A 115,343-nucleotide genomic window follows, 5' to 3' on the forward strand; every position below is an offset into this window, starting at 1 on the left:
CGGCTAGGCCCCCTAAAACCGGAGTCCTGCCCACCAAAAATAATGCAGGCATAGAATTACTCGTTTTTTCGGGGGATTACATCGCTTTATGAAAAGCTGAAGAATCCTCCAGTGTCTGAACCCAAGCTGAAAACACGGCAGGAGGTTTTCGTTTTAAGCTGCCATGCATTCTACGGTTATTGTAGAAGTCCATGTATCCGTCTAGCTCTTCATATGCATCTTTAAAGGTTCTGAAGTCTCTCTTGCTGAATAGATCGCGTTCCAACAGGCTATGAAAGGATTCGATATAGGCATTCATATTAGGTGTTCTTGGAGGTATACGCTCGTGGATCACGCCGAGACTCTCACACATATCTCCAAACAGCTTGCTCACGAATTGAGGGCCGTTATCGGTACGAATAGTAGGCATCTCATCACCAGGGCGTAGACGGCTTTGTAGCGCATAACAAAGTGTCTGAACGGCATGCTTAGCCTCACAAGATGTTCCCCTGTACTGCTGAACAACGACGCGGTCAAACACATCAATGATGCTGAGCACATAGAAGAATCGCTCGAGCCCACGGACGTAGCCATACTTAATATCCATTTGCCACAACTGGTTGGAGCCTGTAACGACACGGTTTTTCGGCAGCCTGCGCGGATGCGCCTGAACTCGCTGACGTGGTTTTTGAAGAATGCCCAACTCGTTACATAACCGGTATGCTTTCTTTTTGTCTAGCCTCACGTTGTACTTGTCACGTATGCATTGCGCAAGGAGTTTATACCCGTAAACATGCTCTTCGCCTTCGATGAGCTCAAGCAACCAGTCATTGATCTGGCTGTCCACTACGCGTTCGCCATCAAACGTATGAGAGTATCCAGGCACAGGGCGACCACGCCGGTTTTCTGCAGGGCGCTCAGGCGGGCAAGACATCTCTCTTTTCTTTCGATCATAATAGGTGGATTCAGCGATACCTAGAATGCGCAGAACCAATGCTGCTGGCACTCCCCGCTTAATAAATGGTTCTGCTACTTCAAGTTTTTCAGATAAGCGGGGTCTTTCTTTTTTAGCAACTCTCTGAGAATCTCAATTTCGAGTTCCTTCTCACCGAGTACTTTAACGGCTTTTTCATACCGCTGCTCAACCTCCTGCAGCCGCTGCATTTCCTGCACATGTTCGTCAGTAAGCGGAATCTCTTCTGCTGGAATCGTGTCACGGTAATCTCTTATCCACGTACGAATGGTTTCAGGGTGTATGTCATACATGCGGGCAAGAGCCCCCACCTTTATCCCAGCCAGTGCTTCTTTAACTATTTTAAGTTGCGTGTCTTTGCTCAGCCTTTTCCCCATACCGGATCACTCCCTTATCCTAAGTTTAAATTATTGGATGGGAGGACTCCAGTTTAATTAGGGGGCCTAGGAGTTTTTGCAGGTTTATTCAAGTTTGATATGTTACCCGATCCGGGCCGTTGCCTATTTGATAATAAATTTTAAGAATTAAAATGATTACGAGGCCGGGTTAGGATTATTATTAGTAGTTTCCGTCGGCTTATTTGGTGACTTGTCACCCTCACCAGCCATAACAACCGTGCCCTCATAGTACACAGTCCCATCACTTGTAACTAACGACACATACAGTAAGTCACCGGTTGACTTGAACTGTACTTCTCCACCCGAGATACTTTTCTTGCTGCTAGGCAGAACCAATCTCTCATCCAAATAGTCAGCTGTCTTTAGTGCAGAAATTTCTACCTTCTTCCCCTTAGTCTCTCCATTATTCTCGGCAGTAAGATATAATCTTGCAGCCTCGTACACTTGGCGAGCAGCAGCAATATCAGATTTTTCCTTGGAATTACTAATAATATTACCAATCAACGGAACGGCAATTGCCGCGATTACACCCAGGATAACAATAACCGCCAGCAGCTCGATCAGCGTAAAGCCCTTCTCTTCCTTTTTCAGCCTCTTCATTACCATTTGCATATAAAATCTTCCTCTCCTATATAATTGAACAGACTTATAAGTCCGGTCCAAACACTACCGCTAACACAATTCCGGTTGCACTCACAATTCCAACTCCATCTTTCCGATCACCGTTCAAATTCTAATCACTGTCACTGTCACTGTCACTGTCACTGTCACCGTCACTGTCACCGTCACTGTCACTGTCCCTAATCCATGTCCCTAATCCATGTCCTAATCCTTGCCCCACTGCCTGCACCACACCACTAGCTCATCTGCTCGTACATGCTAAACATTGGCAGCATGACAGCGGCGACGATCAGGCCGACGACTCCGGCCAGGAAGACCAGCAGCAGCGGCTCGATCAGCGATTTCAGCCGGTCGACGGTGTTGTCCACATCCGCCTCGTAGAAGTCCGCTACCTTCGCCAGCATCTGGTCGAGCGAGCCTGTTTCCTCGCCAATAGCAATCATCTGGGTTACCAGCGGCGGGAATACCCACGCCTGCTTCAGCGGATCGGACAACGGATTGCCCCGTCGAAGTGAGTCGGCGGAGCGCCGAATATAACGGCCCATCACCTTGTTGCCAACCACTTCCTCCACGATTGTGAGCGACTGCAGAACCGGGACCGAGCTCGCATAGAGCGATGCCAGCGTCCGGGACATCTGCGCGATTGCGCCCTTCTGAGACAGCTTGCCGAAGACCGGGATCTTCAGCTTGGCATAATCCAGCCAGTAGGCCCCTTTGTCACTCCGCTTCATCGCCAGCAGCCCAGCGAGAAGGGCCACAGCAGCCAACACCCAGTAGTACCAGTAGTCGACAACACTGTTGCTAAGCGAGAGAACCAGCTTCGTTATCGCGGGGAGCTCCGCATCCATCGACTCGAACATCTGGACAAACTGCGGCACAACCGAGATCAGCAGGTACACAACCGCAGCAAGCGCTAGCACACCAACAACAATCGGGTAGGTGAGGGCGGACTTGATTTTCTCCCGGGTAGCATGCTGCTTCTCGAAGAAACGCGCCAGCCTGTCCAGCGTCCCGTCCAGATCACCCGTCTCCTCCCCGGCACGGATCATACTTGTAAAGATCGGCGGGAAAATCCGCTTCTGCTCCTGCACCGTCTGCGAGAAGGCATGGCCCCGCAGCAGACCGGCATGCACTTCAATGAGCGCTTTCTTCAGCGGCTTGCTCTCTGTCTGGCTGGCCAATATGCTGGCAGCCTCTACGATCGTAACGCCCGCGCGGATCAGAGTGGCAAGCTGCCGGCAGAAGATTATAAAATGCTGCGGCTTGACCGGGTTGCCGATATAAATCTCCGTCGACAACAGCGTCTTCCGCTTCTCATCAAGCGACAGCACGACGAGTCCGCGCTTACGAAGCTCCTCCACCGCAGACGACTTGTCCATCGCGGACATTCGTCCCTTCAGCTGCTTGCCGCTTGCGCTCTTGACGTGATAGGCAAACTCCGGCATCAGACCGCCCCTTCCGTCAGGCAGGCCTTAGCAGCCGCAGGATCAACGCGTCCCTGCCGGAGAAGCTCCTGCACGGACATATCGAGCGTCACCATGCCTTGTGCCCGGCCTGTCTGGAGCACGCTGCGAATCTGATGAACCTTCTCGCTGCGAATCAAGTTGGCTACCGCCGGTGTGTTGATCATGATCTCGGCCGCACAGCAGCGGCCCGCTCCATCCGGACGTGGCAGCAGCCGCTGGGATATGACGCCCGCAAGCACTGCCGCCAGCTGTCCGCGAACCTGAGCCTGCTGGTGCGCAGGGAAAGCATCAATAATCCGGTCAATCGTCTGCGGCGCATCCGTCGTATGCAGCGTTGCCAGCACCAGGTGTCCGGTCTCGGCTGCCGTAACGGCAGCCCCTATTGTCTCGGGATCACGCATCTCGCCGACAAGAATGACGTCCGGGTCCTGCCGCAGCGCAGCCCGCAGTCCGCTTGCAAAGCTGCCGGTATCCCGACCCACCTCGCGCTGCTGGATCAGCGACATCCGGTTCGAGTGTACGAACTCTACAGGATCTTCAAGCGTTACGATGTGCTTCTTCTGCGTAGCATTGATATGATCAATCATCGCTGCCAGTGTTGACGACTTGCCGCTTCCTGTTGGACCGGTCACCAGCACCAGTCCGTGCGGCCTCGCAGCCAAAGCCTCAACAGCAGGCGGCAGGCCAAGCGAGCTCAGCGAAGGGATGTCCACCGGAATGGTGCGGATCGCCAAGCTGATCTGTCCGCGCTGCCGGTAAGCATTGACTCTATATCTGGATATCCCTTCAAGCTCCCAGGCCAAGTCCATCTCTCCCAGCAGCTTGAACCGTTCCCACTGCTCCCCTTCAAGCAGCCCAATCGCCATTCCATTGATCTCCTCAGCCATCAGGAGCTGCTGCCCTATTCGCTGCAGCTGGCCATGAAGGCGCATGACCGGCGGCGACCCGGCGGCAAGATGCAGATCCGACGCGCTCGCCTTATGCACCTCCGCAAGCAGGACTCTCAGCTTGTCCATATGTTCTTGTTGTCCCACGGCTGTTTCATCGAAGTAATGCGGCATGCCTTCTCCTCCGCTGTCAGTTTGATACCGTCTCACGCAGCACTTCCTGCAGTGTTGTCGCGCCCAGCTTCACCTTCTCCAGACCATCATCCATCAGTTGAACCATGCCCGCTGCCTTCGCTTCCTCACGCAGCTCCTGGATTGTCGCCCCCTGCGCAATCAGCTGCCGCAGCCGGTCATTGAGAGCGAGCACCTCATGTACAGCCAGCCGCCCGCGGTAGCCCGTCTTGTTGCAGCTTCCGCAGCCAGTTCCCTTATGCAGCTTATCGGCAACGATTCCGCGGCTCTTCAAATAAATAGCTTCCTGCTCGCTTGGCTCATAAGCTTTCTTGCAGTCCGGACAGATCCGGCGGACAAGCCGCTGAGCTACAACACCTACCAGTGAAGAAGCGATCAGATACGTTTCGATCCCCATATCACGGAAGCGCGTCACGGTGCTGACCGAATCATTCGTATGCAGCGTAGATAGAACAAGATGACCAGTCAGCGAAGCCCGAATCGCCATCTCTGCCGTTTCCGTATCACGGATTTCACCGACCATCACGATGTTCGGATCCTGTCTCAGAATCGAGCGGAGGCCTGCGGCAAAAGTTAAACCGATGCCCGGATTCACATGCACCTGATTGATCCCTTCCAGCTGATACTCCACCGGGTCTTCCAGTGTCATAATGTTGACACCTTCCTGATTCAGATGGTGCAGCGCCGAATAGAGCGTAGTCGTCTTGCCGCTTCCTGTAGGTCCGGTTATGAGAATGATGCCGTACGGCTTCTCGATCATGCTCTTGAAAGCTTGATGATTATGTGAACCGAAGCCCAGATGGTCCAGCGCCTTCACGCCGATGCTTAAGTCAAGAATACGGAGCACGATTTTCTCACCGTGAATGGTAGGCAGCGTCGATACCCGAATATCAACCGTCCGGTAATCCACCTGCATCTTGATCCGTCCGTCCTGCGGCAGCCTCCGCTCCGCGATGTTCAGCCTGGCCATAATCTTGAGCCTTGCGGTAATGAAGCCCTGCATCTGCTTCGGAATCATCCGCTCGGTCCGCAGCACACCGTCCACCCGGTAACGGATAGCGACATTGCCCTCCCCCGGATCCACATGAATATCAGATACCTGCAGCTGGACGGCCTGCTGAATCATCTGATTGACCAGCCGCACGACAGGAGAGTCTTCATCGGTGATCTCCGTCTCCCGAATCTCTTCCTGACTTGGAAGCTCGACCATCATCTGGCTCATCGAATCCTGCAGGCCGTAGTGGCGGGCGATAGCACGCTGCAGCTCGTCCTTGCTTGAGATAGCGGGCTCGATCCGGAACCCTGTACTCATGCGAAGCTCCTCAATGGCAAAATAATCCAGAGGGTCCGCCATCGCGACCATCAGCTTGCCGCCTTCCTTATGAAACGGGATGGCCTGGTAACGCCGTGCCAGGCTCTCCGGAATAATCTGTGTAATTGTTGGGTCAATCTGGTACTTGTACAAGCTGACATGCGGAATGCCCAGCTGGAATTCCAGCACCTCGATGAGCTGCTGCTCCGTTATGTAGCCTTGGGTTATGAGCAGGTCGCCCAGCTTCTGCTTCGACTTGCTCTGCTCTGCCAGCGCCTCCTGCAGCTGTTCCTGCGAAATAATCCGGCTTTCCACCAGAAGGTCGCCCAGCCTCTTCTTTACGATGGCCATTTGCTGTCCCCTCACCCTCATAACCTCTTAACAATGCTCTAATATGCAAGCGTGAAACCCTTTTGAAATCTAGTTCACACAGCCTATTATTTGGAAAGTGTTAGATTTTTGTAAAATTCATGTTAGACAAGAAATTTGTAGTTAATTGTCGAATATGTTTGTATTCCATTTTGGTCATCTTTGTAAAAATCATTATACAATGACGCCAATAATAAAGACAACCACCAAAAAAACTGTATCTTAATTTGTCTTCGACATTTCTTACAACTTAATTACAACATATAAGTATATACACCTATACTTAGTCCTTTTATACTATGTCTATAAATATGGTGATTCGTTATCATAGATATATCCGGATTAGGAGGCATCTCATGAAAAGAAGAACGTTCAATAGGCTGCTTACACTATTGATTGCTGTCAGCATGCTGTTCGCAGCCTTTGCTGTCACAGGAATTGGCGAGCGTCAAGTGCATGCCGGCACGGGAAAGCTTGTTTCCCTTCTATCGAAGGCGAATGACAAGTACATAACCATTACCAGCACTGAGGCAGCTGTATCCACCCGTTCATCAGATGCCACGGCCGCCGAGCTGTTTGAGCTCAGCACACTTAGCAGCGGCAGCATTGCCTTGAAATCCAAGATTAACGGCAAATATATGACCGTCAGCTCCTCTGGAAGCCGGCTGTCGGCTTCTGCTTCGGGAATAGGAGCCCGGGAGCAGTTCACACTTGTCCACCACACCGATGGCACGGTATCGTTACTCGCATCCAACGATAGATATGTGTGCGCGGACAAGTCGTTAAGCAGCACCACCTATCCGCTTGCCGCCAATAAGACCTCTGCTGAGGCCTGCAGCTTTTTTAAGCTGACCGAGCACCACCCCGTCAAAATTCTGGAGATTACCGACACCGGCAGCTCCGATATTCAATCCAGTCTCAGTCCCATCCCTTACATTGAGGTTGAGACGATGAGCATGAAGCGGTTCGTCGCCCTGCGCGGGGATCTGGACGGCAAATATGATGCTATCTATATCGGCAAGGGCAGCTACAATCCGGAGACCGTACCGGTCACAACTTCTTCCAACCGGGAAAGCTGGCATGATACCAAGCATGTTATGAACGACATCACGATGCTTAAGGCGAATGAGATTATTCAGCATTATATAAATAAAGGCCTGCTCGTCATGCTGTACAGCGATGCAGCCCTGCGAAGCGGCGTGCTCCACCAGAGCCCGCAGAAGGGCAAGCTGTACAGCGCGTTCAGCCGCTACAGCACGCCTGCAGGAGCCCGGGATAATGTGCTCTGGATCAATGAGGACAGACTCACCCGTCTGGACGACCTGCTGACACAGGACGCTTATAACAGACTCCTTCGGCAGCGGCCCAAGCTGGTCCTGAACGAGCGGCCCGTCGATTACAACGTCAATCCCGGCCAAGTATTCAGCACCGGGAGTACATTGACCTTCAAATTCAACGCGGCCAATATTGCCGACTTCAGCCAGCGCAGGCTGACAGTTAATCTCTATATTGGCCTGGATCAGGTACTGCGTTTTACGCCAGACCAGATGGTAGCCTCTGCGCAGGTGACTGGACCGGAGGGCGAGCTGACCTATCGTCTGCCCAAGGGTTATTCCGGTGTTCATTATTGGAAGCTGGAGCTTGTGGACCAGAACAGCAGGCTTAAGGATTTTCAGAGCGGCGTAATCCGCTTCAAGGACGAAACGACCGTCTTAAACGTGCTGCAGGTTATGCCCAATGGCAAGCTGTTCAGCTCCCTGCAGCGGGACGCTACACTTAAGCAGTCCTACTTACGCAAGGCCGGAGAATATGAAATCAAGGTGGATGTAACGGAGTTCAACCATTTTAACAGCAGCGGATACCGGGACCTGAACGGCCGGTACGATATGCTGATCTTCGGCTTCATCGACGAGTACAACCGCTATGCAGGCATCAGCGATGACGCAGCGAAGGCTGTTAATGCATTCATCGGCACCGGCCAGGCGGTTATGTTTACGCATGACACCGTGTTCGGAGACAACAATAACTGGATTCGCTACTTCAAGGACACGACCGGACAGAGAGGCACTCAGACCAATCTGGGCCTGAACGCACCACGGACCTCAACAACCACCGTGAAAGTCAATGACGGACTGCTCACGCAGTATCCTTTCAACATCAGCCATGCCGCAACCTCGGTTGCCAGAACGCATAACCAGTATTTCACCCTCGATCTGGAGGATGACAGCATTATCAGCTGGTACAACATCTCAGGCGGAAGCCGGGACCCTAATGACAGCTGGAACCATTACTACACGTATTCCAAAGGCAATGTCACTTACTCAGGCAGCGGGCATACCTTCCTGAACAGCCAAACCGGCTATTTAGCGGACCCGTTTCCCGACTGGGAAGAGAAGCTGTTCGTTAATACGATGTACCGGGCATTCATTGGAGCAAATCATGCGCCGAACCTGACTGTCTTCACGCCGCGTCCTTACACGGAACAAGAAGACAATTACATCCCGTCCTATCACAGCATCACAGTCAGCTTCAAGCCTGAAGACTGGGATCTGGCCGACCGCCGCGTCTATGTTGAGATCAACTTCAAATCGAACGGACAGGTTGTGCGAAAATTCCAGCAGGCCGATGTCTTATCGGGGTCCACCGTGACGCAGACATTCCCGAATCCGCTGCCCCAAGGCGGTGATTTGACGATAGAAGTAATTGCGCGGGACAAGAAGGGAGCCCAGACCATCAGAGAAGTGCCGGTCAGGATCAAGAAGCTCGAAACCAATCTGAACGTAAGCCGTCATTTGTCAGGCCTGAGAGAAAGCGCGGACGGAAATGGAAGTCCCGTTGTGAAAAAGGGCGAACCGCTGACTATGCACTATCAGCTGGCGCCTATGCCCATACCTGTCCACACGACAACGGAGCCGGAGAAGCTTGTCATTCATCAGGTCTCCTTCCGCGAAGCCTTGCCCGGAGGCATTGAGATCAACTCTCTGCCTTCATGGATGAGCTCCTCGGGAAATATAAATTCCGGCTATACGATCAGCGGTACTCTGCCGGATATAACCTACCGCCTGGCGGAAGACGGCAGCATGTACACGGCTGAACCGGTTACCTTTGAAGTAGGCATCAGGGCGGTCAGCAATGGCAACTATACGTTGGATCAATCGCGGGTGTCCTTCAGGGATATCGGGGAGACCGGGACGATTACGGTCCCGTTCCAGCCGCTGAGCTTCCAGGCCATAACGATGATCGAGAATCTCTCGCTCGCAGGCACAGAAATTGCTATTGGCGACGAATTACCAATGCACCCTTCGTACAGTCCGCCGGACGCTACTTCACCTATCTTTACCTGGGAGTCCAGCGACAGCAGCATACTTCAGATCAATGAGGTTGGAACCGTGAAAGGCATCGCTCCCGGCACAGCTGTCGTAACCGTTCGGGATGCTGTAAGCGGCCTGACCGCGCGGGCAGCCGTACGAGTAGTGGAGACAGGCCTCAGCCTTAGCGGCGGCGACACCGTGATGGCAGGCTCCTCTCTAATGCTGGAAGCTGCGCTGAGACAAACGGCGAATGAAGTCATTCGATCCGATTCGGTAACATGGGGATTCAAGAATGAGGCAGATCGCACGAAGGCTGTGATCGCAGGGGCAGACAGCGGGAATGTGTGGAGACGCGAATTGGCCGGCAAGCAGGCTGGTACTGTGACGGTCGTCGTTCAGGCAACGACCTATAACCTTGCCACCGGCGCTGTGATGCATACCTATACCGCCGAGCATAGGGTTAAGATCGTCAACCCGGAGCTGCGGATTACCGGTCCGACCGAGACTGGGAAGGGCGAGCAGATCAGTCTGAGCGCGAATTGGGTCGACCCGGCCGGTAATCGGGTTAATATACCAGCCAGCATGGTGCAATCCGTCAGCTGGTCCTTCAAGGAAACGGCTGACGATTCCAAGGCTCAGCTGTCTGGAACTGGCAGCTGGGAGCGCACACTGAAAGCAGTAGAAGCCGGCAGCGTAACAGCTGTCATAACAGCGGTCCTGTCATCCGGTGACCGGATTACAGCCGAGCATCCGGTTGTCATTAACGACCGCAGCGTCCGAATTACCGGCCATAACGCACTCGGCATAGGTGAAGCCATTAATCTGGGACTGGAATGGGAAGGCGGCTCACTGCCGCCAGGGAATATTCAGAATATCAGATGGACATTGAAGGAAGAGGAGGCTGCGCGGACCGCTTCAATAAGCAGCCCTCAGACCGAACCTCATTCAGCCGTCTTGACCGGAAGGGATGCTGGTCAAGTAACGGTAGTTGTCCACATCCAGACAACATCGGGCGCTGCCTTCAGCGCTGAGTACGAGGGCTCCGTCATCCGGCTGCGCCTGCCGGCAAGCCGCACGATTACACAAGGAAGCAGCCATTCACTGGCACCCCTGCTGGAGGTGCTTCCAGCCGCCATGAAGAACCGTGTAGAGCCAGAGGTCAAATGGCTCAGCAGTAATACCGATGTAGTCAGCATTACCGGTTCGGGCGTTGTCACAGGACACAAACGGGGCACAGCCACCATGACGGCCATCTACCGTCCAGATCCTTCAAGGCCGGAGATCAAGGCCAGTATCGTTGTTAAGGTCGAACCGTTGCACAGCGGTGATGTGTACTGATACAACCCTCTGGAGGTCCGTATATTTTCGCATTGGAACGAACACATTATGGCTATACCCCAATATGGAAGGGAATAACAGAATGGACATCTATCGCGCTCAAGAAATTGCAGCATCCCCTGTTATGGCCAACGTGACCTACAACGGACAGCAGGTGTATATCCAGCATGTCTGCGAAGAAAGCGAGACAGCGAGGATTTTCCCGCTGGACCAGCCTCAAGCCGAACAGAGTGTGCCGCTTCGCAGCCTGATTGAACAGTAGGTATGATCTCACGACAAACAGGGAAGCGGGCTTCATGCCCCTTCCCTATTTGTATGGGGAGTCCCTTACACGCCTGTCTGCGGCACGGGCAGCTGTCCCTGTACTTGTTGCTTTACTTGTCCCTGTACCTGCAGCTGCTCCTTGATCCCATCCACAATCGCCTGAGCGACACGCCACTGGAAGGACTCATCGAACATAATCAGCTCCTCCTCCGAGTTCGAGAGGAAGCCAATTTCGAGCAGCAGGGCATCCATTGCTGCATCCCGCAGCACCTTTAAGCTCTTGCTCTTCACCTTACGGTCGGGGAATCCCGATGCCCCCAATAGGTGTCTGTGCATCAGCTCGGCAAACGGCCTGCAGGCTTCATTGTAATAGTACGTCTCTGTTCCTCTGACCGAAGGATTTTGCGGAAAAGAATTGCCGTGTATAGAGAGGAATATGTTCGCACCCAGTGCATTAGCCATCGTCCCGCGGCTGCCGAGCTCCACATACGTATCGTCGCTGCGAGTCATGACTACATCAATACCCGGCTCTGCCGACAGCAGCTGTACTACCTTATGAGATAACGATAAGGTGAAGTCCTTCTCCCTCCTGCCCGTTACACTTGCCGCGCCCGGATCTGACCCGCCATGACCTGGATCGATCACGACCAGCTTCTTCCCATCCTGGCCGATCGGCTGTACGGGTGTGTTAGCGATCCCGGCATTCAGGTCAATAATTACATAATAAGCGCCTGCCTCCTCTTTGATCACCTCATAGGGGATGGCCTGCGTCGTGTCTATAACGATCCGGATGGATTGCGGTTCTTTGGAGAACAGAGAGTAACGGATTTTCTTCACATAAGCATCATTCACGGCAATTGAGCCCTGACCTCCCGTAACAAGTGACTGTGACAGCGAAGTGGAAAATACCGCATTCGGAATATCCATAATGATCCGGTCCGGACCTGACATTGTGGAAAATTTCGGCTCTACCGGCTCACTTGTGGATACGATTAACCGGTTATCCGCGTAGCTGATCGTTTCCACCTTCATCTGACCGGCATCTGTGACAGGTGCAGGCACAGGGGCCGCATCCGTTGTCCCTCCCGAATTGGTGCCACCCGGCAATCCCGGCCCTTCTGGTGCAGCTGCCACTGGAGGCAATGGTTCCTGCTGCGGTGCCGCAGGCATTGCCGAGTCCAGCGATACCGTCTTACTCTTATTATCCCAGCCCACCTTCAGACCTAACTCTTCTCCCACAAACCGCAGAGGAATATACGAAGTACCCGAGATTACCATTGGCGCAGCCGTCATGCGCTTGGCCAATCCATTTACGAACGCCTCTTCGTTGCGGACGGTCATCTCAATCTTCTTGTCTAAGGCAAGCACAGTCACCTTCTGTTCCTTCTGCTGCCACTTCACCTCGTACCCAAGTCCCTGCACGACCATTCGGATCGGAATCATAACACTGCCGCTTACGATCGGGATGGTGACACCCGGCAGCATCTCCAGCTTTGTTCCGTTCAGCACAATAGATGCCGTCGCAGGCTCTTGCGCCTGCTTCGCCTGTACCCATGAAGCTTGTCCTGTAAGCAACAGACAGACAGCGATCCAACTGATTATCAATACCTTTAACTTCCTGAACATTTCTTCACCATCCCACAGTCATTTACATATTCATCCAGCCATCTATTAGACGACGAAAATCCCCAAAGGTTGCGAGATTCATGCTGATAGAACGCAATATTGTCAGTACAACAGAAAGAAGCAGGCTCCGTCTGTGCAGACAGTACCTGCTTCCTTCGTTAGCGCAGTACAGCGATATCCGGGTTGGATGATTTCAGCTTCAGCAGAATATTCTTGAAGTTGGATACCGCTACTGTGCATTTCTTGGCTCTCCGGCCGGGCATCGTGTCAAAGTATACGAGGCCCATCTTCTCGTCAACCAGCGTGACTTTCTGCATATTGACTGCGTTGTTTCGGTCGACCTTCTCGAAGACATAACCCGAGTGAAGAAACGTCTCAATAAAGTACTTCAGCGTGCCCATGGCGAAGTATTCATGATCTGAGGTGTGGAACGATACACGGTTAGTCATGCTGTCAAAGGATATGTACAAGAGATCGTCCGCTTCGACATGAACAAATCCAGATTTTCCGTCAATGTCATGAGTAAGAGACAAAAGCATGATTTAACCCATCCCCGCCTAATTATTTCAGCAATTCTTCTGGCGTTTCGTCTTGGTGGACATAAACCCAACTCGCCGTACTTACTACCATTACAGCTAAAGCCGCCAACATGGTGGCCAAACCATAAAATGTACGCTTTTTCATACTATCCCCCCGCTTTCCTGTGTATTAGTGTTAATGACTGAGCTAGCAAAGCGGCAGCAAGAACATCTTTGTTAATTACAGTACTAATAGCTACCAGGAGCAATGCTAATATTTTAAGCAGCGGATAATACTTATGTGGAATCCGCGTTTGACGCTCAATCCTTGAGGGGGCATAAAACAAAACTAGCAGAGCACTTAGGCAATTGAATAACATCACATAGGGATCAGCGAGTTGCACTTGAGCAATAACAATCATCAAAGCAGAGGAAATCGCTATACATAAACCGCCTGACTTGAGATGATATCCACCAGATACCTGTCGAAGTAAAGCAAATGACACAAGTACAATAGCAGTTTCTGCAATTTTACCCGTTATCAGTCCAGCTATTGTCGATATGAAAATGACAGATAATGCGTTTATTAGAAAAGAAATTGAGTAACGGAGCACATTAATACTAGCCGGATGATCAGGCACAGCAGCCTTAATTGATTCAGCCAACCTTTGGGAAAAAACTTGAATCATTTTCCTTACCTCCTTTCCAGTTCATCCGTTTCTTTTTTTATTGAATAGACCAGAAAGATAATCAGGGTAAGGAACATTCCTATTAAGTTAACTACAAGGTCCCTGTAATATAGCATCCCTGCCAAACCAACCAAAATAACAGCGATAAGTGTAGGGATCAGAACCTTTTCCCACTTGAAACGCAGGTCTTCAAAGTCGAAAGTAAACCCTAGCCGTTTCTTATATAAAATCCAGCCAATTAACCAACCGGTTATTCCTGTTAACGCTTGAAGAATGTACGCCTTCCATGAATACACTTGCAACTCGTCTAATGAGATAAACCCAAGTGACAAGAATACTAAGGAAGTTTGCAATACCGCAAATCCTATATAACCAGTCAACACCATCACCATTGACCAAACTAGAGGTATTCTAATAATCGTTACAAAGAAAAATGTGGAGAGGACCAAGTTTATGATTGGTGCTGCCGCCGATAAAGCCAAGATGTCTCTAGCTACATAGTTTTGAAATGAGACTAGCAAGAGCATTAGTACAACATGAGGTAGATAGCGCCGCATATCTAACCGAAATATGTAGAACGACAAAGCATAAATAGCGAATCCCTCAATAGTAGAAAACAACATAAACCAAAGGAATTTCAATCATACCAGCCCCTCAGTATTAATCCTTTGTTTCGATAATCGAGAGCCTTCACTTATCCCCTAAATAGTAAAGGGTTCCTAAATCAAGGCTATTAAGTCCTAGTTAATAGGTTCTGTCTATGATTGAAATATACGGTAAAAGTGCTTATAAATCAATACTTTCCCTTCTTCAAGTGGTTTATAAATATACAAAAGACTCAGAATCGGTAGTTAGCTGCAACAAAGCATGATTGGTGTAGATGTTAACACTTTATGAACTCTCCCTCCCTATAATGACACATTTTTGTAAACGCATACATTTATTTTGTTACCGCTTTCTTTATTTTCGCAGCAGATAGGCTGCCAATAAGAAAACCAGCTCCGCATCCCTGCATCTGCTGGTTCTCATCTGTTCACTGGCTTTCCAGCCACTTGCGGCCGATGGAGACCTTGACCTTCTTGACGCGCGGCAGGCCGGTGCTCTGGCTGGTGAAGACATTTTGATCATAGTCAATGACAAATCGGGACTGTTCGCCAGGTATCGCCAGCTGGCTGCGTGCATCAAACTGCAGGGATGTCTCCCCCTCTACCGCCTTGGTCGAGCCAAGGACAGCGTTAATCGTGATGTCTCCGCGGGCGAAGAAGCCGCCATTCATCCAGAAGGTCGATCCGACCCCGTACAGCTCCGCCTCAGCATCTGTGTAGAAGAAAGCATCCAGGGTGTAATCATGCTCCTTGCTGTAGTCCCCTGTGATAGGCTGGAACGCATCGAATCGGTACACATCGACAGGCCCCTTCGAAATCAGGACCATCAGCTCTTTTCCGCCAATCCCCCTGATCTGTGCATCAACAACCTCTGTTCTGCCGAGTCCGATCACGGTCGCATCGACTGCGAGCTTGCCCTTGATGATAATATCCCCTGTCACCAGGATGTTGCCGCGTATGGTAACGAACTGGTCTTCGTAGTTCTCAACGATCAGGTCGCCGTTCACAATCAGCCAATTCTCAGCAGATTTATCGGTGTAATAGATTCGCTTGTAATCATCGCCCAGCGTGAGCGGGCCTTCGACAATTACCGGCTTGGTCAAGCCTCCCAGCTTAGCCGCAAAATCGCGCACTTCCGCCGCATATCGCTCCTCATCCTCCAGCGTAAGCTCGGCAAGCTCCGGCATAACCGGCGGCGTAAGCCACCCTTCCCCGTCCGGAAGGCCATCCCCGCTGACATCCTCCTTGAACCGCTCGTTAAGTACAGACAGCATGTCGTCCTGCTTCTTCACTCCGCGCTTGAACCTTGCAGCCAGCTGACTCCGTACATTCGGGTTATCTCCGACCGTCAAGGCAGCCTTGTCCAGGAAGGACTGCTCCACATTAATAGAGACAAACTTCTTGTTATCCTTCAGCTTGATACGGCTCGGCTCACTGTGAAGATAACGGGTGATATGCGCAGGGTCGCTTAATGGCACATAGCTGCTGACCCGGTCCTCACGGTGCTTAATACGATCCACTGCCGATACATAGACTTCGCCGTACAGGCCTTCCTGCTGAGCCAGATACGGAAACTGCGATTGAACAGCGAGCTCCTGGCCCAAATAACGGTAGCCGGCCATACTGCTGAGCTTCAGCTCTTCCCCCACATAGAGGTTGCCTGCCAGGTATGGCGAGCCGTTCAAGATTACATCCCCTTCTTCCGATCCGAGCCCATAACGCAGAAAATCCGGGAATGTATCCAGCACAATGTTCTGTGACAGCCTGCGGACCGAGCCGTTCACTTCCGCCTTGGCCGTTACCTTCAAGTAATAATCCAGCTTCTGCTGCCCCGCTTGCAGGTCATTCCCTGTATAGACGATCGACTCGATGTAGCCGCTTGCGCCTTCAAGCCCCGTACCAACGGACCTGTTGTTGAATTCCTTGACAAAATTCTGCAGCTCCGCCATCAGCTCTGCCGGCCGGATCGCCATTTCCTTGCCATTGTACTCAGCTGCGATATGCGCCGCCGCTTCGTTCAGCGCTTTTTCCGCGAGATGCAGACTCTGCACATTGTCCTCGCTCTTCTCCGTACGGTGAGCTCCCCCAATGCTCGCGCTGAGCACGGCCATGCCCAGCATCATGAAGAGCAGGATCATGAATATGACCATCAGGAAGGCCGATCCTTCCTCTTCCCGCAACCGTTTCAACAGCTTGTCCCCCGCTCTCCCTAAAAACCGAATTTGCTGACCAGCTCCAGCTCCATAGGCTCATCCCCATACATATGACGCAGGAGCAGCCTGATTTCCAGCAGTCCGCTGCTGCAGGCGTTCCCCTGCGGGCAGCTCAGCTTGATGCTGGAGCCCCCCGGCTCCTCAGCTGATACCGGAACGACTTCAGCCTGGACCGGAATTTCCCGGCGCACGTTCGCATCCCCGATGAACAGCGCCCCCTTATTTTCCGTATTGCGAGCGATATACACCTGGTGTTCCACCTTCTCTCGCTCCTCATTCAACCGCAGCACGACCTTCGTTCCGCCTGCATCGAGCTGCTCCAGCTCATCCGGACCAAATGTATACAGCTCCGTCATAATGGAGGACATGATCAAATCCCCTTCATCGCGAAGCGAATTTTCGATGCTGATCTTGTTATACGCATTGATTCCAAAGGTAATGGAACCGTATATGACACCGAGTACAACCGACAACAGCGTTAGCGACGCGATCAGCTCAATTAATGTAAAACCCCGCTCATCGGCCGCTCTGTTAACGTATCGCTTCATCGGTAATATAACCCTCCACCTCAGTCCAGCCGCGCTTGTTAGCCGGCTCTGCCGCATTCTTGACCGTGACCTTCACAGGGATCAGATAAGGCGCAATGGCTTTTCTGTCCGCCGAAGCCCGCATTTGCTCATGCAGACTGTCCTGGTACTCAATCGTAATCTGGTAGGTAATCCCGTTAACCGTCGGATTCAGCACCGCTGCCAGCACCTCGGAATGGCCGACAAGATCCGAATAAGCACTGCATGCGGCAGGACGGCACAGCCTTGATGTCAGCGAAGGATGATCATCCGCCTCATCACGCAGGTCAAAATGCCCAGCCAGCTTGTCGTAGCTCTGCTTCTCAATATAGAACAGCGCATTGCGCGCCAGATTGACCATTACCGTCTTGCTCTGATTCCCCTTGGCATTGGCCAGCGACTGGACAAAAAAGCCTGTCATCGTCAACCCGACGATGGATAATATGACCACTGATAGCATGATTTCGATAAGGGTGAAGCCTTCTTCCCCGCTGCGCTGCCGTCTCATCCGCCAGTCCCTTCCCAAAGGTTTCTTATTCCTCTATTTTATCATAGTTCGACAGCTTCCGACTGTCATTTTTTTGTTAGTCGGGCCTTTAGTCAGGGGGCGCCTGCGGTTGACATTTGAACGCGCCAGCGGTATAACAATACTAATCTCAGTAATCTGTTAAATAATGATTCAGTGAAGAGAACAGGTACATCAGCAACGCTTCGCCCAGAGAGTCGGCACAACCGCTGAAAGCCGATCTTAGCTTCTGATGCTATATCATCTCCGAGAATCCGGGCCCACTCCAGCTGACTGCAGGTGACGAACGTTCACGTTCAGCGGCAAGTCCGGACGGCCATCCACCGTTAGAGGGGAAGACGTTCCAATACGTTACATGAGGAGCCGTATAACCTGCGAAGCCAGCCTGTCAGGCCGTGCCTGCAAGCATACGGAACTAGGGTGGTACCGCGAGTCAATCTCGTCCCTTTGGACGGGATTTTTTTGTGTTGAGCCAGGGCATCAACCCGCAATAACCCTTGTCGCACGGGATTTTCAAACCCATACGGGTGATTTTTCAAGCGGCAACAGCTGCTTTTTTAAGATAGGGTCAGGTTTGGTTAGGACCTGCAAGAGGTCGAGAGAGGAGAGAACAGAATGAAGGATCAGGAGCAAAAGGAGCAAACCCACATCCGGGATGGAGTCGGACTCGGCGATATCGTAATGGCCCAGCATCAGTTGAAGGAGGTCGTCGTACGGACGCCCTTGCAGCACAGCAGAGCGCTGTCCGAGCGCTATGCCTGTCAGGTATATCTGAAGAGAGAGGATTTGCAGGTTGTCCGGTCGTTCAAAATCCGCGGAGCCTTCCATAAGATGCACAGCCTGCAGCCTGAGGAGCTCGCGAAGGGAGTTGTATGCGCAAGCGCCGGCAATCACGCACAGGGGGTTGCCTATTCCTGCCAGACGCTTGGCGTACCAGGGAAAATCTTCATGCCAAGCACCACTCCTCGCCAGAAGGTCAGTCAGGTAAAATTTTTCGGCGGTGAGCAGGTTGAAGTCGTCTTGGTCGGCGACACCTATGACGATGCGTATACAGCGGCGATTGCGGTGAGCAGAAAGCAAGGCATGACCTTCATCCATCCGTTCGATGACCCGAAGATCATTGCAGGCAACGGCACCATCGGGCTCGAGCTGATTGAAGATGCGGACACGCTGCCCGACTACCTGTTCGTAACGATCGGCGGCGGCGGTCTGGCAGCCGGGGTTGGAGCCTATGTGAAAAATGTCGCCCCCTCCACCCGCCTGATCGGCGTTGAGCCTGAAGGTGCCCAGTCGATGAAAGCCTCACTGGAAGCCGGCATCGTGACACCATTGGAGCAGATCGAGAAATTCGTGGATGGCGCCGCCGTTAAGCGGGTTGGGGACCTCACCTTTGAACTCTGCAAGGAATTCCTGGATGATATCGTCGCTGTGCCGGAAGGCCAGGTCTGCACCACCATTCTCGAGCTCTATAATGCCAGCGCTATTGTGGCCGAGCCTGCGGGCGCGCTCACCATCTCAGCGCTGGAGCAGTATCGTGAACAGATCAAGGGTAAGACGGTTATCTGCGTGGTCAGCGGCGGCAACAACGATGTCGACCGGATGCAGGAAATCAAGGAGAAGTCGCTTATTCACGAGGGATTGAAGCATTATTTTATGATCAATTTCCCGCAGCGGGCAGGCGCTCTGCGCGAGTTTCTCGACGATGTGCTCGGACCACATGACGACATCACCCGGTTTGAGTATACGAAGAAGCACAATAAGGACAACGGTCCCGCTCTCGTCGGCCTGGAGCTCAAGCACAAGGAAGACTACGAGCCGTTAATGGCGCGCATGCGCAGCAAAGGACTGCAGTTCCAAGAACTGAACAAGGATTCGTTCCTGTTCAATCTGCTGATCTGACCGGCGGAAAATAAGAAGGGAGTCCACAGACGCATCGCGTCCGCTTGAGCTCCCTTGCTCGTTTTTTGTTAGCGTTTGATGTGCTGTTGGGCTGTTGGGCTGTTGGGCTGTTGGGCTGTTGTGCTGCTGTACTGTTGTGTTATCGTGCTGCTGGCTGTTGGGCTGTTGGGCTGCCGTGTTGGCGTGTTGCTGGCTGTTGGGCTGTTGGGCTGTCGTGTTGTCGTACTGCTGGCTGTTGGGCTGTTGGGCTGTCGTGTTGTCGTACTGCTGGCTGTTGTGCTGTTGGGCTGCCGTGTTGGCGTGCTGCTGGCTGTTGTGCTGTTGGGCTGTCGTGTTGTCGTACTTTCGTCCCTGCCCGTTGACTCGCTCAAACCCTGCCTCCTACCGCTCCCCGCTGCCCCTGCAACTAATCTTTGTTCAAGCCTGTACACTCGCCCGGCACTCCTGTTCAATGTACAGTAACACCTTACCAGCAAATCTGCTTCCGCTTCCACCCCACCGCTGCTGCACCTTGCAAGACTCGTGTCCGCTTATCACTTGCTGCATACCGCGCTGTCCAATTCGGGCTCTATTGTGGGCTCTACGTTACCCCGGCCAAAAAACCTGCAAAAGTGCAGGCTTTACTCCCACACTTCATACCCGTAGTTAAATACCTGCAAAAGTGCAGGTATTTTCAGAGTCCTATTGTTCTAATCGCTATTTCGGTTGAAATTCCTGCAGATTTGCAGGCTTTCAACCCATTTGAGACCGGACAGAAGAAAAAGCCTGCACAATCACAGGCTTTTCGTTTTCTTTCGCTATCTCGAGCTGCTCCGAGCAACTTCTGCCTATATCTGCACGCTTGCGCTGCTCCGTGCTGCCTCGGCCTGCTTCGCATGCTTGCGCTGCCCGTGCTGCCTCGGCCTGCTTCGCACGCTTGCGCTGCCCGTGCTGCCTGGCCTGCTTCCGCATGCTTGCGCTGCCCGTGCTGCCCGGCCTGCTTCGCACGCTTGCGCTGCCCGTGCTGCCTCGGCCTGCTTCCGCACGCTTGCACTGCCCGTGCTGCCTCGGCCTGCTTCCGCACGCTTGCGCTGCACCGAGCAGCTTCTGCTTCTGCATCCGCTTCACTTCGCTGCAGCCTGCTCCCTTCAGCACTTGGCAGTGCCTCCAGCATCCAGCAGCCAGCAGCCTACCGGCAGCTTGTAACCCTGCTTCCCGCGCGCTCCATAAACGTGCTGCCTCACGCTGCCTTCAGCCACCTCTTACCACGCATAAGCGCGAGGCGCATCTCCGCCCGGTCCGGGGAAAATCTCGTCCAGGCGCTTCAGCGCGCCCTCGTCCAGCTGCAGTTCCAGCGCGCGCAGCGAGCGCTCGAACTGCTCCGCTGTACGCACGCCGATAATCGGCGCGGTTACCGCCGGATTCGCAAGCAGCCATGCCAGCGATACGACGTCTTCGCCTTCCCCCAGCTCCTTGCACAGCTCCGCATACGCTTCAAGCTGTGCTCTGTGCTTCTCGACCCGGCTCGTATCGCCGCTGCGTTTGCCCGAGCCGCCGCGCAGGGCATTGCCGCCCAGCAGGCCGCCGTCGAGCGGGCTCCACGGGATAATGCCGAGGCCAAACGACTGCGCGGCCGGCAGCACTTCAAGCTCAGGCAGACGGCACAGCAGGTTGTACTTGTGCTGCTCGGAGATCAGTCCCAGGAAGCCGCGGCGCTTCGCTTCACCCTGTGCAACCGCAATATCCCAGCCGGCAAAATTACTGGAGCCGACATATCCGATTTTCCCCTGAAGCACCGCCGTCTCAAATCCGCCCCACAGCTCATCCCAGTTGACATTGCGGTCTATATGATGCATCTGATACAGCTCAATATGATCGGTCTGCAGGCGACGAAGCGAGCCCTCCAGATGCCGGCGAAGCTTGTAAGCGGACAGTCCGCCTTCTCTATTGGGACCGTCATACGGGTCACTCATGTCCCCATAGAATTTAGTTGCAATAACAGTCTTCTCCCGGCGTCCGCCCCCTTGGGCGAACCAGCGGCCGATAATTTCTTCCGTGCGGCCGGCGTTTTCTCCCCAGCCGTAAACGTTTGCAGTATCAAAGAAATTAATGCCTGCGTCAAGCGCCGCATCCATAATGCGGAAGGCGTCCTTTTCCTCTGTATCCACACCAAAATTCATAGTTCCAAGGCAAAGCCTGCTGACTCGCAGACCCGATTTTCCGAGATATGTGAATTTCATATAAAAATAGACCTCCTTTTTTGTTGAAAGCCGTTTGTGAACTCCTGTTTACGGGGTTAATAGTAGTATAACAAGCTTGGGCATTACTTACAAAGGTTCCATACGGTGTTCATACTCTGATGACATTTCTGATTTAAACTACGAGCGGGAGGTGTGTCTTTCCATGTCCTTGTCAAACCTAAATCGTACACAATCATTCACGGGCAAGAAGGTAATGCTGGTGTATGCTTCCTATGGGGAGGGACACCTGCAGGCGGCACGTGCGCTGCAAGCCGCTCTTGAAGACCGCGGCATTAAGCAGACGGTCATGGTCGATCTGATGGCCGAAGCTCATCCGTGGATCAGCGCATTTACCCGCAGCTTCTATATGAAGAGCTTCACCCTGCTGCCGGGCTTGTACGGCTGGGTCTATGATACGACGCGAGATATGCGCCATAACTCACTGTTTGGCGACTGGCTCCATTCCTTCGGCCGTTCCACAATGAGACGGCTGCTCGAGAGGGAACGTCCTGATGCTGTCATACATACATTCCCCATGTTCGTCATGCCGACTCTTCGTACGAAGGCCGATTCCCGGAAAATACCAAGCTGTGCTGTCCTGACGGACTTTGATCTGCACGGCCGCTGGATTCATCCCGGCATTGACCGTCTATACGTGCCCACCGATGACCTTAAGCAGGAAGCTATCGACCGGGGCGTGGCTGCTGACCAGATTTGCGCCAGCGGCATTCCGCTCAAAAGCGGCTTCGATTATATAGAGCCTCTCCCCGAGTACCGGGAGCGCTTCGGCTTCACAGAGAACGAACCCATCGTGCTAATCATGGCGGGCGCCCAGGGCGTCATGCCGGATGTGGCTTCCTTGTGCCGCCGGCTTCTCCAGCATCCCGGGCTTTCGGTTGCGCTTGTCTGCGGACGTAATGCGGTCCTGGCCAGATCAGTCAGGCAATCCCTCGACAATGAGGGTTATGGTTCCCGGCTGCGCATCTTCGATTTCGTCGACCGGATTCACGAGCTGATGGCGATTTCCACCTGCCTGGTCACCAAGCCAGGCGGCTTAACTCTGGCAGAGGGGCTTGCGGCGGGGCTTCCCATATTCCTGTACCGGCCTGTTCCCGGCCAGGAAAGACGCAATGCCGAGTACCTGGCACGCATGAAAGCGGCGGTTGTCTGCAGCCGGCCGCAGGAGCTGGTGGAAGAAATTGTGAAACTAATTCGCCAGCCTGATCGTCTACATACCAGTAAGCAAGCTTTAGCCGCCCTGCAGAAGCAGCAGGCGGCGGAGACGATCGTAACTGATTTCCTCGAAACTCTTCAAGCCTTCGAAGACCGGGGAATCTCGTCTCCACCGTCTCCGAAGCAACGGAAACGGTTATTCCGATTACAAAGGGGTAAGCCTGGTGGCATTCAAACGTAGCATCGCATTCGGTCCGGAAATTATTCTGTTTTCGATCATTCTCTTCTTTATTGAATTTGTAAGAGGCGCTGTCGCAATCAGCTTCATTCCCATCTATGGCGAGAAATCGCTGGGCCTGTCGCTTGATATTATCGGCGTGGCCATAACCGCGCATTATTTGACCGACACCATTCTTAAGATTCTGATCGGCTGGCTGCTCGACCGGATGTCGGTACGAACCGTTGTCCATGTTGGACTGCTTATATCGCTGCTCGGCGTTGTCCTGCTGGGCTTTGCCGAATATCCTTGGATGTTCATCATGGCAGCGGCTATTTACGGCATCGGCATATCGCCGATCTGGATTGTCTGCTTGACCAAAGTAACCGAGGAGCGCCGGGCCACCCAGATGGGCTATCTGTATACAATCTGGTTCATCGGCCTTGGCGCCGGCCCAATCTGCTCCAACCTGCTGCTGGATTACAGTCCGCGGCTGACATTCTACCTGCTCGTTGGCCTGTCTCTGGTCGCTTGGGTGCTGTCGCTGTTCATCAGCAACAGGCAGGAACGCCGTGTCGCAACGATTCCATTCAGCGAGCAGCTCGCAATTCTCCGCGAGAAACTGTCCCGCATGCGGCTGCTTCTGCCCGGCATGATTCTCCAGACGACAGGAGCCGCGATGCTCGTGCCGATCCTTCCGAGCTTCGCCGAGAAGCAGCTTGGGATTAACAATTCCCAATATTCCATCCTGCTCGTTGCCGGAGGAGCCTGCACGATTCTGGCCCTCATGCCGATGGGCCGCTTAACGGACCGGATTGGCGGACGCAAGTGGTTTCTGGTTGGCGGATTCTCAATCTTCGCCTTGTCACTGGGATTCCTGGCTACGACCCCGCCTCTATGGCAGTGCGTTGTGCTCGCTGCCGTGCTCGGCATATCATACGCAGCCGTGCTGCCCGCCTGGAATGCCCTGCTGGCCGCCTATGTACCGCCTGCACAGCAGGGGCTAGGGTGGGGGATATTTTCCACGGTGGAAGGCATCGGCGTCATGGTCGGACCTGTGGCCGGCGGCGTAATTGCCCAGCTGCAGAACGAATCCAATGTCGTCTGGATCAGCGCCCTGCTGTTCGCAATAATCGGGGTGTTCTACATCCTGTTCCCCGCCAGCCTGTTTACCGGCGGAGAAGACAAGCGCAGCGTATCCTGACGGCATTGCCGTCAGGCTTTATTATGAATACAATAATAACTATCACAATTTTTATCGAAAAAGCTGGTGAACATGATCGACATCCAACAATGGCTGCAGGAATTGAAACAGCTCGATAAAGAGCAGCTGCAGCAAACCATCGAGAGTTATTCCGCTTTTGGACCCCTGCCGGGCCTTCTTCTTCCGCTGCTGGAGGCGTTCTTGCCATTCCTCCCGCTGCTGCTGTTCGTGGCGGTGAATGCCAATGTGTACGGGCTATGGCTCGGCTTCCTGCTGTCGTGGGGCGGCGTATCGGCCGGTTCGATCCTGATGTTCCTGCTGGCACGCAAGGTTGGCGGCCGGTTTGGCAGCTGGCTGCAGAAGCGTTATCCGGCGACTTCCCGCTTCTTCCACTGGATTGAGCGCAAGGGCTTCACGCCTATCTTCCTGCTGGCCTGCTTCCCGTTCTCGCCTTCGTTCCTGATTAATCTCGCGGCCGGGCTCAGTACAGTGAAATTCCATACCTTCATGATTGCCATTCTGATGGGCAAGGCTGTCATGGTGTTCTCCATATCACTGCTCAGCTTCGACATCACTGATCTGGCTAGTGAACCTTGGCGCATCGTCATTGCACTTGCCACTATAGCCATCATGTGGTTCGGCGGCAAGCGGCTGGAGGCACGTTATCAATAGCGGATAAGCATCTGCCCGCTTCGTATCTCACAGGAAGCTTGAGCCAGACATAAGATGCGGGACCTTGAGGCACACTTAACCGGGAAGACTGGTGAAAGGAGTGACCTGTCATGTCTGGCGAACAACCGTCACATAAGCAGCGAAGGGCGGCGCAAGTCCAATCCAAGGCGGATCGGACAGGCGTCGGCAAGGACAAGGCTTCCCGTATGCAGTCTGAAGCGGATCAGGCAGCTTATCCCAAGCACGGCCTGTAGTCCGGAAGCGAAGACCGGTTATCATCCGCTTGTATCATGACTACCAAGGAGGCCAGCGCAATGAACAAGGTTCAGAAGGACAACCAGGATATGCTGCCAATGTCCGGCGAAATGGTCGAGGTTGACGGCGTTTATATGAACGAGGCCGGCCGGGAGGAGCATCTTCACCGCGGGCAGCATTTTCCCTCTGATTTGACAATTGGACCGACCGAATGGAAGCTCGTCGAATACGCATTCGATAACCATCATGACGGCCGTACGGACCCGCGGCTTGTTGCCAAGAATGAAAACGAGGACAAGAAGGGGTTCATCGCTACACCGAAGCAATTTGTAGAAGGTACAGATCACTGATCGTTTCATACTTCTGACAAGCAAGCCCCGCCGCCCTTCCACACTAGGAAAGGCAGCGGGGCTGTATTCATGAAGGGCTGCAATCCGGCAGTCCGCAGCATTACCTGCTGCTCGTACAGTTAATGTTCCTTGCGTTCCTCAATCTGATTCACCAGCTTGTCGAGCCGCCGCAGCTGATAAGCATATTCGAACAAGGCCGTGGCGACGAAGATCAGCCTCTTATGGCCGTCCGGATTCGCGCTGACATAATGCGTCAGCTCGCTCACGAAGAGCCCTTCACGCCCTTCCTCCGGCTCAATCTGTGCGCTGTTCTTCAGCTTGCCTTCGGATTTAAGCAAAATTTGCTCATGATACTTCGTGAGCTCCTCCAACCGCTCATCGAAGCGTAATGACCACTCCTCTGCTCCCGGCGCCGAGAAATAATGCTCTTCGATCGCATCCAGCAGGTCTTCCCCTTTGCGCAGAGCCTTGATCATCTGCTTCGACAGCAGCAGCTGCCTGGCGCGTTCATGCTTGTTCTCCGGCCGTACCGAGCGCTCCTCCTCAAACAGCGAATACCGTTCATCGAGCTTCCGCAGCGTTCCGTTCAGCCGGTCCTTCTCTTCCTTATGCACCTGCTCCTTAATTTCGTTGGAGATCGCCGTCCGCAGCAGAAGCGACAGCTGTCCGTATGCCTCCCGGATTTGATCGATGAACTGCTTCTTGGGGCGGGGCGGAAAGAGCAGCACATTGACGAAGAAAGCACATCCCATACCCGCCATGACCATCAGGAAGCGTCCCAGCGCATAATCCCAGCCCTCCGAGTTCGCTTCCATAACGGCCACGACGGTTACGAGCGTAAGGCCGATCGCACTCTCCATCTTCAGCTTTATATTAAGTAAAATGACTGCAATACATACCAGCCCGACCGATATTGGCGTACTGCCCAGCACCTGTACAGACGCCAGCGCAATGATCGCGCCCAGCACATTGGACTGCACCTGGTCCAGCACCTGCTTCCAGGACCGGTAGATCGATGGCTGTATCGTAAATATGGCTGCGACCGCTGCTATGATTGGAGACGGAAAATGAAACAGTCCGCTCACGAATATCGCCAGCGCAACAGCGACCCCTGTCTTCAGCACCCTGGCTCCGATTGTCATATTCCGCACTCCCTTCTGTAAAGATTGGCTTATTGGTTATGTAGCAAGTCTTCCCCCGTCCCCAGCTGAAGCAGTGCGCTGGCCGTCTCCCGCCCGTTAATGACCAGCACCACTCTGTGTTCGCCCGGATAGTGCTTTCGCGTCGAGAGGTCTGCCCAGCGGTGCGTTCTTGCGCCCTCTATCATCGAACCGCCTGGAGATGTTTTATCCGTGAGCAGGAACAGCTTCCGGGATGTCTTTCCGCTGGCTTTCACAAAATAAATACCGTACTCGATTCGCAGCCGTACGGACTCACCTTCACGCACCCGCAGCCGGTAGGAAAGCCCGGTCTGTCCTCCAATAGCAATCCGTTCAGGCGTTACCTGCCACGCAAGCACGTCGGCGAGCGGCCCGCCCTCTTCGCTGTCCGCATAACCGAACAGGCTCATGATGTCAGGATCCGCAGCACGGATAAGCGTCCGGCAGCCGTGACGGATGATCCAGTCCGTATGCGGATGGATCCCCTGCCACCGTCTGGCCGTCTCAATAACTACCCCAGGATGATCCTTGGCAATGTCATTCAAATTATTCGCCACGCTCTTGCGCACATACAGCGACTCATCCTGCCTCAGCTTCTCCAGTATAGGTAGCAGCGGTGCCGGATCCTTCTTGAAGGCGGGCAGCGCCTGCGCCCAAGGCAAGCGGGGACGGCAGCCTTCGCTTGCCAGGCGCCTCACATGCTCACTCTCATTCTCTGCCCAGACCGCCATCTGGCGCAGCATCCGCTCCGGTTCCCGGATGAGAAACGGACGGACAGCGAATTCCGCTGTCGACCCCTTTGTGAACCTCTGCAGCGCCTCCATCGATCGCTCCCAATGCTCGGATGCAAGGCCATACTGCTCTACAAAATCGGGAAATATAAGATGCGTAAGCCCGCGGAACCCTCCCTCGATCTTATACAAGATATCCAGCGCCCGGTCATAATCGGCTGGCAGGTACTGCCCCAGCAGGCTGGAAACACGGCGGGTGCGCGCTTTGAGCTCCATTGTTCCCCACGCTTCATCCAGCACCGCTCGCTCAAATCCTGCCGCGTCAAACGCCGGTTCTGCATCTGCAGCAAGCTTAGCCAACCGTCGGACAAAGTCCGGGCTGTATTCATTTTTTAAAGGCTCGGCCATCGGTTCATCTCCTCCTTCCGCTATTATAGCGGAAATGCAGCCGCCCTCAAAAACCCATGTTATCTTTTACCCGTATTGTGATAAGTCTCACATTGAATCGGGATAAGTTTCGGTATAGTGGTGGTATCATCTTCCGGAAGGAGAGAAAAACAGCATGATAAACCCACCGCTGGCGTATCACGTTGCGATTACGAGCGGATTGGATCACGAGGGCCTTTACTACGGCCGGACACTGGACACATTTATCCGTGAACACGACATGATGCGCGAGCAGATCGCCGGGCTGGTTGCCAGTGCTGCAGTGCTTGGCATGCCGGATAGCGGGCGCAGAGGGTCTCTTAACGTTACGGCCGCAATAGGTGAGCTATACCGGCATGTCCGGGCTTTCACAAGACAATGGGAATTCCATTCGTATCAAGAGGATCAGATTTTATTTCCGGTACTAATCAAATATATGAGTATAGACAGCGTGCCCATCACAGCAATGGAAGAGGAGCATCGGCAAATCCGTACTGCATTAGCCAAGTTCTCTGAGCAGGTTATGGCCTCTACGCCAAGCAGCAATCCTGCCGCTGTGCTGCCCGCAGCCGAGCTGGCCATTGAAGCGTTCCGGCTGATAACAGACCACTTCGACAAGGAAGAGCGCGTGCTGTTCCCGATGGTACAGACGATGCTGACTGAACGCGATATGGAACTGCTCGACAAGAAGTTGGAAGCGATTACGATGATTGCGTCCGAGCTTACCGTCCTGGAGGTCGCGGCTGCATATCCGGCATCCGTCGAATTGTTCCAGCGTTATGGAATCAGCTACTGCTGCGGAGGCGGCAAGACACTCTCCGAAGCAGCAGGCAGCGCCGGCATAGCGGAAGAGACGCTGCTGGAGGAGCTTCGGTCGGTGTGCAGGAACCGCTGGACCGAGCCTGCCGCCGAGTGGGACGAGATCGGATTGTCCGAGCTGACCGCCTATCTCGCAGACATGCATCATAGCTACCTGAAATCCGAGCTGCCGCTGCTTGTGGAGCTGTCCGGCAAGATCGTCCGCAAGCACGGGGAGCGATACCCTTCAATGGAGGCTGTCCATGAGCGGATTGGCGAGCTGGAAGGGCTTCTGGGCCGGCAGATGGAAGCAGAGGAAGAGCAGTTGTTCCCGCTTGTGCGCGAATACGAAGCATCCCGCAGCAGCACTGCGCTGGAGCGGATTGTGCGCCTTCACCCGGCATTCGAAGCGGACAACCGCACGACCAGCCAGATCCTGAGCGAGATCCGCGGGCTGACGGACAACTACGCAGTCCCCGAGAAGGCCTGCCGCTCTGTAGCCATGACCTACCGCAAGCTTCAAGAGCTTGAAGCTGAGCTGTACATTCACATCCACCTGGAAAACAACCTGCTGTTCCCGCGTCTAGCGCAGTAGCTGCGATAATGTCGGGATACATTACTGAATATGGGATGTCCTAATGTCATCGAACATGGCGAAGGGACATCCCTTCTTGTATTTCAGAAGTTTCGCGTGCTGCAATTAAAATCCGTAGGTAATGGAGCTTGGTGTTAACGCACTGAAGCTCTTAACATGCAGCATATAATTGCCGTTGATACGACACTAAATGGTGTCTATTTTTATAATGTCACCGAACAGTGTTTAATACCATAATGGAAACTGATTCATCCCTTGTGTTGTCTATTGGATAATGAGACTCTGTTCCTCTATTATCTCAATTTGTAACCGGAGGCCTAATATAGACTATGAAACTCAGATCGATTGCGCTTATTCTATCAACATTGATTGTAATTGCTGCACTCAATTTTACTATCTACGCAGCAGCAAATGGCAGTAACGAAGATGAAAAAGGGCTAATCAGGCAGATATCGGGGAGAAGCTAATCAGGTTTGACAGAGTTCAGAACCGCAGATTATTACAGGGAGTTCTTTAGCAGTGATTTCGTCTTAAAGATACACACCACGCTCCTTCATCGCTGCGGTATCGGCAGGTGCACCGGCACATCAAAGATCATAATCAATATTGTTGATATCGGTATAGACAACGCATATGCGGCCAGCGGATATCGCGAATGAAGCCACAGCATAGGAAACATGATGCAGTCGAACAGGATGGACCACATCAGGTTCCAGCCATGATTGTACGCGATTAAGTTAGTGAATGTAAAAAAGCACTCCGTACCGGCATACAGTCCTATCCAAAGCAGATAATGCAGAGCGATCTTGGAGCGGCCGCCCCCCTTGGGATAATTACTTAGGAACAGCAGTGCGGTTGCCGGGAAGGTTATAAGCGTATGTATATATTCCGTAAGTGAATGGTTAGGCAGAAAATCCGGACGAAGCTCCCACAGCAAATAGCCTGCACATATAAAATTGTACATGGCATTGCCAAGCGCCATATACAGCATGGTTGGATGGTACAGCTGCCAGTTCTTCAGGTCAGCCCAGCGCCATACAGCATATATGGAGAACAATACGATGACAAAATGCATTTTTTCTCACCCGCCCATCCCTTAATCTGTCTTATCCTGCCCTTATCTGCCAAGTAAATGCATGAGCTCACCCAAGCGAATGAAATTGCCTGCCTTCGTTCAAGTTATGTTCACGGGAGGTGATAACGATGACAGGACGCAACAATAAGCCCAAGAATAACGGACCTGCTTCAAGCCCAGGACGACTGGACCAATTCGGGGACAAGCTGGCCGAGGATACGGAGATGAAGCCGATGAAGAAAGGCGGCAAATTTTGTTAGGTTAGTCTGAAGATTCTTCGGCATCATGAAAATTACTGCAAAAAGAAGCCGGGGGCATGAATCTGCCTCCGGCCTTATTCAGATGCTGCTACCGTTTGCTTTCCACCTGCTTCGTTAGCCGTTGAGTGCCTCTTTGTATACTGGCAAACCTCTGCCGAAGGCCTCGATCATCAACTCAAGCGTCTTATTCAGATCAAGCGGAAGACCGAAGCCTCCTGCCCTCTCCAGCTCCGCAAAACCATGCAGCATGCTGCGGAAGCCCCGCACTGCATGCAGTGACGCATCCCCCTCCAGCCCGAAGCAGGACATCTGCTCCTGAACAAGCTTGACGATAGCACTGGCAGCCTCCCCCACCTGCTGCTCGGCGGGATCCGGAGACCGCAGTACTGCCTCATAGAGACCTGGCTGCATGCGCGCAAAGCTAACGTAGGCCCGGCTAACCCGGCGAAGACCTTCCTCTCCTGCATGCCCTTGCGCAGCATCTGCCATAGCTGCTTGCAGGCGGTTGAGCGCCAGGAGGGTAAGCTGCATCCGCAGTTCCTGAAGCCCGTTAATATGATTGTATAACGACGGTGACCGTACCCCCAGCTTCTCCGCAACCCGGGCCAGTGTTACTGACTCGAGTCCTTCTGCATCCGCAATCTCTACAGCAGCCGCCACGATAATCTGCTTATCCATTCCAATCCTTGGTGTCATCCTTTATCAGCTCCTTACCTGCGATGCTCTTCGCATCAGCTTCTCTTCAAGCTCCCTGATCGCTAACTGCATCGCCTTCACCGGTTCCTGAAGCATCCGGCCATGCCCGACACCGAGAAGCTCAGGCTTCAATTCAGTCAGTCTTCTGGCGCTCACAAGCGCTGTAGACACATCCCATGTGGCCATAGCCGGGAACGGGAACAGCAGCTTCAGGCTGCCGGATACCGCAATGCCAGCACGCGTCTGGAATGCATCCCCGGCAAGCAGCGTTCCGCAGCGTGTATCCAGGAACGCCATTGAGCCTGGTGTATGTCCCGGAGCAGCTACTGCCCGCAGGCTTCCCACCCAATCGCCATCCTCAAGAAGCACATCCGGCACAGCGGGCGCCTTCTTCGGTACCCCGCCCCGTATCATCGTCTGCGCTTCATGCAGGTCCAGAGTCCGGTCACCGGCGAGCAGCCGCGCATCGCGCCTGGATATATACACCTTGACGCTGTCGCCCAGTTCCCGAACCAGCGCTGCAAGCGCGCCAATATGATCATCATGCGCATGAGTCAGCACAATGCGGCGGAGCGGTTTTCCCGATTGCCTTACCTGCTTCATAATCCCTCCTGCCGAATAGGGAAGCGCGCAATCCACCAAGGTCCAGTCCTCTGCTTCTTCAACCAAGTAACAATTTACAGGAAACAGCCTGGGCATGAAGGAAAGCTGCAAACCGCTCGCATACCGGGTAACGTTCATAATCTATCCTCACCCTTCCACAAAAACTAATAACATTAGTTTTAGATTACACGATTTCCTTGCGTTTCGCAAGCAGGCCTTCCGATGGCATGTCCGACCATTAAGCGGTACCGCAAACACAAAGACGGGAGGCCGCAGCCTCCCGTCTTCCATAATAGTTGCTATTCATCATATAGAACCGCTGTAAAACAGCTGCTTAAGTGAAGTGTTGGTTATCTTGCCATCAGGCTGATTACAGCCGCCCAGAAAGGCAGACAAAGCATTACACCATTCAGCAATCCAATGCCGATGCTTCCTTCTCTTCTGACCATAAGTCAACGCCTCCTTATTCCGGCTAGCCAGCTCTAGGGTAAAAGTTAGTATCAAGTATGCCTTTGTATATTACATATTAAACGTGGCGACCAATTATGTAACCGATTTCAATATTTTAAAAATTCGCTCATTTTTGGACAACTCCTGCTTATGCTAAAAATAAAATGGTTATCAGCCGGCCGGGCATCATATCCTGAAGGAACTGCGAGACCCTGTTGCTCCTCTGTTCCTCCGTTCTTTTATACCTAGTGTAGCATTTAAGTCAGAATCGCACTGTGCCGAGCGTCACTATTCTTGTTAAACATTGGCACCATTGAACTTTGACCTGATTAATTCTTATATAACCCAGCATATGCAAAAAAGAAGAGAGCTGTCTCTGCGCAAGCAGATTCAGCCCTCTTTACTAACGCCCAAATTTCATTAATGTGCTACACCGTTATAGGCCATAATCCACATGGAAGCGAGGACGATGGTCAGCACGATGACCAGACCCAGAATAAGCGTCATCAGGTTGTATCTAGGTTTCTCTTCCTCGTTCAGATGCATGAAGAACAGCAGCTGAACGATGAACTGAAGAACCGCGGTAACCAGCAGGACGACGATGGTCCCGGTCCGCTCAAGCATGCCGTTCAGAACCACGACGAGCGGAATGATCGTCAGCACAATCGACAGGAGGAAGCCGATCGTGTAAGACTTGAACGAGCCGTGAGTATGCCCGCCGCCATGCACCTCATGACCGTGACCTTCAGCTGCGCCGTGGCCTTTCGCAGAATGCTGCGCCATCTTACATCACCCCCATCAGGTAAACGATCGTGAAGACAAAGATCCATACGACGTCAAGGAAATGCCAGTACAGGCTGATGACATTGACCTTGCGCTTGGTAACGCTTGTGATGCCTCTGCGGGACAGCTGCAGAATAATGGCAACCATCCAGACTAGACCCAGCGACACGTGAAGGCCATGCGTGCCGACCAGCGTGTAGAAGGACGACAGGAACGCGCTCGTTCCGATCGTTGCGCCTTCATGCACCATGTGCACGAATTCGGTAATCTCCAGTGCGATGAAGGAAGCACCGAGCAGTGCGGTTACGATCAGCCAGCCAATGAGGCCCTTGACGTTGCCCTTGTTCATGGACAGCACTGCAAGGCCGCTCGTATAGCTGCTCGTCAGCAGGATGAAGGTTGAAGCGATAATGCCGGGCATCGCGAACAGTTCATCAGCCGTCGGGCCGCCGTTCGTGTTGCCATGCAGAACGATATAGACTGCAAACAATGTACCGAACAGTATACAGTCGGTAATCAGGAAGATCCAAAAGCCAAAGGTGCGCATGGATTCAATATCATGATGGCCGTCATGGCCATGCTCGTGACCCTGATGCGCGCCTGCACTTGCTTGTGCCATTATACCGACCCCCTAGCCGCGGCTTCCGTACGTTTGATGTCGTCCACCGGGATATAATAATCCGTGTCATAGTTGAAGGAATGCGCCAGCATGCAGATCGCTACGCCTGCAAGGCCCGGGATCGCCATCCACAGCCAGTCGAACACGAAGCCGAAGCCCGCAATGAACCAGAAGAACGACTTGATGAATGGAATGCCCGAATTCTTCGGCATATGAATCGGTTCGAGCGGCGGCTGCTGCTTCGGCGCTTTGCCTGCGGCAATCCGCTGCTTCTCTTCCCACCACTCGTCCTGGCTGCTAACCTGCGGAAGCGTGGCGAAATTGTACAGTGGAGCCGGTGAAGGAATCGACCACTCCAGCGTACGGCCGTTCCAAGGATCGCCTGTTGTGTCGCGGTCCATGAATCGGATACTGTGAGCAATCTGCCATACCTGGAACAGGAATCCGATCCCCATCAGGAAGCCGCCAATCGTCGAGACAAGGTTAAGCTCCCACCAGCCGCTGTCCCATGTATACGAGCTGACCCGGCGGGTCATACCCATCAGACCGAGGATGTACTGCGGCATGAAGCAGACATAGAAGCCGATGTTCCACAGCCAGAACGCCCACTTGCCCAGCTTCTCGTTCAGCCTGAAGCCGAATACCTTTGGCCACCAGTAGGCCAGACCTGCGAAGTAGCCGAACGCCACGCCGCCAATAAGCACCTGATGGAAGTGTGCAATCAGGAAGTAGCTGTTATGGAACTGGAAGTCCGCAGGCGCCACGGACAGCAGCACCCCGGTCATCCCGCCTACAATAAAGCAAGGGATGAAGCCGATCGTCCAGAGCATAGGGGTCTCGAATGTGATCCGTCCACGGAACATCGTGAACAGCCAGTTAAACACCTTGACCCCGGTCGGTATCGCAATCAGCATCGTCGTTATCGCGAAGAAGCTGTTAACGCTCGCTCCCGAGCCCATCGTGAAGAAGTGATGGAGCCAGGTGAAGAAGGAGAGAACCGAAATAATCATCATCGCAAACACCATCGACTTATAGCCGAACAGCTTCTTGCGTGAGAAGGTTGCCACGATCTCGGAGAAGATACCGAAGGCTGGCAAAATAACAATATAGACTTCCGGGTGACCCCACATCCAGATGAGGTTGATATACATCATCGGGTTGCCGCCGCCGTCAAGCGTGAAGAAATGCGCGCCCAGGTAGCGGTCAAGGAACAGCAGAGCCAGTGTAACAGTCAGAATCGGAAATGCAAAGATAATCGTGATACAGCTCGATAGTACGGACCAGGAGAACATCGGCATTTTCATAAGAGACATGCCAGGTGCTCTCATCTTCAGAATCGTAACGATGAAGTTGATCCCTGTCATCAAGCTGCCTATACCGGATATCTGGATACCCCATATATAGAAGTCCTGCCCGACCCCGGGACTATGTGACATCTGCGAGAGCGGCGGATAGGCCAGCCAGCCCGCATCCGGCGAACCGCCGATAACGAACGACAGGTTGAACAGCATCGCCCCCCAGAAGAACAGCCAGAAGCTCAGCGAGTTCAGGAACGGGAACGCGACGTCACGCGCTCCGAGCTGCAGCGGCACCACGATGTTGAACAAGCCGAACATCAGCGGCATTGCCATGAAGAGAATCATAATGACGCCGTGCGTCGTAAAGATCTGATTATAGTGCTCGGGAGTCAGGAACTCCATCTCCGGCATCGCCAGCTGCGTCCGCATCAGCAGCGCATCGACGCCACCGCGGAACAGCATCAGGATCGAAGCAATAATATACATAATACCGATACGCTTGTGATCGACTGTTGTCAGCCATTCGCGCCATAGCCAAGTCCATTTCTTGAAATACGTCAGTATGAATACGATGGCAATCATCGTCAGCGCAATACCGACGTCAGCCCCGTAGATCAGCGGGTCGCCCGTTACAAAAAACTCGGAAGCGAATTCTTTAATATTCTCCCACATAGATGCTCCACCCCCTCCTTAACGGTGGCCCGCATGCTCATCCGTCTCCGAATGGTGATCATGCGAACCTTCAGCCGGCACTTCGAGATCCTCGGATTTCGTGTCGTCTGCTTTTACATCAATATCGTTATGGTCTTCGCCGTGCTTCGTCTGTTCACGCGGTTCAACCTCGCGTGTCGTAAGACCATGATTATGCGAAGCGGCATACTTGGTTACAATCTGCTCGAACAGCCCTTCAGGGAACGCGGAAAATGTCTGAACCTGGGACACGCCCGGCTCTGCCAGCTCTTTGTAGCCATCCAGTGTCAGGATTGGAGCCTTGCGCTTAATCTCCTCTACCCACTCTTCAAATTCCTCATCCGAGGTCGCATTAGCCGTGAAGCGCATCTGGGCAAAGTCCTTGCCGCTGAAGTTCGCGCCTGAACCGAAATATTCGCCCGGCTCATCGGCCTGCAGGTGAAGCGTCATTGCCATGCCGGACATGGTATACAGCTGACCGCCAAGCTGAGGAATCCAGAACGAGTTCATCGGTGCATCCGATGTCAGCTGGAAGCGGATCGGCGTATCCTCAGGGAACTGAACATAGTTAACGGTTGCGATTCCCTGCTCGGGATAAGTGAACAGCCATTTCCAGTCAAGCGATGTTACCTGAATCGTAATCGGCTCCTTATCGGAATCAAGAGCCTTCGAAGGCTCCAGTGCAAAGGTATAACGAACCGTTACGATAGCCAGAATAATAATGATAATAATCGGAATCCCCCACCAGATGGTTTCCAGCTTCGTGCTGTGCTCCCACTCCGGCTCGTACTTAGCCTTATTATCCGGTCTTGCGCGGTACCGCCAAATAATGACTCCTGTAATAATCAGCACCGGTACGATAATAACGAGACACAACAGCGTGGATATATAAATGAGGTCTCGCTGCTGTTCGCCAATCGGCCCTTTGGGGTCGAGGACAATCATCTTGTCCGTGCAGCCCGCCATCAGAGCGGCCATCAGGGCCAGCGAAGCAAACGTGCCCAGCCTCCGAAGCCAACTACTTTTCTTCATACTATGAATCATCTCCTTATGGCCGTCCTTATAATGGGGTGTGGCGAAATGCACTCCCCGTTAGACATTACCAGAGAGTAAAATCACCTTCTGTGACTAAAATAACAGATTACATAGATGGAGTCTCCCTAGTTAACAAATGCGTCAACGAAAAGACGAAAATCCGTAATATAACGTTCACCGATTTGACGATTGTTTAGCAAATGGAGGATTTGGCGGGTGATTTAAACCACAGTTGATGTTTAGCGGGAGATTAATCATAACCCCTGTCACTCCGAAATATACATACAGCAATAAGCCCTGAACGGAGCGTGATAGCTGTGCCCGCCAAAGCGCCTTTGCCCCCGTGGAATGAGCATTTATTCTGGATCGGAATTCTGGAGGATCATGCGGTGTTCGTGATTGACCATCTGTCAGCGAGGGAAACCCGCTGGATGGAAGCCGCCAGCGGTTACCGAGCGCCCTTTGCTCAACTGCGCACGCAGCTGCAGACGTTGGACCCTGCCCTCCCTGTGAGCGATGAACGAATGATAGCGTTCGCCCGCAATGCGCAAAGCCTAGCCCATAGCTACTATCAGTTTGAGGGGGAGCTGCAGCGGCGCCGGATTGAGAACACGGTGGATATCCAGCTTATGCCCGTCTATTTTAACGGTACCCTGCTTGAGAATGAGGAGTATCTTCGAATTCTTGGCTATTACGTGAGCGGCAAGCCGTATCCGCCGATGTCACTTCACGCCTTAATTGATATGTGGCTGGAGGATCAGCTCGGACACGCGATCCTGCTCTCCGATCACATAGATCCCACAGAGCTGCCGCTGCTGCAGCAAACTGGCACATTCATTGATGCGTTCCAGGCCCATATGGCCAAAAACCATGCGATCGGAGGCTTCCTGCGGTTTACGCCGCCCGGCTTCCCTGCACAGCGCAAGTTTGCCGTTGATGTATCTGTAACTTCCCTCGCGTTCTATTCATTCGTGGAGCAGACAATTGAACGTTTCCGCCGGGATGAGGTGCTGGGCAGACTCACCTTGCGGTTTCTCGAGCATCATCTTCCGGAAACCTGCTATTTCCTTTACCAGCTGGCCCGGTTCGATCCGCGCATCGTTCCACCGGAGAACTGCTATCTATGGAAGCCGCACGTGTCCGAATAATCTCTTCCTTCTATAATAAGAGACATCAACAACAAAGAGAGCTGCATCGTCTATTGACGAAACAGCTCTCTTATCATTGTCATTCACTACCCTCAGCTATCGAGCAGCTTCAGGCCTTCCGCATTCTTCAATCAGATAATGTCACTGTTTGCTTCATCCCTGCGCTTATGAACAAGATGGATGGCCGTGCCGATCGTGTAGATGAACACACTGCCGACCATGAAGCCGATGCCGAGCATCAGGCTCAGATTCTGGTCACTGAAATGGGACACATTCCAGAGGCTCATAACGACACCAATCAAGAGTGCCGACCATGCCATCACATTCATAAAGGAAAAAAGGCGTCTGACTTCCTGTCCGTTCCGCTCGCGCCCGTTCGCATTGATTGTCCTTGTTGTCATCAGGATCACTTCCTATCGCAGTTGTAAGGGTTTTCGTTGAACTTAGTATACCACATTTTATGTGGTTGTGTTCAAAAAATGTTCAAATTTTGATCAAAATTCAGACACTTTTTATTACCCTTACCAGGAAGGACCCAAACGAACACTTTCCTTACCACTCTAGTGCCGCTCTGTGGCATCCCCGCCAGCCCGCGATGCACGACATCCTTTAGCTCAACCGCTTGTCGAATGGCTGCCGGCCAGATTTAGTTACGCCGGTTCCCATTCGTATCGGATTCGACAAATCTATTTCCACACAGCACTCTGATTGCTTACTAGCTCCCTTGCTGTCGATTTCCCGGGAAATGAAGGCGCCCGCCGCCATGATTCGAATCAACCGCCCAATATTCCCGTTACCGGTCCAGCCCAAAAATCTCCGGCCGCCCGCTGCACGAGCGGCTTGTTCTGCCGCCTGCAGCTGAGGCACCGGAGATATTCAGTAACGGATCATCCTCTAAACGACAGCTTCTGCCGGCCAGTCGGCCATCGTTCGAGCTGATCAGTTGTTCAGCCGACAGCTGTCTTTTTCCGGGAAACAGAACCACTTTGCGGCTTTTGCTGTTCGCAGGCCAGACAGAGTCCGCTGAACTCAATATAGTAACGCTCCGCGCGGAAGGACTGATCAGTCCCTGCCATCAGGAACGGGGATAGTGGAAGCTCATAATCCGATATGCAGCCGCACGCTTCACAAATCAGATGATGATGCGGCTTCATATTGATGTCATACCTCGATACCCCGTCACGCTGAAGATAGAATTCCTTGACCATGCCATGCTTCTTAAGCGTGCGCAGTGTATTGTAAATCGTCGTCATGCTGACATAATGCGGATTTACTTGAAAGATAGATTGATATAGTTCTTCCGCAGACGGATGAGTCAGGTGATTGTATAAGTGTTCCAATATAAGCTGCCGCTGTGTCGTCAACCGGATGCCGCCAGCCTTCAGTTTATTGGCCGCTTCGGCAATTTGCTTATTCATATGCTTCCCTCCTTGAATTCGGGCGAAGCTCGCAAGCTGTCTTCCGCCTCCGCGCTTATACGCAAGCCTCATCTTAACCTCTGTTTGGCATGAAGCCGCTGATATCTACGCCAAGACCTTGCGCCACGCGCATGCCGTACTCTACATCCGCACGGAAGAAGTTGCAGATCGCACGCAATTGAATATCCTGGTTGGTCTGCTTCAAATCGTTGACCAGATTGGCGATCAGATGGTCGCGCTCTTCATCTGTATATGAACGGTATTTCTCGCCTGCTTGTGTAAAATCATCTGTCTTCTCGATCTTCTTGCGCCCTGCCGGTCCAGTAATCGGCGCTTCGCTGTCGCGGTACGCAGGATCTTCCTTCGGGCTCTCTTCATAGCTGTTCGGCTCATAGTTCACCGGAGAATTATCCTGATTCACATTCATCGCACCGTCGCGCTGATGGTTACGTACAGGAGCGTACGGGCAGTTAACCGGAATTTGCAGATAGTTTGCGCCCAGGCGGTAGCGCTGCGTGTCCGGATAGGAGAACAGGCGGCCCTGCAGCAGCTTGTCTTCCGAAGGCTCAATGCCTGGTACAAGCACGCTTGGGGAGAATGCGGACTGCTCCACTTCGGCGAAGAAGTTAGCCGGGTTGCGGTCGAGCGTCATCGTACCAACTAGATGCAGCGGATACTCATCCTCCGGCCATACCTTGGTCGGGTCAAGCGGATCAAAGCTCAACTGGTCCAGGTGCTCAGGCGGCAGCATCTGCACATGCAGCTCCCATTCCGGGAACTCACCGTTCTCAATATGCTCATAGAGGTCGCGTGTTGCATGGTTGAAGTCCCGTCCCTGCATCTCACCGGATTCCTTCGCCGAGAAGTTCACGACGCCCTGCTTGGATTTCCAATGGTATTTCACATAGGTTACTTTGCCTTCGGCATTGATCCACTTGAAGGCGTGAACGCTGAACCCGTCCATCTGGCGATAGTTTGCAGGCGTTCCGTTATCCGAGAACAGCCATGTCAGCATATGAGTTGATTCTGGCGATAAGGTCATGAAATCCCAGTAGCGGGCAGGCGTCTGCAGATTGGTATCTGGTGATGGCTTAAGCGAATGAACCATGTCCGGGAATTTCATCGCATCGCGAATGAAGAAGACCGGCAGATGGTTGCCCACGATATCATAGTTTCCTTCCTGTGTGTAAAACTTAACGGCAAAACCGCGCGGGTCGCGCGCTGTCTCCGGTGAGCCCACCCCATGAATAACGGTAGAGAACCGGACGAATACCGGGGTCTGGATGCCAGCCTCCTGCAGAAAATGAGCCTTCGTGTGCGCCTTCATGCTTCTGGCTGTACGGAATACGCCATGGGCGCCTGCTCCGCGGGCATGTACCACACGCTCTGGAATCCGCTCACGGTCGAAATGCGCCAGCTTCTCAAGCAGATGGTAATCTTCGAGCAGCGTCGGGCCATTTTGTCCTGCGGTACGTGAATTCTGGTTGTCTCCTACAGGAGCGCCTTGGTTCGTTGTCAGTCGGTTTATCATAGTTGAAGCACCTCTTCTTTGATTTTGAATTAGACTTGATCTAAGTTCTTGTATAAGTGAATTATACACGGAGACATCAACCCGTGCATGATGAGTGAATGAAGCTTATATGAAGAACAGATGAAGATCAGCAGGAATATGAAGATGACTATGTAGCAGCTAGGCTTACCGGATGTCAGCCATCCGGTAGCCGGCGCCGCGCATGGTAACAATATATTTGGAAGACACCGCTTTGTCCCCAAGCTTCTTGCGCAGGCTTCTGACATGCACATCTATGACATTGCTGCCGCCGACAAAGCTGCTGCCGCAGATGCGCTGCATAATTTCATCACGCGTCAGAACTGCGCCGTCCGCTTCAAGCAGGTACAGCAGGACTTCGTATTCGGTCTTCGTCAGCTCAATGCGGTCATCCCCGCGGTATACGGACATACGCTTCGCATCCACCTTCAGGTCCTTGTACATAATAATAGAAGGATCGCTTCCAGCCGACACAGTGGACTTCAAGGTCTCCTGCTTCGTCAGCATGCGGAATATGGCGTACATGGCTTCCGATACTGGACAAGGCCAGGCAATAACCTGTTCGCCTGTACGTTCACCGCCATCAGCCGAGCCATTGAGCGCACCCCTGTCCGCCAGGTAGATCGAACGGGCGGCGATATCCGGATGAGATACGAAGGCCTTAATATTGCCGTAGTCACCGTACACATCCTCTGTCACAAAATCAAACAGATACATGTCAATGGCAGGCCCGCTCTCAGTCAGTGATTCCAGCTTGCGGAACACCATCACATCGAAGCAATTCGCCGAGATTTCACGAATGAGGTCATACATCCGGTCAGGCACCGGCGAAACCACGGCAATCCGCTTGGTCTGCGAGCATACCGGTATACCGGCAGGCTGGCGGTAGCCGAAGCCCTGTGCCTGCCTGTAATAGGGCGCCTCCAATTGACCTGCTGCAGAGGAAGTTAAGGTTTCGAGGTTTTGCATGCCGGACACACTCCTTCTAAGTTAATGGTTGCTTCATGAACAACATAACCCGTCTCTTCTGCGACAGCCTCCATCCACTGCTGCGGCACGTCAGTCATCACTTCATCCACCCGGCCGCATTTAATGCAGACAATATGATGATGATCCTCCGTGCGGGCGTCATAGCGGCTTGCCGCTTCACCAAGCTTGAGCTCACGGATCAGGTCATTATCGGTCAGATAACGGAGCGAGTTGTAGACCGTTCCATACGCGAAGTTATGGCCTGCTGCACGGAGACGTTCAATTACATCTGCAGCAGTCGGATGGTCATGGGCCTGCAGAATAATATCGTAGACCGCTTTGCGCTGGGTCGTTAGATTGATTTTCATAGGGTTCACCCTCAGTTTTCAATTTGAATTTAGATTTAGTATAAATTCAACGAGTGAAAAATGCAAGACCTCTCATTGAACATTTTCCCCCCGTAAACATTATTCCTAAAAGACATTATGCCTAAAATATCGCTTTCTAATAAAAGACGGCCCGCCTCTAATCAAGGCTGCAGCCGTCTTGTTTCATTTTCCCCTGTTAACCATTAACTGCGTTACTTATGATCTCCCGAGAAGCTGCTTCAATTCACTGCGCTGCTTGCTGAGCCGTTTGAATTCCTCCTCCAGCTCCTGTTCCACTGCACCGCCCGTTCTCCCCTTGGAAGCGGGGACGGGCACGCTGAGCCTGCCCAGCACTTCAGTTAGCCGCGTCTCCACTCGCAGCAGCTCCTCTTCCATCAATGCCGTTCCTTCATCATGCCCTTGTGCCGCCGCCTGCGCCTGATGCTCCCGGTACTCCTGCAGCGTTCCATCGAAGCTGGTCACCTTCCTGTCCTCGATCTCCACGATCTGGTCCGCGACAGACTCTACAAACCGCCGGTCATGCGAGACGAACAGCACGGTTCCTTCATATTCCTTCAATAGAGATTCCAGCGCCTCAAGCGACGCAATATCAAGGAAATTAGTCGGTTCATCGGCGATGAGCATGTTCATATCACTGAGGAAAACCTTGGCGAATGCCGCCCTTACCCGCTCACCCCCGCTCAGCACGCCTATCGGCTTGAAGACATCGTCCCCGCGGAACAGCAGCCTCGCCAGCACAAGACGGATAAGCTCAGGCGGATGCACGGCCGATGCGCTCACATTGTCGATGACCGAACGGGAAGGGTCCAGGATATCCAGGCTCTGGCTAAAATAACCCGGCTTTACGGCCGGGGGAATCCGGACACCATCTGCACCCTCAAGCAGGGTGCGGAGCAGTGTCGTCTTGCCGCAGCCGTTCGGTCCGATCAGCGCGGCCTTGCGCCCGGCCAGCAGCCGGAACGACGCATCCTGCCAGAGCAGCCTGCCGCCAGCATGAGCCGACAGCCGTTCCGCCGTCACAACCGCACGATTATGCAGCAGTGCCGCATTCGGGATATCCAGCTTGATGCGCGGCAGCTCACGCGGCTTCTCTACCTTTTCCAGCTTGCTGATCCGCGTCTGCAGTGCCTTGATCGCCTGATGAACCCCCTTCTGGGTGGTTCCCTTCCGGTCCTTGAGCAGCTCCGATTCCTTCGTGCTCATCCGCTTGGGCGGCTTCAGCATGCTCCGGGCCTGCCCGGCCTTCAGCTGAACGGCCTGCTCAAGCTGTTTCCTCTTCTCGGTATAAGCCTCAAACTGCTGCTCCTGCCGCCTTCGCTCCTGTTCCCGCTGTGCCGCATAATCTGAATATCCGCCCTTATACACCTTGACCGTCCCTTCCTCCAGCGACCAGATGCGCGTGCACACCCGATCGAGAAAAGCGCGGTCATGCGATACCGTCACAATTGCACCAGGATAGCGGTTGAACCGCTCCTCCAGCTGCACAATATGCGCCGTATCCAGGTGCATTGTCGGCTCATCGGCCAGCAGCAGCTCCGCATGGCTGGCGAACGCCCGGTCGATTGCCGCTGCTGTTTCCTCTCCCCCGCTTAGCTGATGTCCAGCCTGTTCGGCTGCCGGGTCCGCTGAACCATCCTTGAACTGCGGAATCAGCGCTGTCCCCGCGTGCGTGGTAACCGTCCCGCCATCCTGCTCCAGCAGCCCGGCAAGAATGTGAAGCAGCGTTGTTTTACCTGTTCCATTAGGCCCGACCACCCCGATCCGGTCTCCTGCCCCCACACGAAGATAGTCAATCCGGAATAAATGCCGGTCGCGTACTGACGCCTCCAGCTGATGAATTTCCATTAACGTATGCATATAACCCAAAAACCTCCTTATCCGCTCAGGACAGGAGGTGCGCCGCGATCACGATATGACCAAAGAAAAGCTGACAAAACAGAGAATGCCAGTGGGCACAATGGTGTCCAGGCAGACTGCTGCTGTGGCTCTTAGTCCGTCAAAAATGCGCGCACGTATCCCGTCCGAAAAAAATTGCAGTACATGGCCGTATTCGTTACAGCCTCTGCTAACCTTTTTGCATGACAACAGGATTTAGTAGCACATCGGACTAAAGGTCACCCTTTCCTTGTTTATTCGCCACCATCGTAACCGATTCTTCTGGAAAAAGCAAGGAGGCAAGTGCCCTGGCAATACCATAGAAGTGCCTATGCACAGATTCGACCGCAATATTTTACAACAACCCGCAAATCTTTACGGTAGTAAACACCCGTCCCCTTCTTCTATGATAAGGATATACTAAGGTTCAGGAAGAAAGGATGATGTTGATGCGTCACCATACATTTGCACCAACTCCGCCAATGGGCTGGAACAGCTGGGACTGCTACGGAGCGGCTGTGCGCGAGGAAGAAATCCGCGGCAACGCGGAGTATATGGCCAAGCACCTGAAGGATTACGGCTGGGAATATGTCGTCGTGGATATCCAGTGGTATGAGCCTGGAGCCGTCTCTTCCCAATACCGGCCGTTCGTGCCGCTCGAGATGGATGAGTTCTCCCGCCTGATGCCTGCCGTTAACCGTTTCCCGTCTGCAGCGGACGGCAAAGGCTTCAAGCCGCTGGCCGATTATGTACACAGCCTTGGCCTGAAATTCGGCATTCATATTATGCGCGGCATTCCGCGCCAGGCTGCCCATGCAGCCACTCCGATCCTTGGCACGTCGGCTACGGCGCGCGACATCGCGCACCCGAACTCCATCTGCCCGTGGAATACAGACATGTATGGTGTGGATGCCTCGAAGGAAGGCGCGCAGGAATACTACGATTCGCTGTTCCAGCTGTATGCCGAGTGGGGCGTTGATTTCGTAAAGGTCGATGACATCGCAGCTTCCCGTCTGTACGATGCCCATCTCGATGAAATCGCTATGATCCGCAGGTCCATAGACAAGTGCGGACGCGACATGGTGCTCAGCCTGTCCCCAGGCCCTGCGCCGCTGGAGTATGAGCAACAATTTACAGAGGGAGCAAACATGTGGCGGATGACGGATGACTTCTGGGATCTGTGGCATCTGCTCTACGGCATGTTCGAACGCTGCGAGAAGTGGGCGCCATATGTGAAAGAAGGCTCCTGGCCGGACTGCGACATGCTCCCGCTCGGCCATCTCGGCATCCGCTCGGTCGATGGCGGCGGCGCGGACCGCTGGACCCGGTTCACGAAGGATGAGCAGGTGACGATGATGTCGCTCTGGTCGATCTTCCGCTCCCCGCTCATGTTCGGCGGCGAAATGAGGGATAACGACGACTGGACGCTGTCCCTGCTCACCAACGAGGAAGTGCTGCATCTGCACCGCACCGGCCGTGAAGCGCGCCAGCTGTACCGTGAAGGCGACCGCGTCGCCTGGGTATCCGGCAGCGAAGACGGCAGCACCTATGTGGCGCTATTCAACGCCGGCGACGAGCCTGCCGAGGTCAGCGTCACGCTGGAGCAGCTTGGCCTGAGCGGCACTGGCGTTAAGGCACGCGACCTGTGGCAGCGCGAGGATCTGGGCACAGTGGATGGTAAGCTGTCAAAGCAGCTCCAGCCGCATGCGTCTATGCTGGTGAAGCTGACATATAAGAGTACGTGACATATAACGCGATGCTGGTGGACAGGCGGGGCAGTTTTTCATAAAAGCGGTCTTGCTATTGTCATAGAGTGTAGCACTTTTTACAATTCGTAAATTCGCTGCTATACGGCCTTGGCACACAAGAGCTTGGGCCGATTAGCTATGTTTAGATGAAACATAAGCAACTACGCCATGTTTTCTCGCTACAACTTCCATACGAAGGCCGGGTAGCACCTCCGCCACCAGCTCTTCTTTTTTATCAATTGCACAACTTACTGTCATCCATTAGCTCTAAAGTATCTATAGTGCAGGAAGTGTTCAAGTGGTTGAGCCTACTACAAATAACAATTAGGATTCGGTGCTTCACATCGGTCTCAAGGCATTCTTGTAAATAAGCAGCGCAAAAATTATGTAGATTGTCACCACGTTCAGCTATGGACCTGTCAGACTAACAGCTTGGTCCCAGTCAACAGTGATTGAGTCCATATTATTTGCCTTATGGACTTCCTATGCCAGTCCGGTATCGTTCTCTTTGACCGGCTAGAGAAACAGCATAAGACAAAACGCAGAGATACCCTTATTCCTTTGCTTGTAAATATAAAGCTTCAATCACTTCCTCGATTGCATCATTCTGTATTTTCACCCATCTAGATTTCGCCTTTCGATAAACTAACATTGAACAGTTTGATTCACATCCGTTCTCCTTAGTCAAGACATAATCGTATCCATCATAATTGGTCTCGAAAAGGACAAGCTGCAACTCTTTATTTGGATTAACAAACCAGCGTTGAATTATCGTATCTTGTCCTAACCCGAACCAATTGTAGGTGCCAATGGTTGTAAAATAACTAGTTTCCTTGGAATAATTCCAATTCAAATAGGATGGGGAAATCAGAACTTGTTTTATGTTTGAATCATCCTGAATACGTGTCATGGTATACTGAAGACATAGTAACTTAAATAATACAAACGTGCTTATAAAAATAATTGTCAAGCGTGAAAGTTTTGAAAGTCTAAATAGTAAAACAAAACACAGTACTAGAATACAAGTGAACCAAATAAATGGATCTCCCCTGTGAATGAGGTCTAACTTGTATTCCTCTTGCGAAAATGGATACAATAATGCAATGCCGTTATGTGCATAATCTAATAAAAGATGCGATAACAAGAGAATCACTGCACTTGTAATCCACAAATATGAAAATGAAAATCCCCATTTCCAAGCTTTTAAAGGCAAGCCAAATATAACTCCAGCCAAAGGTAACATTATCAAAGAATGTCCATATAAATCACCAAAATATTTAGTCAGGTCGGGAGAAACACCAATAATACTACCACTCAACATAATTTGTATATATTCTTTCCGTGTAGCTGACTTCTTAGCATAAAAAGCAGTCGAGGCAATCGCACCGACTGCAGCATGGGATAACAACTCCATATATATTCAGTTTCTCCTGTTTTTTGATATGTATTTACACTCAATCATTTAATACAGTTTTAACCTTATCAATTAATTGATCTGCTTCTAATTCACCTCTTAAATATTCATTTAGATACGGCTCAGTCAAATAATTATATCTCGATAACTCTTCAAAGGTAAACACCGGTATATCCTGTTCTTTTACTTTTAGATCAGGATAGAAAGCTTCAAAACTAAAATCATATTGTTGATTTCGAATACTCTGTTGCTCAAAATTATAAGTACTAAACCATCCGAATGTTCCCGCGTCATAATGGTTGTTGTATTCTTTTATCATATAATCTATAAATAACCATGCGCTTTCTTTGTTGTTGCTTTTCTTTGAGATTGTAATCATATCCCCAGGAATGACATAAGAATAGTTGTCTCCAAAATGAGGAGCGCTTGTAATACCGTATTCAAACTTGAATTGATTCTCGTTATTTGCATACATGGCATCCAATTCATAAAGACCTACGAATGCCATTGCAACATCTCCATTGAAGAAATCCTTAATAGAAGAGGTATTTAACTTTAAAGTTTCTGCTTCTTTCAAATAATCGATGAACGGGAACAAACGAGTCTTGCTTATAGTTACTAATCCATCTTCTTTTACATAGAAATATCTATCAGAAGGGTATGATGTTGCCGCCATCGGCCGTCGACCAGCCGTGCACTTCCAGCGCTCTCCCGCTGTTCGCGTTAATAATCTGATAATAACCATTGCCTACACTGACGAACCGCCACAGCTGGTTATCGCCGCCGAGGTCATTCCACTGCGACACATTCGCACCATTCTCATGGGCAAAATTGTGCACCTCCAGCGCCTGGCCGCTGTTCCGGTTAATGATCTTATACAATCCTTGATGCGTGGCTGAAGCTGCACTGGCCTTCTCCGCAACCGGTGTTGACGACATCATAAGAGCTGCAATGGCGAATAACGAAATAACTTTTTTGAACATGATTTCCTCCTTGGATTGAAATGATAAACGCTTACATTTCTGAGCTTGCGATTTGAACTTGCTGTATTGCCCCCCCTTCCTTCGCTTTCAGGCCATATTGTACCAAAACAAGCATCCATTATAAAGGCGAAAGAAAAAGGCCTCGTACCACTCGGTAAAACAAACTGCCTCGAACTCTTGATCCGAAGCTCGGCACAGATCCCACAATTTGGTATAATAACCTTACATAAGAAAGGGGGCATCAGGATGATTATTGAAATTATCGTGATCACGCTCATAGGCATCATACCGCTCTATGCCGTCTTAATATGGACCTACTTCAACCCGGAAGACAGTATTCTATTCGGTAACCGCTGGAAGTATAAAGAAGAACCTGAGCCGTCCGACCTGGCGGTCCGCTACGTTAAGGGTGCTTCTCTCTTTTCCCTGATTGCGCTGACTGTAATCCTAGGCCTGTTCATTCTTGGGCACACGTAATAGCGCTCCGGGAGCGAAGCAGTTGTTCCATCCCGGAACGCATTCATTTTCGGACAACATTACCCTAACTGGATTGCTGTTCCCCCGCAGTCCCCTTCACCCATATATCCTTAAAATCAACCCAGCCCAGCGGATTGAATTTCACATCCTGCAGGGTCGGGTGGGACAAGGCGCTGACGCCCTGGCAGGTCAGATAGACCGCTGCGCAGGCTTCGCCCAGCCGGGATTCAACCCTCTTGAACTTTCGATTACGTTCCGCAGGGTCCGCCTCTGCCACCAGCTCCGCCGCCTGCACGTCCACGAGCGCCTGCAGTTCATCGCTCATTGCGCTGCGCAGGAAGCTGTTCGCAGACAGCAGATATTCGAACTGCCGCAGCAGTCCGCCCCGCAGCACCGCCTCAAACAGGATCAAGTCAGCCTCACTTCTGATCGCAGGGTCCATCATATCTCCCCAGGAGCGAATTTCCACCTCCAGCCGGATGCCGATCTTCCCATAGGCCCGCTGCAGCCAGTACGCCGTCCGGGCATGCCGTTCATAGGCGTACAGCTTCAACACCCGCCCCGCTGCTACGCCGTTGCCGGCATAGCCAGACTCCAGCAGCTTGGCTGCCGAAAGGCTGGGATCATACCACTTATCTCCATCACCTGCCTGAAGCTCCAGCATGAAGCCTGCCGCTGGTCCAGCGTGCGGATAGCCGAGCTCTTCCGTAAGCGCCTGCCGGTCTGTACCATGCACCAGAGCCTGCCGCAATGCAAGGCTGCCGAGTGCGCCGTCCTCCCGCCGCATATTCATGATAAGCACCGCACATCCCGTCAGAAACCGCTGCTTGAGACCGGACGCTTGCCGAAGCTGCTCGTTCGCCCCTTCACCCGTCTGTACCAGCACGATGCCCGGATCGACCTGCAGAGCCAGCTCACTCTCCGACAATGGCACCCGGATGATCTCAATCCGGTCCATCAGACCGCGTTCCGCATAATACGAGGTGAATGCCTCCAGCACGATCATGCCGTCCGTCCGCTTCACCACGCGGTATGGGCCTGCCCCCGGCGGCAGCTCGCCACCCAAGCCGCCGGTCAGGTTTGAGCCTCCCGGTTCTCCGCTCCCTGCCGGGATAATTGCCGCTCCGGTATGGCTCATGAAGACGTCGAACATGTAATTGGCCTTACGCAGCACAACGGTTACGGAGTAGCGGGATTCTGCCTTTACCTCCTGCACATCCCGGCACAGCCAGCTGTGGCTGTAAGACCCTCCCCGCAGCAGCCTCATCAAGGTATAGACTACATCCTGAGAAGTCAGCTCCGCCCCATTGTGGAAGAGCACGCCCTTGCGCAGGTAGAACGTCCAGCAGGTGGCCTCTTCATTCTTGTCCCAGTGATGGGCAAGCCCCTTCTTCACCCGTCCAGCGTCACCGTCATAGTCAACCAGCGTCCGATGAATCTGTTTGATCAGGTGCACATCCAGCCCGTAGAAGGCATTAGCCGGATCCAGCGTGACGATGGGCCGGAATACCGGAAGCCGAAGCGTCTCCTTCAAGCCGTCATCTGAAGATTTGGCAGCCTCGTAACCGAAATACCGGGACAGCCATTCCATAAAATGCGCCCTTGCCCCCGCCCCGGCATGCTCTCGCAGCCAGACAAGCGCCTCCTGCACGCTCCCCTGCTTCACCACAGCCTGGGCCGCCTCAACGGCCAGCTGATCCCTGTTCTTGTAAAAGGTCAGCTCCGACGCATGCCCGCGTCCGCGGCCCGAGACAATATGCAGCCACTGCTGCTTCTCCATCTTGGCCAAAATCAGCTTCGCATTCCGTGCTGTGCAGCAGAACGCCTGCGCGATCTCCTCCATCGTGACGCGCCGCTTCTGCCCGTCCTCCACATCCGGGAAAGCTTCCCGCAATCTGATATAATCCTCTGCCAAGCGCATCCGTCTTCTCCTGCCTCTGTGTTAAAAGTCGAAATAATAGCGAGCTGATCTACCATTTTTACCTCGCCCTCCTGCCGGTAAGATAGCTTTACAGATAAGATGAGTAACTTGCAGGAAGGTTGAGGCCGAGGTGTCAACAGTCATTACCGAGAAAATAGAGGGTGCCGTCCCTCTTCAAACGAGCTCCCGCTCCATGCCGCGCTCCTTCACGATCCTGCTCAGCAGTATTGTGCTGCTCAGCGTGGGGCAGAAAATCTATGAGCTTGTGCTGCCGCTCATGATCTATGAGCTGACCCGCTCCGCGGTCGCCATGACGACGATGCGGACGGTCGAGCTGCTTCCAAATTTCCTGTTCGCGATCATCATCGGCGTGCTCGTGGACCGCGTCAACCAGAAGCGCTGGGCGCTCTGGATGGTCGGCGCTCAAGCGATACTGCTCACTGCGCTCGTATTTCTATTCAAGAATGCCGTATCCCAGCTAACGATGTACTATATTATCGGCTTTCTGCTGATGACTTTCAATTACGGATTTTTCAACGTCCAGGTGAGCCTCACCAAACGCACCGTGTCACCGGACAGACTGACACAGGCCAATGCGCGAATCAGCTTCGTCGAGACATTCGTGACTATCATGGGACCGGCCCTGTCGGGCGTGATTTTCCTCATATCGGACTTATCCGACGGCATCCTGATGACGGCCATTCTATTCATGGTCTGCACGCTGCTGCTTACGAGGCTCAGGCTGGACTCTTCTGACCGGACTGACGCTGGCAGCGCCGGATCTCAAGCCATCCTGAAGAAGAACAGCTTCCTCCAGGACATCCGGGAAGGCTGGCAGGCCTTCGCCGGCAACCGGCTGCTCTTCATGATGACAATGTTCGTCATGCTGCTGAACTGCTCGGCCACGGTCGTCAACATCTCCATTGTGTTCTCCGCGAAGGATGATTACGGCCTCTCCTCTTCGGCGCTGGCTTTGACGCTGTCAGCTTCCGGGCTGGGCGGCATCGTGGGCAGTATGCTGGTGAGCAGGCTGAGAACGAAATACGGGCTTGGTAAAATATATGCGCTTGGCAACCTCCTCTGCGGCATCTCCTACGCACTGCCTGCGGTTGGAACAGCCTTCGGCGTAATTCCGCTCGTGCTCTCACTGTTCATGTTCGGGCTTGGCAGCACCGCACAGGCCGTCATGCTCTACGCCTTCCGCCAGGAGCAGACGCCGCCCCATCTGATGGGCCGTATTGCCGGGATCACAGGCACGCTGTTCCGAGTCGGCATGCCCGTTGTCATGTACATCTCCGGCTTCATCATTGCGCAGCATGGAACGGCGATTATTTTCGTAACGGCCGGGGTCTGGAATGCGTGCTGCTTTCTCCTGCTGCTGCGGTCCAGACTCTGGCGGATCAGGTAGGCTCTCGCAGGCCGCAGCCCTATAAGCAGGCGGGGTCCAGCATAAGCTAAATTGGCTGGCATATACCGGATTGCCCCCTTAACACCACAAAAAAACCGCCTTCCCCTCAGGGCAGGCGGTCTGTCACCGGATGCATGAATATCGTTTGGCACTATCGGCTGCGCAGCTTTCCCTTCTGCTTGGCGCTAAGGAAGAATAACGTTCCCACCAGGAATAACCCAAGGCAGACATACATCGCAATACCGGAATATTCGGCATTGAACAAGGTCACATTCACCAGGATAACGAACATCATTACGGTTAGTGTAGTGTATAATCCGATGATTTCCTTCATTACACTCTACCTCCTGTCCGGTAAAATCAGTGTTATAACCTATTTACCCGAATATCAGGTTCTGCAAAAGCCCTTCCCATATAGATGGCTGGACGCGGCACGGAAGGTGACCACCCTCTGTAAAATATGGTACGATAAGGGCACTAATCTTGTATGGAACGGGGGCAGTCTACAGTGTCCAAAATCATATCACCCGCTTCGCCGTATGGCGTTTACGGCTTTCGCTTCTCAGGCGGTGCAGGCGCATCGCTGTATGAACTGTTTGCAGTTGGACACCAGTCCATCGCCCCGGCGGACAGCTACAGCTGGGACGGGCTCGAGCGGGAGGACGGCCCGCTGCTGCTGCTGCAGTATACCGTTTCGGGTGCCGGTGAAATCGAAGTGGAAGGACGCAGGTCTTCAGTGCCAGCGGGACATGCTTTTCTCGTGGAGATTCCCGGGCAGCACCGGTACTACTATCCGCGCGGCGGCAGTGAGCCGTGGGTGTTCTACTTTGCGCTGTTTCGTCCGTACGGGCTGCTTACCCATTGGGAGGACATTAAGCGGCGATGCGGGGATGTAGCAGCCTTTGATCCGGCCGGTTCTGTCCCCGCTCTGCTGGAGCATCTGTATAGAGAAGCTCGGCAGCACCGGATATCCGATGCCTACCGTGCCTCAGCGCATGTCTACCAGCTGGTAATGGAGCTGCTTCATGCCAGCTCGGAAGACCATACTGCAGGTGAATCCGCCTCGGGGAAAATAACACAGGCCGCCGAATGGATACGGCTGCATTATGATCAGATCAAGTCCATAGATGAGGTTGCTGAGCAGGCAGGCCTGTCGAAGTACCATTTTATCCGCAGCTTCACCCGGACGGTCGGCTGCACGCCGAACCACTATCTCACCCGGGTCCGGCTGGAACGTGCTATCACGCTGCTGCGCGAAACCGAGCTCCGCGTCGAAGACGTAGCACAGGCAGTCGGTTACACGAGCGGCAGCTACTTCATCAAGGTATTTCACAAGTGGGTCGGCTACCCGCCAGGAGAATACCGCAGCGGCCGCCGCCACCAGTCGTTCAGCCACCTGTTCTTCCAGTAAGCCGCTGCCACCTGTCGTTCAGCCGCCTGTTCTTCCAGTAAGCCGCTGCCACCTGTCGTTCAGCCGCCTGTTCTTCCAGTAAGCCGCCGCCACCTGTCGTTCAGCCACCTGTTCTTCCAGTAAGCCGCTGCCATTAATCCTCTCTTTCCCCTCAGTCGAATGTGCTTATACTGTGTTTATTACGCACCGTCTCCATTGCTAATGCGATGTTCAGGGAGTCATGCCTGCAAAGAACCCGTAATCTTCCCGGTTGGTAAGGCGTGCCTTTGCAAAACGCCTAGGATATTCCCCAAAACAACGAGCAAGTCTATGCCTGCATTATTTATGGCGGGCAGGACTTCGCTTTAAAAGGGCCTAGGCCCCATCTTACCCCACTGGCAAGGCGTGCTTTGCAAAATACCTGCGATAATGCATCCTTTTGCCATGGCTCATGCGAGCACCAAAAAATACCTGCGATAATGCATCTTTTTTCATGTCAGCTGTCCGCTAAAACATCTCTCGGCTCTAATACCTGCATATTTGCAGGAATTTCTCCAATAATGAGCGATTTAGCCTAAAATACCTGCACTTATGCAGGTTTGGTGCAGCCATCGCTAACATTCGGGGAAGACAGGCGGGCAGCGTGTGATTCTTGCGGTGGACGTAAAGGCAGGCTTGTAGTGTCTGATGCTTGCGATGAGTGGAAAGACAGGCGGGTAGTGTCTGGTTCTTGCGGTGAGTGGAAAGACAAGCTTGCAGTGTCCAGTTCTTCCGGGTGAGCGGAAAGACAGGTTTGCAGTGTGTGATTCTTCCGGGTGGGCGTAAAGGCAGACTTGTAGTGTCTGATGCTTGCGGTGAGTGGGAAGACTGACTTGTTGTGTGTGGCTGTTACGGTGAGTTTAATGCAGCTCTACTAGCAAGAACGTTACCTGAAAATGCTGCTGAAGACCCTGCTCTAGCATCGCGTTACCCGTACATGCTGTCCACCACTCTGCGTTACCACTAACGTTAACCGTACATGCTGCCCACCACTCTGTGTTAGCATTAACACCAACCGAACATGCTGACGACCCTGCACTAGCATTAACACTAACCGGACACGCTCCACCACCCTGATTAATCTCCTTCGTAGAGATTCAGCATCCTTGCCTTCATGGCTGATTCCCCCGCTAATTCCCCCACCAGCACAACAAATTCATTCGAGTAACCTCGCCTGTGAAAAAAATCACAAAAACCTCTTGCATATTTCTTCCCGCGGATGTATGATACTAAGTACAAAGACCTTGTGAATACAATCACATAGTTGAATGGCTTGATTTAAGAGAGCACGCAGAGAATACAGAAGATCTCCCGTATCGACGTGGAACTAAGCTGGCTGTAACAAGCAAACCATTTTTATCTAACCAGATTTGTGAAATCATTCACTAAGTTGCCTGCTTAGATCCACTCAACTTAACTGCCCTCTTGGCTCCTGTTAATAACAATTACCGCTATATCGCAGTCCGCTGATAACTCTGCACCGGTTTAAATAGCCGGTCACTCTCAACACCCAACTTTGTGAAACTTTTCACCACATTCGAGGAGGATTTTACTATGAACACTAACATGACCAACACTACATTTACCAATAACTCCGATACCGAACCGTTGAAAATAGCCGTAATCGGCTGTACGCATGCCGGTACGGCTGCCGTAACCCAGATGGCGAAGCTCTATCCCGACGCCCGCATTACCGTTTATGAGCGTAACGATAACGTCTCCTTCCTCTCATGCGGCATCGCGCTCCATGTCGGCGGGGTCGTCAAGGATGCGGATAAGCTGTTTTATTCGAGTCCCAAGCAGCTTGCCGAGCTGGGTGTCATGACGAAGATGCGCCACAACGTGCTCAGCATCGATACAGAGACCAAGACGCTTGAAGCGCAGAACCTGGAGACAGGCGAAGCCTTCACTGACAGCTATGACAAGCTTGTTGTAACAACCGGCTCATGGCCGGTTATCCCGAAGATGGAAGGCATTGATCTTCATAATGTCCTCCTCTGCAAAAACTATGCACACGCACAGACGATAATCGAGCGCGCCAAGACAGCCCGCAGCATTACTGTTGTTGGCGCAGGCTATATCGGCATCGAGCTGGTCGAGGCCTTCGAGCAGCTGGGCAAGCAGGTGACACTCGTCGATAATACGGACCGCGTCCTGTTCAAATATCTGGACCGTGAATTTACGGACCGTGTAGAAGGCGAGCTGGAAGCGCGCGGCATCAAGCTGGCACTCGGCCAGAGCGTGGAGTCCTTCCAGGGAGGGAACGGTTCCGTTGAACGTGTCATCACCACCAAGGGCGAAATCGAGAGTGATCTGGTCGTTCTCTGCATCGGCTTCCGGCCGAATACAGAGCTGCTCAAGGGGCAGGTCGATATGCTGCCAAGCGGTGCCATAATCGTTGACGAGTACATGCGCACGAGCAAGCCGGATGTCTTCGCTGCAGGCGACAGCTGCGCTGTCTACTACAACCCAACCCAGTCGCATGCCTACATTCCGCTCGCCACGAACGCTGTCCGGATGGGTACACTCGTTGCACGCAACCTGATGAATCCGACACTGAAATATATGGGCACTCAAGGGACGTCGGGCATCAAGATTTATGATCTGAACATTGCCTCGACAGGCATGACCGAACAGGCTGCCGAGCAGGCCGGCATGAAGGTCAAGACCGTAACTGTTCTTGAGAATGACAAGCCGGAGTTCATGCCGCATTTTGATGAGGTGATGCTGAAGCTGGTCTATGAGGAAGACGGCGGCCGGATCGTCGGCGCACAAGTGCTGTCGGAGGCCGACCTCACGCAGTCGGTCAACACCTTGTCGGTCTGCATCCAGAACGGCATGACCGTCGATCAGCTCGGCTTCGTCGACTTCTTCTTTCAGCCGCACTACAACAAGCCGTGGAACCTGCTGAATCAAGCGGGCCTGCAGGCGATCTGAACAGAACCCTATACCTGATTTTGAAGGTTAGCCATCTGATACACGAGCCTTGCTTTCCTTTCGGGCAGCCGCGCTGTCCGAAGGTTTTTTACTCTAATCTGCCTATAACACACGCTCGGCAAACCACATACACCAAGGAGTGGAAAAGGATGGACCTACCTTATATTGAAGCTGCGGTCATCATCATATTGGGTTTCCTCACAGGAATCGTGCTCAGTGCGAGCGGAATTAAGATCTATACCAGCGGAGTTCATATCCTCCTGGGATGCATGTTATGGATTCAAGTTTCCATCTTAGATAAGCGTTCCCCCAGCAGGAACCATCACCCTATAGACCGCAACCGCACAAAAAGCCAGCCGCCGGCTGAAATGCCGGCGGCTGGCGCATGTAATACTCAAGAGGTATTATTGACAACGCATTAAATCAAATCAGCCTTCTGCAGAAGGTTTCTTACCATGGTAGCAACCTCTGCTCTTGTAATATTATCCTTTGGAGCAAGCTTATTGTTGCCCTTGCCCTTTACGAGACCATTATCTACGCAGAGCGCTGCCGCTTCTTGCGCCCAAGCCCGTATAGCACTGCCATCCTCGAATACGCTTAATGACTGGCCTGCATTTTCACCGTCCGCTGTCAGACTGGCAATACGAGCTGCTCTTGCCACCATGGTCATCGCTTCTTCGCGGGTGATTGGCTGATCTGGAGCAAATACGCCTTTGCCATAGCCGTTAATCAGCTCATACTTGGTTGCCGTATTGACATAGGCGGCAAACCAATCAGAGGCCTGTACATCCGTAAAGCCTGTCTTGCCCGACGCCGGCTTCAAGCCCAATCCGCGTACAAGTATCGCCGCAAATTCGGCACGTGAGATATCACGCTTTGGCTCAAATACCCCTTCGCTCACGCCAGAGATTACCATACGGGAGCCCATGTCATTCACAGCCTCTTTGGCCCAATGCCCCGCCACATCGGCAAATTCAATTGGATTCCATACTACGGAGTACAAGCTGTTCGTCAAACTGTTGATTTCCGCGTAGTATATGCCGTCCTCAACAATGACTCTAGTAGGTACGTGACGCACCACGCCGTCCGGGTCCACGACTACACCTGTCGTAATCTTCGAAGGATCAACCCCCGCAGGTATCGGGATACGCCGCTCAATATACTGCTTGAAGCTGTTCAGACTTACACTTGTACCATTGTAGCTGGCTGTTATTTCAAAGGAAACGCCAGGTACCACAATAACAGCCTTCTGCTTGCCGATCGCACTATTAATTGCTGCTTGCTCTGCTGCGTTCGGCTCGGCAATGCGAATGGTCATTTTAACATCTTCATTGTTAATACCGCTGCCAAACTGCTGAATAACTTGGTCAATTAACATATCTTTCGCCGGTAAAATATAGATTGCCTGGTCTGTTCTGATTTCAAGCACAGACGACTTCGCTTCCATAGCCTTCACAAGGGCCGCATTCAACTCGATATTAGAGACCTGCGAGCTTTGGCCGCTGACCGGCAGCATGACGGTTGTTCCGGTTTGACCGGAATTCAGTTCATCCTGCAGCTTCTTCGAATCAATTGTAACAACAAGCTCCTTCCGGCCATCCTTCTGTCCTGAAGCAATGGAGCCTGGGATCTCCTTGCTCTGTCCGCCAATAACAACCGGCAGTGTCGAAGATGGAGCTGCTGCTGGCGTGTTAGTGCCGCTGCCTGTTCCCGTGCCTGGTCCTGTCACTGGAGGTACCGGCGTCCCGCCTGTTTCTGTTTCCGGCTCTGTTACCGGAGGTACCGGCGTCCCGCCTGTTCCTGTTTCCGGCTCTGTTACCGGAGGCACCGGCGTCCCGCCCGTTCCTGTTTCCGGCTCTGTTACCGGAGGCACCGGCGTCCCGCCCGTTCCTGTGTTTGGCTCTGTTACCGGAGGCACCGGCGTCTCGCCCGTTCCTGTGCTTGGCTCGGGCACTGGCGTCGCCGGTGTCTCGCCTGTTCCTGTGCTTGGCTCTGTCACTGGCGGTGCTGGCGTTTCTCCGGTTCCTGTTCCCGGCCCTGTCTCCGGTTCCGGGACCTCGACCGGATCAGGCAACACAGCGTTAAATGGCCTGCGTATTATATTTGAATCCTTACCACCCTCCAAAAGGTAGAGATACCCTCCGTATACAGCCAGACTCTTCGGATAGTGGAACCTGTATGAATCGTCCATACTCGTCCAGTTAATCCCCTGCTGGAACGGACTCATCTGGCCTTTCCAAACGTACTGCCCGTATGGTGTTTCGCTGTCCAGAACATAGACATAACCTTCAGCATCTATAACAATAGATGCTCCTTGCCGCGGAGCTGGCTGATCCTGCCCGTATGCAAACGGCTGGTTCACCCACGTGTTTGTTCCATCTCCTACATGTAGACTGATACCTTCGTAGCCCGAGATAACAGAGTATATAAATCCCCCATGGACGGTATACGACATAACATGACCATCAGCAGCAGGAGATACATCTGCCCAGCTAGTTCCATCCCAGCGTGCGATAATATTGTTATAGAACCACTCATATTGATCATTCCGGTAGATGTAGGTGATATTCTGATATACTTTATCTCCATCAACCACAAGCTCTCCAAAACTGCGGTCAATTTCGCTCCCCCAGCTTGAATCAGGAGTAGATACCTCAGGAATGTCTTCACTGATGATAGTCCAGCTCTGGTCCGGCTGAAGAGCTATAAGTTCATAGTGCGAGGTGCTGTCACCGAACAGATAATAATATCTGGAGGCATAGAGCGTACCATCACCCGATACTGCAATGCCTACAATTTCTGAATATTCTTCTTCCGGATTAGCAGGGATCAGGGGAAGCTCTGTCCACAGGTCAGCGCCATCTGTTTTCTTATTGATCGTCATCCCGAAAGCGGTATATAGTGTGCCGGTTGAAGCATCAATGGCAAACTTGTCGGTTCTGAGCGGATTTGTTTCCGACGACTGCGCATATGTTTGCCATAGCGACTGCTTCTTGACAGTGACCACAATTTGCTGTGAAGCAGTCTGTCCGTTCAACGAAGCCGTTAACGTCAGTGTCACGTTCACATCCGTTTCATATGACGCTGGACGATTGACAACAGCCTTACCGGAGGCTGGATCAATAACCAGAGCGGGATGATTGCTTTCCCACGCAAGTGTTGTTCCGAAGTCTCCTGCTGACGGCAGTATAATGTCCTGGGTTACCCAGTGCTGGGAATCCATATGAGCATAAGCCAGATTCAGATCGTTGGCTGACTCCGTTACAGCTTCTTGATCCGTCATCGGGTAATTCGTACGGAACAGTACCGCATCACCGGCACCTTTATTTAATCCTGTCATTGCACCGTCGCTGAGTTCCGATGTACCTACGCCATACCAGCTGTCTGTATTTCCTGCTAGGGCACTGAGGAAAACACCGGGAAGCAGAGATTCTTTTGTAAACTGGACATTTTCGGGGTCCGTGGTGTTCACAAGGTAAACCACCGATTCTCCGTTCTCGTATACCGCGACGGCCAATTGGTCCGGTCCCAGTTCGACAATGTCCATTGGATGGCTGTCGGCTGCTGCAAATCTCGTTGACCACAACAAGCTGCCCATGCTGTTATATTTGGCAAGGAATGCACGGCCGCTGCCCGCTGCGAGCTGTCCGTCCACAGAATCAGACGTGCCCGTTATGATCAGTTCCCCGCTCTGTGTCTTGATCATCTTATTGAGATCCTCACGCTGCGAACCCTCATAGGATTGTGGAGCCTCTAGCAGGTCACCTGTCAGTTTATCGAATTTAGCAAGGAACAGATCGTAGTCGCCCCCGCTAAAATGTTGAAAGTCATGCTGTGAGGATGCGGTTTGACCCATCACGACATAGCTGCCATCCATCTCTGCAACAGCATGAGCACTGTCGGTGCTATTGCCGCCAAAAACCTTCGTCCAGACCGGAACGCCATCAGCCGCCCGCACTTTCATAATAAATGCGCTGCTGGAGCGGCTGGACTCGGATAGACTTCCATAGTTTTTAAAGCTATTTAGCCCGGCAAAGATTCCCTCATTAGCCCTTGTGCTGCCTGTAATAACGTAGTGACCGTCCTCTGATTCAATTACATCATACGCATCATCGTGCGTGCCGCCCTTATAGACCTGAAGCCACTGCTGATTGCCGTTGGCATCCAGCTTTAACAGAAAAATAGATCCTTGACTAACCCCAGCAGCTATATAGCCGCCTTCAGACGTTGCCTTAAGCGCAAGTCTGCCGTATTGCTCGATAGGCAGGTTAACGGATTTCTTCCACTGCATAATGTGCTTGCTGTCGTATTTAACAAGCATCAGCATGGTGTAACGAATATCCTTCTCCGTGAATACACCTGCCAAATTGCGGTCATAAGACCGCGTATTAATTGCCGCAACATAGCTGCCATCAGGCTGAATCGCCATGCTCATAGCTCGTTCATCGCTGGAACCGCCAAAAGTTTTGACTGTGTAGCTTGGTGCGGACGGCGTTGTTATTGCCATGGCATATGCCGACACAGGCACTAATCCCTGGAACGGTAAAGCCAGCGCTAGCACGAGTGCAAGCGTCTTTTTCTTGTTTCCTCGCATTGATGTTCCTCCCAAGATGTTGTTGGAAACCCTATTTGGTAATACCTTTTATTAATCGGCACAAATTTACAGATAGTGAAGAGGTCTTTCAGTATATTTTTCCTACTATCAGGTCAATGATTTCGAACAAGCCAGCCCAAAGAAACCAAGCCCGCCAGGCAAGGCCTGACGGGCTTGGTTTCTTTACTATGAAGTACAATGCAATAGATGTTCCCCTTAAGCCGAAGGCTTCAGGTTCTCCCCATCACTGTCCTCAGCAGCTGCGAGCTGCTTGCGGTAGACCAGCCTGGAGATCGAGATGCTGATCTCGTACAGCAGGAACAGCGGCACGATGACCATAATATCGGACAGGAAGTCCGGCGGGGTTACGGTTACAGCGATAATTACAAGCACGAAGTATGCCAGCTTGCGGACCTTGGCCAGCTTCATCGGATTCAAGATGCCGAGCTTCGTCAGGAACATGACCACGGCCGGCATTTCGAACAGCAGCCCGAACGGCAGTGTCATGTGGATCATGAACGTGAAGTACTTCTGCGCCGTGTACATAATGGTGAAATCATCCGCGGCCATGTTTTGCATGAAGTGCAGTACCATCGGGAACAAGATAAAATAGCCAAACGATATCCCGACCAGGAACAGAATGCTGATCGCTGGAATGAACATCAGTGTGGACTTTCTGGCTTGATCCGGAACGGCCGGCTGAACGAACCTCCATACCTGATAAGCCGCGATTGGCAGGGTAACCGCTATGGCCACCACACCGGCAATCATGAAATACACCCACAGAACATCGGAAGGGCCGAGCACGGCCAGCTTCTGATCCATTCCCCTTACCAGCCAGTCATAAATATCCCCGACATAGAGGAAGGCCGCTGCCATGGAGACCACAAAGGCAATCAGCGTCCGGATCAGCCTTGACCGCATTTCCTCCAGATGCCCGAATACATTCATGTCATTGGCGTTCTTATCCATCTTACTTGTTAGGCAGCGCGGCCGTCTCTACCTTCTCCGCGTCCTTCTTCTTCTCGTCTTCGTCGTTACTTACAAGGCCTCGGGTGGCCGATTTGAACTCGCTCAGCGTGCGTCCAAACGCTTTGCCCAGCTCTGGAAGCTTGGATGGTCCAAAAATAATGAGTGCAATCACCAAAATCAGCAGCAGTCCAGGAATACCAATGGAACCGAATGGCATGATGTCATCTCCTCTTCATGAATGTGGATTAGATACAGCCGCGAAAGCAGTTCGCGGCTGTAAATGGTTAAACACAGTTAATAATCAGATTGGAGCAGTCAGGAGCAGCGGTTTGTGAAGCTTGCTTAGCCCAGCTTAAAGCCGGAAATCGCTACAACGCCACAGCGCGCGATTTTGTCGCCCGGACGGTGCGGCCATGTGCTCGTCGGGTTGTTCAGGTCCGTCGTCATTTCACCCGGATGCTGGATGGACAGGAACAGCGTCTGCTCATCCGGCGTGAAGAACGGGCCGGTCAGCTCGGAATGAACCGGGCCGGAGGCGAACTGCATCGCTACACCTTTGTTCGGTCCGACAGTCGGAATAACGAACAGGCCGTTGTTCATAAACGTTTTGTACACGCCCGTGTTATGGCTGCTCGTCGAGATATCCGTTACCACCCACAGGTTGCCGTTCGAATCGAACGCCAGGTTGTCCGGGGAGCTGAAGCCGGATTGTCTGCCGCCAGCTGCGAAGATTTCGAAGTCGAACTCAAGCGCGCCGAGATCGTCGCCATTTTCGAAGATACGTGTAATATGACCATGGATGTTGCCATGCTTGTCATTGTTCGTGTGGCAGATGAAGACCGTGTTATCGAAAGGAGAAATTTCAATATCCTCCGGACGGTCAGTTGGTGTGCCGCCAACGAGCATAGCCGCTTCATGGCAGTAAGTCACTACATCAGCCTGCGACTTGAATTTCTCCTTCATCTCAGGCGTGCCTTTCTCGAGCGCCTTCGTCACCGCTTCAATCGTCATCGGCAGCCATTTGCCCTTCTTCAGGTCCGCCACATACAGCGTGCCTTCCTCCAGCAGCTTCGCGTTACCGCGGCCCAGGGAGGCATTATATTTGCCATTGCTGACAAATTTGTAGACACAAGCATCCTTCTTGTCATCGCCCATGTACACAACAACGCGTCCATCCTTCGCAACACCCATCGCCGTGTTCTCATGGTTGAAGCGGCCAAGTGCCGTATGCTTCTTCAGATACCCTTTGTCAAACGGATCAATCTCAATGACCCAGCCATAATGCGTATCCGGAAGCTTCGCTTCTTCCGCTGTATCCGAGAAGTTCTCTTCACAGGAGAGGACCGTGTTCCACAGCGTTACGCCGCCGGAACAGTTGGCAAATGTGCCCTGAACCGTTGTAGCACCGCTAACTGCCTTAGAACCTTTGGCCGGGCCCGTCAGCTCGAACTTGCTGTAGCCATTAATGCGGCGGGCATACTGGGAACGCGGATCCATTTTCCAAGTGCCGTTCGAATCGCGGTACACTTCAATAACAGACATACCCTGATAGTACAGAGCCTTATCAACCTGCTCCTTCGTCGGCTTGCCGTCAACATTGCCAATCTGGAAGAACGTTACATATTCATGGTTTGTTGCCAGCAGACCGCGCGAGCTGGAGCCTTGAAGCGGGAAGAAGGCATTATAATCGCAGCCCGAACCGAACTTCTCGCCCGCCTCGTTAATTACATCGTCATAAGCAGCTACTACGTCATATTTAAAGTTTTTTGGAAGGATTAATTTATCTTCTTTGGAAGGTTCGATAGGGTCAAAATAGCCGCTTACGCGGTTCGTGTTGAAGCCGAACAGATGGTCAGCTGTCTTGGACGCAGCGGAAGCCTTGCCCTCCAGTGTGCCCAAACCTGCAGATGCGGCTGCCAGTGCAGCTGCGCCGGTACCAAGGTAGGAAAGAAACGTCTTGCGGTCAATGTTCTTGCTCAAAAGTGCTCAACTCCTCAACAGTTTTAATACCCTCGAGGACAAGCATACTGCCGCAGTGTAAACGTACGTTAACGTTTGTATTGTTATTTTGTTAAATAAATAAAGGATTTTGTCGAAAAGAGTTAAGATTATTAAATATTAGGGCTTAATAACACGGCTTATTCCGTGAATTCATAGGTATCCGGCGTGAATGCTATATAGGAAATCATGTTATCAGTTATGTTCCAACCAAATGCAGCCGTCAACTCCGGGCTACGAAAGAACGATTCCACTATTGAGCGATTCAAAGCTGGGCTATAGGGTTCCGGCAGACATTCTCCGGATTGCTGGAGGTTAATAACTATAGGTGAAGCGCTAGAGAAATCCATTTCTTGGAGGCTGGTCTTTTTCAGATCAGGGTGGCGTTTAGAGGTATAATGGACCTCCAGATTCTTCATATCATATATCAGACTGAAAGCGGTATCCTCCCTTGCTGCCGCCTTAAGAAGATCGAGAGCAAACCCGATTTCCGCTGACGGCTTCTCCAGATAAGCTGCCGCCCGTATGAACCGTTCCATTGAATCACGATCATACTGATCAAGGTCCATCAGCCATTGTCCATCGCCGTTGTCCAGGTATTGGACGGCTGCCGGATATGAAGTATTCGTCATTACGGGTACCGAAAGCGTCTCCCCCTGATAGATGGTCGGGGTCTCCTGCATGAATTCTACAATCGCATTTCGCCCTGTTCGGTCACATACCATATAGTGAAGACGGGAGGTCGGATTCACAATTCGTACACTAGCAGCTGTGTCGATCACTTCCTCGACAGAAGCGCATGTATCCAGCATAAGCTGGATCCACTGCAGCTCACCAATGGCCGGTTTGTTCTGATCCTGCGGGTAGGTGGACGGCCAGAGCGTTGTCTGTTCAACCACCAAGCCTGCCTCATTCATCCCTCCATGGGGCAATTCCTTCCCAATCTGCGAGACGGTCAAGCTGCCATACTTACTGACCCATTCCATTGGAAGATCGGGCGGCATAATCATGGCCGACTTCATCAGCCCCTTTGGATTCGTGAAGAAGTAAGCACCATCATAAGGGACGTCCTGATTCTTGCCAAGATAATCCCAGCTGGAATGATTGATATAAACGGCTGTGCTCATGGATTCACCCTGCCTTCCTGTACCTTGTTTAAAAGTTCTTCGACCCTGCCGTCTTTAAGTCCATCAAGGATGGCATCCACTATCACCCCAACCCGTTCATCCCCCTGTTCCAGAGCTGCAGCTACCTTCTCGAGACGAATCTGGTCCGCAAGCTCCCTGCGAAGCCGCAGCTTCTTCCCCTGGTAAGGAATGATATCCTCTTCCTCTGCCCCTTCTGTTTCCATAGCGGATATTTTCTGATCCAGCAGCAGCATATGAAGCTCAATCTTGGCGAAGGCAGTCAGGTGCTTTGCATAATATTCGTCATCAACAAGCACCACCTCCGGAACTGAAAAATAGTTCGCAAGTGCCTTCAGCCTTTCCAATGGAATAGGTCTGCGCTTCTTGATCCAATCCGAAAACTGCTGCGGGGTGATGTTTAACGCACGCCCTATTCCAGAATAAGACTGCTCGTTAAGCATAACTAAATACTCTAGTACCGTCCTGGTAGTAAGCTTATCCCTCAAAAGAAACACCCCTTGACATAATTTATGTCATTATCGTAGCACCCGACATAAATTATGTCAAGAGAGACGAAGCCTGACTGATTCAGTTGAAACAATTGAAGCTGGCTGCTCTTTGTTGCTGACTGGCAGGGTAAATACAATATGTGGTATCTTATATATAATTAATATATTTATATAATAATTGGATAGAAAGCAGGTTTAGTTCATGTTCTGGTCACAGCTTTGTTCAGGTACGTGCAAGCGGAGGAGTTTGTATGCAGTATCCTTATTAATTATTTTGTGCCTAGTTCTTGCCGGATGCACTTCCGAGCCTCCCGCCTCCAAAGGGAAAGTGAAGGTTATGTTCTGGGATGAAGAGCAGTTTTTTCGCGAATATGGCAACCTGTTTAATACGCTGTATCCGGATATTGAAATCGAAGTCGCTGACACAGACAGCTTGAGCAGAGGAGCCGGTATTGATCCCAACACAGCCCTGGATGAATATATTGAGCGGGAACAACCCGATGTGCTGGTGCTCGATAAAGTTCAATACAAGCATCTGGCCTTGGACAACCGGTTACTGGATCTCGAACATATTCTGCAGGTTGAAGAATTCCATGCCGAAGACCTGCTCCCATCCGCACTCCGTCTGCTGCGTAACATGGGAGGCGGAACCTTGAAAGGACTATCCCCCATCTTCAGCGGAAGCGCGATCTATTATAATAAGGATTTGTTTGATAAACATCAGATCAGCCCTCCTTCAGGCAAGCTGACTTGGAGGGAGCTTCTGGAACTGGCCTTGAGATTCCCGGCTGACGGACAGGGCGCTGACAGAACCTTCGGCTTTGAGTGGGGTTCGTCCGACCCCTTCGATCTTGGATTAGTCATCGGAATCAGACAAGGACTGGACTTCGCCGATCATTCAAGGGAAAAGCTCGTGATGAATTCCCCGAGATGGAGAGAAATCCTCAGCATAACGACTGAAGCCTTCAAGTCAGGTGCCATTCATACTCCCGAGCATCTGGAGAAGCAGGAGCTAGCTGATTCAAATCTTGCCAGGAATCCGTTCGTGACGGGCAAAATAGCTATGGCATTGGCCGGACCGGAACTGGGCTACTCCCTTGGCCAGGCCAAGCAGCTGATCTCTGGCTACACGTCCTTTAATTGGGGAATGATCGCAGAGCCAATTGATCCGCAAAACCCTGATTATGGCTCTATCACTCTGCGCGGGATCTATGCGGTGAGGGAAGACAGCCAGAACCGTGATGCCGCCGTAAAGCTTGTAGAATTCATAAACAGCGACCAGATGGCCAAGGCATCATCACGCACGGACTCATGGAATCTACAGACCAGGACCAAATACAACAAGAACAGCGACGGCGTGAGCTATGAACCGTTCTATGCGCTGGATATCCAGGAGCAGCCATTTTATATCAGCATGCCGCCAACATTCTCAGGACCGTTTATGAAGCTGGCAAGTTCAGAACTGCGTAAGGTGGTCAACGGAGAGCAGGATATTGAAGAAGCAATCAGAGAGATTCAGCTGAAGGGCCAGGAGGAGCTGGATAAAGCCCACCTAGTAGAGCGTATGGCGGAGGATAGCCCGGATGATGGGCAGGATACATGAGAGATATCAATCAAGGTTAACTCAGGAATTTTGTGGAAATAACCCCCTATAGCTGCACTATATTCTACTAAGGGGGGTGCAGAATGGTTGAACATGAACCAGCCGGCTTTTGGATACGACTCGGCGCCACGCTACTTGACGGGCTTATAATCGGCCTTCCGCTGGCCCTTCTTGGAATGATGATTACTGGAATGCCTTCGGAGGATGAGCATTTATCGGATTTTCTATCGTTCCTGTACGGCCTGCTGACGCCTATCCTGTGGGGTGGCTATACCGTTGGCAAACGGATATGCGGGATTCGGATCACAAAAACAGACGGGGATCCGCCTGGACTCGGCACCATGCTGATGCGAAATATAGTAGCCGGTATCGTATATGGCCTTACACTCGGCATTGGCATAATTGTGAGTGCCATCATGGTAGGCGTCAGGGAAGACAAACGGTCTCTGCATGATTTTATCGCGGGCACGGAAGTCATACGGGATTGAACAGACGTCCGAATAAAAAAACTGCGGCCAGCGTCATACCTCCATACGCTGGCCGCAGCCATTTCCACTTACTTCCGATGCATCTTGAACTCCAGGAACAATTCATTATAATGGGCCAGCATCCGCTTGCCCAGGTTCCGGTAGACCTCCAGCCGCTCTGTCAGCTCCTCATCGGGATAGAAGCGCTCATCCTCGGATATCTCCTCAGGGAGCAGCTCCATTGCCGCCTGATTCGGTGTGGAATAGCCGACATACTCGGCGTTGCGGGCGGCATTGTCCGGCTCCAGCATGAAGTTAATGAACTTATGGGCACCCTCGATATTACGCGCCGTCTTCGGGATTACCATATTATCGAACCACAGGTTGGAGCCTTCCTTCGGAATCACGTAATCGAGGTTCTCGTTCTCGCCCATAATCTCCGCCGCATCGCCTGACCATACCACACCTGCTCCGGCTTCCTCGCCTGCCAGCAGCATCTTGATCTCATCGCCCACGATAGCCTTCACATTGGGCGTAAGCTCATTGAGCTTGCGCTTGGCTTCCTGCAGATGCTCTTCATTCGTATCGTTCAGCGAATAGCCAAGGCTGTTCAGGGCGAAGCCCATCACCTCGCGCGCACCGTCGACGAGCAGGATCTGATTGTCCAGCCGGTCATCCCACAGATCATCCCAGCTCTCGAATTCAATGCCCTCCGGCAGCAGCGAAGCGTTATAGATAATACCCACCGTTCCCCAGAAATAAGGAATCGAGTACTCGTTCCCTCTGTCGAAGGACAGGTCCAGGAACCTCGGATTGATATACTTCAAATTCGGAATCAGGCTGTGATCAATCGGCAGCAGCAGCTCCTCTTCCTTCATCTTGCTGATTGCATACTCCGAAGGGACTGCAATATCATAGGTTGTGCCGCCCTGCTGAATTTTCGTCAGCATGGCCTCATTGGAATCAAAGGTCTGGTAGATGACCTTGATTCCCGTCTCTTCCTCAAACTCCGCAATCAGCTCGGGCTCAATATAATCGCCCCAGTTATATACCGTCAGCGTGTTATCGCCCGAGTAGCCCTGCTCCGCATTCAGGTAAACGACCAGGTACTGCAGGCCAAGGGCAATGATAATGACCGACGCAAAAATCTGGACCAGCTGCTTCATTTGCCCGCCTCCCATCCGACCTGCTTAGCGCCCCGGCGGTTAATGAAGTAATAGCCGGTTACAAGGATGATTGTGAACAGGAAGATCAGTGTCGACAGCGCATTAATGGACAGCGAAATCCCCTGCCTTGCCCGCGAGTAAATCTCCACTGCCAGCGTCGCGTAGCCGTTGCCTGTTACGAAGAACGTAACCGCGAAGTCATCCAGCGAATAGGTCAGCGCCATGAAGAAGCCGGCAAATATGCCCGGGCGGATAAACGGCAGAATGACCTTCGTCAGCACATCGAGACGGCTTGCGCCGAGGTCCCGGGCGGCATCTACCAGCGTCGGGCTCATTTCCTCCAGCTTCGGCAGAATCATCAGCACCGCGATCGGCACACTGAACGCAATATGCGACAGCAGTACGGATGTGAAGCCGAGACGGATGCCGATCATCGTGAACAAAATCAGGAACGAAGCGCCGATAATAACATCCGGGCTGACGATCAGCACGTTGTTCAGCGACAGCAGCGCTTTTCTTCTGCGGTGCCTTCTGACATGCGTAATGGCCAGCGCACCCACGACGCCGAGAATGGTTGAGATCGCAGCCGACAGCAGCGCAATAACGAGCGTGTTCAAGACGATGATAAGCAGGCGTGTGTCCTGAAACACCTCCGCATACCATTCCCACGTGAATGACTCAAAGCCGTGCATCGTCCCGCCGCTGTTGAAGGAGTAGAACATCAGATAGAAAATCGGTGCATACAGCACCGCAAACACGGCAACCAGATACAGGTTCGCGGGTCTCCATTTATTTCTCAAGCTCGATCCCCCGCTTTCTGCCGCCGGTCAGCACCATGATAGCTGCCATAGCTATGATGAGGAATACAGCGATCGTCGCGCCCATACCCCAGTCCTGTGTAACGAGAAAATGCTGCTCAATCGCCGTTCCCAGCGTGATCACGCGGTTGCCCGCGATGAGCCGGGTGATCATGAACAGTGACAGGGCCGGGATGAAGACGGCCTGGCAGCCCGCTTTTACCCCGTTCATCGTCAGCGGCACCACCACGCGCCGGAAGGTCGTCCAGCCGCTCGCACCCAGGTCACGGGCCGCATCAATCAGTCCGGTATTCATCTCCTCCAGCGCATTGAAGACCGGCAGGATCATGAATGGAATGAAGATATAGACCGAGACGAACACGAAGCTGAAATCGGTGAAGAGGATCTGCTGGCTCCCGATGCCCAGAACCTCAAGCAGTGCATTCGCTGCCCCGTAGGTGCCGAAGATGCCCAGGAAGGCATACGCCTTAAGCAGCAGATTGATCCACGATGGCAAAATAATCAGCATCAGCCACAGCCGCTTATGCTTTGTCTTCGTCAAGAGGTAAGCCGCCGGGTATGCGATCAGCAGCGAGAACAGCGTGATCAGGAATGCATACCAGAATGAGCTTAGCGTCATTTTCATATAGACGGGCGTAAAGAAGTTCGCATAATTGGCGAATGTAAAATTTCCCTCGATATCAAACAGCGAGTAATAGACGATAAGGACAATTGGAGCCACGACGAACAGCAGAATCCATAAGCAGTATGGAATCAGATAAACATTCTTCAGGCTATTCCGCATGTCCGGCTCCCTGATAGGCCTCCAGCCGCTTGTCGAAGGCTTCCTCTGTCTCGCCATGCCGCATGATATGAATCGCTTCCGGGTCAAAGGCCAGGCCGATCTCGGCGCCGACTGTCACCCTGCGGGTCGAATGCACCAGCCACTCATTGCCTGCGGAGTCATAACAGCAGATCTCGTAATGCACGCCGCGGAACAGCTGGGAATCAACCTTAACCCGAAGCTGCCCGGCCTCCGGCTCCGTCACTTCCAGATCCTCGGGACGGATGATTACATCCACCGTCTCATTCGGACGGAAGCCGCCATCGACACATTCAAACCGCCGGCCGGTAAACTCGACCAGGTAGTCCTCCAGCATCGTGCCCGATACAATGTTGGATTCCCCGATGAAATCCGCTACGAAGCGGTTGATCGGCTCATCGTATATATCAATCGGCGTGCCGCTCTGCTGGATCTTGCCGTGGTTCAGCACGAAGATTTCGTCCGACATCGCCAGCGCTTCTTCCTGGTCATGCGTGACGAAGATGAAGGTAATGCCAAGACTGCGCTGCAGCTCGCGCAGCTCATACTGCATCTCCGTCCGCAGCTTCAGATCGAGCGCTGACAGCGGCTCATCCAGCAGAATCAGCTCCGGCTCATTGACGATGGCCCTGGCTATCGCCACCCGCTGCCGCTGACCGCCTGACATCTCAGAGATTTCACGGCTCTCATACCCCGCCAGGTTAACGAAGCGAAGCGCCTCCCTGACCTTCTCCGTTATGACCTGCTTGTTCAGCCGCTTGATGCGCAGCCCAAACGCCACATTCTCAAACACATTCAGATGCGGAAACAGCGCATAATCCTGAAATACGGTGTTCACCTGACGCTTGTTGGCAGGAACCCGGTTAACATTGCGTCCGCTGAGCCAGATGTTGCCTTCCGATGGTTCCGTAAAACCAGCGATGAGGCGGAGTATCGTTGTCTTGCCGCAGCCGGACGGTCCAAGCAGCGTGTAAAACTTGCCGCGTTCGATTTCGAAGCTGACATTATCCAGCACGACCGTATCGTCGTCGTACCGCTTTGTCACACCTTCAAACCGGATGATCGGCTCTCCCTGTCCTCCCATGAATCCTATCCCCTTCTCTAGTAACTATTCCCGTGAATTACTATACAATAATTGTGTCTCAGAAAAAATGACATTTTTCCCGCCCGCCCAGAAGCCAGCTGTTAACCAGATTATGCATGAGTGCCCAGCAGGGTACCGCTCAGCAAATCTCCTGCAAGCAGCTGGTAGTCGGACTTGACCTGTTCATAATACTGAAACGACAGTTCAAGCAGCTCATCGCAAAACCGGCTCCAGGCTTCGTCATCCATTGCTGCAGCAAATGCATCCTCGAAGCTGTGTGGCACATACCCGGCATGGAAGCTGTTATCTGAACGCGCATGGGCGAGCGCATACGCCTGGCCAGCGTGAGACAGATAGTTATCCAGATCCTTCTGGCCGCCAAAGCCGCCGACATCGGTGTAATCTCCCTTGAAGGGAGAGATGCTGCGCACAGCGTACTCCACGTTATCTAACGTCAGTACGCCTGCATAAATGTCCTTATCACCGGTCAGCGCATCATGAGCCGCTCGCGCCCGCTCACCATGCCGCTGTCCGAACAGCTCTACATACCGCTCCCTTAGCGCTTGATCCGCAGCCAGCATCGGCGGGGAAAGCTGCTGTTTTACATCCAGAAGAATATCTCCGTCCGGGCCATCCGGCGAGCCTTCGAGCAGCACATGGTACCGCGTGGTTCCCAGGCTTGCCGTACCCTGGTTGATCCGGTAAGCCACATCCTTGATACGCCAATAGTTAGAACTCACCGACAGCCTGTCCTCCGCAAACTCAGCGAGCGAAGCCGGGTAGCTGTGCCAGGCCGTCTCGAACCGCTGCCGCTCCTCTTCACTTAACGCGCGGTACTTCGTCTTGCGCCTGCGGAGCACCCGTTCTCCGTCCTTTACCTTCGTCCACTTATCGAGCAGCGATGCATGGCTGCCCTTAGCCAGCTCCTTCATCACGCGGCGTGTGAAGCCCTTCAACCGCTCCTTGGTCAGCTCGGCCGTTGACGGAATGCTTGCGCTGCTCACATCAGCCAGCGTGCTCCGGTAGGCATCCAGGAAGACCAGCGCACTCTGCTTCAGCTCCTCGTCCAGCAGATCGGCCAGCTGTCCGCTGTTATCCCGCTCAAGGAAGAGACTGGTCAGGAAACGGAGCAGGTCCCAATAGAAGGGACCGATGAAGGCGCTGTCCAGATCATTAAGATCAAATACACATTCGCCTTTGCTGTTATGGTAGAAGCCTACATTCTGAATGTGAGCGTCGCCCTGCACCCAGGTCGTAAGACCGGGCTGCCCCTTCCATTCTTCGGGAACGATTATGTACTTGGCCAGATCATAGAAGAAAATATCCGGCGTCCCCCGAAAGAAGGAAAAGGAGCTGGCTCCAAGCTTCTTGAACTTCAGGTCCTTCGTCTCCCTATCGTTATAAAAGGCATTCGCCTGCCTGATCTTACTGGCCAGATAGCTTTTTCTCGCTGCCCCTTTTGGAGCTTGAACTCCCATGCTGCGCAGCTTATTCCTATTCTGCATCTTTCCCGCCCCCTGTTCATGCTGTTTAGCTTCTTTAATGATTAACCTACTAAACAGTTTACTAGTTTTCCAGCAAAAAGGAATGCCTCCACGGTTTGGACACAAAAAAACTGTCCCGGCTGCTCTAACTCTGAGCCGGGACAGCTTGCAGTTGATCTATTCTTCACCGCAGTACCGGCAGACAGCATAGCCTGCCTGACCAGTCATCTGCAGCTTGATTCAAACCGTTACCTTACAAGTGAAGCTTAACGAAGCTTCCAAGCGATATCGTTCAGGCGCAGCTCGTTGCGGAATGCAGTCGGAACCGTGCTCTTGTCGATAACAACACATTCGATGCCAGCCATCTCAGCGAAGTCCTGCAGCATCTCGGTTGTTACCACATAGGAGAAGCCAGTGTGGTGAGCGCCGCCAGCGAGAATCCAAGCTTCTACGCCGTCCTTCAGGTTCGGATGCACCTGCCACAGTACACGTGCTACCGGCAGATTCGGCATTGCTTCCTTAGGCTCAACAGCCGTAACTTCATTAACCAGCATGCGGAAACGGTTGCCCATGTCGATGATGGATGCGTTCAGGGCAGCGCCGGAGCGGCCGTTGAACACCATACGTGCCGGATCTTCCTTGCCGCCGATTCCCAGTGGATGTACTTCCAGTCTTGGCTTGTCGACTGCGATAGTCGGGCAGATCTCAAGCATGTGGGAACCAAGAACGAGCTCGTTCTGCGGGTCAAGATGATACGTGTAATCTTCCATGAAGGACGTGCCTTCGTTGCCTGCAATGATCTTCATCAGGCGTACGAGAGCGGCTGTCTTCCAGTCGCCTTCGCCAGCGAAGCCGTAGCCGTCTTCCATCAGGCGCTGAACTGCCAGGCCCGGAAGCTGCTTCATGCCGTGCAGGTCTTCGAAGGTTGTCGTGAACGCTGTAAATCCGCCTTCTTCAAGGAAGGAACGCATGCCGATTTCAATACGGGCTTGTTCAGCAATGTTGCTGCGCTGTGCGTCATCCTTGACTGCAATCTCATACTTCTCAGCATACAGCTCCATCAGACGGTTCACTTCTTCGTCGGAAACCGCATTGATGCGCTCAACCAGATCGCCGATGCCGTAGGTGTTAACGGACCAGCCGAACTTGATCTCAGCTTCAACCTTGTCGCCTTCGGTAACTGCTACATTACGCATGTTGTCGCCGAAGCGGCAAACCTTCAGCGTGCGGCTTTCAGCGAACGCAGCCGCTGTACGCTGCCAGCCGCCGATTTTGCCTTGAACCTGCTGGTCTTCCCAGTATCCGACAATGACTTTGCGGGCGATGCCCATGCGAGCGCCGATGAAGCCATGCTCACGGTCTCCGTGTGCTGCCTGGTTCAGGTTCATGAAGTCCATATCAATGGAATCCCAAGGGATATCACGGTTGTACTGGGTCGCCAGGTGCAGCAGCGGCTTGTTCAGAAGCGACAGGCCGGAGATCCACATCTTGGACGGCGAGAAGGTGTGCATCCAGGTGATAACACCTGCGCAGTCAGCATCGCTGTTAGCATCGATCATAACTTGACGGATCTCTTCGGTTGTCTTCACAACCGGCTTGAATACCACTTCATATGGCAGACCAGCCTTGTTCAGGCCTTCCACGATTTTGCGGGAGTGATCCGCTACCTGCTCCAGCGTCTCAGGACCGTACAGATGCTGGCTTCCTGTAATGAACCAAAACTTATACGCTTTTACGTTCAACATGGTTAAATATCCCCCTTGGGTGTTGGCATTATTTAAAAACAGCTATAATCACAGGAATCGCTGCGAATCCAACGTTAGCGGGATGCAGTATCTTCCTTGATCGACTTCAGTACCTTCATGACATTGTTCCCGCCGCGGCCAAAATAATCATGAAGCTTGGTGTATTCCCCGTACAGCTTATCGTAGACCGCGACATGCTCAGGAATCGGCTTGTAAGATTCCTCCCGGACACGGGCCATCTTGCGGGCGGCATCCACGATGGAATCATAACCGCCGTTAGCCCTGCCGGCCGCTACGGCGCCAAACATAGCCGCACCCAGTGCAGGCGTCTGCTTCGATGCCGCAACCTTGATCTCACGATTCGTAACATCCGCGTAGATCTGCATCAGCAGCGCATTCTTCTGCGGCAATCCGCCGCATGCATACAGCTCGATAACCGGCACACCGCTGTCCTGGAATGCGTCCACGATCTTCCGGGTGCCGAATGCTGCTGCCTCCAGCAGTGCACGGTAGATCTCTTCCGGCTTGGTCAGGAGCGTCATCCCGACAAGCAGGCCGGTCAAGTCCGTATCGACAAGGACGGACCGGTTGCCGTTCCACCAGTCAAGCGCGAGCAGACCGGTCTGTCCCGGCTTATATGCCGAAGCGAGTCTCGTCAGGTATTCGTGAACGCCGATGCCTTCACTGCCTGCTGCTTGCTTCACATAGGCCGGCACCGCTTCTTCCACAAACCACTCGAAGATATCGCCTACTGCCGGCTGCCCGGCTTCATATCCCAGATATCCGGGAATAATTCCGTCCTCCACAACGCCGCACATGCCTTCAACCTCGATCTCCTTCTCACCCAGAAGCATATGGCAGACCGACGTGCCCATCGCCATGACCAGCTTGCCGGGCTCCACAACGCCCACACCCGGTACGGCTGCATGCGCATCGACGTTGCCGACAGCAACCGCGATGCCAGGACGAAGTCCCATTGCCGCTGCCATCTCTTCTGTCAGCTCGCCTGCCTTGCTGCCGAGCGGCAGAATGCCGCCGCGCAGCTTCGTCTCGGTCAGTTGCTCAAGACGCGGATCAAGCGCCTTGAAGAAGTCATTGCCGGGGTAGCCGTCCTGCTTGTGCCAGATCGCCTTATACCCGGATGTGCAGCTGTTGCGTGTGAAGCTGCCGGTCATCTTCAAGACGACCCAATCCGCTGCCTCCAGGAAGCGGTCGGCCTTCTCATAGATATCCGGTGCTTCGTTAAGTATTTGCCAGATCTTCGCAATCATCCATTCCGATGAAGTCTTGCCGCCGTAACGTGCAAGAAACTTCTCGCCGCGCTTCCTCGCGATCTCGTTGATCAGGTTCGCTTCCTCTTGAGCGGCGTGGTGCTTCCACAGCTTAACCCAGCTGTGCGGGTTATCTCTGTATTCCGGCAGGAGGCAGAGCGCTTCGCCCGCTTCATTGACCGGCAGCATGGTTGTCGCTGTGAAATCGATTCCTAGGCCAACCACATCAGCCGGGTCCACACCGGATTCCCTCATGACTGCCGGTACCGACCGCTTCAGCACCTCCAGATAATCACCCGGATGCTGCAGCGCCCAATCATGCCCCAGCCTGACACCTGATCCTGGCAGCTTCTCATCTATTACATGATGCGGGTAAGGTGTTACGTGATCCGCAACCTCCGTACCATCTGCAAGGTCTACCAGGACAGCACGGCCGGACTGCGTACCGTAGTCCACTCCGATTGCGTACGTTGTGCTGCTCATGCTCCACCTCCGCCGGTTATCCGTTCTCTGTATGGTGAGCTGCCCTATTCCCGTTCACTCACACGGCCTGCAGAGCAATTACTTGCCGCTACCGGTGCCTTGACCGTAGTAGGCGTTCTTGCCATGCTTGCGCAGGAAGTGACGGTCCAGCAGGTCCTGGTCCATCGGCTGAACCTCAGGATTCAGGTGTGCCGTACGGTGACCAATCTTGGCAACTTCCTCCAGAACAACCGCATTGTGAACAGCCGTGTGCGCGTCCTTGCCCCATGTGAATGGAGCATGGCAGTTAACCAGCACGCCCGGAACCATGTCCGGGTCGATACCGCGTTCACGGAATGTCTCCACAATCACATTGCCGGTCTCCAGTTCATAAGCGCCCTTGATCTCAGCTTCCGTCATCAGACGGGTGCAAGGAATTTCTCCGTAAAAATAATCCGCATGCGTCGTACCCAGGGCAGGAATGCCCCGGCCCGCCTGCGCCCAAGTCGTTCCCCAAGGCGAATGGGTGTGAACAACACCGCCAATGTTAGGGAAAGCCTTGTAAAGCACTACGTGGGTCGGTGTGTCGGAGGAAGGCTTCAAATTACCTTCAACCACCTTGCCTTCCAGGTCGACAACGACCATGTCATCACGCTTCAGCTCTTCATAAGGGACACCGCTTGGTTTAATGACGACCAGACCGCTCTCACGATCAATGCCGCTGACATTACCCCATGTAAACGTAACCATTTTATACTTGGGTAGATCCAGGTTAGCTTCGAGGACTTCCTGCTTCAACTGCTCGAGCACGATTTGTCCACTCCTCTCACAAAGACAGTAATTGATGGTCTCATTATACACTTGTACGTACCTATCTTCAAGAATTAATTAATATGTTCATAACTGGTACATACAAGTCCTGAAAAAAGAGCTACAGCACCAGCTGCGGCTCCTTGGTGGAATCCCGGATAATGAGCTCCGGTTCGTATAGAATATCCTCTGCCGGCATAGTCCGGCGTCCTTCTATTAAATCCAGCAGCAGCTCGGCGGCTGCAGCTCCCATCTCGGTCTTCGGATGCGTCAGCGTCGTCAGCTTCACCTCGGATGCCACCGCAAGCGTCGAGTCATCGAACCCGATCATGGATAAGTCATCCGGCACACTGAGCCCCAGCTCCCTGACCGCTCCGAGCAGCGTAAGGGCCAGCTCATCATTGTAGCAGACGAATGCCGTTGGACGGTCCGTGCGGCTCAGCATAGCCTTCGCTGTCGCAACCGGCTTGACTTCCTTTTCCTCTGATGTATAGAAAGTCACAGCATCTGGAGTCATTGGCACCTGATATTGCCGGTGAGCCCGGACGAAGCCCTTCATCCGGTTCGTGCCCTGCAGGTCATCCGTCTTGAAGAATCCGGCTATCCTCCGGTGGCCAAGCTGGATCAGATGCTCCGCCGCCTTGAAGCCGCCCGCTTCATCATCCACCTTCAGACAAGGGCAGTCGAGGTCCGAATACCGTTCGTTGATCATCAGGAACGGCACCCTATGATCCTGCAGATTCAAGTATTCGTGCAGGTTCGGATTGCCCTGCGCACTCTTCGTCGGCTCGACGATCAAGCCGCTTAAGGGCTGTCCCAGCATCATCCGCAGGCTCTGTGTCTCCCTTGCCTTGTCGTTATCCGTGCTGGACAGCAGCAGGCCGTAGCCCCTGCTTCTCAGTACCGCTTCCGCGCCGCGGACAATATGCGGGAAGATGTAGTCTGATATATAGGTCGTAATCATCCCCACAGTCTGTACTTCCCTCTGGGGCCGGGCTCCTGTGCGCGGCGAGACGAAGGTCCCCTTGCCCTGAAGCCGGTACAGCCAGCCATCCTTCTCCAGCTCGCCAAGCGCCTGCCTGACTGTCTGCCTGCTCATCACATACTTGGCAGCCAGCTCATGCTCGGAAGGCATCTGCTCATTCGGCTTCCATTTGCCGGCCTGCAAGGACACCAAGATTTCGTCCCGCAGCTGCATATATTTTGGCATTTCCCTAGTTCCCATTATTCCACCCGGGCCCTTCCTTTATTTACAGTCATTATAGCACAGCTAACTTGTACGCACATCTGAAATATAAGGCTTTTTCCTTAGTAATAGGACTTTCACAACAGCTTCCGCACAAATAACTTTCCATAGTTTGAATTCATTTCCCATTTCAAGGAATTATAAACGATACAGCTTTGCACCAAAGGCGTGAACACGCTTTGGTTCTCATTCTTTTTCTTGGTTTCCTGGCCGCTGCTCCATGCAACCGCTCACAAATTATACCAGAACCACTTGCCAAATGCCCATATGTGGAGTAAAGTAAACTTAAATGAACTCATTTTAAACTAATATAAACCTAAAAGGAGTGCTGGACAAATGGAAATCCGTTACGCTTCCCATCCTAATGAGGTTAAGAGCTTTGATACTTCCCGCCTACGCAAGGAATTTCTGATCGAGTCTCTGTTTACTGAGAATCAGCTGAACCTTACGTATACTCATGTGGATCGTTTTATCGTTGGCGGCGTTCTGCCGGTGAACGGTTCGGTTAAGCTTGATGCTGACAAGAAGGAAATGGGTGCAGACTTCTTCCTCGAGCGCCGTGAGATCGGTATTATCAATATCGGCGGAGCAGGTACGGTAACCGTGGACGGCACTTCCTACGATATGGAAACCAAGGATTGCCTCTACATTGGTCTTGGTGCCCAGGATGTAACCTTTAGCAGCAAAGATTCATCTTCCCCGGCCAAGTTTTATTTCAACTCCGCACCGGCACATAAGCAGTACCCGACTGTAAAAGCTTCCATCAGCGAAGCGAATCCGAAGCATCTGGGCAGCATCGCCAATTCAAATGAACGCACGATCTATCAATTCATTCACGGCGGCGGCATCCAAAGCTGCCAGCTGGTCATGGGTCTTACCATGCTGAAGCCGAACAACATGTGGAATACGATGCCTTGCCACACCCATAACCGCCGCGCCGAGGTGTACTTCTACTTCGATATGCCGGAAGACGGCGTAGTCTTCCACTACATGGGCGAGCCACAGGAAACCCGTCACCTGGTCGTGCGCAATGAGCAGTCTATCATTTCGCCCAGCTGGTCGATCCACAGCGGCGTAGGCACATCCAACTATACCTTTATCTGGGGTATGGCCGGCGAAAATCAGATTTTCGACGATATGGATATGGTAGCCATGAAGGACCTGCGTTAATCATCTCTAAATCGTTATGGTACAATTACCTATAAAATGTACACAGAACGGATGCGAATCAGGTGAACCCATTACGACGATATGAAGCCATTATGGAACAGCTCCTTGCCAGCAAGGAGGTTACGGTTGCGGATTTAAGCGACCAGCTGCAGGTGACAGGCAAGACGATCCGGGAGGATCTCGCCAAGCTGGAGGAAAGGGGCCTGCTGGTACGCGTGCATGGCGGTGCCGTGCTGGCTCAGAGCGAGCAGCTTGGCATTCTCTCCGTCAAGGAGCCTGTCGTCAAGCACAGCGATGAGAAGGCTGAGGTAGCGGAGCGCGCGCTCCGCTATATCGAGCCGAAGGACATTATTGCGCTTGACGGCGGATCAACGACGCTGGAGATCGCCCGCCGCCTCGACAACATACCGCTTACCGTTATCACGAATGATGTCTATATCATTGGCGAGCTGGCGCGCAAGCCCGATATCCGGCTTGTTGTTCCCGGCGGCTACCGGGTTCGCAATATGCTGACCGGACCGGAAGCTGAGAGCTATGTCCGCAGCCTGAATGTCCAGAAGGCCTTCCTGTCCGCCACCGGTGTCCATCCGGAGTATGGCTTCTCGATCTATACAGGTGACCTGATCGCCTTCAAGCGGGCGCTGCTGGAATCGACATGCACCACTTATGTGGTGGCCGACCATCACAAATTCGGACAGTTTGCCCTGCGCACCTTCGCAGAGCTGAAGGAGGTCAGCCGGATTATAACGGACAGCGGCCTGACTGAATCAGCAGCCCAGCCTTATACAGAGGCCGGTGTCGAAGTGGAATACGGCGACCTGCCTGCGGATTGAGGATCATCTTAAGATTATGAGGATCAGTCTTTATTTTATATAGAAGAAACAGCTCCATATCACGACAGATTGTTGATATTATGAGAGTGAGGGAACGGACATGGGCATGTTTGACTTATCGGGTAAAGTGGCAGTTGTAACAGGGGCATCAGGCGGCCTCGGACAAGGTATGGCAGTCGGTCTGGCAGAGGCTGGCGCCGACATTGTTGCCGTATCCAACAGCGGCAGTGAAGAGACGGTTGCGATGATAGAGGCACTTGGCCGGAAGGCTGTCGATCTGCAGGCTGACCTCAGCCAGCCGGAAGGTCTTGAGGATGTGTTCAAGCAGGCGCTGGAATTTGGCGGCCGTGTCGATGTGCTTGTGAACAACGCGGGCATCATCCGCCGCACACCAGCGGCAGAGCATGCCTGGCAGGACTGGCAGGATGTCATCGACATCAACCTGAGCACCGTCTTCTACCTGTCCCAGCTGGCCGGGCGCCATATGCTGGAGAGAGGCAGCGGCAAAATCGTCAATATCGCCTCCATGCTCTCCTATCAGGGCGGCATCAATGTCCCTGGTTATACGGCGAGCAAGCACGGTGTTGCGGGCATTACGAAAGCCCTCGCCAATGAGTGGGCAGGCAAAGGCGTTCAGATCAACGCGATTGCTCCTGGCTATATGCTGACGAACAACACGAAGCAGATTGTTGAGGATAAAGCGCGGTACCAATCGATTACCGACCGTATTCCTGCCGGACGCTGGGGCACACCGGATGATCTGAAGGGACCGGTCGTATTCCTCTCTTCCTCCGCTTCCGATTATCTGAATGGCCATGTCATGTGCGTCGACGGCGGCTGGATGGCTCGCTAACGCGTTTGGCCCGTCCAAGGCGTCGGGTAATAGAAACAGAGAAGCGGGCCGGCCTGTCCGGTCCGCTTAATTCGACTACACGGAAGGTGTGCGTCATGAAAAAATTGCGACTCATTGAACAAATCCGCGAGTCAGGCGTCGTAGCCGTACTCCGCGGCGATTCGCCGGAGGAAGTCGTCCGGATGGCCGAGCATGCTATCGAAGGCGGTATCAAGGCAATCGAGATTACGATGACCATCCCATTCGCGCTTGAAGCCATAACTGCGCTGGCCAAGAAATACCAGAGCAGCGACCCATCAGCAGATAATTATGCTATCATCGGCGCCGGCACGGTGCTTGATCCAGAGACGGCACGCGCAACGATCCTGTCGGGAGCCGAGTTCGTCGTTGCCCCTGCCCTGAATCGTGACACGATTATGCTCTGCAACCGGTACCGGGTACCGGTCATGCCTGGCGTTGTGACGATCCAGGAGATCACGGCCGCGCTTGAGCTTGGCGTTGACGTCTGCAAGCTGTTCCCGGGCAGCCTGTTCGAGCCTTCAATCGTCCCGACGATCAAGGGGCCGCTCCCGCAGGCCAACCTGATGCCGACAGGCGGCGTCTCCCTGTCGAACCTCAAGGACTGGGTCAAAGCCGGCGTATTCGCTGTCGGTATCGGCTCCGACCTGACCAAGGAAGCCGTCGCCAAGCAGGATTTCAGCCTGATCACATCCAAGGCTCAAGCTTACATGGAAGCTTACCGTGAGGCGGCTGGGAAGTAACTTGCTGCCCCTGTGTTACTTGCCACAATATATCTAAACCACGTGATAGATGGGGTAGCTAATGTAAAAAGGAACCCATATACTAAACACCATTTTTAAAGTGTTCAGTATATGGGTTTCAATATTACTTTTTATCTTCACTTTCATGTTTAAAAATAAAAGAAGTGAAACACTCATTATTTGAAATTATTTGCAAATTGGAGTTCCCATGATTTATCCGGATCACTAACAAAGATATCTACTGTCGAAGATGCACCAACAAATGGAGTAGTAATATTCACTCCTTGTGAATTTACAGGATTCCAGTCACTTGGTGCATTGTAAGACCATGTATCTCTAGTAGGTTCGTATGTTACCTGTTGACTCTCTATACGTTGCCTTGACAGTCCTACAGTCCCTAAATTCACTTTTCTGTTGGCTAGCCTTAATATTGGATCGTTCCTTTCCCATCCTCCTGTAGCTTTTATTAGTTTCCAATAGGTACCTGGAACATCGGTGTATGTAATCTTATCAATATATATTCTTGAGTAGGCTTTTATACCGTAACTACTATCATTTTTAGAATCATATCGGTCGCTATCATAGTTTGTAATAGAAGTTACAGCATAAGATTCTACAGTATCTCCATTTACGGAGGTGCTTTTTTCAAGGAGTTGCGCTGTTTTGAGCTTTTTCACTTTAAACCTCATTTTCTTTCCGTTTTTTGAGGTCATGACTATATTTGTTTTTGTACTAGTGCCTTCATCCAATACCAAATCTGTTAATCCTTTTTCCGCACGTTCCTCTAGAATTTTCAGTTCAATGATTTCCTTGTTTTTAATTAGTATTCGACCCTTTTTCTCTCCTGCATTTTTTCCTTCTGCATTACCAGTTAGCGGTGACATCAGAAGAACCAAGGAAGACAACACAAAAATAAAAATACTTTTCCTCATCACTCACACTCCTTATTTTGTAGTTGCAAACATATTATAATACCAATTGAAGGTAAATCAAATAAAAATTAAACAATAACAACCTTCTTACTATATAAATTTATTCTATATAGTTCAAATTAACCAAATAAATTTAGCGACTAGAATTGTTTAAAGTCATCCTGTAATATAGAAAAAAATATGTTTTAGGGAAGGGGACATTATGCCAAGATATTTATATTCCGTTATCTGGCTGATAGGGTTCTTGGTTATTTCTTACTACTTCAATCCTCTAAAATTGGAGTTGTTAGAGGAAATAGCCATTACGTACAACATCAAAAATCATCTCTATATTGAATTAATGTATGTATTTATGGGAATTTATATTTCTTTGTTATTTATTAATTTAAAAGTAATTGATGTTAAATACCCTTATCTTCTAGTGGTCTTTTTACCATTATTTATTTTTTCTGTGATAAAATATTTTGTAACAATCCCTGTGAATTTTGAAATGATAAGTATGATCTGTGGCCTGTCTTTAATGATCGGATTGTTTCAACTCAGAAACCCTTCACCTCCACCTAATCGTTAGTTAGGATATTCTTAGCTTAGTCAATTCTAACTTTGCCTTTAGTAATAATCGATTACTCTTCTATTAAAAATTACGTTGCATAAGCCAACCCCTACTCTTTCCATCCAACCTGTTGGCAGTTCTATAACTGAGAAGGAAACGCTGCAGGATTTTAAGACGCTGGTGAAAAACTGCCTTATCCCATCGCTGGAATTCATATAAATACAACTCGTAGAGGACTCATTGATGCGATGTGGGAAGCTAAAATTTCTCAAGCAGAGTTTAGGCAGATCCTTGCCACCGTTGACTCTACTGGACTCTCTCATTCTGAATTAGTTAAAGTTATAGGAGACGCATGGATGGATAGGAATGATTATGAGACTTGGGAAATGTGAGAAATCTCTGATATCTTACTATGTGTGGTTATGTTTACCCCCGCTAAGAACAATGACGGGGGTATTCTTCTCCCTTATGTCCTTCAAGCTATTAACTCAGTCTTACTGCGACTTCCCACCCGCTCCCTGGAATAACGCCTCCACACGCGCCAGCAGCTTTTCATTATGCAGATAATAATGCCCGCCCACTGCACTCGGTGTGAAGCTCAGCTTCCTCTCTTCACCCTCAAAGAGCGACACCTCATACAGAAACCCCGTCCGACCCTCTTGATTGGGATCTGGAACGAATATCATATCTTTCACTTGATTAATCCAGTCCCGCACCATAAGTTCATCCGAGATAAGCTTCCTGTCCCCTGTTGAGCCGTCCAGAATTTCGACAGCCTCCACATTCGATATTGAACCAGGGTAAAATTCATGCAGCCTCTGCGTCTTGAGTTCCGCCTTCCCGGGGGGAGCTTCGGCCGAACAACCAGCCAGCAGCACGATGATCATCAGCAGCCATGCTGTTCTTTGGGACAACTCTATATACGGAACACCTCGATTGGTAATATTCTTCCATTCAATTTATTGACGAACGGGATCCCGCCAAGGTTGCACCCTCTCCCCCATTGCACGGTATTAATCCTTCAATAGGTGAAAACTCTCCCTGAAGCGGATCAGCTGGGCAGTAAGGACGGCGGCAGACGCGCAAGCCGCCGCTTGTACCGTAACGAATGCCTCTGGGGTCGTACCCAGCTTCTGGCGGTACCACTGCAGCAGATACAGCGGCCCTTGTCCGCTTCCGCCTGCAAACATACCGAAGAACAGATAACACAGCGCGAGACAGAGCCCGAAGGCGTTATGCTTGAACAAGGCAACCAAGGCCGCGGTAATCTGCATATACAGCATAGCTGACACAAACCCTGCCCAAACCTCAGCAGCATCAAAGTACTGACGAAGGACGGCAGCGTACAGACCCGCATATAGAAGACTTAGAAGCAGCGGTCTTAAGGCACCTGCCTTCCACGGCGCTGCAGGCAGTGTAATCCACAGCTCCTTCTGTTCTGAACTGCCAATCTGCGACATGAGCCCAAGCATGGGAAAGGCCAGAGCGGGATACAACACCAGCGCGGTCATCTCTTTGGAAAACTGCTGCGATGTAGTCCCGGCAATCACGGCTAACAGCCACAGCAGCAGCGGAATGACAAACAAAGGCTTATGGGCTGTCCAGACATAACGCCACTGCACTAGTTCCCGTTTAACCACACCATATAACCCTCCTCCAGAGTAGGCTGAACCAGCTCGGCGCCCGCACACGGCTCGTCCTGCGCAATTATCCGCAGATTATACCCGCCCCCGATCTGCTGAGCAGCATCCGTAATGAATAATGCCGGATTGCCGAGGAGCCGTTCGTACTCCTCTCTTCCCGCATACAACCCCCAGACCCTCCCGCTGGCATAACCGGTGACAGAATGCACATGCTCGTGTGCTTCCAGCCGTCCCTGCTTCATGAGAAAAACCCGGTCACAGGTCATGGTGATATCCCCCGTAATATGCGTCGAGAGCAGAACAGCCCGGTTAAACGCAAGGCGCTTGACCAGATTCCGGAAACGGATCCGCTCCTCCGGGTCCAGACCCGCAGTCGGTTCATCCACAAGCAGCAGAGACGGCTCATGCAGGATGGCCTGCGCAATACCGAGCCGCTGTTTCATGCCTCCCGAAAGCGACCGCACCTGCTCACGGGCCTTATCCGCAAGGTTAACCTCATGCAGCACCTCTTCTGTCCGCTCTTTCACCAGCCTGCTGTCCATTCCCCTCATGCTTCCTATATAAGATAGATACTCGCGGACCGTTAAAGCGGGAAACAGCCCGACATGCTGAGGCAGATAGCCGATCAGCGAGCGGATATGCTCCATATTTTTGCGGCTCCACTGTACGCCGTCCAGAGTCAGCTTTCCTGTTGTCGGCTGGTGATAGGTGGATAAAATCCGCAGCAGCGTCGTTTTGCCGGCACCATTGGGGCCAAGCAGGCCCGTTATTCCGTTCGACAGCGTGAATGACGCTTCGTGAAGCGCAGTTTTACGGCCATATGCCTTCGTCAATTGTTCAGCTACCAGCATGCTTCAAGTCCTCCAATACCTGCTCTGGTGTGAGCAAACCTTGTGTCTCGTTATACCACTTTCTAATAAGCCTTTCCTTCTCCTCATCCGGCAGAGGAACGTACTGCTCGCGCAGCTGCTCCATAAACGCCTGGCCGTACACATCTTCATAAAATGAAATTTGCGTATTCTCAATATCACCGGAGTATAGGTCAATAAAGAGCATGATTCTCTGATGAAAATCGCTGCTAGCGTAGGGAGGCTGAGCTAGAAATAACACATCCAGCGTCAGTGAAATGCTGTCCGGAGAGGTAAAATATTCGTCCGGATTCGCAGAAAATTCATTAATCGTCGTCATGATAACCCCACGGCCCGGCAGCTCTGCTGTTTCAGCCAGTCTGCTTCTGGCCTCTTGTACGATCAGTTTATGGGCATTATGAGTCCTGACCGCTGCTTTCTGTGAAACAAATGCGGGTCTCAAAAGCCCGCCATCTTCCACATATTCACCATAAAAGATCGTCGGGCCATAAGCCTGCCCTTCCCAGACACCCTTCCCGGCAGGGCTCAAATTCGTGTGTATCTGACTGCTCTCACTGCCCGTCACTTCAATCCGGTACCTCTCTTTCCGGCCGCTATGATACGGATCTAGAGCTTCCGCCGGATGCATCGGGTACCAAGGCAGAACAGATGGCAGCTCGGCAAAATGGGGGCCAACGGATTCGTAAGTCTGTGTTGCTGCAGTAAGCTTCAACCGCCCTTCGCGGGACGGCAGCTTAAGGGTCAACAGATCCTCCTGCTGCGTATAGGCGATGCGCTTGTCTCCAAGCATAACCTCCTTCACTTCAAAATCATCCCACAGCGCAAACGAAATCGTACCGTTCTCCGCCTCCAAATCCGCTTCATAACGATAGGACAGATCATGATTGCTCTTGCCATGCGTTATCTTCATATATACATGGTCAACCGAATACTGAAGCTCCTTCTCGTCTATTGGTGCAGCAGGAGCGTAAGAGTAAACCGACCAGCCCTCGTCCGTCAAGTAGGGGACATAGGGCGAGAAGACTGGCAGAATCAGCGCCCCCGCCATGCAGACCAGGGCAAACTGTCTCACTGGCCGTGTCCACGTCAGGCCGGTATAGGCACCGATGATCACCACCGCGGCTACCGCCCGCTGAATGAAGAAGCCCCTGTTTACCCGCTGACTCTCCATATCATAAATCCCCATGACCAGTTCAATGTTTGGGTCTCCCACGATTAGCCAGCCCGTAACCTCCTTTGGCACAATATCGCCCAATACCATTGCGTTGTAAGGCATAATCAGAAACCAGGCCAGCGCAATCAGAACGTAACTGTACAAGCTGCTGGTAAGGCTGTACAGCACATAACCGAGCACGGCGGATAAGAAGAACGGAGCCCACCAGCAGAGCACTGTGTACAGCAGCGCATGAGGCACTTCATGAATCGTTTCACTTCCATGGACTTCCAGAATGTAGAGGACGACCGCCGTGAAGAAGATCAGATAGAATATTCCGGTAAGCAGCATCCAGAACAGGAGCTTGCCCAGCCGGTTGCCTGTAAAGCCGGGTAAGGTGCGAACCAGCTCCAGCTGGTACCATCGCTGCTCTCCCCGTGCCTCTTCAGCTCCGTACAAGAAGAACAGAAGGCTTGTTACCATAATGAAATAGACCATACCCGGCATAACATCCAGCCCTGTCAGGTTGGCACGCGGCAACACAACGGAACCGCCTATACATCCGGCAAACAGTATCAGCCATAGTGGAGAACGAAGTAATTGCAAACATTCTTTAACTATTGTGTGTCTCATCGTCAACCCTTCTCTAATAGGAGTGCGGCAAGAAGTTTCTTGGCATCTTGTTAGGTTAACGACAGACTTATGGAAAAATATTTACAATTCACCTAGAAAAAGGAATATTATGAACAAAAAAAGCCGGTCCACGACTATCCGGGACCAGCATGTTTTCCACCTGTATTCATCTATGAACCGTTAAGATCGGGCAAGACAATTCGCATTTCTCTTCCCGTTTAAACCGCCCGCCTCATTTCAGATCCTCCGCTACCCCAGCAGCGGCGAAGCTTCCCCTATGTGCAGCAAGGTCAGGCGGTGCAGCGCTCTGGTGCAGCCGACATACAGCAGCTTGGCATCGGCAGGGGAAGCGGTGTAACGCCCCTCATCCACATCCGGCAGCAGCACGGCATCGAACTCCAGACCCTTGGCCATGTACACCGGTACAACCGATACGCCGCCCTTGTAAGCCTGCTGCCCTTCGAGAATCAGGGAAACCTCGACGCCTTCCCGCTCCAGCATGCCATGCACACTGCGGCACTCTTCATCCGTCCGGCAGATGACCGCGACCGTCCGCATGCCGCCTGCCACCTGCTCCTCAATATACGAACGGACCCGCTGGTCCCGTTCATCCGTGCCCGCACAGCGGACAACCTCAACCGGTTCCCCGCTGCGGAAGACCGGCTGCGCCGCCGGCAGCCCTGTATCCGTATAAGGCAAAATCGTGTTCGCAAACTCGATAATTTCCAGCGTTGAGCGGTAGCTCTGCTTCAGCTCATGGTAGGAGGTTTGCTCCGGCTTGAACAGCTCCGACAGTTCCTCCCACCTGTGAATGCCGCGGTAGGCATGAATGCCCTGCGCGAGATCGCCCAGGATCGTAAAGGACGGCTCATTCATGAATGACTTATACAGCTCGACCTGCAGCGGCGAGATATCCTGCGCCTCGTCCACGACAATGTGATCGAGCATCCGCCCCTCAGCCGCATGGATCTGCCGGTGTATCCAGCACAGCGCCGCCAGATCCTCCTGCCTGACCACACCCTTCTTCAAACCCGCCTTGGTCTGTTCCGCAATGGTCTGCGGAATTCCTTCAGCCGCCGCTACAGGCGAAGCCTCCACACCGAAGAACCTGCGGTACAGCTGCAGCGCCGTCACCTCGGGCAGCTTCTTCAGGAAGGTCCGCAGCCGCTGCTTGCCCGTCTTGCTGCGTTCCTTGCGCTTCTTCGGGTCCGCAATCTTGCCAAGCTCCATCTCCAGCCAGCGGTTCAGCCTCGCAACGAGCCGGTCCCGGCGCGCTGCCAGCGGATACGGCCTATATTCCACCTCAAACCATTCACGGAGCGTCCTGTACGGCAGATGACCGCCCTCCCAAGGCTCGAAATCCAGCTCCGGAAGGTAGAACTGCTCATATTCGCGCAGCCAGCCTGCCAGCAGCTCCTTGAATACCATCGAGCCCTTGTAGCGCCCTGAGGTCCATTCGCCTTCCTCCGGCCTGGCCGCTTCAAGCGAGAACCAGCGTTTGCCTTCCTGATCGTCCTCTGCGAGACGCACCTCGTCACCAAGCAGCTCCAGCGCCCAATCCGTGAATGTCGTCTGCCGTACATTCCCGACGCCCAGCTCCGGCAGCACCCCGGATATATAATCGAGGAACATCGTATTCGGCGCAAAAATAATCATCCGGTCCGCGCGCACCTGGTCCTGATACTGGTACAGCAGGAAAGCCAGCCTGTGCAGCGCCACTGTTGTTTTCCCCGATCCTGCCGCCCCCTGGATAATAAGCGCCCTCGCACGCGGGGCACGGATGATCTGATCCTGCTCGGCCTGAATTGTGGACACGATGTCGCGCAGCCGATTATCCTTCTTCTCCCCCAGCCTGTAGAGCAGGAACTCATCGCTCAGTCCCAGGTTATCGCCGCCTCTGACATAGCTGTCCACGACGCGCTGGAGCACCTGTTCACGGATCGACAGGTTGCGCTTCAAATGGATTTCGCCGCCCACAATCCCTTCAGGCGCTTCGTACTCAACAGGCTCGTCACCTCCCGTGAAGGAGTAGAACAAGCTGGCTACCGGCGCCCGCCAGTCAATAATATACGGCTGCCCGGTCTCCTTCTTCTCCATGCCGCGTTTGCCGATGTAGAGCGGCGCCGCACCGTCCTTGCCCTTCTCGTGAAAATCCAGCCGACCAAAATACGGCTCAATCTCCAGCAGCTGCAGCCTTTCCCGGCTCTCCTCGCGCTTGGCATCGAGCAGCTGCTCCACAAAATCATTACCATAATACCGCGGGCCGATCCCCGCTAGCTGCTGCCTGACTTCCTCCAGCGTTTCCTTCAGGCGTGTGCTTTCCTCATGGTAGGCACTTTGAACGTCCATTCAGTTACCTCCTATATTATCGTTCGTCTGCAGACCTTAATCATTGTGCCACATTCTGCTAAGAAACAATAGACTTATATTCAAAAATTTGCTATGCTGTTGATTAGAGGGTTGCCTAAAATAATTAGAACGCATGTTCGGTTTTTGGGGAGCTGTTCGATCAAACTGTTTATGAGACCGGCTTCTGAAGAAGCCGGTTTTTTTGCGTCCTAGGAACCGTACTTGCAGACTGAAACAGCATGCAGCCCGCAGACTTCATCTATTCCTTGGCCCGCCCGAATACGGCCAAAATCACTTCCTATCCTAGAAGAGATGAAAGGAGAACTTGAAGATGAGAATAGCCATGCTGTCACCTATTGCCTGGCGCACGCCGCCCCGCCATTACGGCCCATGGGAGCGTGTCGTTTCCCTGATTACGGAAGGACTTGTCAAGGAAGGGATCGATGTCACACTCTATGCGACCGCCGACTCGCTGACATCGGCCAAGCTTAGGAGCGTCTGTCCTGCAGCCTATGAAGAAGACAGGGAACTCGACCCGAAGGTTTGGGAATGCCTGCATATTGCGGAGGTTATGGAACAGGCGGATGAATTCGATATCATTCATAACCACTTTGACTTCCTGCCGTTATCGTACAGCGGGCAGATCCAGACGCCTGTCGTCACAACGATACACGGCTTCTCCTCGCCCAAGATTCTGCCGGTCTACCGCAAGTACAATGCAAGCTCCTACTATGTCTCGATAAGTGATGCAGACCGCTGCGCCGAGCTGAACTACATCCGGACAATCCATCATGGCATCGACCTGGAGGCATTCACGTTCAACCCGCGGCAGGGCGATTATCTCGTCTACTTCGGCCGGATTCATCATGACAAGGGCACACGTGAGGCCATTGAAATCGCCAAGCGAACCGGCATGAAGCTGGTGATCGCAGGCATTATCCAGGATCAGGACTATTATGATGCTTATGTAGCACCGCATCTTGGCACCGATATCACGTATATCGGCTCCGTCGGTCCGAAGGAGCGCAATGAGGTGCTGGGAGGCGCTTATGCGCTCTTGCATCCGATCCATTTTCACGAACCGTTCGGCTTGAGTGTTGTCGAATCCATGGCCTGTGGCACCCCTGTGCTTGCCTTCCGCAAGGGCTCGATGCCCGAGATCATTGAGAATGGACGCAACGGCTACGCCGACGATACACTGGATGAGCTGGTGCGGCGGATTCCCGAAGTCAGCGGCATCTCGCGCGAGGGCTGCCGGCAGCTGGTGGAGGAGCGCTTCAGCCAGCAGCGCATGGTTAGAGATTACATCGGAGTCTATAAGGAAATTATGGACAAGCATGGTGGTGTGATTTCTAGGGGCGGGTCACTTACGGTTGGCTAGAACTAGACAGCTAAGCAGCTGAGCATCCTGATTTGGCATTGTACTGCCGCCGGGATGCTCTTCTTTGTACAAAAGGCACAACCCCCGGTCTTCTCCCGTGAAACCAACCCGCTGCAGGCTTCGTCTACTTCTTATACGCCGGACAAAAACCGTGCAGCCATGTTTTAGCAGCGGCTGGTACGATTAATTATAGCTGAGGTGATAGCCAACACTATGAAACCCTTATCCCTGTCTGAGATTAATTTGCGCGATCCCTTCATTCTCACAGACGAGAGAACTGGGGCTTACTATCTGTACGGTACTGACGGTGCGACCGCCTGGTCGGGCAAGCCAACGGGCTTTGATGTCTATATCAGCCGGGACCTCGTCAGCTGGGAAGGGCCTGAGCCTGCTTTTCGCCCGGATGAGGACTTCTGGTCGGACCGTCACTACTGGGCACCAGAGGTACATCAATGGAACGGACGCTGTTATATGTTTGCCAGCTTCAAGTCGGAGCAGCAGACACGCGGAACCTCCATTCTTGTATCGGACAGTCCTGTCGGGCCTTTCATTCCGCTGTTCGGCGGCAAGCCGGTAACACCCGATGGGTGGGAATGCCTCGATGGCACGCTGCATGCAGATGATGAAGGCCAGCCCTGGATGGTGTTCTGCCGGGAATGGGTGGAGGTGAAGGATGGCGAGATGTATGCCGTGCGCCTGTCTCCCGACCTGAGCCGCGCCGATGGTGACCCAATTCTGCTGTTCAAAGCCTCGGATGCCCCTTGGGCAGTAGCGGTTGGCGATAACAAGGACAGCTACATCACCGATGGTCCTTATATGCACAGACTGCCTGACGGTGAGCTGGTCATGCTCTGGTCCAGCGCCGGTGAACAAGGCTATACCATGGGACTGGCCCGCTCTTCAGGCGGTATCGAAGGCCCATGGACACAGGATGCTCAGCCTGTATTCGCGAAGGACGGCGGTCATGGCATGCTGTTCCGCACCTTTGAAGGAGAGCTCTGCCTCACCATTCACATACCGAACGCCAATCCGCAGGAGAGGCCGGTTATTTTCAAGGTGAAGGAAGAAGGCAGCAGGCTTGTGATTGAAGGACAGGCTGGGCAGTAGATGCGCAGAGAAGCGGTTGTTATACTGGAAGCCCTTGTTGCGCTCTATCGGTTGCAGAGAGCGTCCGCTGCCGCGTTCCTGTCGTACGGTTCTATCCGCTATGCTGTGTGGAGGTTCAGAGTGAAGCGATTCAGTCATTAAACCTGGGTTCCACTGCTACAGATCTGCACGACCCTACTAAACAGGAGGTATCCATTATGAACAAAATATTCCGCTATTCCACAGTGCCGCTAATATTGCTGCTGATGCTGCTGGTCAGTGCCTGCGGCGGGAATACCAACACCAACGCGCCGGCTGAGCCGCCTGAGAATTCAGCTGTGGACCCAACCGACAATTTGACCAATGAAACAACAGGCAATGATTCAGACACTGGATCAGAGGCTACGCCGGGCAATGCGGGCACGAATTCGGGCGGGACTGAAGGCAGCGCGGCCGATGCAGCCGATGAGAATCCCGATACCGCTGCCGGTTCTGAAGATGCACCTTCCTTCTTTGGTGAGTGGACAATCAGCAAGCATGTCGGTTCAACCGGAGTATCGACCGAACCAAACAGCGGTATTACCGGACTGACAGTGGTTTATAATGCGAACAAAGCATCTGTTGGCCAAAATGAGGTTCAGTCCCCTGTCTATGAGGAGTATGAGATGACGAAAGAGGCTTTCCTCATGGAATACCGTGTGGAGCTTAGCGACATCGGTATCGAGTCCGAATCCGTCAAGACGATCGTGGTGGCCAACTGGAATGGCGGAGGGAGCTTCATCATTCTGCGGGATGAACAGCCCCCGATTGTCCTGATAGACGGCAACTTCTACGAATTAGAGAAGGCGGAGTCGTAAGACAGGCATCTGCCAAGAGAATAGAACAGGAAGACGAAATAATAAGAAACCGTTTCTTAGTAAAATGGGCCTGCCATTTACGAAAGGAACGGTTTCTTTATGCATTCTATATACTATTTTTAACTTCATCTACCGATGCTAACGAGATGACTTCGCCCCCGAGCTCTGTTCTATGAAAGCACAGCCGCAACCAGCCGCTCCGCGATCAGCTCATGGCCCGCCGCGCCCGGATGGACAAGGTCGACGGACAATCCGGCGTAGTCCGGCAGAAGGTCAAGTCCGCTTATGTAGCTGAAATGCGGCGACTGCAGCTTCTGTACCGCCTCCTGCACAATTCCTCGGTACTCGGCAGCTCTCGGGTTCCCGGCAGCATCATGGATGCAGCGGAACAGATCGGTTACGATGACGGGACGTTCACCGGCACCGTCCGCCAGCACGCGCAGGAACCGGTTCACCGCCTCCTCGAACCTCGCCGGCTCCCACAACCGGATGACATTAATGCCCATCTCCACTGTTGCCAGATGCCAATCCTTCCTGCCCGCTATATACCCCGCCATAGCCTCATCCATCTGGGCACTGCCGGCCGAGCCCATGTTGATCAGATCCATCCCCAGCCTGCGTGCTGTCCGCATCGCGTAGGTTCCGGTCGGCTGTACCGAATCGCCGCCATGTGTAATCGACGATCCGTAGGCCACCATAGTCTTCCCTGGCAGCTGGTCCGCACGCGGCCGCGTAATGTTTCCTTCTATCCCAACCAGCCTGCACTCCCAATCATACGGCAGGACGACGCGTACGACTTCAGGGTCAAAAGCCATCCCCTGCTCCTTCGCCAGCCGCTTCAACACATCCATATGAGCGGGTCTGCGGATTGTAACAGCCACAGTGTCTGTTCCAACCGGTACAGGGGTCTCCGCATACATGCCCTGGAACATGCCAAAATAGACTTCCGCTAGGCCATAGGCAGCCGCTGCTTCCGACTCTGCCCGCCGCAGCAGCACGGCCGCTTCCTCGCCCTTCATGACGAACCGGATCTCACAGCCGCAGGTGTTGAACGCTCGCTTCTGCGCATCCTCGTTGATCCGCTCCCGGACATCTGCCGGTACCCGGCTCAATCGGTAATCTCCCTGTCCTGTCCGTTCCGCTTCCGCCACATTGTGCAGCAGCACTTGATCAAGCACAGATGTCATCCTTTCTTCTCCCCCTTTGCAGCTCGTGACAATAGCACTTTGCTTCCCTGCCTGTTTCCATCTCACAGTCCTGCCGTCCAAATAAACAGGCTGCCGGTACACGAGAGGTACCAGCAGCCTGTGTTCGTCAAAATTCTATCTGCGCTTACTTCAATCCGCTGGTGCTAATCCCCTCGACAATATACTTCTGGAAGGCGAAGAATACGGCGATAACCGGAATCAGGGTTACAACGGACATGGCGAACATGGCGCCCCAGTTGGAGAGGGTGTCATTATCCAGGAACATCTTGAGTGCCATAGACACCGGATACATCTCGGGCTTGTTCAGATACAGCACCGGACCAATCAGGTCCTCCCAGCGCCAGTAGAATGAGAAGATAGCCGATGTAGCAAGCGCCGGGGCGATCAGCGGCAGAATAATCCGGTAGAACAGCCTGAACTTGCCGCAGCCGTCAATGGTGGCCGCTTCATCCAGCTCATGGGGCAGTGTCCGAATGAACTGAACCATCAGGAAGATGAAGAACGGCGCCCCGAAGAAGTTCGGAATTATGATCGGCAGGAATGAGTTCAGCCAGCCCAGCTTGGCAAACAGAATATACTGCGGCACGAGCACGACGTCATGAGGCAGCATCAAGGTAACCAGCATGATGATGAACCAGAAGCTCTTGCCCCAGAACTGCAGTCTCGCAAACCCGAATGCGATAAGCGCTGAGGACAGCACAACGCCAATCGTGGACAGAACAACAATGATCAAGGAATTCGAGATAAAAGTCGAGAAGGTATAACCGCCGATTCCTTTCCAGCCTTGAACATAATTCTCCCATATCCAGGGGGAAGGAATCAGAGATTCAGCTGTCGAGAAGATCATGGTACTCGGCTTGAATGAGCTCATCACCAGCCACAGCACAGGGTACAGCATGAGCAGCGCGCCGCCTGCCGCCAGGATATGATACATCACCAGTCTGACCGGTTTGCTTCTCATGTCTAGTTGCCCCCTTTCGACTCATAGTGAACCCACATCCGCGAGCTGCGGAACAGAATAGCCGTTATGATGCCAACGATAATCAGCATGACCCAGGCCATAGCCGAGGCGTAGCCCATGTCGAAGTACACGAACGCCTGACGGAACAGGTAGAGGGAGTACAGCAGCGTGCCGTCAAGCGGACCGCCTTCACCCTTCGAAATAATGTAGGCTGGAACGAAGGTCATGAATGCGCTGATCGTCTGCATGATCGTGTTGAACAGGATAACAGGCGTCAGCATCGGAATCGTGATTTTGAAGAACTTCTGGAAGCCGTTTGCTCCATCAACTCCCGCTGCCTCATACAGACTGCTTGGGATATTCTTCAGGCCTGCCAGGAAGATCAGCATGGAGGAACCAAACTGCCATACCGACAGGAAGATCAGCATCCACAGCGCCGCAAGCGGCTCAGCAAACCAGCGGACAGCCCCGATGCCAAGCGTATCCAAGAAGAGGTTGACTACCCCTTCATCGCCGAACAGGTTGCGCCACATGATAGATACAGCAACACTTCCGCCGATGATGGAGGGCAGATAATATAATGTACGGTATAAACCGATTGCCTTCGAAGCCCGGTTCAGCAGCATCGCCACCATCAGCGCGAAAGCGAGACGGAGCGGTACTCCTGCAAAGACATAAATTAATGTTACCTTCAGTGATGTGGCATACTTGCTGTCTGACATAAACATTTCCTTGTAGTGTTCGATACCTACCCATGAGGGTGTCGTAAACAGATCATAGTCCGTGAAAGATAGATAAAGCGATGCGATTACTGGGATTAACGTAAAACAAAGGAACCCGATGACGAACGGCCCGATAAAGGCATAGCCCGTCAAATGCTGTTTCCATGCCACTTTCATTCGTTCCAACTCCTACTGCCCTAGGCACGTATGGGATTTCGGCTGAAGCTTGCCCGGCCGGGTGAGACCAGCCATGAGGCTGGCCTCCCGTCTCCGGGTTATCCGTCGGGAATTATTTATTTATTCTTGCCAAGTACGGCATTGGCTTCCTGGCGGAATTTCTTGGCTGCTTCTTCCGGTGTTATCTTCTGGAAGTCCATCTGTTCGGAATAGCTCTTCAGCATGTTCATGATTTCCGCAGCACCTACCGGATCCGGCGGATCCATCGGCGTGCTGTTTTCTTCTGCCCATGCCACATAGTCGAATACCTTGGCTTGCGCTTCATCCAGATCCGGCTTAATGGCTTCCTTCACAACGGAGGATACCGGTACACCGCGCTCGCCTTTGATCAGTTTGTTCGCTTCCACGCTGTTTACCCAGAAGTCGATGAATTTCGCCGCTTCCTCCTTTTGCTTGGAGTTATTCGAGATGGCAAAATACATGCTTGGCTTCAGGTAAAGTCCCTGCTCCCGGTTTGGCCCCGGCATATGCAGCATTTCGAGAGGCACACCGGCAATCTGTTGAATCGAAACATACTGGTTCGTCCACTGCCAGATGCCGACGCCCGTACCTTTAACCATCGGGTCATCCTCGGGACCTTTAATCTGTGCTTTCACATCTGGCGCAGGCGCTGCACCGTACTTCACAAGCTCTGCCAGCCGTCCGAAGAATTCAACGAACAGGGCATCATCTTCATAGCCGAGTGCATTTCCTTCCGCATTGTACAGATGCTGGCCCTTGGTGCGGAGGAAATACCCGAAGAATACCTCCGGACGCATACCGGTATCGAAATAAAGACCTGTGTTGTCCTTCACCTGCTTGGCGATCCGTACGTAGTCCTCCCAAGTCCAGTTCTCATCATCGATCTCTTCTACGCCCGCCTTCTTAAGCGTCTCCGGATTATACTGGAACTGAACGGTATTGACACCAACGTTGAACGCGTAGAGCTTGACGTCCAGCTTGCCGCCGGCAATGGCATTTTCCGAAATGTTGTCCACATTAATCTGTTCGCCAATGTAAGGCGTCAGGTCGGCCAGCTGTCCTTTTTGCGCATACTGGGTGAAGTAGGAGATGTCCATCTGAATAATATCCGGAAGCTCGTTCGCTGCCGCCTGCGGCGCGAGACGCTTCCAGTAGTCATCGAAGTTCGCGTATTCCGGCTCAATCGTTACATGAGGATTCTCCTGCTGATAAAGCTTGATGACTTCAAGTGTGTAATCATGCCGAGGCTGACCGCCCCACCAGGCCATCCGGAGCTTAACCGGCTTCTGCTCTCCGCCTTCTCCGCTGTTACCGCTTCCTCCATCGTTGCTTACATTACTGCCTCCGCCGTTGCTGCCGCCGCTGCATGCTGCCAGCGAGAACACAAGCGTAAAGGCCAGCATAATGGTCAACCATTTTCTCATGTTTGACGAGCCCCTTTCTCTTATTTAGAAATGATAAGGCTTACATCTTTAATTTTAGCTATTTTGGTCACATTCGGAATCCAAAAAACCGTTTACATTGTTTAAAAAACAGAGGTCTCGTCAAATGAGTGTCTTTTTGTAATCGGATGGAGAGCAGCCGGTATGCTTCTTGAACACCTGGCTGAAGTACTGCGGGTTGTCGCCATACCCCAGCCGGTCCGCCAGCTCATAGACCTTCACATCGTCGGCTTCGGCGATCAGCTCGACCGCTTTTTCCATACGCAGCCTTGTTACATAATTGGAAAACTTCTCGCCCGTCTCCTTCTTGAACAGCTTGCCGAGGTAATCCGGGTTCATGAAGAGAATTTCACTTGCCACCCAGTGCAGCGACAGCCGGGACTCGCCCAGGTTCTCCAGAATGCAGGAGATCATCCGGTTCACCATATCGGAATGCTTGTTGCGGTGCCTCTCGTAATTAGCCGTGCAGACTTCCCGGATCGACTGGAACATGAACTCGCGGATGGCCTGCAGCGTATCAAGCTCATCCAGTACCGCAAGCCCTTTCAGCCGCTCATGAATGCGGGAGGGCTCTCCCTGCCTGGCACAGGCCACATAGATTGGAATGACGTAGGATTTGGTAACGGCTGTCTCCAGCCGCAGCTGCGAGAGCGTCTCAAATACATGGCTCAGCTCACGCTCGGCATCCTCCCAATGCCCGGATTTCACATACAGGCACAGCTGTTCCTCGTCATAGATGAAATCATCGTCTGAGCGGCCGGGCCCCGCGTCGATGTCCTGCTTCGTAATCAGGCTGCCTTCCCCCAGATAGAACCGGTGCTCCAGGCATTCCAACGTATCCCGGTACATGCGGCGCGCGCCTGTAATATCATCGGGATCACTGACAGCCGCAGTTGCTTCGAGCTTGTAGTAGCGCCGGAAGGTGCCGCGGATTTCGGCAACGAGCGCATACAGCAGGTCCGTCTCACTCATATCGCGGATCAGCAGCAGCACCTGCTTCCCAATTGTGGTGCTCAGCAGCAGCACCTGTTCACCGAGCAGGTCCTGGGCAATATTCTTGAGCGCAAAGATATGTTCAAATTCATACTCCCCTTCAATCTGTAACAGCAGCAGCCGTACCTTGTCATGCTCGACGGGAATGTTGAACAGCCGCCTGAAATTGTCCCAATCCCTGCGTCCGTAGGTCCGGTTCGTTACCAGCTCCTTCAGGAACTGCTCTCGCGCATGCGGCAGCACCCGCTTCAGCTCCTCCTCCGTCTTCTGAATGAAGGCCTCCTTGCTCTGCTTGCGGCTGAGCCGGCCGGCCGCCTCCTTCAGAGCATCCTCAATCGTCTGCTCGTTGCAGGGCTTCAAGAGATAATCCTTAACCCCGTAACGCATGGCCGTGCGCGCATAATCGAAGTCGCTGAAGCCTGAGAGCATGATGAACTCCATGTCCGGGTCCGCTTCCTTCACCTGCTCAATCAGCTGCAGGCCGTCCATGCCCGGCATCTTGATATCGGTTATAATGATGTCCGGCCGTTCCCGTTCAATGCTTGCCTTGGCTTCTATCCCATTGCGGGCGGTGCCGATCAGCCTGGTTCCGCAGGACGCCCAGTTTACGATCGCCGAGATCCCGTCCAAGATAATTCGCTCGTCATCCACCAGCAGTACCTTATACATGAGAACCCCTCACTTCCTTCGGTAATCGGATGCTGACACAGGTGCCTTCGCCGCGCTTGCTGCGAATGCTGACGCCGTAAGACTCTCCGAACAGCAGCTTCACCCGTTCGTTAATATTGCGCAGCCCCACGCCTGTGCCCTTCGGTTTAACCACGCCCTGATTCAACTGCTCCAGCAGCGACTCATCCATTCCCGGACCATTGTCCTCAACGCTGAGTATGATGTGGTCGCCTTCGTCGGTGGCCGAGACCTTGATCTGACAGCACTCCAGCATCTGCTCCAGGCCGTAGTTGACCGCGTTCTCGACAAGCGGCTGCAGCGAGAGCTTCGGAATGCTGTACGGCTTCAGTTGATCGGGGATCTCCAGCTCGAATGCCAGGCGCTCTTCGAAGCGGATTTTCTGAATGTTGATATAATGGCTGACAATATCCAGCTCCTGCTCCAGCGGGATCAGCGGCTCCTTCAGGCCGATGGAGGTCCGCAGCAGGTAGCCAAGGGATTCCACCATCACGGAAATCTGCTTCTGCCCGCCCAGCTTGGCCGTCCAGTTGATCGTCTCCAGCGTGTTATATAGAAAATGAGGGTTGATCTGCGCCTGCAGCATCTTGAACTCGGATTCCTTAATCGACAGCTGCTTCACGTAATTCTCCTTGATCAGCTCGTCAATCCGCTGCAGCATAATGCGGAAGTTGCGGTGCAGCTGGCCCGCTTCATCCATTGGCATCAGCTTGTCATCCGGTTCCTCGGTGTAGGTGAAGTTGCCCATCTGCACCCGCTTCATCTTCGTGTTCAAACGTTCGATCGGATCGGTGATTCCTTTGGAGAAGCGGAATGAGAAGATGACAGCAGCAAGGAACAGCGCGCCGAACAATACAACCGAGAGCTGCTTGACCGTCACAATCCGGTCGAAGATATCGTCGTACGGGATCATGGTCAGATAAGTCCAGCTCGTATATTCGGAAGGGACATAGGTCATGAAATACCGCTTGCCGTCCCGGTCGATAATCTGGAAGCCCTGCTCTCCGGTGCCCAGCGCGCTGAGCCCGGCGATTGTTTCCGGCGGGTCAATCGGGTAGACCATCCGGTCGCCGTTCAGGATGATGAAGTCAGCCTGCCGGTTGAGCCCCAGCGAGAAGTTGCGGATCAGCCGCTCCATATCAATGCGGATCATAATTGTACCGAGCTGCTCCAGGCTGAGCTGGTCGAAGGAACGGATCAGCCGGGCTGCCCCCAGCGCACTGTCATCCTCATTAGGAAGTATCCAGGTATTCCCGCCATCGTTGCCTGCCGTCTCACGCTTGATCCTCCGCAGCTGCTTGCCGGTTGTTGTCACCCGGTTGACGCCTGACGAATATTCTCCGTTGAAGGCATCCGTGATCTGATAGGAGAGAACATACTGATCAAGGACGCCGAGGTCAATCATCCGCTCCCTAACTTGGGCAGATACCAGGAAGTTGTCGTACTGCGAGCCGCCATTGCGGATCTTCGTCAGGTTGCTCTGTATGGATTCATCCGTGGCAATACGGTAGGAAAGCTGCTCCATCTTCCTCAGTTCATTTTCAATACCGACAGAGGTCAGGTTAAGGGCTTTCGCCGACTGCTCGTAAATTTCCTCATCGTAGATCTCAAAAGCATACTGCTGAATCAATACAATTAGAATGCCGACCGTCAGCATCACAGCCGAGATCAGCACGAACAGCTTGAATTTGATGCGAAGCTGCTGATAAAGCGTTTTCAATCGGGGCAATACAGCTTCCTCCCTCCTGGTGCTTCTCTCCTATTGTAGCAAAATCACCCCAGGAGGACATCATACTGTGGGCATGATCTGGCGGTGTTGCGGTGGCAGCTTTGGCGGCTATGAGAGGCGGCAAAAGAAGGGGCCCGGACCATTAAGGCTCGGGCTCGTGCTTTATACTACTCTGCTTGCTTCTTGTTTTCATTGTCTAGAAGAAATTGAATCTCCTCTTGCAGCTGCTTCATTGCAGTATCTATATCCCTATCTCCATTAATAATCGAACGAATGGCCTCATCACCCAGTGCATATATTTTTGTGTCTAAATGTAAAGGGATAATCGGATACACGATCTCAATAGGTCTTAATTTATAAAAGGCTTCTATATTATGCGAGCTGTCCATTGCTTTAACTACATCTTCATTGGCTATTAATTGATCCTTTATCCCGGATCGCAGCAACGTATTTGCAAACTCTTTACTGCCTATATACTCAAGAAATTTAAATGCCGCCTCCGAATGGTTCGTTTTCGAATAAATGCCGAACATATTATTTACATAAACGGATGGACTTTGATCCGGTGTTGACGGGTCAACTGGAATAGTGACCAAATCCCATTCGAAATTCGCCTTCGAAAAGTAAGTCATAGCATTGGAATAATCGGTGGTCATAGCAGCATTACCGAGGAAAAATAGATTATCCGCATAAGGCTCGCCTTGTGATCCCCCGCCTGTTGCAAGAAACCCTTGTTGCACGGAAGATGAAATTAACTCTATAATTCTCTTCCATCTATCCGAATATAGCGTTATGTTTCCGTTGCGATCTGTATAAGTCATTTGACTGCTTAACGCAATGTCAGTTGCTAAACTGAACAAATTACGGCCATTGTAATAATATCCATAGCTCGCTGAATTATTAGAAGCCGCATTTGAAAACTTGGACGCAAGTAAGAAGACGTCCTCCCATGTCATCTGATTAGTTGGATATGCAATATTGAAATGGTCAAACATATCTTTGTTATAATACAACGCTTGTCCAGTAAAGGTAGGGGACACCGCATATAAACTCCCGCCGCCTTGCTTCCGTAAATAACCCGTTACGTTCTCACTTATTTCATTTAGACCGCTGTCCTTGTCAATATACGGATCCAGGTCAAGCAGCAATCCTTCCTCAATAGCATATTGAATGTTGTCTACCAATATAATATCAGGCATTTCAGACTCAACTAAGGTTTTAAACTCTTCATTTGTTAAGCCATCTTTGTAATGGGGGTCAAGTGGTATTACTTCGATTTGATATTCCGGGAATTTTGTTAAAAATACGTTTCCGTATTTACTAAAAAACTCATCTGAATTATCGTACATTATTTTCAAACCCACAGAACCATCAGGCAGTTGGTTAGAGCATGATAAAAGCAAGGTACAAGCAAGTGACAAAATCACCGCAGTAAATAAACTCTTTCTCCTCATTATTTTTGATCTATTCATTCATGGGTCCCTCCAAATTCTGGTATATTAGTAGAGACATCTGGAGCCAGCTAAAAGTTTCAAATAGACATGAGAAAACAAGCCACTCCACTTGCTATAACCCTTGATCATCTGCCGGCTGCCCACAGCGGAAGCTTGAAATTATAGGTTGATGGTCTTTCCATATCATGGTAACATTACCTTAACTTTATTGGAACGGAGGGTTACGTGTGGTAAATCACATCCGGTTGCGTAACGTATGCATCTAACTGCAGCTGTACGTTATCTCTGCCTGCCGGCGGAGGAATCGGGAGTGGTCTGCCTGCCCACGGATAACCCTGTTGATCTGACCTTTCAAGGATGAGCGGTCCTTCTCTGCCACTTGGCGGCCTGCTGCTCCTTGTCCTGTCATGTATGAACGGCGTCACCCTATACGAATGGCACCCGGCATTCTCCATTTCCGTTCACTCCGGCACAGGCAGCGATATGCCTGTGTTTTTCTATTTTCTAAATGCGAGCGAAGGAGTGGTTACAGAATGAAAACTGTGGATCGTGATGAAGACGGAAGTGTTAAGCAGGAGCTCATCAGAGCTGCAAACGACAATGGCCTCCTGCTGAATGAGGATGATTTGGAGCTCAACGAGTCGGGAATGGATTTCCTCGTCGCTTTCGCGAAGGATCTAGAAGGCCAGAGCTGGGTGCTGCGCAAGCCAAGAAGAGCGGATGTATGGGAGCGGGCACTTAATGAGCGCAATGCGCTGAATCTGGTTCGCCGCTACCTGCCGGTACAGGTACCCGATTGGAGGATTTGCTCGCCTGAGCTGATCGCGTATCCGCTGCTCAGCGGCCAGCCGCTGGCTGTTGTGGATCCCGCGGGAAGCGGTTATCTGTGGCAGGTTGAGCAGCAGGCCTTGAATGATTCGTTCTTCAACTCGCTCGCAAGAGCACTGGCTGCCCTGCACAGCATCGATCACGCTGCCGCAGCCGAGGCCGGGCTTAAGGTTAAGCAGCCGCTCGAAGCCCGGGAGGCATTCGCGGAGCAGTTCGAAGAGGCAAAGCGTTACTTCGATATCCCCACCCCTCTTCTCGAGCGATGGACGATCTGGCTATCCGTCAGCTCGGGTTGGCCTAGCCACTCGGTACTGAACCATGGCGATCTGCATCCGCCGCATATTCTGATCGACGAGACGCAGCGTGTAACAGGCTTCATTGACTGGACGGAAGCCGAAGTTGGCAATCCGGGGAAGGATTTTGTCATCTATTACGCCCTCTTCGGTGATGACGGGCTTCGTGACCTGCTGAGGCGCTACGAGCTGGCAGGCGGGAAAGTGTGGCCTGAGATGGCCCAGCATATCGCCGAGCAGTGGGCGGCCTATCCGATCCAGGTAGCCGCATTTGCCCTCATGACCGGCAAGGAATCCGATATGGAGATGGCGCAGAATATGATTGACGGCTGGCAGGTTTAGCTGGCTGATAAGGCACTGTAGCTGCACTTACACACAAAAGAGGCTGTTCCAAGCGCCATCTGAGATGGCGCGGAACAGCCTCATCATTTTTCGTCAGGAATACCGCAGTCAGCCCTGCTTGCCTTACCCGTGGAACTTCACCAGATCCGCCACCTGCACCGGCTGGCCTGTACGGATGGCCTTGTTCGCCGCAATGCCCGTCAGGATCGAGCGTGCTCCGTCCGTGTGGTCGGCCGCGCGCTTGAATTTGTCCTCTACCGGAACGCCGAAAATATCATTCAGCAGCACCGGATCGCCCCCGCCGTGACCGCCTACGCCTTCCTCCACTTCAACCTCATAAGGAGCGCCGAACATCGGGAATACATGGATGGACTTGTTCTGCAGGGCGCCTTCCAGCGCCTTGTCACCGCCTGAGTTGACGTAAGACTTCTCTACAATCTTCATCTCGATGCGGCCCTTCGTGCCGTTGAAGGCAATCTGATAGCCCTCCCAAGGCATATACGCATTCAGGGAATAGGTCAGAATCGCATTGGTCTTGTAGCGGACCATCACGCCCATCGTATCCTCAATATTGATGCCGTCGCCGAACACGCTCTGATCGCGGCGGTAGCCGTCCTCGGGACATCTATTACGGCACCCTGGTAATCCGGTTGGAGAAAGAAGGACGATCACGGAAAGCTGCAACCGCCGAGGTTTTCCATTTTACCTCTCCCTAGCAGTAATGGTTAAGTTACGCAATTAACATTGACAAAAACAATATTTGAAAGATACTATAATTATGTGAGAATAAGGATAAAAAAAAGGATGGTGTTTTGTATTGAAAAGGCTTTCACTCTTGATAGCTGCAGTTGTACTCTTGGTTGTGGCTTTCCCCTCAACCTCACCTACTTTCGGGGCAGCTAATTTTCCAAACACAGGCACGACAGGGCTCACGGGGTTCGCAGGGAATGCCAAAAATGAATATGGCGTTTACAAGTCTGCTGTCACAGGCGGCAAAAACGGCCAGATCATCTACATCAGCAACCTAAATGATCTGCGGACGCATGCAGCCGGCAATACTCCCAAAATTCTTGTCATTGAACGAAACATTTCGTCGTCCACACTGCAAAAAGTCAATTTCGGCGCAAACAAAACGATCGTGGGTTCATATGACAACCACACCCTGACGAACATACATTTTCGCTCCACTTCCAACTCGGGCAATGTCATCTTCCAGAACCTTACCTTCCAGCATTCTGCCAACATCAACGGAAATGATGATATCCAAATGTACATAAACTCAGGTTCGAACTATTGGATTGATCATGTCACGTTTGCGGGACACGGCTACAATCCCAATGGTAACGATCTGGATAAACTGCTTTATATCGGAGATCGAGCGGATTACATTACAATTAGCAATTCCAAGTTCTCCAACCACAAATACGGAATCATCCTGGGTCATCCTAATGACGGCAACAGCAATTATAATGGCGTGCCTCATGTGACCATGGCCAATAATTACTTTGAGAACCTGTACGTTCGTGGTCCAGGGCTCATGAGATACGGATACTTCCATATCAAGAACAACTATGCGAACAATTTCAACCAGGCTATTACAATTGGCGAAAAAGCACGCATTTATTCGGAAAACAACTATTTTGGTGCCGGTGCGGAAAAAGGAGGCATTCTTGATGACAAAGCCAAAGGTGAATTTACCGATACGGGCAGCACGCCGGCCTTGACCGCTCCGAGATCACCAAGAACGAACTGGAGACCAAGCAGCAACTACAGTTATGAAGTCCGGGATGCAAAATATGCACGCGAGTTTGTGACCAAATACGCAGGCTCGTCTAACACAACGCTTGTCTTTGGTAAATAAACTTCAAGTCTGCTTTGAAGTCCATACGAGAAGCTTTTACAGGGTGAATACCGTAAGTTGCCTATGCGTATAGGCCCCTTTAGATACACCTCTTTAAGATAGGATAACCTGGCAGCCGTTAAAGACATGTAGTTAACTAACCAACTGTTTAAGAGTTCCTATGGTGCTCCTAAAGCCACAAAAAAACGAGGCTGTTCCAAGCGCCATCTGAAATGGCGCGGAACAGCCTCGTGATTTTACATAATGGATCAGCAACCAGTCCCTGCTTGCCTTACCCGTGGAACTTCACCAGATCCGCCACCTGCACCGGCTGGCCTGTGCGGATGGCCTTGTTCGCCGCAATGCCCGTCAGGATCGAGCGTGCTCCGTCCGTGTGGTCCGCCGCGCGGTTGAATTTGTCTTCCACCGGTACACCGAAGATGTCGTTCAGCAGCACCGGATCTCCGCCGCCGTGACCGCCCACGCCTTCCTCCACTTCAACCTCATATGGAGCGCCAAACATCGGGAACACATGGATCGACTTGTTCTGCAATGCGCCTTCCAGCGCCTTGTCACCGCCGGAATTGACATAGGACTTCTCGACGATCTTCATCTCGATGCGGCCCTTCGTGCCGTTGAAGGCAATCTGATAGCCCTCCCAAGGCATATACGCATTTAGGGAATAGGTCAGAATTGCATTGTTCTTGTAGCGGACCATCACGCCCATCGTATCCTCAATGTTGATGCCGTCTCCGAACACGCTCTGATCGCGGCGGTAGCCGTCCTCATGCTCGGCATCCAGGTACATCGCCTTCAGATGCTCGTTCTCATCCAGATGCAGCGCGAACGGGTCCCCCTTCGCATTCGGATGCCATGTCGCCCGGTCGTAAAACTCCGTCACGCCGCGCTGCTCGGCATTTTCCCGCCCGTAGAACAGCAGGTCTCCGAACGCAAACACTGTCTCCGGCTGCGATCCGATCCAGAAGTTCACCAGGTCAAAATGATGCGTCGACTTATGTACCAGCAGCCCGCCGCTGTTGCGCTTGTCGCGATGCCATCTGCGGAAGTAGTCCGCGCCATGCTGGGTGTTGAGCAGCCATTCGAAGTGTACCGAGGTCACCTGTCCGATCACGCCATCCATGATCAGCTCTCTCGCCTTCGTGTGATGCGGCGCATACCGGTAGTTGAACGTAACCCGCACATTCCGCCTCGTGCGGTCCACGGCATCCAGGATTTCCTGGCATTTCTTCTCATCGACTGTCATCGGCTTCTCGGTAATCACATCGCAGCCCAGCTCCATCGCGCGGATGATGTAGGTATGATGTGTCCGGTCCACGCTGGTCACGATAACCGCATCCGGCTTTTCCTTCTCAATCATTTCATCGAACTGGTGCGGCTTATAGGTGTTGACCGCATGGTAGCCATGCTGCTCTGTAAGCCGTTTATTCGCGTAATCCATCCGCGTCTGATTCATATCACAAAATGCCGTCAGCTCAGATGTCTCATTATAATCCTTGGCAATCGCCGCATAGAAGAATTCCGCCCGTCCGCCGGAGCCGACCAGTACATACCGTTTTTTCCTGCTCATTGTCGTTGTCCCCCTCCAAGTCTTGTGAACCATGTACCCTCAGATTACCGCAAAAATGGAGCCATTACGCCGCAATAATTGACTTCTTGCACCAAACCCCGCATAATTTGCGATAAAGATGGGCAGAAGGAGGCCGCTTCGATGGGGGAACAGAATGAATGGCTGCAGTTTGACCCGCAGGGATCGTTATTCTCGCTCGAGTATATTGAACGGACCGGGCCATTCCGGATGGCCACCGATCATTATCATAACTTCTATGAAATGTATGTGCTGCTGTCAGGGGAACGGCGGTATTTCATCCGGGACCGGTCCTACCACATTCAGCCGGGGGATATCGTACTCGTGGATAAGCAGGCGGTCCATCAGACCTCGGATGCCGGATCGCCGTCTCATCAGCGGATCGTCATCTACTTCTATGAAGCGTTCCTGCGCCAGTACTACAAGAATGAGGCGGATTACCTGCTAAGCGTCTTCAAGCGGGAAAATCCCGTCTGCCGCCTGCCGGCCAAGGCCCGGCTGCAGCTGGATGCCGTGAGCGAGCGGATCATGCAGGAGCTGCGCGCCCGCGCGCCCGGCCAGGAAACCGCCATCCGGCATGCGGTCGTCGATCTGATGCTGCTGGCCGCACGGCATGATGAGCAGGAAGAGGCGGCACCGCCGCTTGATACGCCTCTGTACCGCAAGATGACGGAGATCGCCCAGTTCATCAACAGCCATTACACAGAGCCGCTGACGCTAACGGAGCTGGCGGGCCATTTTCACATCAGCCCCTATTATCTGAGCCGCATGTTCAAGCAGGCGATCGGCTTGACGCTGAACGAGTACCTGAATATTACGCGCATCAAAGAAGCCGAGCAGCTGCTGAAGGACACGGACATGAGCATCCTCGACGTATCGGCAGCCGTCGGCTATAATAACTTTTCCCACTTTGGCAAAATGTTCAAGAAGCTCACCAAGGTTTCGCCTCGCACGTATAGGCGGGGTTAGTGCGGCGTCCCGGGCCTTATAACCCTAATCCCAGCTTCAGCCTCGCTTCATCTACCGCTGCCTGCCCGGACCGTTCCGCTTCAGCCACTGCTTCCTCAATCGTTAATTCTCCTGCTATTGCCTTGTCCAGCACGGCCTGAGCGGCTGTCTTGAAGGCATCCAGGATTTCCGGTTCAATGACCAGGTACGGGTCAACATGATGGGGAGCGGGCTTCAAGGCATAGAGCGGTGACAAATCATGCTCGCCCACCGGAATGATGTAATCCGTGATAGCAGGAAGTCCATAGTTCGGCTGATTCCGGGCTACCAGGCGGCTGTTCACCGGATCGCTTACGATAAATTTTAACAGTTCAGCAGCTTCCTTAGGATGCTCCGCCGCAACGGATACACCAAATATATCGTAGACGGCATAAGACGTTGAATATACCGGGTCCGCAGGATCAGCAGGCACAGTTACCATCCCCCAGTCCATCACCTCTTCCCCGCTCTGCCTCGAGAACGGCTCCATGCTGTAAGCCACATTGTGGGAACCGACCGTCATTGCGGCATCCTGTGTGAAGAAAGCCGGGGCCTGCATCGAGTCCATATCTTCCCCTTTATCATAAACAGCGCCTGTCCGGAAGGCTTCGACTGCGTAAGACCATATTTTCCTCCAGCTGTCCGTATTCATGGTTACCTTGTATGTCTTCGGATCCATATAGGACAGCTGCTGTGCTTCTCCAGCCTGGATAATGAAATTCAGCGTTACGTCCCGGTAATAATTCATCTGCAGTCCGTACAGGCGCTCCCCTTCGGTCGTCTCGGCAGGAAACTGTGAAGCCAGCGCGAAGACATCCTGCCAGCTCATCCCGTTAACCGGGTACGGCACCCTGTACTCGTCAAACAGCGTCTTATTGAAGTACAATGCCGCACTGTGGAAGGTTGGGGCCAGCCCATACAGCTGACCATCCGGTACGGCTGCTCCCAGCAGAGCTGTGACGACCGGAGACAAGCCCTCGGCAAGCTCACTTCCATTGTCCAGATAGGAGATTGCCCGCAGCTTTCCATCCTGGGCAGCTCTCTTGTAAGCTTCGGTTCCGTTCATGTATACGAGGTCCGTAGTACCCGCCTTAGCGGCATCCAGCTCCAGATCCTGAACAACCTTGACCTGAATGTGGGGAAATTTCGTCTCAAATGCATATCCGTACATCTTGTTAAACTGCTGGATAGACGGGTAGTTCACCGTGATGGTTACCGGCTCGTCGGGCTCAGGGCTCCGGCAGCCTGCCACAGCCAGCATAAAGACAATCATGATTAGTGCGGTTCGCATGTGCAGCCTCCATTATAAAAAGGGTGGGATAAACCCACCCTCCCGCTTATTACCAGGATGTCGAAGCGTAGTCCTGATCGTAGGAACCGCCGCTGTAATAGGTTCTTGAAGTTGTGTTGAGTTTGTAGCTTCCCTTGGCGGAGTACGTCTTATCCTTCGTATACCAGGCTGCTTCTTCACCCTTGGTCGTAGTGGATACTACCGCCGACTCCAGCTGTGAACCCGAGGAAGTGGAGAACACGCCCTGAACATTCAGCTTGGTCATCTTCGTATTCGTGGTTCTCGCATACGACTTGCCTCTTACATAGGTGGTTGATCCCTGGCTGTAATCAATGTAGGCATTCGTGGTCACATCCGGATCAACAGCGGCAAAGGCTGGCAGGGCAGCACCAACAAGAGCAATTGCAGTCACAACCGATACAATAAGCTTCTTCTTCATTACATACACGCTCCTCTATAAGTTATGAATACGGGCAGAACATTCTGCGCATCTGGTTGTGTAATGCAGTACCTCCTTCCGGGCGGTATGAACAGCGAACTGCATATTCTGGGCTGTCTATGTATGTAAACGGAGCAGCTTAAGCTTCCGTGTACATCGGGAGAGATTATTAAGGGCGGCTGCCGGCCAGCTCTTGCCCGGCTTCCGACAAGATGATTTCCGTTGCGGTATCTTCCTGAATCAGCCGAGTTACAACTTCCTCTACAATGGCGTAAGCCTTGGTCGATTCCTCTGTGCCTGGGGCACTTCCAAGCTTGTAGAAAGCCTCCATATAAGCATCCTCTGCTTCGCTCATCGAGATCATGGATGTCAGGATGGAAAATCCATAGGAAGACCGGTATTCCAGCTCCGCCACCCTGTCCGACATGAAGTACTGCAGCAGCTCCCATGCCGCATCGGCATGGACTGATGCCGCGGGGATCGCGAAGAATCCGCCCGCTGTCATGGAACTTCCATTATCAGGATCTGCGGAATTTACAGGCATAGTCACCAATCCCCATTCCATGCCTGACTGCTGTTCCAGCATCCGGAACTCTTCGTATGATACGGCTTGCATGGCGTATTCCCCTGATATGAAGGGATTGGTGCCGCTGCTGTTTATCGTATGGACCGCAATTCTGCCATCCTTCAACGGCTCACGTATTAAGTTAAATACTGCTTCCCACTCCGGGCTGTGGAGAGTTGGACTATCGGCCGTTTCATCCCAGACCTGAAGATTCTGCAGCCGTCCCATATCCATCACCCAATCCGCTGCAGAAGGATAGGCAAGTGACAGGCCCCGGTCAAACCGGCTGGCGAGCGCTATTAACTCATCCCAGGTCATCTGATCGGAAGGATAGTCGATCCCCATGTCATCAAACAGCTGTTTATTGTAAGCAATTGCCCTGGAATAGAAATTGGACGGGAGTCCATACAGCTTGCCCTTGCCATACTGCTTCGTCAGATCAACCACACTGGCCGCTAATGTCTCGAGCGGATAAGAATCACGCTGAATATATGTGTCGAGTTCCAGCAGGAGGCTGCTGTCGATGAATTCCTGATAATCGTCGGCAGGTATGTACAGAAGGTCTGCCGAATTCTCCTTGGACCACTGTTCCGCTGAGATCTGCTTCTTCGCCATCTCATTCATCGGAACAACAGTATACTTGAGCCTCGGGTACTCAATAGACAACAGGGATGCATACCGCTGTTCGAAGAGTTCTTCAGACGTGTAGCCTATTGTAAGACTGACCTCTTCCTCCCTAAGATCAGGGCTCTCTGCAGCACAGCCGGTCAGGGCAAGCAGACATATAGCAATTATAATAAGCGGGGTCCGAACCAGGGAGCACACCTCTTTCAGAAAAAGGAATATTAAGGTAATTGATATTAATAAATTATAATATTTGGAAAATTTCGTATATAGTTCTTAGTGCCTATATTTCGTGTCGAAAGTCTATGTTTGTTCACCATTCTGCCAATAGTATATTATAATCCACAGCAGTAAATGGAAAAGGAATAAGATTAGTCTGACACCATCCAAAAGGTTCATGACCGCCCAGTTTTTCTTGCAATCTAAACGATTGACTAATCTGACGGGAGGCAGCAATAACTCATGGATTTGATCCTATTTATAATCGCGCTTGCCGCAGTCTTCGTGGTCTACTATCGCAACCGAAATAAGGACAAGCTGTATCAGAGCCTCAGTCTCCTAGCTATCCTGAATATTCTCTATGTCCTGATGCTCATGACCATGCCCGACGTCAGCGTAACCTATATGCTGTTTTGGAGCATTGGCAGCGGCGGTCTTACCAAGCTCTTCATCCTCTATAGTTTCGCCGCCATGGTATTCGGGCTGCTGCATCAATCGGCCAACGATGAATAGGTGCTTGCAGCATACGAAAGGGAGCAGCACGCGGCTACTCCCCACTCCATTCTATATGAAACCGCGCTAGAAACTCCTCCATATAACGATGCCTTTCTTCCGCAATGGAGCGGGCTGTGGCGGTGTTCATCAAGTCCTTCAGCTTCAGCAGCTTCTCATAAAAATGATTAACCGCCGGACTTTTGCCGTTCCGGTATTCTTCCGATGTCATCGATATTCGTGGCTCGATGTCCGGATCATAGATGGGGTCACCCTTCCAGCCGGCATAAACGAATGTCCGGGCGATCGCTATTGCTCCAATCGCATCCAGCCGGTCCGCGTCCTGCACCACTTTACCCTCCAGCGTACGCATCGGCGGATTGCTTCCCGCATTGTAGGACATCGTGGAGATAATCTCCATGATATGCCTGCTATCCACTTCCGAGATGGGCTGCTCCTCCAGCCAGTTCTTCACCTTCTGCAATCCAGCTTCCTTGGACGGGTTCAGCTTTTCATCCGCCACATCATGCAGCCAGGCGGCAGCCGCGCTTAAACGCTGGTCGGCCCCCTCAAGCCGGGACAGCTTCCGCGCCATGGTTACGACTCTATGGGTATGCCACCAGTCATGACCTGACCGGTCATCACCCAGTTCCTCCTTGGCAAACTGCGCAGCCGCTTGAAGCACATTTTCCCAATCCGTAGCGTCTCTGCTTGCTTCCATTTGCTTCCCCCTTGTTCTGAGCTGCCGGACTTTTACCAGCTTGATTATTAATTACAATTATCCCCCCACACTCTTGTAATTCCACACCACCACCAAGCTAAGTCTGCTCGCCCGCATGCCTGGATGCCAGTCTGTCTACCTACTCGCCCGCATGCCTGGATGCCAGTCTGTCTACCTACTCGCCCACCTGCCTGTCTCCCCGCCCGCCCGCCTGCCTGCCTGCCTACCTGCCTACCTGTCTGCCTGTCTGCCTGCCTCCCCGCCTACCTGCCTGTCTACTCGCTTACCTACCTGCCGCCGCATATTCCTGCGAATATGCAGGTTTTGGCTTTAGTTTGAGCGAGATCAGACCATATTCCTGCGAAAATACAGTTATTTTGCGCTGTACTTGCTGATACGGAAGAAAAGCCTCTAAATACCTGCACATTCGCAGGAATTCCTCCAGGCCGAGTTACCAGGGAACAAATACCTGCACTTCCGGCTAGGCCCCCTAAAACCGGAGTCCTGCCCACCAAAAATAATGCAGGCATAGAATTACTCGTTTTTTCGGGGGATTACATCGCTTTATGAAAAGCTGAAGAATCCTCCAGTGTCTGAACCCAAGCTGAAAACACGGCAGGAGGTTTTCGTTTTAAGCTGCCATGCATTCTACGGTTATTGTAGAAGTCCATGTATCCGTCTAGCTCTTCATATGCATCTTTAAAGGTTCTGAAGTCTCTCTTGCTGAATAGATCGCGTTCCAACAGGCTATGAAAGGATTCGATATAGGCATTCATATTAGGTGTTCTTGGAGGTATACGCTCGTGGATCACGCCGAGACTCTCACACATATCTCCAAACAGCTTGCTCACGAATTGAGGGCCGTTATCGGTACGAATAGTAGGCATCTCATCACCAGGGCGTAGACGGCTTTGTAGCGCATAACAAAGTGTCTGAACGGCATGCTTAGCCTCACAAGATGTTCCCCTGTACTGCTGAACAACGACGCGGTCAAACACATCAATGATGCTGAGCACATAGAAGAATCGCTCGAGCCCACGGACGTAGCCATACTTAATATCCATTTGCCACAACTGGTTGGAGCCTGTAACGACACGGTTTTTCGGCAGCCTGCGCGGATGCGCCTGAACTCGCTGACGTGGTTTTTGAAGAATGCCCAACTCGTTACATAACCGGTATGCTTTCTTTTTGTCTAGCCTCACGTTGTACTTGTCACGTATGCATTGCGCAAGGAGTTTATACCCGTAAACATGCTCTTCGCCTTCGATGAGCTCAAGCAACCAGTCATTGATCTGGCTGTCCACTACGCGTTCGCCATCAAACGTATGAGAGTATCCAGGCACAGGGCGACCACGCCGGTTTTCTGCAGGGCGCTCAGGCGGGCAAGACATCTCTCTTTTCTTTCGATCATAATAGGTGGATTCAGCGATACCTAGAATGCGCAGAACCAATGCTGCTGGCACTCCCCGCTTAATAAATGGTTCTGCTACTTCAAGTTTTTCAGATAAGCGGGGTCTTTCTTTTTTAGCAACTCTCTGAGAATCTCAATTTCGAGTTCCTTCTCACCGAGTACTTTAACGGCTTTTTCATACCGCTGCTCAACCTCCTGCAGCCGCTGCATTTCCTGCACATGTTCGTCAGTAAGCGGAATCTCTTCTGCTGGAATCGTGTCACGGTAATCTCTTATCCACGTACGAATGGTTTCAGGGTGTATGTCATACATGCGGGCAAGAGCCCCCACCTTT

At 52.5% G+C, this 115,343-nt stretch carries 102 protein-coding genes and 1 pseudogene (1 of these 103 running past the window's edge); 30 read left to right on the forward strand and 73 right to left on the reverse strand.

Annotation, left to right across the window (positions count from 1 at the left end; genetic code table 11):
- Positions 1–76: 76 nt before the first annotated feature.
- The 6 genes from DNH61_RS24125 to DNH61_RS24150 all read right to left on the reverse strand — a co-directional run bounded on the left by DNH61_RS24125 (position 77) and on the right by DNH61_RS24150 (position 6,179).
- Positions 77–985, reverse strand: coding sequence for an IS3 family transposase (locus DNH61_RS24125; RefSeq protein ID WP_281272414.1), 909 nt, complete (start codon positions 983–985; stop codon positions 77–79).
- Positions 986–1,008: 23 nt separating this feature from the next.
- Positions 1,009–1,329, reverse strand: a complete 321-nt coding sequence (locus DNH61_RS24130) for a transposase (RefSeq protein WP_111147616.1) — start codon at positions 1,327–1,329, stop codon at positions 1,009–1,011.
- Between the two features lie 156 nt (positions 1,330–1,485).
- Entirely contained in the window at positions 1,486–1,962 is a 477-nt protein-coding gene (locus DNH61_RS24135) for a type II secretion system protein (protein ID WP_111149438.1), read from the reverse strand.
- A gap of 245 nt (positions 1,963–2,207) precedes the next feature.
- Positions 2,208–3,416 carry a type II secretion system F family protein gene (locus DNH61_RS24140; protein ID WP_111149440.1) on the reverse strand — a complete coding sequence of 403 codons (1,209 nt, stop codon included), beginning with the start codon at positions 3,414–3,416 and terminating at the stop codon, positions 2,208–2,210.
- Entirely contained in the window at positions 3,416–4,453 is a 1,038-nt protein-coding gene (locus tag DNH61_RS24145; RefSeq protein ID WP_111149612.1) for a type IV pilus twitching motility protein PilT, read from the reverse strand. The genes DNH61_RS24140 and DNH61_RS24145 overlap by 1 nt, the downstream gene beginning before the upstream one ends.
- Positions 4,454–4,514: 61 nt before the next feature.
- A complete protein-coding gene (locus DNH61_RS24150) occupies positions 4,515–6,179 on the reverse strand; it encodes a GspE/PulE family protein (RefSeq protein ID WP_111149442.1) in 1,665 nt (554 codons plus the stop codon).
- Between the two features lie 374 nt (positions 6,180–6,553).
- Here DNH61_RS24150 and DNH61_RS24155 point away from each other — a divergent pair, with 374 nt between their 5' ends.
- Both DNH61_RS24155 and DNH61_RS24160 read left to right on the forward strand, forming a co-directional pair.
- Entirely contained in the window at positions 6,554–10,846 is a 4,293-nt protein-coding gene (locus tag DNH61_RS24155; protein WP_181438850.1) for an Ig-like domain-containing protein, read from the forward strand.
- A gap of 82 nt (positions 10,847–10,928) precedes the next feature.
- Positions 10,929–11,108: a small acid-soluble spore protein H gene (locus DNH61_RS24160; protein WP_111149446.1), complete on the forward strand. Its 180-nt coding sequence runs from the start codon at positions 10,929–10,931 to the stop codon at positions 11,106–11,108.
- 65 nt (positions 11,109–11,173) lie between these two features.
- Here the strand turns inward: DNH61_RS24160 and DNH61_RS24165 are convergent, their stop codons facing one another.
- From DNH61_RS24165 to DNH61_RS24200, 8 genes are all read right to left on the reverse strand, one after another.
- Entirely contained in the window at positions 11,174–12,715 is a 1,542-nt protein-coding gene (locus DNH61_RS24165) for an N-acetylmuramoyl-L-alanine amidase family protein (RefSeq protein WP_181438851.1), read from the reverse strand.
- A 179-nt stretch (positions 12,716–12,894) separates the two neighbouring features.
- Positions 12,895–13,275, reverse strand: coding sequence for a LytTR family transcriptional regulator DNA-binding domain-containing protein (locus tag DNH61_RS24170; RefSeq protein ID WP_111149450.1), 381 nt, complete (start codon positions 13,273–13,275; stop codon positions 12,895–12,897).
- A gap of 22 nt (positions 13,276–13,297) precedes the next feature.
- Positions 13,298–13,420 carry a cyclic lactone autoinducer peptide gene (locus DNH61_RS24175; protein WP_111149452.1) on the reverse strand — a complete coding sequence of 41 codons (123 nt, stop codon included), beginning with the start codon at positions 13,418–13,420 and terminating at the stop codon, positions 13,298–13,300.
- Position 13,421: 1 nt separating this feature from the next.
- Entirely contained in the window at positions 13,422–13,943 is a 522-nt protein-coding gene (locus DNH61_RS24180; protein ID WP_111149454.1) for an accessory gene regulator ArgB-like protein, read from the reverse strand.
- Positions 13,944–13,948: 5 nt separating this feature from the next.
- Positions 13,949–14,584, reverse strand: coding sequence for a hypothetical protein (locus DNH61_RS24185; RefSeq protein ID WP_111149456.1), 636 nt, complete (start codon positions 14,582–14,584; stop codon positions 13,949–13,951).
- 392 nt (positions 14,585–14,976) lie between these two features.
- Positions 14,977–16,737: a hypothetical protein gene (locus DNH61_RS24190; protein ID WP_146241133.1), complete on the reverse strand. Its 1,761-nt coding sequence runs from the start codon at positions 16,735–16,737 to the stop codon at positions 14,977–14,979.
- 20 nt (positions 16,738–16,757) lie between these two features.
- Entirely contained in the window at positions 16,758–17,309 is a 552-nt protein-coding gene (locus DNH61_RS24195) for a type II secretion system protein (protein WP_181438852.1), read from the reverse strand.
- Complete coding sequence (locus DNH61_RS24200) at positions 17,293–17,835, reverse strand: PulJ/GspJ family protein (RefSeq protein ID WP_111149460.1); 543 nt, start codon at positions 17,833–17,835, stop codon at positions 17,293–17,295. The genes DNH61_RS24195 and DNH61_RS24200 overlap by 17 nt, the downstream gene beginning before the upstream one ends.
- 633 nt (positions 17,836–18,468) lie before the next feature.
- Here DNH61_RS24200 and ilvA point away from each other — a divergent pair.
- Complete coding sequence (gene ilvA, locus DNH61_RS24205; RefSeq protein WP_111149462.1) at positions 18,469–19,752, forward strand: threonine ammonia-lyase IlvA; 1,284 nt, start codon at positions 18,469–18,471, stop codon at positions 19,750–19,752.
- Between the two features lie 732 nt (positions 19,753–20,484).
- Here the strand turns inward: ilvA and DNH61_RS24215 are convergent.
- Positions 20,485–20,886, reverse strand: coding sequence for a hypothetical protein (locus tag DNH61_RS24215; protein WP_111149464.1), 402 nt, complete (start codon positions 20,884–20,886; stop codon positions 20,485–20,487).
- Between the two features lie 107 nt (positions 20,887–20,993).
- Positions 20,994–21,971 (reverse strand): aldo/keto reductase, encoded by a 978-nt coding sequence (locus tag DNH61_RS24220; RefSeq protein ID WP_111149466.1) that lies wholly within the window; start codon positions 21,969–21,971, stop codon positions 20,994–20,996.
- Positions 21,972–22,134: 163 nt separating this feature from the next.
- Between DNH61_RS24220 and DNH61_RS24225 the strand changes: the two genes are divergently transcribed.
- The 5 genes from DNH61_RS24225 (at position 22,135) to DNH61_RS24240 (ending at position 25,842) form a co-directional block, all read left to right on the forward strand.
- Positions 22,135–23,385, forward strand: coding sequence for an MGDG synthase family glycosyltransferase (locus DNH61_RS24225; protein ID WP_111149468.1), 1,251 nt, complete (start codon positions 22,135–22,137; stop codon positions 23,383–23,385).
- A complete protein-coding gene (locus DNH61_RS24230) occupies positions 23,369–24,565 on the forward strand; it encodes an MFS transporter (protein WP_111149470.1) in 1,197 nt (398 codons plus the stop codon). Before DNH61_RS24225 ends, DNH61_RS24230 begins: the two co-directional genes overlap by 17 nt.
- Positions 24,566–24,637: 72 nt before the next feature.
- Positions 24,638–25,237, forward strand: coding sequence for a TVP38/TMEM64 family protein (locus DNH61_RS24235; protein WP_111149472.1), 600 nt, complete (start codon positions 24,638–24,640; stop codon positions 25,235–25,237).
- A 110-nt stretch (positions 25,238–25,347) separates the two neighbouring features.
- The gene (locus tag DNH61_RS26540) at positions 25,348–25,491 is read left to right on the forward strand and encodes a hypothetical protein (RefSeq protein WP_181438853.1); all 144 of its coding nucleotides are present in this window, start codon (positions 25,348–25,350) and stop codon (positions 25,489–25,491) included.
- Positions 25,492–25,551: 60 nt separating this feature from the next.
- A complete protein-coding gene (locus DNH61_RS24240; RefSeq protein WP_111149474.1) occupies positions 25,552–25,842 on the forward strand; it encodes a transposase in 291 nt (96 codons plus the stop codon).
- Between the two features lie 119 nt (positions 25,843–25,961).
- Here the strand turns inward: DNH61_RS24240 and DNH61_RS24245 are convergent, their stop codons facing one another.
- Both DNH61_RS24245 and DNH61_RS24250 read right to left on the reverse strand, forming a co-directional pair.
- A complete protein-coding gene (locus DNH61_RS24245; protein ID WP_111149475.1) occupies positions 25,962–26,984 on the reverse strand; it encodes an aromatic acid exporter family protein in 1,023 nt (340 codons plus the stop codon).
- 29 nt (positions 26,985–27,013) lie between these two features.
- Complete coding sequence (locus DNH61_RS24250) at positions 27,014–28,141, reverse strand: DNA alkylation repair protein (RefSeq protein WP_111149477.1); 1,128 nt, start codon at positions 28,139–28,141, stop codon at positions 27,014–27,016.
- Positions 28,142–28,295: 154 nt separating this feature from the next.
- On the opposite strand from DNH61_RS24250, the gene DNH61_RS24255 reads away from it, so the two are divergent.
- The gene (locus DNH61_RS24255; protein WP_111149479.1) at positions 28,296–29,552 is read left to right on the forward strand and encodes a DUF542 domain-containing protein; all 1,257 of its coding nucleotides are present in this window, start codon (positions 28,296–28,298) and stop codon (positions 29,550–29,552) included.
- Between the two features lie 553 nt (positions 29,553–30,105).
- Here the strand turns inward: DNH61_RS24255 and DNH61_RS24260 are convergent.
- Complete coding sequence (locus DNH61_RS24260; protein ID WP_111149481.1) at positions 30,106–30,627, reverse strand: CBO0543 family protein; 522 nt, start codon at positions 30,625–30,627, stop codon at positions 30,106–30,108.
- 128 nt (positions 30,628–30,755) lie between these two features.
- Here DNH61_RS24260 and DNH61_RS27075 point away from each other — a divergent pair, with 128 nt between their 5' ends.
- Positions 30,756–30,887, forward strand: coding sequence for a hypothetical protein (locus DNH61_RS27075; RefSeq protein WP_281272433.1), 132 nt, complete (start codon positions 30,756–30,758; stop codon positions 30,885–30,887).
- A gap of 114 nt (positions 30,888–31,001) precedes the next feature.
- Here the strand turns inward: DNH61_RS27075 and DNH61_RS24265 are convergent, their stop codons facing one another.
- The 6 genes from DNH61_RS24265 to cyoA form a co-directional block, all read right to left on the reverse strand.
- Complete coding sequence (locus DNH61_RS24265; RefSeq protein WP_111149483.1) at positions 31,002–31,583, reverse strand: TetR/AcrR family transcriptional regulator; 582 nt, start codon at positions 31,581–31,583, stop codon at positions 31,002–31,004.
- Between the two features lie 6 nt (positions 31,584–31,589).
- Complete coding sequence (locus tag DNH61_RS24270; protein ID WP_111149485.1) at positions 31,590–32,324, reverse strand: MBL fold metallo-hydrolase; 735 nt, start codon at positions 32,322–32,324, stop codon at positions 31,590–31,592.
- 732 nt (positions 32,325–33,056) lie between these two features.
- Positions 33,057–33,419, reverse strand: coding sequence for a cytochrome o ubiquinol oxidase subunit IV (cyoD, locus tag DNH61_RS24275; RefSeq protein WP_111149487.1), 363 nt, complete (start codon positions 33,417–33,419; stop codon positions 33,057–33,059).
- Position 33,420: 1 nt separating this feature from the next.
- A complete protein-coding gene (cyoC, locus tag DNH61_RS24280; RefSeq protein ID WP_111149489.1) occupies positions 33,421–34,038 on the reverse strand; it encodes a cytochrome o ubiquinol oxidase subunit III in 618 nt (205 codons plus the stop codon).
- A complete protein-coding gene (locus tag DNH61_RS24285; RefSeq protein ID WP_111149490.1) occupies positions 34,038–36,008 on the reverse strand; it encodes a cbb3-type cytochrome c oxidase subunit I in 1,971 nt (656 codons plus the stop codon). Before DNH61_RS24285 ends, cyoC begins: the two co-directional genes overlap by 1 nt.
- Before the next feature lie 18 nt (positions 36,009–36,026).
- Complete coding sequence (gene cyoA, locus DNH61_RS24290; RefSeq protein ID WP_425452317.1) at positions 36,027–37,004, reverse strand: ubiquinol oxidase subunit II; 978 nt, start codon at positions 37,002–37,004, stop codon at positions 36,027–36,029.
- 374 nt (positions 37,005–37,378) lie between these two features.
- Here cyoA and DNH61_RS24295 point away from each other — a divergent pair, with 374 nt between their 5' ends.
- Positions 37,379–38,209, forward strand: coding sequence for a DUF2935 domain-containing protein (locus DNH61_RS24295; protein ID WP_146241135.1), 831 nt, complete (start codon positions 37,379–37,381; stop codon positions 38,207–38,209).
- A 131-nt stretch (positions 38,210–38,340) separates the two neighbouring features.
- Here DNH61_RS24295 and DNH61_RS24300 read toward each other — a convergent pair whose 3' ends face one another.
- The 6 genes from DNH61_RS24300 to abc-f form a co-directional block, all read right to left on the reverse strand.
- The gene (locus tag DNH61_RS24300; protein WP_111149496.1) at positions 38,341–38,610 is read right to left on the reverse strand and encodes a hypothetical protein; all 270 of its coding nucleotides are present in this window, start codon (positions 38,608–38,610) and stop codon (positions 38,341–38,343) included.
- A gap of 546 nt (positions 38,611–39,156) precedes the next feature.
- The gene (locus DNH61_RS24310) at positions 39,157–39,627 is read right to left on the reverse strand and encodes a Fur family transcriptional regulator (protein ID WP_181438854.1); all 471 of its coding nucleotides are present in this window, start codon (positions 39,625–39,627) and stop codon (positions 39,157–39,159) included.
- Between the two features lie 73 nt (positions 39,628–39,700).
- Positions 39,701–41,158 carry a catalase gene (locus DNH61_RS24315; RefSeq protein WP_146241137.1) on the reverse strand — a complete coding sequence of 486 codons (1,458 nt, stop codon included), beginning with the start codon at positions 41,156–41,158 and terminating at the stop codon, positions 39,701–39,703.
- 165 nt (positions 41,159–41,323) lie between these two features.
- A complete protein-coding gene (locus DNH61_RS24320) occupies positions 41,324–42,145 on the reverse strand; it encodes a winged helix-turn-helix domain-containing protein (RefSeq protein WP_111149501.1) in 822 nt (273 codons plus the stop codon).
- The gene (locus DNH61_RS24325; protein WP_111149503.1) at positions 42,124–42,513 is read right to left on the reverse strand and encodes a Fur family transcriptional regulator; all 390 of its coding nucleotides are present in this window, start codon (positions 42,511–42,513) and stop codon (positions 42,124–42,126) included. Before DNH61_RS24325 ends, DNH61_RS24320 begins: the two co-directional genes overlap by 22 nt.
- 216 nt (positions 42,514–42,729) lie before the next feature.
- Positions 42,730–44,391, reverse strand: coding sequence for a ribosomal protection-like ABC-F family protein (gene abc-f / locus DNH61_RS24330; RefSeq protein WP_111149505.1), 1,662 nt, complete (start codon positions 44,389–44,391; stop codon positions 42,730–42,732).
- Between the two features lie 467 nt (positions 44,392–44,858).
- Between abc-f and DNH61_RS24335 the strand changes: the two genes are divergently transcribed.
- Positions 44,859–46,154, forward strand: a complete 1,296-nt coding sequence (locus DNH61_RS24335; RefSeq protein WP_111149616.1) for a glycoside hydrolase family 27 protein — start codon at positions 44,859–44,861, stop codon at positions 46,152–46,154.
- A 556-nt stretch (positions 46,155–46,710) separates the two neighbouring features.
- On the opposite strand, the gene DNH61_RS24340 is transcribed toward DNH61_RS24335, so the two are convergent.
- Genes DNH61_RS24340 through DNH61_RS24350 form a run of 3 tightly spaced genes read right to left on the reverse strand, consistent with a single transcriptional unit; the run spans position 46,711 to position 48,554 of the window.
- A complete protein-coding gene (locus tag DNH61_RS24340; protein ID WP_111149507.1) occupies positions 46,711–47,571 on the reverse strand; it encodes a metal-dependent hydrolase in 861 nt (286 codons plus the stop codon).
- A 40-nt stretch (positions 47,572–47,611) separates the two neighbouring features.
- Complete coding sequence (locus DNH61_RS24345; RefSeq protein WP_181438855.1) at positions 47,612–48,247, reverse strand: extracellular solute-binding protein; 636 nt, start codon at positions 48,245–48,247, stop codon at positions 47,612–47,614.
- Positions 48,222–48,554 (reverse strand): RICIN domain-containing protein, encoded by a 333-nt coding sequence (locus DNH61_RS24350; protein ID WP_111149511.1) that lies wholly within the window; start codon positions 48,552–48,554, stop codon positions 48,222–48,224. Before DNH61_RS24350 ends, DNH61_RS24345 begins: the two co-directional genes overlap by 26 nt.
- 246 nt (positions 48,555–48,800) lie before the next feature.
- Between DNH61_RS24350 and DNH61_RS24355 the strand changes: the two genes are divergently transcribed.
- Positions 48,801–49,031 (forward strand): DUF6199 family natural product biosynthesis protein, encoded by a 231-nt coding sequence (locus DNH61_RS24355; RefSeq protein WP_111149513.1) that lies wholly within the window; start codon positions 48,801–48,803, stop codon positions 49,029–49,031.
- A gap of 64 nt (positions 49,032–49,095) precedes the next feature.
- On the opposite strand, the gene DNH61_RS24360 is transcribed toward DNH61_RS24355, so the two are convergent.
- Complete coding sequence (locus DNH61_RS24360) at positions 49,096–50,952, reverse strand: ABC transporter substrate-binding protein (protein ID WP_111149514.1); 1,857 nt, start codon at positions 50,950–50,952, stop codon at positions 49,096–49,098.
- 130 nt (positions 50,953–51,082) lie between these two features.
- On the opposite strand from DNH61_RS24360, the gene DNH61_RS24365 reads away from it, so the two are divergent.
- On the forward strand, positions 51,083–52,360 hold the full coding sequence (locus DNH61_RS24365) for an MFS transporter (protein WP_146241139.1): 1,278 nt from the start codon (positions 51,083–51,085) through the stop codon (positions 52,358–52,360).
- A 151-nt stretch (positions 52,361–52,511) separates the two neighbouring features.
- Here the strand turns inward: DNH61_RS24365 and DNH61_RS24370 are convergent, their stop codons facing one another.
- Positions 52,512–52,694, reverse strand: coding sequence for a hypothetical protein (locus DNH61_RS24370; RefSeq protein WP_111149518.1), 183 nt, complete (start codon positions 52,692–52,694; stop codon positions 52,512–52,514).
- Positions 52,695–52,868: 174 nt separating this feature from the next.
- Between DNH61_RS24370 and DNH61_RS24375 the strand changes: the two genes are divergently transcribed.
- From DNH61_RS24375 to DNH61_RS24385, 3 genes are all read left to right on the forward strand, one after another.
- The gene (locus DNH61_RS24375) at positions 52,869–53,771 is read left to right on the forward strand and encodes an AraC family transcriptional regulator (RefSeq protein ID WP_245948316.1); all 903 of its coding nucleotides are present in this window, start codon (positions 52,869–52,871) and stop codon (positions 53,769–53,771) included.
- A gap of 1,626 nt (positions 53,772–55,397) precedes the next feature.
- Positions 55,398–56,726, forward strand: a complete 1,329-nt coding sequence (locus DNH61_RS24380) for an FAD-dependent oxidoreductase (RefSeq protein WP_111149618.1) — start codon at positions 55,398–55,400, stop codon at positions 56,724–56,726.
- 149 nt (positions 56,727–56,875) lie between these two features.
- Entirely contained in the window at positions 56,876–57,148 is a 273-nt protein-coding gene (locus DNH61_RS24385; RefSeq protein WP_111149522.1) for a hypothetical protein, read from the forward strand.
- Here the strand turns inward: DNH61_RS24385 and DNH61_RS24390 are convergent.
- The 6 genes from DNH61_RS24390 to DNH61_RS24415 all read right to left on the reverse strand — a co-directional run bounded on the left by DNH61_RS24390 (position 57,145) and on the right by DNH61_RS24415 (position 65,923).
- Entirely contained in the window at positions 57,145–61,320 is a 4,176-nt protein-coding gene (locus DNH61_RS24390) for an S-layer homology domain-containing protein (protein WP_111149523.1), read from the reverse strand. The two genes, DNH61_RS24385 and DNH61_RS24390, sit on opposite strands and share 4 nt — an antisense overlap.
- A 216-nt stretch (positions 61,321–61,536) precedes the next feature.
- On the reverse strand, positions 61,537–62,292 hold the full coding sequence (gene tatC, locus DNH61_RS24395) for a twin-arginine translocase subunit TatC (protein WP_111149525.1): 756 nt from the start codon (positions 62,290–62,292) through the stop codon (positions 61,537–61,539).
- A gap of 1 nt (position 62,293) precedes the next feature.
- Positions 62,294–62,509 (reverse strand): twin-arginine translocase TatA/TatE family subunit, encoded by a 216-nt coding sequence (locus DNH61_RS24400; RefSeq protein WP_111149527.1) that lies wholly within the window; start codon positions 62,507–62,509, stop codon positions 62,294–62,296.
- Positions 62,510–62,634: 125 nt separating this feature from the next.
- A complete protein-coding gene (locus tag DNH61_RS24405; RefSeq protein WP_181438856.1) occupies positions 62,635–64,272 on the reverse strand; it encodes a PhoX family protein in 1,638 nt (545 codons plus the stop codon).
- A gap of 158 nt (positions 64,273–64,430) precedes the next feature.
- Entirely contained in the window at positions 64,431–65,417 is a 987-nt protein-coding gene (locus DNH61_RS24410) for a linear amide C-N hydrolase (RefSeq protein ID WP_111149529.1), read from the reverse strand.
- The gene (locus tag DNH61_RS24415) at positions 65,414–65,923 is read right to left on the reverse strand and encodes a helix-turn-helix domain-containing protein (RefSeq protein WP_425452316.1); all 510 of its coding nucleotides are present in this window, start codon (positions 65,921–65,923) and stop codon (positions 65,414–65,416) included. Before DNH61_RS24415 ends, DNH61_RS24410 begins: the two co-directional genes overlap by 4 nt.
- A gap of 340 nt (positions 65,924–66,263) precedes the next feature.
- Here DNH61_RS24415 and DNH61_RS24420 point away from each other — a divergent pair, with 340 nt between their 5' ends.
- The gene (locus tag DNH61_RS24420; RefSeq protein ID WP_181438857.1) at positions 66,264–67,529 is read left to right on the forward strand and encodes an ABC transporter substrate-binding protein; all 1,266 of its coding nucleotides are present in this window, start codon (positions 66,264–66,266) and stop codon (positions 67,527–67,529) included.
- Positions 67,530–67,612: 83 nt separating this feature from the next.
- Positions 67,613–68,017, forward strand: coding sequence for an RDD family protein (locus DNH61_RS24425; protein ID WP_111149535.1), 405 nt, complete (start codon positions 67,613–67,615; stop codon positions 68,015–68,017).
- A 68-nt stretch (positions 68,018–68,085) separates the two neighbouring features.
- Here the strand turns inward: DNH61_RS24425 and DNH61_RS24430 are convergent, their stop codons facing one another.
- The 9 genes from DNH61_RS24430 to DNH61_RS24470 form a co-directional block, all read right to left on the reverse strand.
- A complete protein-coding gene (locus DNH61_RS24430) occupies positions 68,086–69,162 on the reverse strand; it encodes an ABC transporter substrate-binding protein (RefSeq protein ID WP_111149537.1) in 1,077 nt (358 codons plus the stop codon).
- Positions 69,159–69,962: an ABC transporter permease gene (locus DNH61_RS24435; RefSeq protein WP_111149539.1), complete on the reverse strand. Its 804-nt coding sequence runs from the start codon at positions 69,960–69,962 to the stop codon at positions 69,159–69,161. Before DNH61_RS24435 ends, DNH61_RS24430 begins: the two co-directional genes overlap by 4 nt.
- Complete coding sequence (locus tag DNH61_RS24440; protein ID WP_111149541.1) at positions 69,952–70,764, reverse strand: ABC transporter permease; 813 nt, start codon at positions 70,762–70,764, stop codon at positions 69,952–69,954. The genes DNH61_RS24435 and DNH61_RS24440 overlap by 11 nt, the downstream gene beginning before the upstream one ends.
- Positions 70,754–71,866, reverse strand: a complete 1,113-nt coding sequence (locus DNH61_RS24445; protein WP_111149543.1) for an ABC transporter ATP-binding protein — start codon at positions 71,864–71,866, stop codon at positions 70,754–70,756. Before DNH61_RS24445 ends, DNH61_RS24440 begins: the two co-directional genes overlap by 11 nt.
- A gap of 110 nt (positions 71,867–71,976) precedes the next feature.
- Positions 71,977–73,371, reverse strand: a complete 1,395-nt coding sequence (locus DNH61_RS24450) for a DUF2252 family protein (RefSeq protein ID WP_111149545.1) — start codon at positions 73,369–73,371, stop codon at positions 71,977–71,979.
- 245 nt (positions 73,372–73,616) lie between these two features.
- Entirely contained in the window at positions 73,617–75,095 is a 1,479-nt protein-coding gene (gene araA, locus DNH61_RS24455) for an L-arabinose isomerase (RefSeq protein WP_111149547.1), read from the reverse strand.
- A 74-nt stretch (positions 75,096–75,169) separates the two neighbouring features.
- Entirely contained in the window at positions 75,170–76,849 is a 1,680-nt protein-coding gene (locus DNH61_RS24460) for a ribulokinase (protein WP_111149549.1), read from the reverse strand.
- Positions 76,850–76,927: 78 nt separating this feature from the next.
- Entirely contained in the window at positions 76,928–77,638 is a 711-nt protein-coding gene (gene araD / locus DNH61_RS24465) for an L-ribulose-5-phosphate 4-epimerase (RefSeq protein WP_111149551.1), read from the reverse strand.
- A gap of 121 nt (positions 77,639–77,759) precedes the next feature.
- Positions 77,760–78,863, reverse strand: a complete 1,104-nt coding sequence (locus DNH61_RS24470; protein WP_111149553.1) for a GntR family transcriptional regulator — start codon at positions 78,861–78,863, stop codon at positions 77,760–77,762.
- A gap of 357 nt (positions 78,864–79,220) precedes the next feature.
- Here DNH61_RS24470 and kduI point away from each other — a divergent pair, with 357 nt between their 5' ends.
- The 4 genes from kduI (at position 79,221) to DNH61_RS24490 (ending at position 82,501) form a co-directional block, all read left to right on the forward strand.
- Positions 79,221–80,054 (forward strand): 5-dehydro-4-deoxy-D-glucuronate isomerase, encoded by an 834-nt coding sequence (gene kduI, locus DNH61_RS24475; RefSeq protein ID WP_111149555.1) that lies wholly within the window; start codon positions 79,221–79,223, stop codon positions 80,052–80,054.
- Between the two features lie 62 nt (positions 80,055–80,116).
- Positions 80,117–80,887 (forward strand): DeoR/GlpR family DNA-binding transcription regulator, encoded by a 771-nt coding sequence (locus tag DNH61_RS24480; RefSeq protein ID WP_111149557.1) that lies wholly within the window; start codon positions 80,117–80,119, stop codon positions 80,885–80,887.
- A 100-nt stretch (positions 80,888–80,987) separates the two neighbouring features.
- Positions 80,988–81,740, forward strand: coding sequence for a 2-dehydro-3-deoxy-D-gluconate 5-dehydrogenase KduD (gene kduD / locus DNH61_RS24485; protein WP_111149559.1), 753 nt, complete (start codon positions 80,988–80,990; stop codon positions 81,738–81,740).
- A 95-nt stretch (positions 81,741–81,835) separates the two neighbouring features.
- Entirely contained in the window at positions 81,836–82,501 is a 666-nt protein-coding gene (locus DNH61_RS24490; RefSeq protein WP_111149561.1) for a bifunctional 2-keto-4-hydroxyglutarate aldolase/2-keto-3-deoxy-6-phosphogluconate aldolase, read from the forward strand.
- 176 nt (positions 82,502–82,677) lie between these two features.
- Here DNH61_RS24490 and DNH61_RS24495 read toward each other — a convergent pair whose 3' ends face one another.
- The 6 genes from DNH61_RS24495 to DNH61_RS24525 all read right to left on the reverse strand — a co-directional run bounded on the left by DNH61_RS24495 (position 82,678) and on the right by DNH61_RS24525 (position 90,633).
- The gene (locus DNH61_RS24495; protein WP_111149563.1) at positions 82,678–83,433 is read right to left on the reverse strand and encodes a hypothetical protein; all 756 of its coding nucleotides are present in this window, start codon (positions 83,431–83,433) and stop codon (positions 82,678–82,680) included.
- Between the two features lie 1,047 nt (positions 83,434–84,480).
- A complete protein-coding gene (locus DNH61_RS24505) occupies positions 84,481–84,900 on the reverse strand; it encodes a hypothetical protein (protein WP_111149567.1) in 420 nt (139 codons plus the stop codon).
- 99 nt (positions 84,901–84,999) lie between these two features.
- On the reverse strand, positions 85,000–85,626 hold the full coding sequence (locus DNH61_RS24510; RefSeq protein WP_146241141.1) for a hypothetical protein: 627 nt from the start codon (positions 85,624–85,626) through the stop codon (positions 85,000–85,002).
- On the reverse strand, positions 85,608–86,480 hold the full coding sequence (locus tag DNH61_RS24515) for an ATP-binding cassette domain-containing protein (RefSeq protein ID WP_111149571.1): 873 nt from the start codon (positions 86,478–86,480) through the stop codon (positions 85,608–85,610). Before DNH61_RS24515 ends, DNH61_RS24510 begins: the two co-directional genes overlap by 19 nt.
- The gene (locus DNH61_RS24520) at positions 86,467–88,194 is read right to left on the reverse strand and encodes a hypothetical protein (RefSeq protein WP_111149573.1); all 1,728 of its coding nucleotides are present in this window, start codon (positions 88,192–88,194) and stop codon (positions 86,467–86,469) included. Before DNH61_RS24520 ends, DNH61_RS24515 begins: the two co-directional genes overlap by 14 nt.
- Before the next feature lie 339 nt (positions 88,195–88,533).
- Positions 88,534–90,633 (reverse strand): HelD family protein, encoded by a 2,100-nt coding sequence (locus tag DNH61_RS24525; protein WP_111149575.1) that lies wholly within the window; start codon positions 90,631–90,633, stop codon positions 88,534–88,536.
- Between the two features lie 331 nt (positions 90,634–90,964).
- Between DNH61_RS24525 and DNH61_RS24530 the strand changes: the two genes are divergently transcribed.
- The 3 genes from DNH61_RS24530 (at position 90,965) to DNH61_RS24540 (ending at position 93,957) form a co-directional block, all read left to right on the forward strand.
- Positions 90,965–92,014 carry a glycosyltransferase family 4 protein gene (locus tag DNH61_RS24530; RefSeq protein WP_111149577.1) on the forward strand — a complete coding sequence of 350 codons (1,050 nt, stop codon included), beginning with the start codon at positions 90,965–90,967 and terminating at the stop codon, positions 92,012–92,014.
- 213 nt (positions 92,015–92,227) lie between these two features.
- Positions 92,228–93,121, forward strand: coding sequence for a glycoside hydrolase family 43 protein (locus tag DNH61_RS24535; RefSeq protein ID WP_111149579.1), 894 nt, complete (start codon positions 92,228–92,230; stop codon positions 93,119–93,121).
- 197 nt (positions 93,122–93,318) lie between these two features.
- Positions 93,319–93,957 carry a hypothetical protein gene (locus tag DNH61_RS24540; protein WP_111149581.1) on the forward strand — a complete coding sequence of 213 codons (639 nt, stop codon included), beginning with the start codon at positions 93,319–93,321 and terminating at the stop codon, positions 93,955–93,957.
- Between the two features lie 170 nt (positions 93,958–94,127).
- Here DNH61_RS24540 and DNH61_RS24545 read toward each other — a convergent pair whose 3' ends face one another.
- From DNH61_RS24545 to DNH61_RS26545, 8 genes are all read right to left on the reverse strand, one after another.
- Positions 94,128–95,144, reverse strand: a complete 1,017-nt coding sequence (locus DNH61_RS24545) for a GDSL-type esterase/lipase family protein (protein WP_111149583.1) — start codon at positions 95,142–95,144, stop codon at positions 94,128–94,130.
- A gap of 145 nt (positions 95,145–95,289) precedes the next feature.
- Positions 95,290–96,126, reverse strand: a complete 837-nt coding sequence (locus DNH61_RS24550) for a carbohydrate ABC transporter permease (RefSeq protein ID WP_111149585.1) — start codon at positions 96,124–96,126, stop codon at positions 95,290–95,292.
- A gap of 2 nt (positions 96,127–96,128) precedes the next feature.
- A complete protein-coding gene (locus DNH61_RS24555; RefSeq protein ID WP_111149587.1) occupies positions 96,129–97,025 on the reverse strand; it encodes a carbohydrate ABC transporter permease in 897 nt (298 codons plus the stop codon).
- A gap of 116 nt (positions 97,026–97,141) precedes the next feature.
- The gene (locus DNH61_RS24560; protein ID WP_111149588.1) at positions 97,142–98,470 is read right to left on the reverse strand and encodes an ABC transporter substrate-binding protein; all 1,329 of its coding nucleotides are present in this window, start codon (positions 98,468–98,470) and stop codon (positions 97,142–97,144) included.
- A 120-nt stretch (positions 98,471–98,590) separates the two neighbouring features.
- Entirely contained in the window at positions 98,591–100,150 is a 1,560-nt protein-coding gene (locus tag DNH61_RS24565; RefSeq protein ID WP_111149590.1) for a response regulator transcription factor, read from the reverse strand.
- On the reverse strand, positions 100,143–101,897 hold the full coding sequence (locus tag DNH61_RS24570) for a cache domain-containing sensor histidine kinase (RefSeq protein ID WP_146241143.1): 1,755 nt from the start codon (positions 101,895–101,897) through the stop codon (positions 100,143–100,145). Before DNH61_RS24570 ends, DNH61_RS24565 begins: the two co-directional genes overlap by 8 nt.
- 167 nt (positions 101,898–102,064) lie before the next feature.
- The gene (locus DNH61_RS24575) at positions 102,065–103,369 is read right to left on the reverse strand and encodes an ABC transporter substrate-binding protein (protein ID WP_111149594.1); all 1,305 of its coding nucleotides are present in this window, start codon (positions 103,367–103,369) and stop codon (positions 102,065–102,067) included.
- Positions 103,370–103,613: 244 nt separating this feature from the next.
- Entirely contained in the window at positions 103,614–103,760 is a 147-nt protein-coding gene (locus DNH61_RS26545; protein ID WP_181438858.1) for a hypothetical protein, read from the reverse strand.
- 124 nt (positions 103,761–103,884) lie between these two features.
- On the opposite strand from DNH61_RS26545, the gene DNH61_RS24580 reads away from it, so the two are divergent.
- Positions 103,885–104,814, forward strand: coding sequence for a macrolide 2'-phosphotransferase (locus DNH61_RS24580; RefSeq protein ID WP_111149596.1), 930 nt, complete (start codon positions 103,885–103,887; stop codon positions 104,812–104,814).
- A 123-nt stretch (positions 104,815–104,937) separates the two neighbouring features.
- Here the strand turns inward: DNH61_RS24580 and DNH61_RS24585 are convergent.
- A pseudogene (locus DNH61_RS24585) lies at positions 104,938–105,432 on the reverse strand (Gfo/Idh/MocA family oxidoreductase); the annotation flags it as partial.
- Positions 105,433–105,631: 199 nt separating this feature from the next.
- Here DNH61_RS24585 and DNH61_RS24590 point away from each other — a divergent pair.
- Positions 105,632–106,675: a polysaccharide lyase family 1 protein gene (locus DNH61_RS24590; protein ID WP_111149598.1), complete on the forward strand. Its 1,044-nt coding sequence runs from the start codon at positions 105,632–105,634 to the stop codon at positions 106,673–106,675.
- A 271-nt stretch (positions 106,676–106,946) separates the two neighbouring features.
- Here the strand turns inward: DNH61_RS24590 and DNH61_RS24595 are convergent, their stop codons facing one another.
- Positions 106,947–108,242 (reverse strand): Gfo/Idh/MocA family protein, encoded by a 1,296-nt coding sequence (locus DNH61_RS24595; protein ID WP_111149600.1) that lies wholly within the window; start codon positions 108,240–108,242, stop codon positions 106,947–106,949.
- 141 nt (positions 108,243–108,383) lie between these two features.
- On the opposite strand from DNH61_RS24595, the gene DNH61_RS24600 reads away from it, so the two are divergent.
- Positions 108,384–109,229, forward strand: a complete 846-nt coding sequence (locus DNH61_RS24600; protein WP_111149602.1) for a helix-turn-helix transcriptional regulator — start codon at positions 108,384–108,386, stop codon at positions 109,227–109,229.
- 16 nt (positions 109,230–109,245) lie between these two features.
- Here the strand turns inward: DNH61_RS24600 and DNH61_RS24605 are convergent, their stop codons facing one another.
- The 3 genes from DNH61_RS24605 to DNH61_RS24615 form a co-directional block, all read right to left on the reverse strand.
- Positions 109,246–110,538, reverse strand: coding sequence for an ABC transporter substrate-binding protein (locus tag DNH61_RS24605; protein WP_111149604.1), 1,293 nt, complete (start codon positions 110,536–110,538; stop codon positions 109,246–109,248).
- Between the two features lie 49 nt (positions 110,539–110,587).
- A complete protein-coding gene (locus DNH61_RS24610) occupies positions 110,588–110,977 on the reverse strand; it encodes a hypothetical protein (protein ID WP_111149606.1) in 390 nt (129 codons plus the stop codon).
- 169 nt (positions 110,978–111,146) lie between these two features.
- Positions 111,147–112,208: an ABC transporter substrate-binding protein gene (locus DNH61_RS24615; protein ID WP_146241145.1), complete on the reverse strand. Its 1,062-nt coding sequence runs from the start codon at positions 112,206–112,208 to the stop codon at positions 111,147–111,149.
- A 420-nt stretch (positions 112,209–112,628) separates the two neighbouring features.
- Between DNH61_RS24615 and DNH61_RS24620 the strand changes: the two genes are divergently transcribed.
- Positions 112,629–112,898 (forward strand): hypothetical protein, encoded by a 270-nt coding sequence (locus tag DNH61_RS24620; RefSeq protein WP_111149609.1) that lies wholly within the window; start codon positions 112,629–112,631, stop codon positions 112,896–112,898.
- 34 nt (positions 112,899–112,932) lie between these two features.
- On the opposite strand, the gene DNH61_RS24625 is transcribed toward DNH61_RS24620, so the two are convergent.
- The 3 genes from DNH61_RS24625 to DNH61_RS24635 all read right to left on the reverse strand — a co-directional run.
- The gene (locus DNH61_RS24625; protein WP_111149611.1) at positions 112,933–113,598 is read right to left on the reverse strand and encodes an HD domain-containing protein; all 666 of its coding nucleotides are present in this window, start codon (positions 113,596–113,598) and stop codon (positions 112,933–112,935) included.
- Between the two features lie 554 nt (positions 113,599–114,152).
- Complete coding sequence (locus DNH61_RS24630) at positions 114,153–115,061, reverse strand: IS3 family transposase (protein WP_281272414.1); 909 nt, start codon at positions 115,059–115,061, stop codon at positions 114,153–114,155.
- 23 nt (positions 115,062–115,084) lie between these two features.
- A protein-coding gene (locus tag DNH61_RS24635; protein ID WP_111147616.1) for a transposase crosses the window boundary here: on the reverse strand, positions 115,085–115,343 show its 3' portion. The gene runs 62 nt beyond the window's last position; only the last 259 of its 321 coding nucleotides appear in the window; the start codon falls outside the window, past its right edge; the stop codon is at positions 115,085–115,087.

The organism is Paenibacillus sambharensis (assembly GCF_003233845.1).
GTDB lineage: Bacteria > Bacillota > Bacilli > Paenibacillales > Paenibacillaceae > Paenibacillus_I > Paenibacillus_I sambharensis.

Coding starts and splice junctions, on each gene's coding strand:
- DNH61_RS24130 (WP_111147616.1), bottom strand. CDS start 1,329: ATGGGGAAAAGGCTGAGCAAAGACACGCAACTTAAAATAGTTAAAGAA.
- DNH61_RS24135 (WP_111149438.1), bottom strand. CDS start 1,962: ATGCAAATGGTAATGAAGAGGCTGAAAAAGGAAGAGAAGGGCTTTACG.
- DNH61_RS24140 (WP_111149440.1), bottom strand. CDS start 3,416: ATGCCGGAGTTTGCCTATCACGTCAAGAGCGCAAGCGGCAAGCAGCTG.
- DNH61_RS24145 (WP_111149612.1), bottom strand. CDS start 4,453: ATGGACAAGCTGAGAGTCCTGCTTGCGGAGGTGCATAAGGCGAGCGCG.
- DNH61_RS24150 (WP_111149442.1), bottom strand. CDS start 6,179: ATGGCCATCGTAAAGAAGAGGCTGGGCGACCTTCTGGTGGAAAGCCGG.
- DNH61_RS24155 (WP_181438850.1), top strand. CDS start 6,554: ATGAAAAGAAGAACGTTCAATAGGCTGCTTACACTATTGATTGCTGTC.
- DNH61_RS24160 (WP_111149446.1), top strand. CDS start 10,929: ATGGACATCTATCGCGCTCAAGAAATTGCAGCATCCCCTGTTATGGCC.
- DNH61_RS24170 (WP_111149450.1), bottom strand. CDS start 13,275: ATGCTTTTGTCTCTTACTCATGACATTGACGGAAAATCTGGATTTGTT.
- DNH61_RS24175 (WP_111149452.1), bottom strand. CDS start 13,420: ATGAAAAAGCGTACATTTTATGGTTTGGCCACCATGTTGGCGGCTTTA.
- DNH61_RS24180 (WP_111149454.1), bottom strand. CDS start 13,943: ATGATTCAAGTTTTTTCCCAAAGGTTGGCTGAATCAATTAAGGCTGCT.
- DNH61_RS24195 (WP_181438852.1), bottom strand. CDS start 17,309: ATGAAGCGATACGTTAACAGAGCGGCCGATGAGCGGGGTTTTACATTA.
- DNH61_RS24200 (WP_111149460.1), bottom strand. CDS start 17,835: ATGAGACGGCAGCGCAGCGGGGAAGAAGGCTTCACCCTTATCGAAATC.
- ilvA (WP_111149462.1), top strand. CDS start 18,469: ATGAAGGATCAGGAGCAAAAGGAGCAAACCCACATCCGGGATGGAGTC.
- DNH61_RS24220 (WP_111149466.1), bottom strand. CDS start 21,971: ATGAAATTCACATATCTCGGAAAATCGGGTCTGCGAGTCAGCAGGCTT.
- DNH61_RS24225 (WP_111149468.1), top strand. CDS start 22,135: ATGTCCTTGTCAAACCTAAATCGTACACAATCATTCACGGGCAAGAAG.
- DNH61_RS24235 (WP_111149472.1), top strand. CDS start 24,638: ATGATCGACATCCAACAATGGCTGCAGGAATTGAAACAGCTCGATAAA.
- DNH61_RS26540 (WP_181438853.1), top strand. CDS start 25,348: ATGTCTGGCGAACAACCGTCACATAAGCAGCGAAGGGCGGCGCAAGTC.
- DNH61_RS24240 (WP_111149474.1), top strand. CDS start 25,552: ATGAACAAGGTTCAGAAGGACAACCAGGATATGCTGCCAATGTCCGGC.
- DNH61_RS24245 (WP_111149475.1), bottom strand. CDS start 26,984: ATGACAATCGGAGCCAGGGTGCTGAAGACAGGGGTCGCTGTTGCGCTG.
- DNH61_RS24250 (WP_111149477.1), bottom strand. CDS start 28,141: ATGGCCGAGCCTTTAAAAAATGAATACAGCCCGGACTTTGTCCGACGG.
- DNH61_RS24255 (WP_111149479.1), top strand. CDS start 28,296: ATGATAAACCCACCGCTGGCGTATCACGTTGCGATTACGAGCGGATTG.
- DNH61_RS24260 (WP_111149481.1), bottom strand. CDS start 30,627: ATGCATTTTGTCATCGTATTGTTCTCCATATATGCTGTATGGCGCTGG.
- DNH61_RS27075 (WP_281272433.1), top strand. CDS start 30,756: ATGACAGGACGCAACAATAAGCCCAAGAATAACGGACCTGCTTCAAGC.
- DNH61_RS24265 (WP_111149483.1), bottom strand. CDS start 31,583: ATGACACCAAGGATTGGAATGGATAAGCAGATTATCGTGGCGGCTGCT.
- DNH61_RS24270 (WP_111149485.1), bottom strand. CDS start 32,324: ATGAACGTTACCCGGTATGCGAGCGGTTTGCAGCTTTCCTTCATGCCC.
- cyoD (WP_111149487.1), bottom strand. CDS start 33,419: ATGGCGCAGCATTCTGCGAAAGGCCACGGCGCAGCTGAAGGTCACGGT.
- cyoC (WP_111149489.1), bottom strand. CDS start 34,038: ATGGCACAAGCAAGTGCAGGCGCGCATCAGGGTCACGAGCATGGCCAT.
- DNH61_RS24285 (WP_111149490.1), bottom strand. CDS start 36,008: ATGTGGGAGAATATTAAAGAATTCGCTTCCGAGTTTTTTGTAACGGGC.
- cyoA (WP_425452317.1), bottom strand. CDS start 37,004: ATGGCCGCTCTGATGGCGGGCTGCACGGACAAGATGATTGTCCTCGAC.
- DNH61_RS24300 (WP_111149496.1), bottom strand. CDS start 38,610: ATGACAACAAGGACAATCAATGCGAACGGGCGCGAGCGGAACGGACAG.
- DNH61_RS24310 (WP_181438854.1), bottom strand. CDS start 39,627: ATGAATAAGCAAATTGCCGAAGCGGCCAATAAACTGAAGGCTGGCGGC.
- DNH61_RS24315 (WP_146241137.1), bottom strand. CDS start 41,158: ATGATAAACCGACTGACAACGAACCAAGGCGCTCCTGTAGGAGACAAC.
- DNH61_RS24320 (WP_111149501.1), bottom strand. CDS start 42,145: ATGCAAAACCTCGAAACCTTAACTTCCTCTGCAGCAGGTCAATTGGAG.
- DNH61_RS24325 (WP_111149503.1), bottom strand. CDS start 42,513: ATGAAAATCAATCTAACGACCCAGCGCAAAGCGGTCTACGATATTATT.
- abc-f (WP_111149505.1), bottom strand. CDS start 44,391: ATGCATACGTTAATGGAAATTCATCAGCTGGAGGCGTCAGTACGCGAC.
- DNH61_RS24335 (WP_111149616.1), top strand. CDS start 44,859: ATGCGTCACCATACATTTGCACCAACTCCGCCAATGGGCTGGAACAGC.
- DNH61_RS24340 (WP_111149507.1), bottom strand. CDS start 47,571: ATGGAGTTGTTATCCCATGCTGCAGTCGGTGCGATTGCCTCGACTGCT.
- DNH61_RS24345 (WP_181438855.1), bottom strand. CDS start 48,247: ATGGCGGCAACATCATACCCTTCTGATAGATATTTCTATGTAAAAGAA.
- DNH61_RS24350 (WP_111149511.1), bottom strand. CDS start 48,554: ATGTTCAAAAAAGTTATTTCGTTATTCGCCATTGCAGCTCTTATGATG.
- DNH61_RS24355 (WP_111149513.1), top strand. CDS start 48,801: ATGATTATTGAAATTATCGTGATCACGCTCATAGGCATCATACCGCTC.
- DNH61_RS24360 (WP_111149514.1), bottom strand. CDS start 50,952: ATGCGCTTGGCAGAGGATTATATCAGATTGCGGGAAGCTTTCCCGGAT.
- DNH61_RS24370 (WP_111149518.1), bottom strand. CDS start 52,694: ATGAAGGAAATCATCGGATTATACACTACACTAACCGTAATGATGTTC.
- DNH61_RS24385 (WP_111149522.1), top strand. CDS start 56,876: ATGGACCTACCTTATATTGAAGCTGCGGTCATCATCATATTGGGTTTC.
- DNH61_RS24390 (WP_111149523.1), bottom strand. CDS start 61,320: ATGCGAGGAAACAAGAAAAAGACGCTTGCACTCGTGCTAGCGCTGGCT.
- tatC (WP_111149525.1), bottom strand. CDS start 62,292: ATGGATAAGAACGCCAATGACATGAATGTATTCGGGCATCTGGAGGAA.
- DNH61_RS24400 (WP_111149527.1), bottom strand. CDS start 62,509: ATGCCATTCGGTTCCATTGGTATTCCTGGACTGCTGCTGATTTTGGTG.
- DNH61_RS24410 (WP_111149529.1), bottom strand. CDS start 65,417: ATGAGCACAGCCGTTTATATCAATCATTCCAGCTGGGATTATCTTGGC.
- DNH61_RS24420 (WP_181438857.1), top strand. CDS start 66,264: ATGTTCTGGGATGAAGAGCAGTTTTTTCGCGAATATGGCAACCTGTTT.
- DNH61_RS24425 (WP_111149535.1), top strand. CDS start 67,613: ATGGTTGAACATGAACCAGCCGGCTTTTGGATACGACTCGGCGCCACG.
- DNH61_RS24430 (WP_111149537.1), bottom strand. CDS start 69,162: ATGAAGCAGCTGGTCCAGATTTTTGCGTCGGTCATTATCATTGCCCTT.
- DNH61_RS24440 (WP_111149541.1), bottom strand. CDS start 70,764: ATGCGGAATAGCCTGAAGAATGTTTATCTGATTCCATACTGCTTATGG.
- DNH61_RS24445 (WP_111149543.1), bottom strand. CDS start 71,866: ATGGGAGGACAGGGAGAGCCGATCATCCGGTTTGAAGGTGTGACAAAG.
- DNH61_RS24450 (WP_111149545.1), bottom strand. CDS start 73,371: ATGCAGAATAGGAATAAGCTGCGCAGCATGGGAGTTCAAGCTCCAAAA.
- araA (WP_111149547.1), bottom strand. CDS start 75,095: ATGTTGAACGTAAAAGCGTATAAGTTTTGGTTCATTACAGGAAGCCAG.
- DNH61_RS24460 (WP_111149549.1), bottom strand. CDS start 76,849: ATGAGCAGCACAACGTACGCAATCGGAGTGGACTACGGTACGCAGTCC.
- DNH61_RS24470 (WP_111149553.1), bottom strand. CDS start 78,863: ATGGGAACTAGGGAAATGCCAAAATATATGCAGCTGCGGGACGAAATC.
- kduI (WP_111149555.1), top strand. CDS start 79,221: ATGGAAATCCGTTACGCTTCCCATCCTAATGAGGTTAAGAGCTTTGAT.
- kduD (WP_111149559.1), top strand. CDS start 80,988: ATGGGCATGTTTGACTTATCGGGTAAAGTGGCAGTTGTAACAGGGGCA.
- DNH61_RS24490 (WP_111149561.1), top strand. CDS start 81,836: ATGAAAAAATTGCGACTCATTGAACAAATCCGCGAGTCAGGCGTCGTA.
- DNH61_RS24495 (WP_111149563.1), bottom strand. CDS start 83,433: ATGAGGAAAAGTATTTTTATTTTTGTGTTGTCTTCCTTGGTTCTTCTG.
- DNH61_RS24515 (WP_111149571.1), bottom strand. CDS start 86,480: ATGCTGGTAGCTGAACAATTGACGAAGGCATATGGCCGTAAAACTGCG.
- DNH61_RS24525 (WP_111149575.1), bottom strand. CDS start 90,633: ATGGACGTTCAAAGTGCCTACCATGAGGAAAGCACACGCCTGAAGGAA.
- DNH61_RS24530 (WP_111149577.1), top strand. CDS start 90,965: ATGAGAATAGCCATGCTGTCACCTATTGCCTGGCGCACGCCGCCCCGC.
- DNH61_RS24535 (WP_111149579.1), top strand. CDS start 92,228: ATGAAACCCTTATCCCTGTCTGAGATTAATTTGCGCGATCCCTTCATT.
- DNH61_RS24540 (WP_111149581.1), top strand. CDS start 93,319: ATGAACAAAATATTCCGCTATTCCACAGTGCCGCTAATATTGCTGCTG.
- DNH61_RS24545 (WP_111149583.1), bottom strand. CDS start 95,144: ATGACATCTGTGCTTGATCAAGTGCTGCTGCACAATGTGGCGGAAGCG.
- DNH61_RS24550 (WP_111149585.1), bottom strand. CDS start 96,126: ATGAGAAGCAAACCGGTCAGACTGGTGATGTATCATATCCTGGCGGCA.
- DNH61_RS24555 (WP_111149587.1), bottom strand. CDS start 97,025: ATGAAAGTGGCATGGAAACAGCATTTGACGGGCTATGCCTTTATCGGG.
- DNH61_RS24560 (WP_111149588.1), bottom strand. CDS start 98,470: ATGAGAAAATGGTTGACCATTATGCTGGCCTTTACGCTTGTGTTCTCG.
- DNH61_RS24565 (WP_111149590.1), bottom strand. CDS start 100,150: ATGTATAAGGTACTGCTGGTGGATGACGAGCGAATTATCTTGGACGGG.
- DNH61_RS24575 (WP_111149594.1), bottom strand. CDS start 103,369: ATGAATAGATCAAAAATAATGAGGAGAAAGAGTTTATTTACTGCGGTG.
- DNH61_RS26545 (WP_181438858.1), bottom strand. CDS start 103,760: ATGACAGGACAAGGAGCAGCAGGCCGCCAAGTGGCAGAGAAGGACCGC.
- DNH61_RS24580 (WP_111149596.1), top strand. CDS start 103,885: ATGAAAACTGTGGATCGTGATGAAGACGGAAGTGTTAAGCAGGAGCTC.
- DNH61_RS24595 (WP_111149600.1), bottom strand. CDS start 108,242: ATGAGCAGGAAAAAACGGTATGTACTGGTCGGCTCCGGCGGACGGGCG.
- DNH61_RS24600 (WP_111149602.1), top strand. CDS start 108,384: ATGGGGGAACAGAATGAATGGCTGCAGTTTGACCCGCAGGGATCGTTA.
- DNH61_RS24605 (WP_111149604.1), bottom strand. CDS start 110,538: ATGCGAACCGCACTAATCATGATTGTCTTTATGCTGGCTGTGGCAGGC.
- DNH61_RS24610 (WP_111149606.1), bottom strand. CDS start 110,977: ATGAAGAAGAAGCTTATTGTATCGGTTGTGACTGCAATTGCTCTTGTT.
- DNH61_RS24620 (WP_111149609.1), top strand. CDS start 112,629: ATGGATTTGATCCTATTTATAATCGCGCTTGCCGCAGTCTTCGTGGTC.
- DNH61_RS24625 (WP_111149611.1), bottom strand. CDS start 113,598: ATGGAAGCAAGCAGAGACGCTACGGATTGGGAAAATGTGCTTCAAGCG.